This window comes from Methanolobus tindarius DSM 2278, from assembly GCF_000504205.1.
Taxonomy (GTDB): Archaea; Halobacteriota; Methanosarcinia; order Methanosarcinales; family Methanosarcinaceae; genus Methanolobus; species Methanolobus tindarius.
On record NZ_AZAJ01000001.1, the window covers coordinates 2710560 to 2825902 of the forward strand.

General features: G+C 39.1%; 120 protein-coding genes and 1 tRNA gene (1 of these 121 only partly in view). 72 read left to right on the forward strand and 49 right to left on the reverse strand.

Features of this window, described 5'->3' with window-relative positions; translation table 11 throughout:
- The 5 genes from METTI_RS12800 to METTI_RS12820 form a co-directional block, all read left to right on the forward strand.
- On the forward strand, positions 1-7 hold the 3' end of the coding sequence (locus tag METTI_RS12800) for an MBL fold metallo-hydrolase (RefSeq protein WP_023846246.1). It extends 692 nt beyond the left edge of the window; only the last 7 of its 699 coding nucleotides appear in the window; its start codon lies beyond the left edge, outside the window; the stop codon is at positions 5-7.
- Between the two features lie 207 nt (positions 8-214).
- Positions 215-589 (forward strand): hypothetical protein, encoded by a 375-nt coding sequence (locus METTI_RS12805; protein ID WP_023846247.1) that lies wholly within the window; start codon positions 215-217, stop codon positions 587-589.
- A 189-nt stretch (positions 590-778) separates the two neighbouring features.
- Positions 779-1252, forward strand: coding sequence for a MarR family winged helix-turn-helix transcriptional regulator (locus tag METTI_RS12810; RefSeq protein WP_023846248.1), 474 nt, complete (start codon positions 779-781; stop codon positions 1250-1252).
- The gene (locus METTI_RS12815) at positions 1222-2529 is read left to right on the forward strand and encodes an MFS transporter (protein WP_023846249.1); all 1308 of its coding nucleotides are present in this window, start codon (positions 1222-1224) and stop codon (positions 2527-2529) included. The genes METTI_RS12810 and METTI_RS12815 overlap by 31 nt, the downstream gene beginning before the upstream one ends.
- A 143-nt stretch (positions 2530-2672) precedes the next feature.
- A complete protein-coding gene (locus METTI_RS12820; RefSeq protein ID WP_023846250.1) occupies positions 2673-3671 on the forward strand; it encodes an NAD(P)/FAD-dependent oxidoreductase in 999 nt (332 codons plus the stop codon).
- Between the two features lie 108 nt (positions 3672-3779).
- Here METTI_RS12820 and METTI_RS12825 read toward each other — a convergent pair whose 3' ends face one another.
- The 3 genes from METTI_RS12825 to METTI_RS12845 all read right to left on the reverse strand — a co-directional run bounded on the left by METTI_RS12825 (position 3780) and on the right by METTI_RS12845 (position 6942).
- A complete protein-coding gene (locus tag METTI_RS12825) occupies positions 3780-4436 on the reverse strand; it encodes an Imm64 family immunity protein (RefSeq protein WP_023846251.1) in 657 nt (218 codons plus the stop codon).
- Positions 4437-5311: 875 nt separating this feature from the next.
- Entirely contained in the window at positions 5312-6175 is an 864-nt protein-coding gene (locus tag METTI_RS12840; protein ID WP_023846253.1) for an HD domain-containing protein, read from the reverse strand.
- A gap of 131 nt (positions 6176-6306) precedes the next feature.
- Positions 6307-6942, reverse strand: a complete 636-nt coding sequence (locus METTI_RS12845; RefSeq protein ID WP_023846254.1) for a CDGSH iron-sulfur domain-containing protein — start codon at positions 6940-6942, stop codon at positions 6307-6309.
- 235 nt (positions 6943-7177) lie between these two features.
- Here METTI_RS12845 and METTI_RS12855 point away from each other — a divergent pair, with 235 nt between their 5' ends.
- Positions 7178-8218, forward strand: a complete 1041-nt coding sequence (locus METTI_RS12855; RefSeq protein ID WP_023846255.1) for a hypothetical protein — start codon at positions 7178-7180, stop codon at positions 8216-8218.
- Positions 8219-8274: 56 nt separating this feature from the next.
- On the opposite strand, the gene fen is transcribed toward METTI_RS12855, so the two are convergent.
- A complete protein-coding gene (gene fen, locus METTI_RS12860) occupies positions 8275-9300 on the reverse strand; it encodes a flap endonuclease-1 (RefSeq protein WP_023846256.1) in 1026 nt (341 codons plus the stop codon).
- 221 nt (positions 9301-9521) lie between these two features.
- On the opposite strand from fen, the gene METTI_RS12865 reads away from it, so the two are divergent.
- The 6 genes from METTI_RS12865 to METTI_RS12880 all read left to right on the forward strand — a co-directional run bounded on the left by METTI_RS12865 (position 9522) and on the right by METTI_RS12880 (position 13713).
- Complete coding sequence (locus METTI_RS12865) at positions 9522-9701, forward strand: ferredoxin (protein WP_342665132.1); 180 nt, start codon at positions 9522-9524, stop codon at positions 9699-9701.
- A 127-nt stretch (positions 9702-9828) separates the two neighbouring features.
- On the forward strand, positions 9829-12240 hold the full coding sequence (gene ppsA / locus METTI_RS12870) for a phosphoenolpyruvate synthase (protein WP_023846258.1): 2412 nt from the start codon (positions 9829-9831) through the stop codon (positions 12238-12240).
- Between the two features lie 267 nt (positions 12241-12507).
- Positions 12508-12672, forward strand: a complete 165-nt coding sequence (locus METTI_RS15965) for a hypothetical protein (protein WP_023846259.1) — start codon at positions 12508-12510, stop codon at positions 12670-12672.
- A complete protein-coding gene (locus tag METTI_RS16230; RefSeq protein WP_023846260.1) occupies positions 12673-12798 on the forward strand; it encodes a hypothetical protein in 126 nt (41 codons plus the stop codon).
- A 168-nt stretch (positions 12799-12966) separates the two neighbouring features.
- Entirely contained in the window at positions 12967-13260 is a 294-nt protein-coding gene (locus METTI_RS12875) for a hypothetical protein (RefSeq protein ID WP_023846261.1), read from the forward strand.
- A gap of 156 nt (positions 13261-13416) precedes the next feature.
- Positions 13417-13713, forward strand: coding sequence for a hypothetical protein (locus tag METTI_RS12880; protein WP_023846262.1), 297 nt, complete (start codon positions 13417-13419; stop codon positions 13711-13713).
- Here the strand turns inward: METTI_RS12880 and METTI_RS12885 are convergent.
- The 4 genes from METTI_RS12885 to METTI_RS12900 form a co-directional block, all read right to left on the reverse strand.
- Positions 13710-13937, reverse strand: a complete 228-nt coding sequence (locus METTI_RS12885) for a hypothetical protein (protein ID WP_023846263.1) — start codon at positions 13935-13937, stop codon at positions 13710-13712. The two genes, METTI_RS12880 and METTI_RS12885, sit on opposite strands and share 4 nt — an antisense overlap.
- Before the next feature lie 94 nt (positions 13938-14031).
- On the reverse strand, positions 14032-14736 hold the full coding sequence (locus tag METTI_RS12890) for an LrgB family protein (protein ID WP_023846264.1): 705 nt from the start codon (positions 14734-14736) through the stop codon (positions 14032-14034).
- Complete coding sequence (locus METTI_RS12895; protein WP_023846265.1) at positions 14729-15085, reverse strand: CidA/LrgA family protein; 357 nt, start codon at positions 15083-15085, stop codon at positions 14729-14731. The genes METTI_RS12890 and METTI_RS12895 overlap by 8 nt, the downstream gene beginning before the upstream one ends.
- A gap of 185 nt (positions 15086-15270) precedes the next feature.
- Entirely contained in the window at positions 15271-16767 is a 1497-nt protein-coding gene (locus METTI_RS12900; protein ID WP_023846266.1) for a DEAD/DEAH box helicase, read from the reverse strand.
- 550 nt (positions 16768-17317) lie between these two features.
- Between METTI_RS12900 and METTI_RS16235 the strand changes: the two genes are divergently transcribed.
- From METTI_RS16235 to METTI_RS12950, 12 genes are all read left to right on the forward strand, one after another.
- Entirely contained in the window at positions 17318-17452 is a 135-nt protein-coding gene (locus tag METTI_RS16235) for a hypothetical protein (RefSeq protein ID WP_023846267.1), read from the forward strand.
- Positions 17449-17739 carry a hypothetical protein gene (locus METTI_RS12905; RefSeq protein WP_023846268.1) on the forward strand — a complete coding sequence of 97 codons (291 nt, stop codon included), beginning with the start codon at positions 17449-17451 and terminating at the stop codon, positions 17737-17739. The genes METTI_RS16235 and METTI_RS12905 overlap by 4 nt, the downstream gene beginning before the upstream one ends.
- Positions 17739-18038 carry a hypothetical protein gene (locus METTI_RS12910; RefSeq protein WP_023846269.1) on the forward strand — a complete coding sequence of 100 codons (300 nt, stop codon included), beginning with the start codon at positions 17739-17741 and terminating at the stop codon, positions 18036-18038. The genes METTI_RS12905 and METTI_RS12910 overlap by 1 nt, the downstream gene beginning before the upstream one ends.
- Positions 18039-18178: 140 nt before the next feature.
- Complete coding sequence (locus METTI_RS12915) at positions 18179-18472, forward strand: hypothetical protein (RefSeq protein WP_023846270.1); 294 nt, start codon at positions 18179-18181, stop codon at positions 18470-18472.
- Positions 18473-18781, forward strand: coding sequence for a hypothetical protein (locus METTI_RS12920; RefSeq protein WP_023846271.1), 309 nt, complete (start codon positions 18473-18475; stop codon positions 18779-18781).
- Positions 18781-18945: a hypothetical protein gene (locus METTI_RS15880; RefSeq protein ID WP_023846272.1), complete on the forward strand. Its 165-nt coding sequence runs from the start codon at positions 18781-18783 to the stop codon at positions 18943-18945. Before METTI_RS12920 ends, METTI_RS15880 begins: the two co-directional genes overlap by 1 nt.
- The gene (locus METTI_RS12925; RefSeq protein ID WP_023846273.1) at positions 18946-19152 is read left to right on the forward strand and encodes a hypothetical protein; all 207 of its coding nucleotides are present in this window, start codon (positions 18946-18948) and stop codon (positions 19150-19152) included. It abuts the gene before it with no gap.
- On the forward strand, positions 19149-19817 hold the full coding sequence (locus tag METTI_RS12930) for an ASCH domain-containing protein (RefSeq protein ID WP_023846274.1): 669 nt from the start codon (positions 19149-19151) through the stop codon (positions 19815-19817). Before METTI_RS12925 ends, METTI_RS12930 begins: the two co-directional genes overlap by 4 nt.
- A complete protein-coding gene (locus METTI_RS12935; RefSeq protein WP_023846275.1) occupies positions 19814-20074 on the forward strand; it encodes a hypothetical protein in 261 nt (86 codons plus the stop codon). Before METTI_RS12930 ends, METTI_RS12935 begins: the two co-directional genes overlap by 4 nt.
- Complete coding sequence (locus METTI_RS12940; protein ID WP_023846276.1) at positions 20074-20376, forward strand: hypothetical protein; 303 nt, start codon at positions 20074-20076, stop codon at positions 20374-20376. Before METTI_RS12935 ends, METTI_RS12940 begins: the two co-directional genes overlap by 1 nt.
- Before the next feature lie 302 nt (positions 20377-20678).
- Positions 20679-21140, forward strand: coding sequence for a hypothetical protein (locus METTI_RS12945; protein ID WP_048135483.1), 462 nt, complete (start codon positions 20679-20681; stop codon positions 21138-21140).
- A gap of 130 nt (positions 21141-21270) precedes the next feature.
- Positions 21271-21486, forward strand: a complete 216-nt coding sequence (locus tag METTI_RS12950) for a hypothetical protein (protein WP_023846278.1) — start codon at positions 21271-21273, stop codon at positions 21484-21486.
- Positions 21487-21571: 85 nt separating this feature from the next.
- On the opposite strand, the gene METTI_RS12955 is transcribed toward METTI_RS12950, so the two are convergent.
- Genes METTI_RS12955 through METTI_RS12965 form a run of 3 tightly spaced genes read right to left on the reverse strand, consistent with a single transcriptional unit; the run spans position 21572 to position 24479 of the window.
- Complete coding sequence (locus METTI_RS12955; RefSeq protein ID WP_023846279.1) at positions 21572-22036, reverse strand: hypothetical protein; 465 nt, start codon at positions 22034-22036, stop codon at positions 21572-21574.
- 1 nt (position 22037) lies between these two features.
- Entirely contained in the window at positions 22038-23858 is a 1821-nt protein-coding gene (locus tag METTI_RS12960; protein ID WP_023846280.1) for an AAA family ATPase, read from the reverse strand.
- 3 nt (positions 23859-23861) lie between these two features.
- Positions 23862-24479, reverse strand: coding sequence for a hypothetical protein (locus METTI_RS12965; RefSeq protein ID WP_023846281.1), 618 nt, complete (start codon positions 24477-24479; stop codon positions 23862-23864).
- A 312-nt stretch (positions 24480-24791) separates the two neighbouring features.
- Between METTI_RS12965 and METTI_RS12970 the strand changes: the two genes are divergently transcribed.
- Together METTI_RS12970 and METTI_RS12975 are read left to right on the forward strand one after the other, a co-directional pair.
- Complete coding sequence (locus tag METTI_RS12970; protein WP_023846282.1) at positions 24792-25169, forward strand: caspase family protein; 378 nt, start codon at positions 24792-24794, stop codon at positions 25167-25169.
- A gap of 39 nt (positions 25170-25208) precedes the next feature.
- Complete coding sequence (locus METTI_RS12975) at positions 25209-26417, forward strand: ISL3 family transposase (RefSeq protein WP_023844015.1); 1209 nt, start codon at positions 25209-25211, stop codon at positions 26415-26417.
- 189 nt (positions 26418-26606) lie between these two features.
- Here the strand turns inward: METTI_RS12975 and METTI_RS12980 are convergent, their stop codons facing one another.
- From METTI_RS12980 to METTI_RS12990, 3 genes are read right to left on the reverse strand one after another with little or no spacing between them, the layout of a single operon-like run.
- Positions 26607-27815, reverse strand: a complete 1209-nt coding sequence (locus METTI_RS12980) for a carbohydrate-binding domain-containing protein (RefSeq protein WP_211232197.1) — start codon at positions 27813-27815, stop codon at positions 26607-26609.
- A gap of 54 nt (positions 27816-27869) precedes the next feature.
- The gene (locus METTI_RS12985) at positions 27870-28565 is read right to left on the reverse strand and encodes a DUF4956 domain-containing protein (RefSeq protein ID WP_023846284.1); all 696 of its coding nucleotides are present in this window, start codon (positions 28563-28565) and stop codon (positions 27870-27872) included.
- Position 28566: 1 nt separating this feature from the next.
- Complete coding sequence (locus METTI_RS12990) at positions 28567-29313, reverse strand: polyphosphate polymerase domain-containing protein (protein ID WP_023846285.1); 747 nt, start codon at positions 29311-29313, stop codon at positions 28567-28569.
- Between the two features lie 530 nt (positions 29314-29843).
- On the opposite strand from METTI_RS12990, the gene METTI_RS12995 reads away from it, so the two are divergent.
- Positions 29844-30050 carry a hypothetical protein gene (locus METTI_RS12995; RefSeq protein WP_023846286.1) on the forward strand — a complete coding sequence of 69 codons (207 nt, stop codon included), beginning with the start codon at positions 29844-29846 and terminating at the stop codon, positions 30048-30050.
- On the opposite strand, the gene METTI_RS13000 is transcribed toward METTI_RS12995, so the two are convergent.
- Positions 30047-31060, reverse strand: a complete 1014-nt coding sequence (locus METTI_RS13000) for a hypothetical protein (protein WP_156916290.1) — start codon at positions 31058-31060, stop codon at positions 30047-30049. The genes METTI_RS12995 and METTI_RS13000 overlap by 4 nt on opposite strands.
- Before the next feature lie 242 nt (positions 31061-31302).
- On the opposite strand from METTI_RS13000, the gene mbhE reads away from it, so the two are divergent.
- The 22 genes from mbhE (at position 31303) to METTI_RS13110 (ending at position 53257) form a co-directional block, all read left to right on the forward strand.
- Positions 31303-33672, forward strand: coding sequence for a hydrogen gas-evolving membrane-bound hydrogenase subunit E (gene mbhE, locus METTI_RS13005; RefSeq protein ID WP_023846288.1), 2370 nt, complete (start codon positions 31303-31305; stop codon positions 33670-33672).
- A complete protein-coding gene (locus METTI_RS13010) occupies positions 33669-34085 on the forward strand; it encodes a monovalent cation/H+ antiporter subunit B (protein WP_023846289.1) in 417 nt (138 codons plus the stop codon). Before mbhE ends, METTI_RS13010 begins: the two co-directional genes overlap by 4 nt.
- On the forward strand, positions 34082-34510 hold the full coding sequence (locus METTI_RS13015; RefSeq protein WP_023846290.1) for an NADH-quinone oxidoreductase subunit K: 429 nt from the start codon (positions 34082-34084) through the stop codon (positions 34508-34510). Before METTI_RS13010 ends, METTI_RS13015 begins: the two co-directional genes overlap by 4 nt.
- The gene (locus tag METTI_RS13020) at positions 34507-36045 is read left to right on the forward strand and encodes an NADH-quinone oxidoreductase subunit M (RefSeq protein ID WP_023846291.1); all 1539 of its coding nucleotides are present in this window, start codon (positions 34507-34509) and stop codon (positions 36043-36045) included. Before METTI_RS13015 ends, METTI_RS13020 begins: the two co-directional genes overlap by 4 nt.
- Entirely contained in the window at positions 36042-36536 is a 495-nt protein-coding gene (locus METTI_RS13025; RefSeq protein WP_023846292.1) for a Na+/H+ antiporter subunit E, read from the forward strand. Before METTI_RS13020 ends, METTI_RS13025 begins: the two co-directional genes overlap by 4 nt.
- Entirely contained in the window at positions 36533-36793 is a 261-nt protein-coding gene (locus METTI_RS13030) for a cation:proton antiporter (RefSeq protein ID WP_023846293.1), read from the forward strand. The genes METTI_RS13025 and METTI_RS13030 overlap by 4 nt, the downstream gene beginning before the upstream one ends.
- Before the next feature lie 11 nt (positions 36794-36804).
- Positions 36805-37161, forward strand: coding sequence for a monovalent cation/H(+) antiporter subunit G (gene mnhG, locus METTI_RS13035; protein WP_023846294.1), 357 nt, complete (start codon positions 36805-36807; stop codon positions 37159-37161).
- 576 nt (positions 37162-37737) lie between these two features.
- Positions 37738-38793, forward strand: coding sequence for an L-threonylcarbamoyladenylate synthase (locus METTI_RS13040; protein WP_023846295.1), 1056 nt, complete (start codon positions 37738-37740; stop codon positions 38791-38793).
- A 4-nt stretch (positions 38794-38797) separates the two neighbouring features.
- Entirely contained in the window at positions 38798-39031 is a 234-nt protein-coding gene (locus METTI_RS13045; RefSeq protein WP_023846296.1) for a hypothetical protein, read from the forward strand.
- Between the two features lie 822 nt (positions 39032-39853).
- On the forward strand, positions 39854-43306 hold the full coding sequence (locus METTI_RS13050) for a hypothetical protein (protein WP_023846297.1): 3453 nt from the start codon (positions 39854-39856) through the stop codon (positions 43304-43306).
- Between the two features lie 26 nt (positions 43307-43332).
- A complete protein-coding gene (locus tag METTI_RS13055) occupies positions 43333-45159 on the forward strand; it encodes a cohesin domain-containing protein (RefSeq protein WP_023846298.1) in 1827 nt (608 codons plus the stop codon).
- 72 nt (positions 45160-45231) lie between these two features.
- Positions 45232-45885: a hypothetical protein gene (locus METTI_RS13060; RefSeq protein ID WP_023846299.1), complete on the forward strand. Its 654-nt coding sequence runs from the start codon at positions 45232-45234 to the stop codon at positions 45883-45885.
- Between the two features lie 124 nt (positions 45886-46009).
- The gene (locus METTI_RS13065; protein ID WP_023846300.1) at positions 46010-46249 is read left to right on the forward strand and encodes a transcriptional regulator; all 240 of its coding nucleotides are present in this window, start codon (positions 46010-46012) and stop codon (positions 46247-46249) included.
- A 194-nt stretch (positions 46250-46443) separates the two neighbouring features.
- A complete protein-coding gene (locus tag METTI_RS13070) occupies positions 46444-47190 on the forward strand; it encodes an ABC transporter ATP-binding protein (RefSeq protein ID WP_023846301.1) in 747 nt (248 codons plus the stop codon).
- The gene (locus METTI_RS13075) at positions 47169-48392 is read left to right on the forward strand and encodes a SufB/SufD family protein (RefSeq protein ID WP_023846302.1); all 1224 of its coding nucleotides are present in this window, start codon (positions 47169-47171) and stop codon (positions 48390-48392) included. The genes METTI_RS13070 and METTI_RS13075 overlap by 22 nt, the downstream gene beginning before the upstream one ends.
- Positions 48393-48464: 72 nt before the next feature.
- Positions 48465-49322: a hypothetical protein gene (locus METTI_RS13080; protein ID WP_023846303.1), complete on the forward strand. Its 858-nt coding sequence runs from the start codon at positions 48465-48467 to the stop codon at positions 49320-49322.
- Between the two features lie 309 nt (positions 49323-49631).
- Positions 49632-49988: a 50S ribosomal protein L7Ae gene (rpl7ae, locus tag METTI_RS13085; protein ID WP_023846304.1), complete on the forward strand. Its 357-nt coding sequence runs from the start codon at positions 49632-49634 to the stop codon at positions 49986-49988.
- 22 nt (positions 49989-50010) lie between these two features.
- On the forward strand, positions 50011-50226 hold the full coding sequence (locus METTI_RS13090; RefSeq protein ID WP_023846305.1) for a 30S ribosomal protein S28e: 216 nt from the start codon (positions 50011-50013) through the stop codon (positions 50224-50226).
- 10 nt (positions 50227-50236) lie between these two features.
- A complete protein-coding gene (locus METTI_RS13095; protein ID WP_023846306.1) occupies positions 50237-50425 on the forward strand; it encodes a 50S ribosomal protein L24e in 189 nt (62 codons plus the stop codon).
- Between the two features lie 13 nt (positions 50426-50438).
- The gene (gene ndk / locus METTI_RS13100) at positions 50439-50888 is read left to right on the forward strand and encodes a nucleoside-diphosphate kinase (RefSeq protein WP_023846307.1); all 450 of its coding nucleotides are present in this window, start codon (positions 50439-50441) and stop codon (positions 50886-50888) included.
- Positions 50889-50989: 101 nt separating this feature from the next.
- A complete protein-coding gene (gene infB / locus METTI_RS13105) occupies positions 50990-52765 on the forward strand; it encodes a translation initiation factor IF-2 (protein ID WP_023846308.1) in 1776 nt (591 codons plus the stop codon).
- Between the two features lie 72 nt (positions 52766-52837).
- Positions 52838-53257 (forward strand): 30S ribosomal protein S6e, encoded by a 420-nt coding sequence (locus METTI_RS13110; RefSeq protein WP_023846309.1) that lies wholly within the window; start codon positions 52838-52840, stop codon positions 53255-53257.
- A 50-nt stretch (positions 53258-53307) separates the two neighbouring features.
- Here METTI_RS13110 and METTI_RS13115 read toward each other — a convergent pair whose 3' ends face one another.
- Complete coding sequence (locus METTI_RS13115) at positions 53308-54579, reverse strand: hypothetical protein (protein ID WP_023846310.1); 1272 nt, start codon at positions 54577-54579, stop codon at positions 53308-53310.
- 233 nt (positions 54580-54812) lie between these two features.
- Here METTI_RS13115 and METTI_RS13120 point away from each other — a divergent pair, with 233 nt between their 5' ends.
- A complete protein-coding gene (locus METTI_RS13120; RefSeq protein ID WP_048135486.1) occupies positions 54813-55259 on the forward strand; it encodes a HEPN domain-containing protein in 447 nt (148 codons plus the stop codon).
- Between the two features lie 249 nt (positions 55260-55508).
- Complete coding sequence (locus tag METTI_RS13125) at positions 55509-56588, forward strand: DUF4367 domain-containing protein (protein ID WP_023846312.1); 1080 nt, start codon at positions 55509-55511, stop codon at positions 56586-56588.
- 283 nt (positions 56589-56871) lie between these two features.
- Here METTI_RS13125 and METTI_RS13130 read toward each other — a convergent pair whose 3' ends face one another.
- The 10 genes from METTI_RS13130 to METTI_RS15345 all read right to left on the reverse strand — a co-directional run bounded on the left by METTI_RS13130 (position 56872) and on the right by METTI_RS15345 (position 69010).
- Positions 56872-57915, reverse strand: a complete 1044-nt coding sequence (locus METTI_RS13130; protein WP_023846313.1) for an ABC transporter ATP-binding protein — start codon at positions 57913-57915, stop codon at positions 56872-56874.
- A 35-nt stretch (positions 57916-57950) separates the two neighbouring features.
- Complete coding sequence (locus tag METTI_RS13135; RefSeq protein WP_048136281.1) at positions 57951-58739, reverse strand: ABC transporter permease; 789 nt, start codon at positions 58737-58739, stop codon at positions 57951-57953.
- Positions 58740-58810: 71 nt separating this feature from the next.
- Positions 58811-59668: a molybdate ABC transporter substrate-binding protein gene (gene modA, locus METTI_RS13140; protein ID WP_023846315.1), complete on the reverse strand. Its 858-nt coding sequence runs from the start codon at positions 59666-59668 to the stop codon at positions 58811-58813.
- Positions 59669-60054: 386 nt separating this feature from the next.
- Positions 60055-60462 carry a pyridoxamine 5'-phosphate oxidase family protein gene (locus tag METTI_RS13145; protein ID WP_023846316.1) on the reverse strand — a complete coding sequence of 136 codons (408 nt, stop codon included), beginning with the start codon at positions 60460-60462 and terminating at the stop codon, positions 60055-60057.
- A 271-nt stretch (positions 60463-60733) separates the two neighbouring features.
- Positions 60734-61405: a PEF-CTERM sorting domain-containing protein gene (locus METTI_RS16130; protein ID WP_023846317.1), complete on the reverse strand. Its 672-nt coding sequence runs from the start codon at positions 61403-61405 to the stop codon at positions 60734-60736.
- Between the two features lie 156 nt (positions 61406-61561).
- The gene (gene pdxT, locus METTI_RS13155; RefSeq protein WP_023846318.1) at positions 61562-62155 is read right to left on the reverse strand and encodes a pyridoxal 5'-phosphate synthase glutaminase subunit PdxT; all 594 of its coding nucleotides are present in this window, start codon (positions 62153-62155) and stop codon (positions 61562-61564) included.
- A gap of 93 nt (positions 62156-62248) precedes the next feature.
- Positions 62249-63145 carry a pyridoxal 5'-phosphate synthase lyase subunit PdxS gene (gene pdxS / locus METTI_RS13160; protein WP_023846319.1) on the reverse strand — a complete coding sequence of 299 codons (897 nt, stop codon included), beginning with the start codon at positions 63143-63145 and terminating at the stop codon, positions 62249-62251.
- A gap of 104 nt (positions 63146-63249) precedes the next feature.
- Positions 63250-65760 carry a DNA gyrase subunit A gene (gyrA, locus tag METTI_RS13165; RefSeq protein WP_023846320.1) on the reverse strand — a complete coding sequence of 837 codons (2511 nt, stop codon included), beginning with the start codon at positions 65758-65760 and terminating at the stop codon, positions 63250-63252.
- A gap of 11 nt (positions 65761-65771) precedes the next feature.
- Positions 65772-67676: a DNA topoisomerase (ATP-hydrolyzing) subunit B gene (gene gyrB / locus METTI_RS13170; protein ID WP_023846321.1), complete on the reverse strand. Its 1905-nt coding sequence runs from the start codon at positions 67674-67676 to the stop codon at positions 65772-65774.
- Positions 67677-67903: 227 nt separating this feature from the next.
- Positions 67904-69010 carry a polymer-forming cytoskeletal protein gene (locus METTI_RS15345; protein ID WP_023846322.1) on the reverse strand — a complete coding sequence of 369 codons (1107 nt, stop codon included), beginning with the start codon at positions 69008-69010 and terminating at the stop codon, positions 67904-67906.
- Positions 69011-69131: 121 nt separating this feature from the next.
- Between METTI_RS15345 and METTI_RS15970 the strand changes: the two genes are divergently transcribed.
- The 3 genes from METTI_RS15970 to METTI_RS13190 all read left to right on the forward strand — a co-directional run bounded on the left by METTI_RS15970 (position 69132) and on the right by METTI_RS13190 (position 70610).
- Positions 69132-69311, forward strand: a complete 180-nt coding sequence (locus METTI_RS15970; protein ID WP_048135488.1) for a hypothetical protein — start codon at positions 69132-69134, stop codon at positions 69309-69311.
- A gap of 268 nt (positions 69312-69579) precedes the next feature.
- The gene (locus tag METTI_RS16025; protein WP_052324341.1) at positions 69580-70074 is read left to right on the forward strand and encodes a hypothetical protein; all 495 of its coding nucleotides are present in this window, start codon (positions 69580-69582) and stop codon (positions 70072-70074) included.
- Positions 70075-70172: 98 nt separating this feature from the next.
- Entirely contained in the window at positions 70173-70610 is a 438-nt protein-coding gene (locus METTI_RS13190) for an SMI1/KNR4 family protein (protein ID WP_023846325.1), read from the forward strand.
- 77 nt (positions 70611-70687) lie between these two features.
- Here METTI_RS13190 and METTI_RS13195 read toward each other — a convergent pair whose 3' ends face one another.
- A complete protein-coding gene (locus tag METTI_RS13195) occupies positions 70688-71458 on the reverse strand; it encodes a hypothetical protein (protein ID WP_023846326.1) in 771 nt (256 codons plus the stop codon).
- Between the two features lie 118 nt (positions 71459-71576).
- On the opposite strand from METTI_RS13195, the gene METTI_RS15350 reads away from it, so the two are divergent.
- On the forward strand, positions 71577-72071 hold the full coding sequence (locus METTI_RS15350) for a DUF2115 domain-containing protein (RefSeq protein ID WP_052324342.1): 495 nt from the start codon (positions 71577-71579) through the stop codon (positions 72069-72071).
- A 302-nt stretch (positions 72072-72373) separates the two neighbouring features.
- On the opposite strand, the gene METTI_RS13205 is transcribed toward METTI_RS15350, so the two are convergent.
- The 14 genes from METTI_RS13205 to METTI_RS13270 form a co-directional block, all read right to left on the reverse strand.
- The gene (locus METTI_RS13205; protein ID WP_023846329.1) at positions 72374-72988 is read right to left on the reverse strand and encodes a 4Fe-4S binding protein; all 615 of its coding nucleotides are present in this window, start codon (positions 72986-72988) and stop codon (positions 72374-72376) included.
- A gap of 120 nt (positions 72989-73108) precedes the next feature.
- Positions 73109-73471, reverse strand: coding sequence for an HTH domain-containing protein (locus METTI_RS13210; protein ID WP_023846330.1), 363 nt, complete (start codon positions 73469-73471; stop codon positions 73109-73111).
- A 119-nt stretch (positions 73472-73590) separates the two neighbouring features.
- Entirely contained in the window at positions 73591-75063 is a 1473-nt protein-coding gene (gene metX / locus METTI_RS13215; protein WP_023846331.1) for a homoserine O-acetyltransferase MetX, read from the reverse strand.
- On the reverse strand, positions 75060-76364 hold the full coding sequence (locus tag METTI_RS13220; RefSeq protein ID WP_023846332.1) for an O-acetylhomoserine aminocarboxypropyltransferase/cysteine synthase family protein: 1305 nt from the start codon (positions 76362-76364) through the stop codon (positions 75060-75062). The genes metX and METTI_RS13220 overlap by 4 nt, the downstream gene beginning before the upstream one ends.
- A 301-nt stretch (positions 76365-76665) precedes the next feature.
- Positions 76666-77250, reverse strand: coding sequence for a GTP-binding protein (locus METTI_RS13225; RefSeq protein WP_023846333.1), 585 nt, complete (start codon positions 77248-77250; stop codon positions 76666-76668).
- A 44-nt stretch (positions 77251-77294) separates the two neighbouring features.
- Positions 77295-80012, reverse strand: a complete 2718-nt coding sequence (locus METTI_RS13230; protein ID WP_023846334.1) for a hybrid sensor histidine kinase/response regulator — start codon at positions 80010-80012, stop codon at positions 77295-77297.
- A gap of 172 nt (positions 80013-80184) precedes the next feature.
- Complete coding sequence (locus tag METTI_RS13235; protein ID WP_023846335.1) at positions 80185-82704, reverse strand: VWA domain-containing protein; 2520 nt, start codon at positions 82702-82704, stop codon at positions 80185-80187.
- Positions 82704-84578, reverse strand: a complete 1875-nt coding sequence (locus METTI_RS13240; protein WP_023846336.1) for a vWA domain-containing protein — start codon at positions 84576-84578, stop codon at positions 82704-82706. The genes METTI_RS13235 and METTI_RS13240 overlap by 1 nt, the downstream gene beginning before the upstream one ends.
- A complete protein-coding gene (locus METTI_RS13245; protein WP_023846337.1) occupies positions 84578-85462 on the reverse strand; it encodes a DUF58 domain-containing protein in 885 nt (294 codons plus the stop codon). Before METTI_RS13245 ends, METTI_RS13240 begins: the two co-directional genes overlap by 1 nt.
- A 34-nt stretch (positions 85463-85496) precedes the next feature.
- Complete coding sequence (locus METTI_RS13250; RefSeq protein ID WP_023846338.1) at positions 85497-86468, reverse strand: AAA family ATPase; 972 nt, start codon at positions 86466-86468, stop codon at positions 85497-85499.
- A 103-nt stretch (positions 86469-86571) separates the two neighbouring features.
- Positions 86572-87489, reverse strand: coding sequence for a DUF7502 family protein (locus METTI_RS13255; protein WP_023846339.1), 918 nt, complete (start codon positions 87487-87489; stop codon positions 86572-86574).
- 48 nt (positions 87490-87537) lie between these two features.
- Complete coding sequence (gene pheA / locus METTI_RS13260; protein WP_023846340.1) at positions 87538-88413, reverse strand: prephenate dehydratase; 876 nt, start codon at positions 88411-88413, stop codon at positions 87538-87540.
- A gap of 39 nt (positions 88414-88452) precedes the next feature.
- Positions 88453-89631, reverse strand: a complete 1179-nt coding sequence (locus METTI_RS13265) for a mechanosensitive ion channel domain-containing protein (protein ID WP_023846341.1) — start codon at positions 89629-89631, stop codon at positions 88453-88455.
- A 150-nt stretch (positions 89632-89781) separates the two neighbouring features.
- The gene (locus tag METTI_RS13270; protein WP_048135492.1) at positions 89782-90246 is read right to left on the reverse strand and encodes a nucleoside deaminase; all 465 of its coding nucleotides are present in this window, start codon (positions 90244-90246) and stop codon (positions 89782-89784) included.
- A 496-nt stretch (positions 90247-90742) separates the two neighbouring features.
- Here METTI_RS13270 and METTI_RS13275 point away from each other — a divergent pair, with 496 nt between their 5' ends.
- The 3 genes from METTI_RS13275 to METTI_RS13285 all read left to right on the forward strand — a co-directional run bounded on the left by METTI_RS13275 (position 90743) and on the right by METTI_RS13285 (position 93311).
- The gene (locus METTI_RS13275) at positions 90743-91042 is read left to right on the forward strand and encodes a DUF4405 domain-containing protein (RefSeq protein ID WP_023846343.1); all 300 of its coding nucleotides are present in this window, start codon (positions 90743-90745) and stop codon (positions 91040-91042) included.
- A 203-nt stretch (positions 91043-91245) separates the two neighbouring features.
- Positions 91246-92766, forward strand: coding sequence for an AMP phosphorylase (locus tag METTI_RS13280; RefSeq protein ID WP_023846344.1), 1521 nt, complete (start codon positions 91246-91248; stop codon positions 92764-92766).
- An 11-nt stretch (positions 92767-92777) separates the two neighbouring features.
- The gene (locus tag METTI_RS13285; RefSeq protein ID WP_023846345.1) at positions 92778-93311 is read left to right on the forward strand and encodes a tRNA (cytidine(56)-2'-O)-methyltransferase; all 534 of its coding nucleotides are present in this window, start codon (positions 92778-92780) and stop codon (positions 93309-93311) included.
- A gap of 10 nt (positions 93312-93321) precedes the next feature.
- On the opposite strand, the gene METTI_RS15975 is transcribed toward METTI_RS13285, so the two are convergent.
- A complete protein-coding gene (locus METTI_RS15975) occupies positions 93322-93483 on the reverse strand; it encodes a hypothetical protein (RefSeq protein ID WP_023846346.1) in 162 nt (53 codons plus the stop codon).
- Between the two features lie 13 nt (positions 93484-93496).
- Complete coding sequence (locus tag METTI_RS13290; RefSeq protein ID WP_023846347.1) at positions 93497-94237, reverse strand: Nif3-like dinuclear metal center hexameric protein; 741 nt, start codon at positions 94235-94237, stop codon at positions 93497-93499.
- Between the two features lie 184 nt (positions 94238-94421).
- Between METTI_RS13290 and METTI_RS13295 the strand changes: the two genes are divergently transcribed.
- The 6 genes from METTI_RS13295 (at position 94422) to engB (ending at position 100346) form a co-directional block, all read left to right on the forward strand.
- Complete coding sequence (locus METTI_RS13295) at positions 94422-95165, forward strand: RAD55 family ATPase (RefSeq protein WP_023846348.1); 744 nt, start codon at positions 94422-94424, stop codon at positions 95163-95165.
- A 12-nt stretch (positions 95166-95177) separates the two neighbouring features.
- Complete coding sequence (locus tag METTI_RS13300) at positions 95178-95681, forward strand: hypothetical protein (protein ID WP_023846349.1); 504 nt, start codon at positions 95178-95180, stop codon at positions 95679-95681.
- 55 nt (positions 95682-95736) lie between these two features.
- Entirely contained in the window at positions 95737-97311 is a 1575-nt protein-coding gene (locus tag METTI_RS13305) for a BatD family protein (protein ID WP_169729120.1), read from the forward strand.
- Positions 97312-97318: 7 nt separating this feature from the next.
- A complete protein-coding gene (locus METTI_RS13310) occupies positions 97319-98608 on the forward strand; it encodes a DUF11 domain-containing protein (protein ID WP_023846351.1) in 1290 nt (429 codons plus the stop codon).
- A gap of 65 nt (positions 98609-98673) precedes the next feature.
- Positions 98674-99681: a DHHA1 domain-containing protein gene (locus METTI_RS13315; RefSeq protein WP_023846352.1), complete on the forward strand. Its 1008-nt coding sequence runs from the start codon at positions 98674-98676 to the stop codon at positions 99679-99681.
- A gap of 38 nt (positions 99682-99719) precedes the next feature.
- A complete protein-coding gene (gene engB / locus METTI_RS13320) occupies positions 99720-100346 on the forward strand; it encodes a GTP-binding protein EngB (RefSeq protein ID WP_023846353.1) in 627 nt (208 codons plus the stop codon).
- Between the two features lie 101 nt (positions 100347-100447).
- Here engB and METTI_RS13325 read toward each other — a convergent pair whose 3' ends face one another.
- Genes METTI_RS13325 through METTI_RS13335 form a run of 3 tightly spaced genes read right to left on the reverse strand, consistent with a single transcriptional unit; the run spans position 100448 to position 102636 of the window.
- Positions 100448-101071, reverse strand: coding sequence for a TatD family nuclease-associated radical SAM protein (locus tag METTI_RS13325; RefSeq protein ID WP_023846354.1), 624 nt, complete (start codon positions 101069-101071; stop codon positions 100448-100450).
- Positions 101072-101446, reverse strand: coding sequence for a gamma-glutamylcyclotransferase family protein (locus tag METTI_RS13330; protein WP_023846355.1), 375 nt, complete (start codon positions 101444-101446; stop codon positions 101072-101074). It abuts the gene before it with no gap.
- Positions 101446-102636 carry a geranylgeranyl reductase family protein gene (locus METTI_RS13335; protein ID WP_023846356.1) on the reverse strand — a complete coding sequence of 397 codons (1191 nt, stop codon included), beginning with the start codon at positions 102634-102636 and terminating at the stop codon, positions 101446-101448. The genes METTI_RS13330 and METTI_RS13335 overlap by 1 nt, the downstream gene beginning before the upstream one ends.
- A 239-nt stretch (positions 102637-102875) precedes the next feature.
- On the opposite strand from METTI_RS13335, the gene METTI_RS13340 reads away from it, so the two are divergent.
- The 7 genes from METTI_RS13340 to METTI_RS15355 all read left to right on the forward strand — a co-directional run bounded on the left by METTI_RS13340 (position 102876) and on the right by METTI_RS15355 (position 108622).
- Entirely contained in the window at positions 102876-103616 is a 741-nt protein-coding gene (locus tag METTI_RS13340) for a hypothetical protein (RefSeq protein WP_156916291.1), read from the forward strand.
- 162 nt (positions 103617-103778) lie between these two features.
- A complete protein-coding gene (locus METTI_RS13345; RefSeq protein ID WP_023846358.1) occupies positions 103779-104531 on the forward strand; it encodes an FKBP-type peptidyl-prolyl cis-trans isomerase in 753 nt (250 codons plus the stop codon).
- A gap of 132 nt (positions 104532-104663) precedes the next feature.
- A tRNA-Ser gene (locus METTI_RS13350) sits at positions 104664-104749 on the forward strand.
- A gap of 161 nt (positions 104750-104910) precedes the next feature.
- Entirely contained in the window at positions 104911-105510 is a 600-nt protein-coding gene (locus tag METTI_RS13355) for a hypothetical protein (protein ID WP_023846359.1), read from the forward strand.
- A gap of 180 nt (positions 105511-105690) precedes the next feature.
- Positions 105691-105915 (forward strand): hypothetical protein, encoded by a 225-nt coding sequence (locus METTI_RS13360; RefSeq protein ID WP_048135500.1) that lies wholly within the window; start codon positions 105691-105693, stop codon positions 105913-105915.
- Between the two features lie 308 nt (positions 105916-106223).
- Positions 106224-106382, forward strand: coding sequence for a DUF6326 family protein (locus tag METTI_RS16285; protein ID WP_394296227.1), 159 nt, complete (start codon positions 106224-106226; stop codon positions 106380-106382).
- 458 nt (positions 106383-106840) lie between these two features.
- Positions 106841-108622, forward strand: coding sequence for a sensor histidine kinase (locus METTI_RS15355; RefSeq protein ID WP_023846360.1), 1782 nt, complete (start codon positions 106841-106843; stop codon positions 108620-108622).
- Between the two features lie 258 nt (positions 108623-108880).
- On the opposite strand, the gene METTI_RS15890 is transcribed toward METTI_RS15355, so the two are convergent.
- On the reverse strand, positions 108881-109027 hold the full coding sequence (locus METTI_RS15890; RefSeq protein WP_023846361.1) for a hypothetical protein: 147 nt from the start codon (positions 109025-109027) through the stop codon (positions 108881-108883).
- A gap of 711 nt (positions 109028-109738) precedes the next feature.
- Positions 109739-110638: an IS5 family transposase gene (locus METTI_RS13370; RefSeq protein WP_023846362.1), complete on the reverse strand. Its 900-nt coding sequence runs from the start codon at positions 110636-110638 to the stop codon at positions 109739-109741.
- 278 nt (positions 110639-110916) lie between these two features.
- Here METTI_RS13370 and METTI_RS13375 point away from each other — a divergent pair, with 278 nt between their 5' ends.
- On the forward strand, positions 110917-111762 hold the full coding sequence (locus tag METTI_RS13375) for a coiled-coil domain-containing protein (RefSeq protein ID WP_023846363.1): 846 nt from the start codon (positions 110917-110919) through the stop codon (positions 111760-111762).
- Positions 111763-112228: 466 nt separating this feature from the next.
- Here the strand turns inward: METTI_RS13375 and METTI_RS13380 are convergent, their stop codons facing one another.
- Positions 112229-115207 carry a PAS domain S-box protein gene (locus tag METTI_RS13380; protein WP_023846364.1) on the reverse strand — a complete coding sequence of 993 codons (2979 nt, stop codon included), beginning with the start codon at positions 115205-115207 and terminating at the stop codon, positions 112229-112231.
- Positions 115208-115343 lie beyond the last annotated feature (136 nt).

Below are 115343 nucleotides of genomic sequence, written 5' to 3' on the forward strand. Positions count from 1 at the left end.
AAAGTAGGATTATTATATAACTTTCTATATTTCCATATGTGATAACAGTTCAGTTATGTCTCATTCTTAGATGATTTCCAGAAATACGTTGCTTTTGATACTGTATTTTTAATTTTTTGACAAAACAGTAGACTATTTTATTATATCTAAAAATATTCAATTTCTATATTAATATTAAAAACCTTTAAATAGCATTTGTTGCATTATTGTTGTCATGACAACAGTTGTGCAAACAACTGTTGTAAAAAACGGAGGACTCATCGTGCCAACCATAACGGAGAACATAAAACAGGAAGAAAATATCCAGAACACCATCGATGACCAGCTTATCGCATGGGTGCTTGATGTCGACAGACGAATGGTTTTAACAGAATCCATGAAAAAACATACAATCCTGAAGGCATCATTCATTGCTCAGGAAACAAACAGGTCTGTACAGAATATCAGTCATGCGCTTAAAGAATTCAAAGATCAGGGATTTGTCATGTGTATCAATCCGGAAAAATCAACATGGAAAAGATACACAGTTACCGATAATGGAAGAAAATTACTGGAAAAACTTGACAGTATCCGCATTTATCCAAATTAGACCTATCCGGATTTGAATTATCCTAACTAAAAAGAATGCTGAATTACCTTGGCATTCATCTTTTTTTCTAATTTAAAGTCGACAAAACTATTCTGAAAAAGAATTATTTGCAACAACATTCTTAAATATGTTATTAACAATAGGATGTCATAACAACAGTTGCCACGACAACATTTAAGAGGAAAACTAATGGACGAAATACCCCTCGGGGCATACATTTCAATGGCATATCGCAGTCATTTTGTAAGAATAAACAAGCAGATGAAAGAACTTGGCCTCTCATCCGGCCAATTCCATGTTCTTATGGTACTTTCCGATCAGCAGGGAATCACGCAGGATTATATGGCAGGATCACTGCTCATTGACAAAGGAACCGTTGCCAGAGCATTAAATGTTCTTGAGAAAAATGGGATAGTCAGACGTATTCCAGATGAAAATAACCGCAGGGCTGTGCTTGTGTATCTGACAGAAAAAGGTGAACAGCTTATTCCTCAAATCGAACAAATTGACAGAGAATGGGAAGAAGCTGCATATTCCGGATTTTCGGAAGAAGAAAGAAAACAGGCAAAATTGTTTCTTCGCAAAATCGCACAAAACAGCTACGAAAATGCTTACGAAAAAGGTGACAGAAAATGGAAGGAATTCCCCCTGAAAAACCAGTAACAGGTCAAAAATCAAAGCAAAAGTCTCAAAGATACAAGACTTTAAAACTCATAGTCATTCTCAGTGCATCCATGCTCACTATCATGGGTTCAGCTGCCGTTGCACCGGCACTCCCGGAGATGCTGGAATTCTTTTCAGATGTACCGGACGCAAGCCTGCTTGTGTCCATGGTTGTTACTCTCCCTGCACTTGGAATAATCATCAGTTCACCTTTCATCGGAATTCTTGCTGACAAATACAGCAGAAAGAATATGCTCATGATAGCTCTTGGAATATTTGCATTTATAGGAGCTACAGGTGCTGTTCTTAATTCACTCTACATTATACTTGCTTTCAGAGTGCTACTTGGTGTCGGTATCGCAGGAATGACAATATGTGCCACAGCTCTTCTTGCAGACAATTATTCCGGTGCTGAGCTTAAGAAAAAGATAGGACTGCAATCTGCCTGTATGGGTTTTGGGGCTGTGGTACTTGAAGTTGCAGGCGGCGCTCTTGCAGATATAAGCTGGCATGCACCTTTTTACATCTACCTCATAGCACTTTTGATAATTCCCGGAGCCATGATATCGCTCAGCGGATCAAAAAAGAGTAATGGAAATGAGCAAAATAATGAAGAAAAGCATCATGCTGTAAACAACAATGTTGAAAAGCATTTTAAAGAAAAGAAGCTGCCACTCAAAAGTATTGCTCTTATCTATGTCGCTACATTCACCCTAATGGTGCTTTTCTTTTCAGTACCAACGAAACTTCCATTCGTACTGGATGAAAAAGGAATCACATCAGCCCTGATTATCGGTGCTTTGATATCAATTCCAGGACTATTCGGTACTGTTGGAGCACTGGCGCAGGTTAAGGTCTCGGGTTTTGTTACAGAGATGAAGACAAATCTCTTTTTCTTCATAATGATGGGAGCAGGCGTATTCATCCTCTCGGTTGCACCTGATATGCCAACTCTTATAGCCGGGCTGATAATAGCAGGAATCGCTTTTGGAATTATAAACACTACAAACCTTAGCTGGCTTGGAAGAATTGCACCTGAAGAATCACGTGGAAAGATATTCTCAGGATTTACCACCGTGCTTTTCCTGGGACAGCTGGCAAGTCCTCTGGTTATTCAGCCAATCCTCAAGACGGGAACACTCTATGATGCATATGCTTTCCTCGGTATTGCAGGTATTTGTCTTGGACTGGTGTTTGGAGTTGTCAATGGTATGGGAATCATTGAGCAGACACCTGTAGTTTCCGGACATCCTGTGGGAATTGAGGCAGAAGAGTAGTATAAGGAAAATATAAGGGATAATAAAGAAAAAAGAAAAGATAAAGGATTGCTGAATGTCAAAATCCTTTTAACTTCTTATTGCATAACAGGCAGAAAAGTCTCAGCGGGATTCCCATCAATCCTGCTTTTAAGGGTGCTAAAATGGATAGGGAAATAAACATTCTCGGTGGAGGAATAAGCGGTCTTGCTTGTGCCATAATACTTTGCAAGAACGGATATGATGTTAATATCTATGAGAAAAGGGAAGTCACAGGTAAAAGGTTTAACAGCGACTGGCAGGGAATAGAAAACTGGTCCGAAGAAACTGATGTATTAGATGAGCTGAAATCGTTCGGAATAGACCTGTCCTTTGATTATGTTCCGGTTTGCGAACTTGACCTTCACTATTCTGACAAGATACGCACCCTTACAGGCGACAATGCCTGTTATCTTGTAAAACGTGGTACAGCCGATGATTGTCTTGACACATGCCTTTTGAATCAGGCTAAAAATATGGGAGTTAAGATTCTCTATGGTACAATGCCTGATGAGAATACACCTGTTCATGTGATTGCAACCGGTCCTGAAAAAGGGAACATTTTTGCAAAAGGAATAAAATTCCGGACTAACAGTCCTGATAATTACCACATGGCATTTGGTGATGATATTGCAAAAGGTTTCTACTCATATCTCCTCATCAAGAATGGTGAAGCTACTATTGCAACGGTTTTTGACAATAAGAACCTGCATGATTCTGAGAATTTCCTGAATAACACTATTGATTACTTTTCCAACTACTACAACCCTGAAGAAGTCAAATCAGGCAGGAAGTTCGGAGGTTTCGGATACTTTGATATCAGAAAAACTCTCCACGATGACAACGGCGCAATGCTCATAGGCGAAGCCGGCGGCCTTCAGGATTACCTCTGGGGATTTGGCATGAGATACGCATTCCAGAGTGCAAATTTCGCTGCAAGAAGTATCATGACTGGAGAATCCTATGATATTCTGATAAGGGAAAATCTCCACCAGAAACTTAAACACTCACAGAGAAACAGGAAACTCTTTGAGATACTTGGACCTCTGGCATGCCCACTGGCATATCATCTGTTTAACAGAAGCAAGGATCCGCTGAAGCTTTTGAATGTGGTGTATAGGTAAGAGTTTTTGGTTTGACTTGTATCTGTGGGGAATTAATTTTAGGATATAGGTAAGTGTGAAAAACGGAACTCTAGTGACAAATAATAACAGTTAATCAAATCTCAAAATTTAGTATGAGTACAAAATGTATTTATCAGTTTTTTTTCTAGCATTGTGACCATCAATATGCCAATCACTCTTTATTACAGTAAGGTTACTATCGGAATTTGGAATTATAGTTACCGAATAAATATATCCATCTGAATGTTTAAAAATCTCAAGAGGATAATAAAATTGTGCTTCCAAATCACAAAAGGCATAGTCATATTTTGAATGAGAATAAATTCTACACATTGTAGTAATCAACTTTTCTGTAATACTGTCTATTTCCTCATCGGGATAACTGGTTGATTTAAAAATATCTGCTTCCTCAATATCCAAAAGAAAACCAAAAAAATTAGTTTCTTTTACAGTTCTTATTGTATAATCTAGTTTTTTACCCTTTATTATTTCAGAATTGAGTAAAATTTCACCGTAATATCCACTTGAAAAGTCCTTCAGATTTTCCAGTGAAAAAAAAAGCGAGTCTAAATTAATTTCCTTCCAATTCTCTCCATCCGCATTTTCACTATATTTTGCAACTTTGATAGTTCCATTGGAATCCAAAAAATACCCTATTATATTTTTTAATTCTTGTTGTAATTTTTCAACGGTAGCATCATCGTAAACAAGAGTTTTCAAATTTCCAATTCCATATGTAAGACCAATTGATATTCGTGCTCCCATTAAATCATCCTCCCCACATTTCCAACCTTTGACAGATTATTTAAGAAAAGAAATTATTGAACCATAGGAAGAAAATAAGAATTACAATATATATTAACACTATCAAAATAATTGATTTGATTGATTTATCTTCACTATAAGCTTTTTTAGCATATATAATATACACAAATGTCAACAATGTTACAGGAATCAATAATCCTTTTTCAATTAGTAGTTGAATCATCATTAACCCCATTATTTTACATGTATTTTATATTGGAACATATTACTTTTTTTGATAATCCTTCCTTCTTTTATTAAATAATCAATGGTGATTTTCATGACTCTTGAGGATACAAAAATGCTAGAGTAGAACTAATTACAAGTTGCATAGCTATTACAAATTTAGAATAATTGCTAACAGATGCATTAAATCCTAATTTATAAGGAGTATAAATGATTACCAGAAATGTTAGAATAGCTGAAACAATGTAAATTAATACAATTGAAATTACAATTAATCCATATTTATTATCCTTGTACAATAATGAAATATTAAAGCCTTTGTAGGCTATTATTAAGAGTATAATAAGATATGTGATAAATAGTATGTCCGCAATTAATTCAATCATATTCAATTTGCTTTAGTAGTTTATCGCATTTAAATTTTGTTTTATAGTTATAACTTAGTAACCTCTTCACCGCCGGAGTATTCAGATTCAAGTCTCCATTATACTATGTTTGATTCCCTGAAACCTGCTCCTTGAAACTCCGAAAGCTTTCGCTTCAGATTGTGACATATGGAGAATGTTATTCATTTTCCAGAGAATATATCCCTTAGAGTGTTGCAATATCACTCTCTGATCTATAACTCCGGATGATGAACACACTGCAACTTAGAACAGCTTTTCCACACATTCTTTAAGTTCACGGTAAGCGCGGGTTTCTGCTATGTTCTGTGGACCTGTAGCGAAAGCTTCCAGCATTGAACGGTAGTACCATTCCTGTTCTTCTTTTGGGGCGTTGAACTTGTCCCAGAAGCATTCTCCATCTATACTTAGTTCGCTGATGAGATCCCTGATGTTTGCAAGCTTGTCCGCACATGAGAGAAGCTTGATCTCCCGGTCAGCACTTTTTATCACACTTATGGTATGTTCCTTGCGCTGCTTCCATGTATGTGCCTTATTGCCACTGGCAGGCTGCCTGAGCTCTTCCGGTTCGGTAACAGCGTTCACGTAATCAGCAACTTGTTGACCGTATTTACTTGATATTGTTTCAATGTCAACATCGGTATCTTCAACAACATCATGGAGCAATCCTGCCATTACAAGTTCAAGAGGTGCATTCTCTTTAAGAAGGATGGACGCTACATTCATCGGATGCGAGATATATAGAGTACCGGATTTCCTCGTAGCGTTATTGTGTGCACCAACGGCAAATGCAAACGCATCAGCAAGTCCTGTCAGGTCTGCTTCCTTGTGCACCTCATATTTTTCCTGAAGGCCATCCAGCTGTATCCTGTAGTTTGCCATCCTCACGTGTTCGTAAACAGTTAATTTGCCATCTATCTCAGTTGCTATCATCCTGTATTGATCACTGGCCCATATCTTTCTAAAGGGTTCCTCTGACAGGTAACCCAGATAACTGAACAATTCAGGTGCCTCAATGGGCTCAGGAACATCGAGTGTGTATATAGTGATACCGTTCCCTTTTTTCTCAGTACTGCTGCAATACTGGCTGATTAGCTCGCGTATTTTCATGATGATAACTCCAAGATCGATGTAGATGATCTTAATACTGAATTTGCAAGTCCCTATCCATATGCTTTAAAGTTAATGGTAGCCCATTCCTGTCAATAGAATAAAGTGACAAGTAAAATCATCAGGCAGATTCAATTCTTCTCGTCCCTGAATTCAACATCGTAGTGACTGCCGTCACAAAATGGTTTATTTTTTGATGCACCGCATCTGCAAAGTGAATAATGGTCCTGTGTTTCGGGTACTGAACCATCTGGATCATTAAGTTCTATCCCTGTGACATTGTAAGGTCCGTCTTTCATAATCGAGATTTCCGGCTCTTCCGAGTAATCCTTATGCAATTCCCCGTTGATAGTATAACTCAATGCACCGGAAGGACATGACCTGATAAGAGCTGCTATCTCTTCCTGATCTGCAGCATCAGGTTCTGCCCACGGATCTCTACCTCTTTCAAAAACGTCAGGCAGGTTGTGAACACAGTAACCTACATGACAGCATACACCTCTGTTACGATGGATGCTGATATTTTTCCCGACATAAGTCTCAACTTTATCAGGAACACGGTCTTCTTCTTTTTCCCCGGAAAAACCAATCTTTGCATGTGTCCCATCACAGAATGGCATATTCGCTGACCCTCCACACCTGCAAAGTGTCATAACGGGTTTTGTCTCAATTAAATCACCCTTTGAATTCCTGAGTGTTTCAACGTCTTTTGCAATATATGGACCATTTTTTGATACTTTTATTGAAGGTCTGAGCTCTTTATCCACTGACACACCTCTGTAAAGATAAATCTGTGTGCATCAGATTTCAAATTTTTGCAGGTTTAAATTTTGTATATAGTTAAAAGTTTTCAGAAAAAACTCTCTTTCAAATTTATAGTTTTTCACATTGCAACTGATAGTAATTTAGATTCTCAAATTCTTTTGAAAATCATTGATACAAAAATATATATAAAAACATCTTATTTTAGATATAAATTTATAATAATTTTAGGTCATCAATATGAAATCTGACAAAACTGGTAGAGCTGCATTAAGAGGTTACATGCTTGAAGTCGTTGTAAGAAGATTGTTGGAAGAAAACGACTTCGAAGTTATTAAAAAAGAAACTAAAGGTAAAGTTGAATTTCGTGGTGACAATATTGAAATAAAAGGAAGAGGGACATGGCATCAAATTGATAGTCCTTGTATTTATAACAAATCTATTCCATTTACGTATGACTTGAGATTATTAGCTGAAGTAAAATTTTACAAAGATGAAGTGCAAAAAAATAGAATAAGGGAATATATTGGAGTAATAAAAGATATCTCTGAAAATTATTTCCTTGATGATAACAATACAATTGATAATCAAAAGAGATATACTGACATTGGAGTCTTTTTTTCAGCTAGTGGATTTCAAATTGAAGCTGAAAAATTAGCTTTTGCTCATGGAATTAAAACGGTTTCATACAAAAACAATCAAACGATGAGTATCATCAGAGATCTTATTTTAAATTTAGAAGAAAATTATTTATATTCAAAAAAATGTGTTGGAAAAGGAAATCTAAAATCGTTCATGAAAGACTTTTATCAATTACTAGAAAATACGAGTGATGAAACTTGGATGAAGTTTGAACGTTATTATAATCCACTTGAAGGTGCCAGAGATAAAGTTTACGAACTTAGCCAAAATATTAGACGAATTAACTCTTCTTTTTTTGGAGTAACAGAAACTAATTATTTTATACATTTTTTGAGTAATGATTCTTTCCCAGCATATCTTTTTCACAATTCAGATGAAGCAGAATGTCAGATTTTTTTTGATCAATTAGGCCAGTTTTATTTAACGATAAATAACTCTGAAGGTGAAAGATTTTATTTTACTGCTCCACCAGATTTACTGAGTGATTTTGCATTTGCTAATTTTAGAAACATAGCACAGGAAAAAGGTCGTCACTTTAAAAATATCAAAATCAGCATTACACTTGAAAATATTCAAAGAAATCTTATATTGAAAATTGATGAAGAATGGTTAAGAGAAGTGCTAGATAATACAAGATGATTCAATCATTTTCATTCAATAACTAGATTGTAAATTTATCTAACATAATATATACCTCACCAATCACCCAAACACGACTGGCACTCTGAAGCAGCCCTCTCTTCCAACACCTGAATATTCTTCAACACCTGCTTTTCAGAGAAATCTCTGTCGTTTACAAGATAATCGAACAATGAATCAGAATCAGGTTTTTTCCACTTGAAACTGTAATCCTCTGTGACAGGAGGATTCAGGAAGAATTCCTTTATCTCTTCAAGCGGAGCACATGCACGAATATCCTTATCCTCTTCTCTGATAAGTGTCTCGATGTCACCGTGTTTTTTGATGAGTTTCAGGGCTGTTTTTGCACCCACACGGTGCATTCCTTCGTTAAAATCAGTACCTATGCAGATTGCAAGGTCTATCAACTGCTCACGGCTTAGTTCCAGTTCTTCAAGACTGGCAGAAAGTGAGATGTGTTCGGGAGTTTTTGTAACGTACTTCTTCTGTCCAGGTAACTTTCGCTTTCCTGTGCTTCCAAGATTGCGAATGACATTCTCGGCTCCAAACAGGAAAACATCATAATCCTGTGAGCCTACATAATCCACATCTCCACGGGAAACCATATAAGATGCCTGAGCCTCTGCTTCGGATTCTGCCTGAATCCAGGGGATTCCCATGAGTTCAAGCAGCCTTTTTGAATCAGCAAGGATCTGCGGAGTTATACAGGATGTAGCCTGGGCGTATTTTTTCATATCCTCAAGGTTGCCTTCATCCTTTGCAATCTCATAATTAAGGGCTGCATTTTCCTTGCATTCCTTTCGTTTTTCAAGAGTATCTTTTTTCATCTCAGGTGGCTTACCGTCAAAAATGAAAACCGGTTTGATATTTGCTTCCCTGAGCCTGCTTGTTCTTGAAAAAAGTCCTGTAAGATGCGATACGGGATTACCTGAGGAATCGGTGAGCATTGAGCCGTCACGCTGCCGAATTGCACTGAGGAACTGGTAAATTGTGTTGTATGCATCTATTGCTATTACTTTTCCTGAGAGTTCCTCGTAAGTTATCGTGTTTTTGGTGAGTAGTGTGCCTATTTGCGTTCCCATATTTTCCATCCTTTTTTAGTGATGCCTGATGATTTTTTGTGCGTTTTATGCTATCTTTGTTTATAGTAGTATCCTGAAATGTATATCTTTGGTGATCTGAACCCAGTGCTTATCAATCATGCAGTATAAATTAAACCAATATTTAAAATTCACAAAAGGGGGAGGGTAATATAGCAAATATAGATGAGAAGGTACCTGAGAATGTTGAGGGACCTTACTATGTGGATAAAAGTTGCATATCCTGCCAATTGTGTGTCGACAGGGCACCGGGGCATTTCAGGATGGCAGAAGCAAATGCAAACTCATATGTTTTCAAGCAACCGGAAACGGACATGGAAAAGAAGAATTGCGATGATGCTCTGGAAACTTGTCCAGTGGATGCCATTGGAAATGATGGATGAAAAGACCACTTCAAAATAGTATCGTCCTGGCAAATATCCTGATATCCCGGTCTTCCACAAATCATAATACTATTCAAAGACAATAATACCTACACCTAAAGAAAATTAGGGTTCGAGTGGGTATAAAATGACAGGCATCAAATACGTTAGCTGGTTTGAGGAAATTAGTATAGATGACGTGCCTTTAGTTGGAGGCAAAAATGCATCCCTTGGCGAAATGTACAGGGAGCTTACAAACAAGGATATCAAAATTCCAAACGGCTTTGCCATAACTGCGGATGCATACTGGCATGTTTTAGAGTCTGCAGGAATAGTTGATGAGCTAAAAAAGACACTTCATGGACTTGATATCGATGATGTCACTGACCTTGCTAAAAGAGGAAAGAAAGCAAGAAACCTGATACTTGATGCGGGAATCCCGGATGATCTCTGGGATGAGGTCAAAGATGCTTACGATAAACTCTGTGAGCAGTATGGAGAGGATACTGACGTGGCAGTTCGTAGTTCTGCAACAGCAGAAGACCTTCCCAATGCATCATTTGCAGGACAGCAGGAAACCTATCTAAACATTCACGGCTACCATTCACTGAAAGATTCCTGTAACAGGTGTTTTGCATCACTTTTCACTGACAGAGCTATTTCCTACAGGGTGAATAACGGTTTTGACCATTTCAAAGTCGGGCTTTCCATTGGTGTTATGAAAATGGTTCGCTCAGACCTTGCGTCCAGTGGAGTTATATTCACAATTGATACGGAAACCGGTTTTGAGAATGTTGTATTTATCACCGGAGCCTATGGTCTTGGTGAAAACGTTGTACAGGGACTTGTAAATCCTGACGAGTTCTATGTTTTCAAACCTACTCTAAAGGAGAACTTCAAGCCTATAATCAAGAAGGAAAAAGGAAGCAAAGAGATCAAGATGATCTATGGACGTGGGGATTCCCGTGTTCTTACCCGTAATGTTGACGTTCCTGAGGCTGAAAGAAAGCAGTATTGTATTAATGATGAGGAAGTACTGCAACTTGCTAACTTTGCAGTGACTATTGAAGACCACTACTCACAGAAAAGAGGAAAACACGTCCCAATGGATATTGAGTGGGCAAAGGACGGTGAGACAGGTGAGCTGTTTATAGTTCAGGCAAGACCGGAAACGGTTCAATCCCTGAAGCGAAAGGATGTTTTAGAGACTTATTATCTGGATGATTCCTCAGATGTCATTGTCACCGGAAGAAGTGTTGGAGCTAAGATAGCAGCCGGAAAGGTGCATGTAATTCCTGATGTTTCACAGTTAAGCGAATTTAACACCGGAGAAATTCTTGTGGCAGACACCACAACACCTGACTGGGAACCTGTCATGAAACGTGCTGCTGCAATTATTACAAACAAAGGTGGCAGGACATGCCATGCTGCTATAGTGAGTCGTGAACTTGGTATTCCGGCAGTTGTTGGTGCTGAGAATGCCACGGAAATCCTGAAAAATAATATGGATGTAACGGTGAGCTGTGCAGAAGGCGATGCAGGCAGAGTGTATGAAGGAATCCTGCCGTTCCATACTGAGACTGTTGAACTGGAAGGTCTGGAGAAAACTAAAACTGAGATCATGATGAACCTCGGAAACCCGGAGGAAGCTTTTGCGCTGTCCATGATACCTAATGACGGTATCGGACTTGCAAGACTCGAGTTCATCATCACGAGCTACATCAAGGTGCATCCCATGGCGCTTATCCACCCTGAAAAGGTTGAGGATGAGGAAGTGCTGGAGGAAATTGACAAACTCACTGGCAGGTACGAGAATAAGGCTGATTTCTTCGTGGAGAAACTCGCCCAGGGTGTTGCAACCATTACTGCAGCATTCCACCCGAAACCTGTGGTTGTGCGTATGAGTGACTTCAAGTCCAATGAATATGAGAGCCTTATCGGCGGGGAATATTTCGAATTCGGGGAAAACAACCCCATGTTGGGCTTCAGGGGAGCTTCACGTTATTACGATGAACGCTACCGGGAGGGCTTTGCTCTTGAGTGCAAAGCCATGAAAAAAGTGAGAGATGATATGGGACTAACCAACCTGATTCTTATGATCCCATTCTGCCGCCGTATAGAAGAAGCCGAAAAGGTGCTTGAGGAAATGAAAATGAACGGGCTTGTCAGGGGAGAGAATGGCCTTCAGGTCTACATGATGACCGAAATCCCAAGCAATGTCCTGCTAATAGATGAGTTTAGCCAGTACTTCGATGGATTTTCCATCGGCTCAAACGACCTCACACAACTGACACTTGGAGTTGACCGAGATTCTGAGATCCTTGCTTCCTCTTTCGATGAACGAGATGAAGCTGTAAAGAAAATAGTATCAATGGCTGTACAGGGTGCAAAGCGAAATAATAAGCACAGCGGTCTCTGCGGCCAGGCTCCAAGCGATTTCCCGGAGTTTGCGGAGTTTTTGGTTCGGGAGGGAATAGATTCAATTTCACTAAACCCTGATTCTGTGATGAAAATAGGGTTGAAGGTGCTTGAGGTTGAGAAGGGGATAGAGAAGAAGTGATATGGAGGGTATTTTCTTTTTTGGTTTAGTGCTTTATTTAGAAGTAAAATAAATTCATAACTGTCAAATATACTATCAATAATATTTAAAATACCTTAAATATGATTAGTGCAAATATGTAAGAAAGTGGGAATTGAGCTATCTGGCTTGAATTTAAAATCAGGTAAGAAAAAGGGAATTTCTGACCTGTGAGTGAAGTAACTGTTGAATAGCGATGTTTCTCTGTTATGAAACATACGAGAACAGAACGATAAAGGGGAATTAAAAATGGGATCTTTAAAAAAGTGTCCTGAGTGTCATGGAGACTTTCACAGACTTCCAAATGGGATACAGGTCTGTAAAACATGTGGCTACTGGACAAGAGAAAACACTGCAAGAATGGAATCTTTGATGTTGTATGAAGAAGCTATGCTTAGTGAAGGAGGACTCTGAATGGAAAACCAGCCGGAAAAATCCTGCAAAAACTGCAAGAATATGCTTAAAAGACAAAAGCTTGGAATGAACATCGTTTATTACTGTTCTAACTGCGGATGCATGACCAGTGCTGATCTTCTATGAAGATTAGTTCAACTGGTTAATTCTTTAAAGGATAGTTAGAATTGGAATATATATACTTTGCATTTTTCATTTAATGCTAAATATCCCTATAATTTCAACGAAAATCATAATGAATATCCTTATATCCTGAGATAATATTTTATACAGTACTGTTAAGGGGGTTTGTTTATGGCAATACATCATGTTAACAAAATAGGGGTTATATCCCTTGGAAAAATATTTGGTGCAGTTTATGGAATAATGGGACTTATATTAGGGGCTATAATGACCCTGATGTCACTAATGATGGGGTCCCTTATGGGTAACGAAGGAGCATTTGCAGGACTTATGTTCGGGGTCGGCTCAATAATAACACTGCCTATATTCTATGGGGTTCTGGGACTTATCTCAGGAATAATAACAGCATTGATATACAATGTCGTAACAGGATTTATCGGCGGACTGGAAATTGAAGTAGACTGAAATATTTCATCTGCAGGTAATTTTACTTACCTGAACTCTTTTCATTTTTTAATTAGTACTTTTAATTATGATTTTTGCATTACATTAACCAATTACTGTCAACATCTTCTTATGTGATATCAGTACATTACATTTATTTAGGAGATGAATGTAAAAATGATAGAAGTAAATATTACGAAAATTAATCCATTTTCTCTGGGAAAAGTCATTGCACTCATCACAGGAGTAATAGGCCTCTTTTTTGGACTAGTTGGAATATTATTTGCAGGAACCCAGACCATGGGCAGTATTGGTACCACAGAAATAATAGCAATACTAAGTATGATTTTGCTGGCACCTTTAATCTATGGAATTCTTGGTTTTATTACAGGTCTTATTGCTGCAACCATATTCAATGCTTCAAGCGGATATATTGGCGGTTTGGAAATAGAAATTGAAGAAAAATATGATTAAGGTTCAATCCATACCTCAAGCACCCTGTCCTTGATCTCATAATCCTTTACAGTTGTGAGCTTCATGTCCTTTGGATTCTCTATCCAGCCAAGGTCATAATCCTTCTTTTCCCTGCCACCGCAGCAGACTTTTCTTGTTATTCCAAGATTCAGTTTAACGCGGTCAACATCTACCTCACTTATTTGTTCAACTTCATCCTGATATCTTCTTTGAATAAGGATCATAAGAATTACCCGGTAAAAATATACCGTCCTGAGAAGATAATCGTTTCTATCTACTGCGAATATTATGGTAATTATAACAGTAATTACTACACGACTACATCAGTAGCTTTGCCAGCAGAGGAGCCAGGAATACAGTTACAAGACCTGCAATTCCTATTGCAAGTCCACTCATTGCGCCCTCTGTTTCACCAATCTCAACAGCCTTGGTAGTTCCAAGAGCGTGGGAAGAAGTTCCGATAGCCACACCAATAGCAACCTCATTTTCAATTTTGAACAGCTTGCAGACCATTGGTCCAAGCAACACACCTGCAACACCCGTAAAGACAATTGCAGCCACAGTAACCGAAGGCAGACCGCCAAGCTGGTTGGATATCTCAATTCCAATAGGAGTTGTAACTGATTTTGGAATCATGGAAACACTGAGTATTTCATCAAGTCCAAACATCTTGCACATAATGATGATGCTGGCAATTCCAGCTGCAGAACCGATGCTGATTCCGGCAATAATAGGAACAACATTTTCCTTCAGCAGACTAATTTTGCGGTACAGGGGAACTGCAAGGATGACAGTGGCGGGCCCCAGGAAGAATGATATGAACTGGCCACCGTTATTGTAATCATCAAAACTTATGTGAAAGCTCAGAAGCAGGGCTATTATCATAAGCATGCTGAGAACCAGCGGGTTCATCAGAGGAGAGCCTGTTTTTTTAGAAATCTGAACACCTGCGGAAAATGTCAGCAGGGAAATTCCAATTCCAAATACAGGAGACTGGACAAACTGAGTTATAATCTCACTCAAGGGACTGCCTCCTTTTGATAAGTAGCTGTACCGTCGCACCGGTAACAACTGCAATGATAAAAGTGGAAACCACAGAAATTGTCACAAGTGCAGTCCATTTTCCTTCAAGTACCGTGAAGCAGGTAATAAGTCCGACTGCTGCCGGGATAAAGAAAAATGCCAGGTGCTTAAGCAGGAAATTGCTTACATCCTCAATCATAGAAAGCTTGACAACTCCTGTTAAAAGCAGTATCAGGAGCAAGACCATTCCCAGAACATTTCCGGGAATTGGGATGTGAAAATAACTGTGGATCAGGTCACCAAGATAGCAGATTGCAAGAATAATGGCGAACTGGAGAATATATTTCATTTAAGGTCACTTACGTTTTTTATGATCATTGGAGGACTGCATTTTTACAGTCTGATGAGACGGTATAAGGTTAATCGAAGATATTAGTGTTTTCGGTTCGCATGCAGTGATAACAATTATCAATTGCTTCAAAAGAAAATTAAAATTGAGTAACAGGTTTATAACCTGTTTTCATATCATTTTTATTACGTCTTATTACCAAATCTGGAAGCCGGTGATCCACCTTTATTCTTACCCTGGCTGGAACTTTGCTGCCGGGTAGAAGCATTTTTGCTCCTGGAATTATGGGATTGGATAGACTTTGCCTTCATATTCCTTTTTGGCTTTTTATTTCCATCACCGTTTGGCGAGGATTTCGGAGAAGATTTTTTGGGGCTGGCATTGTTGCCTGCGTTTTTATCCTTGTTCCGATTATTACCACCGCTTTTCCTGCCGCCTTTATTGTCTCCATTTTTGCCTCTGCCCTGTCCTCTTTTAGAACCGCTTCCCCTTGGCCTTCCATATTGTCTTGGTGCAGGTTTGGCATTATCACCGGTGGCATTCTTGGCTTTTTCAGAATGGTACTCATGCTCTGCAATTTCTACCTCCATCCTGATGAGTTTTTCAATCTCACGGAGGAAATCACGTTCATCTGCAGCACAGAATGAGAATGCTGTTCCATCGGCTCCGGCCCTTGCTGTACGACCGATACGGTGTACATAGCTTTCAGGGATGTTTGGCAGGTCATAATTGATTACGTGTGAAATGTCCTCAACATCAATTCCACGGGCTGCGATATCTGTTGCAACCAGCACACGAAGTTTTCCTGATCTAAAATCCTGAAGGGCTTTTGTACGGTGTGTCTGGGACTTGTTTCCATGAATCGCATCAGCAGGAATCCTGTTCTTGTTAAGCATCTGGGCTACTTTGTTGGCCCTGTGCTTTGTACGGGTAAAGATAAGTACACATTCCAGATGTTTGCTCCTGAGAAGCTGTAGTATCAACTCGTTCTTGTTCTCTGAATCAACAAAGAATACGAACTGGTCTATGCGCTCTACAGTTGTTGCCTGAGGAGTCACTTCCACGGTTACAGGGTTTGTCAGCATTTTCCTTGCAAGTTTTGAAACGTCAGGAGACATGGTTGCTGAGAAGAAAAGCGACTGTCTCTTTTGAGGCAGCATTTCCACGACTTTATAGACGTCATTGACAAATCCCATGTCAAGCATCCTGTCTGCTTCATCAAGCACGAAGTACTCAACCTCTGAGAGATTTACATGTCCCTGGTCTACCAGATCCAGCAGCCTTCCCGGAGTCGCTACAAGTGAGTCTACGCCCTTTGAAATGGCTTTAACCTGTGGACCCTGTCCTACTCCACCAAAGATAACTGTGTGCTTATATCGTGTATAGCGTCCATATGAACTGAAACTGTCACCTATCTGGGCTGCAAGCTCTCTTGTTGGTGCAAGCACAAGCACGCGTGGATATTTCTTACGTGTGTTCCTGTGAGCTGCTGACATGTTGTGTAAAATTGGTAATATGAATGAAGCAGTCTTTCCCGTACCTGTCTGGGCAATACCAATCATGTCCCTGCCGCCAAGAAGATGCGGTATGGATTGTTTTTGTATAGGAGTAGGTGTTGTGTACCCTTCCTCTTTTAATGCACGCTGTAATGGGTAAATTAGATTAAGATCATCAAATGACATGTGAACCTCGGTTGTATTAGTAGAATCAGAGTTGTGCGACACATTAGCGTCTGCAATGTGAAATTCGTAATATTGGTAAATTTATCGATTATGTTTTTATTTCTACACAAACGATATCAACAAAGTTAAACAGTCAAAATCTTAACAGAAAATGTGAATGCTAACTTCAATAATTTATTTGTAAAAATTGTATGGTGCTCCGGCCGGGATACAACCTCATATTATGATGATGATACCCCGGACGGCTCTCCCTTACCCGATTAATGCAACGTTTGTGAGATTCGCAGGTTACCAAGAAAACGAATCTCGGCTTTCGACCTGTTGACGCAGGTAGCCACATGTCAGGCAACATACAATATTTACGTTTGTCTATATATCTTTTTTTCCTGTAGATTTTGAATGATTTTGAACTTTATTTAGTATGCCAGCGAACTATATACTAATAAGATAATAATGTGTCGTTATCCAAAACGTATATATACAAATTAAATTTAATTCAGTGTGTTAAAGTTTGACGACTTTGACAACACCTTAACAGAAGGTTACCAAAATGAAGAGCATTAACACAGATAGCGAAAGCTCTAGCCCTGTAGCTGGAGTGAGTATTGATAGTGGAAACCAGAAGCAATTAGAAGCACTGGGTTTTGATTACATTTTGCCTGTACTGCAGGAGACACAGGCATGACCGAAATCATCACAGAGCCTGCAGTTCCAACCATTGAGGAAATGCCTACACAGGATGAAACTGAGAAGCTCACAGAGCTTCAAAAATGGGAAAGAGCAAAGATAGGATTTGTATGTATAGCACTTGGATTTGGTGGCTCTGCAAGCCTTTTGATCGCAGATGCCATCATGTACGATGAGATACGCAATGGATCTATCCTGATTATTGGAGGATTCTCTTTCTTAATGTTCATGTTTGCCATAATAGCAGATAAAAAAGCTAAGAAATCCAGCAGGGAGGCTCTCTGATGGCAGACAAACTCGCATATAGATATTCCAGAGAAGAAATAGTTCAGATGGTACGTGAAGAACTGAAACTATCAAAAGAGAACTATGAAACTGCAATTGCACTTTCCACTCCCAATGGAAAGCAAAATGAAATGGGAATCTACTTTTCCGGAAAGAAGGCCACCTATAACAACGTCCTGGAAATGCTCACCGAAGTCATTAATGGGGATAAAGAAACAGGAGAAAACTCTGGCAGCAACTCTTATAGCTCCTTTGCTCCTGATATTGAACTCCAGACACTTGTCCATGAGGTGATGTAATGTGCTGTTGGACAAATGTAATAAACGCTTACAATGAACCTGCAGGAGAGAATGGCCACATCGTACACCATCCGCCAGTCTCCACTCATTCTCCTGCTTTTACTCTACAAACAGAGCCAGAAACTCAGGAGGTGATCTAATTGAGAAAACCTTTTCTGAGAACTGAGATTAAAAGAGCCATTATAGAGCCTGAAACTGATATGGATGAGGTTTGCATAGTTCCTGAGATGCCTATGCAGTACATCAATAATGCTGTCATTACAGTCTCCGAGGATGGCTATGCATTTGTTACATGGCTGCAGCCAGTTAAAGACTGGAAATACCACGTTGCTGATTTTATCGGTGGTTGTCTAGTAGTTGCATTATTCTTTGCAGCATGTACAATATTCTGGTCTAGTAGGATCAGTCTCCTGCAGAATCTAGGAGTGATCTAAATGAAGCTTCCAGAAAATACTCATGTAGATGCTACAGAATTCCAGAATAAGGAGGACGATGATGTAGGATATATCACATGGCTGCAAACGTTGAAAACGGCGTTTGCAGGTTTTTTTGTTGGTACTGCTTTATTCCCCCTGACAGCAGTCATAGACACAATAGTTCCTGATTCGGACTGGATTGTAACGTACATGGCAAAAATCCTGCTATTTCTGCCAATTCCTGTATTTGTGGTTACTGTCCTGCTCAGTTATGCCATCAGGCATGAAATTAAGCAATTTGCCATAAAGTACAGGAGAGATGAATAATGCCAGATCTTTACGTTGTCCAGAACCATGTCAGGCCTGACAGGCAAACTCACAGGTATGCAGGAAGGCGAAGGCTGACAGGCACACGTTATCCTTTGTCCCGGACTGTTGCCTCTGTCCGGCCAGTTACCAGGAAAGTAAAGATCTTCTCCGGAGAGATCTGAATGTCTCGTGCTTCAATAATCACGCTGGACGAATCCGGAACACCGGTCTCCAGGGAAGTTGACAATGCAACTTATGACGATGAAACCGGTTTTCTTTACGTACATGGAAAAGAAGCCTATCAGGTTGACGAAGTAATCAACATGAGAAGCCCTACATTCTGCGCTGTTCGTTTCCTGAGAGAAGAAGCCAGGAGAGCTATAGCATGAACCTGAAAGGCCTTTCACCATCAACCGGGTATTGCAGGGATTCAAAATGTGACCATCTGCAGCCATACAGAACGGATGTTGTAGGTAAAAAGAAGCGTGTGAGTTACTGGTGTGAGCTGGCAAAGAAGATCCCTGTCAACATGTCAAAGTGTCCTCTGGATGTTCCGGAGGATATCAGTGAAATGAAGGTGCTTTCCTTCAGACAACCTTATGCTTCTATGGCAGCTGAAGGCATCATGTTCCTTAACATCAGGTCAACAGACTGTCATTATAGAGGTCCTGTGGTAATCTATGCTACACAGGGTCATGTCAGGAGGAGGGACAGAAAGTACTTTGAGAAGGTCCTTGGACGAGAGATCTTCAAGAAGGAAAATGGAAGATACAATTCCCTCCTTCCTCATGGGAAAATGCTGGCTGTTGCAGATATAACAGGCACAATACGCTTTGACAATCCGGAGAAGTTTGCTGCATATTCTGAGTGCCACTACCTGTCTCCATTCTATTTTGAGAAAGGTATGGTCTGTTATGGATGGATACTGCAGAATGTCAGGCCACTTACTGCAGAGATTGGCTGGAAGATGCCAAAGGGCTGCAGGAACTGGTCTAAGATTAGAACCTCAGTGATTAATCCTTATCTGCCTACAGCTGAGGAGGTGATGGTTTGAGTTTGTGGATCTGCATTGAATGTCATGATGGAACACACTGTCTAGTATCAGGTTCCTTGCCTCCAAAGGAATGTGTTATCAGTCCTAATATTGGAGATTCAAAGTTTAGCGAGCTGAACCTGGAAGACAATGATCTCAAGTTGGAAGCCAGAGAGCGAGGTTTCCATGTCATTAATGAAAAGGATCTGCTGGAGCTTGTTCACAAGCTTGCTGAGGCATCAGAAGCACTTGACAATGTTGTGGAAGAGGGGATATAATGAAGTTCACAATATCCTCTGGACCCTTTAACGTGCCTTTAGTGAAGCATGTCATTGTTGCAATGGGTGATTCCTACATAGAAGCAACATGGAACTGGGAAGTTCTCAAATCTGAACTATACACTCATTTTCCACATTTGAGGAGTACAAAAGCCTACTGTATGGCCAGTGAATATGATAATGATTCCAGGATGTACTGTGAGAATGTACTGTTCTTCATTGAGTGTGATTCTGAGATTCTCAAGGATATCTGTGTTAGGATGAAAGGAGAGTATCTCACACATGCAGAGGTGAGAGTATGACCTTCCAGAACAACTTTTCTAATGATTCCCAGAAAGGTCTCCCTGATTTCTTATGGATCTCTCTGACTGATATAGGAGTGTGATTTTCGAAAATTCAGATAAAAATACGTACCCATACGTACGCCAAAAATCCCCTATCCCCTACATCGTATCGTTATGCTGCGGCGTAGCCTAAAAGGTAACTGAGCCGAGGCTCTGTTGCCTTGGCATACGTACGTACCCATACGTACGTATGCGGCTCTCGGTTTTTGATGGGTATTATACAATTTGAAATTCGATCAGAAATACAGGTGATGATTAACATGCAAATCAAGGTTACAACTTCTATAGATCCATATCTTAAAGCCTCGTTCGAGGCTACAAAGTCTATTCATAATAAATCATTTTCAGAGATTTTAGAGGAGGGAATCAGGCAGATTCTGGATGAAGTCTCTCCTCTGGAATCTGTCAGGCTTACAATTTTGCAACGGGAGCAGGAATTATCTGAGTTCAGATCAAAGCTTGCTGAGCTGGAAGTTCTGGAGAAGCAGAGAAAGGCTAGCAAGAGAGATGAAACAGAAACAAATCCAGATATTGAGAGATACTTGGAAGACTTCCGAAACAAGAAGTTTTCAGAACATATTGAATCAGCTTTAAAAATGTTGAAAAATGGAAGTCAACCTAACTGGAAGCATATGGCTCCAATGTATCAGTTCTCAAATGAGAAGGAGTTTAGGCAATGGTTCATTGAAAAAATGAATAGAGAAGGAGTGATTATTTCATAGACTTTTAAAATAAATTCCATGGCTTTTAGATATATGTTTTTTTGTAAGTTAATTGACCCATTCCCATTTTGTATATTTAGCATGAATTTTTTAGAATTAAATAAAAAACATAGAAAAGGAAAGTGTACAGATGAAAATAGTAAAAGAGCTTGATACAGGGCTTATGTATATACTGATTAGTACAAGAGAAATAATGCAAAGCCTGCCTGAAGAGATTATGGAAGAATTAGGAAAAAACTGGACAGATTATGATATCGACTCTTTCAAATCTAAAGGTCGTTATATTCTGGCAGATCAAGAATATGTTGAGATTTCATCTAGGGATAAATTAAAGAATATAATATAACTTGAAACTTTATTGTATACAAAGAACAATCCTGTGGCTTAGTATATAGTAATATTTAAATGAACAAATAGTAGCTATGTATCTATTACAGTTTCTTACCAAAAAGTTCTTTTTTTGTTTTTTGTATATTTTCTTTTTCAACGAGCTGATAACCTTTTAAATCTTTATCATTTTCTAGTGACTCGTCAATTGTCATCTTAACTATATCAAATTCAGGTTCTATTTTACGGAAATAGTTGATTAAACTTTCAATCCATAATTTCCCTTTATCTTTAATAATGTAGGTTTTTGATTTATTCTCTAATTCGTTTTCTATTTCCAGTATATCCATCATTTCAAATTTTAGATTTGCTTTTGAGATGCCAGGATCTCGAGGACCAAAACTATCCCGTTTAAAATCAAAGTTAGATCCACATTCATGGCCACTAGTTATAAGCGATTCTTTTAAATTAAAACACACTTTTTCAAATTTCAAATTTCCATCAATAGAATTCAACTTATAGAGGCAATATACTTGTAAGAAATTCTTATTGATTTTGTCGGTAGTCATACTAACTGTACCCGGTTATATCCATATTAAATGTAATTTGTGCTTTTGGTAGCTCCAACACCTGCTCATATATTTTGTCAGCTGTAAGTATTATAAATTGTGTTTCATCCTCTTCACATTTAATCTTGATTAAATTAAGAAGATTAGATAATACTTGAATTTCATCTGGAAGATCTGAATCATTTTTTAATCCTTCTGCAGGCTCATCGAGGATTACAAAATCAATACGGGATGCATTGTTTTCTTTGTCTAAATCGTTGAGGGTGAGTAAAAGAGCGATATCTAAACATTTCTTTTCAGATTCACCTATTGTTTTAGATGACGAAATATCCTCAAATTCTTCCTTTTTATCAGCTAATTTCATTTTTAAGTAAAATTTGTTGTTTTTATATATGATTGGCTGTTTTTTGTAGCCCATTAATTGTGAATAATAACTATTTAGTTTAAGCAAAAAATTATCAATGCAAGTATCAAAATATTTCTTCTCAATGTTTTTCTTTTCATCTTCTAATTGTTTTATTTCTGATATCAATGTATCAGTTTCACTTTTTTTAGCATTGATTTCCGTGTTAAATCTATGTATTTCATCGTCAATTTGCTTTAAATCATCAATCCATTTAAGGTATAATTGTTTTTTATCCTGGATATGTGCTTTAAAATCAGCATCATCATAAGATTTATATTTTTCAACTCCTCTTATTATCTCAGGGTTAAATAGCATATCTAATTCACTAGAATTCTTTTTTAGGTGCTCTATCTTTAGGTTATTATCTTTTAACTCCTTCTTAATGTCCATTAATTTAAAATCAATTAGCGGTATGTTTTGTTTTGAAATAGCAATTTTTTCCCTTATTTTATTATCCAGTTCGAAATCGTATTCATCATCACCACAATAAGGGCATTTTTTATTATAATATTTATTTTCAATTTTTGCTAAGTTAGTTCTTTTACCACATACGGGACAAATGAGGACACTTATAATTTCTTTTAACACATCTATGATTTTCTCTTCATAATATTTTTGTAATTCATTTTTTTCAATTATAAGTTTCTTTTTTTCTTGATTTAGATATGTATTTCGTTCTTGAGTTTTTACAATTGTATCCCATATTTCTCGCTGCTTTTCTTTTATTTCAAAAACATCTTTTAGACTTTCATTCTCATAAGATTCAATCATCTTTTTCAAATATGCCATTTCGTCAACTGAAGATTTAACTATAGTTTCTTGTTTCTTTTTCTCCTCTTCAAGCTCCTTTATTCGAATTTCAATATACTGTTTATTTTCTTCTTTTGATTGTATTTGCCTGTCAAGAAGATCGATATCATTCTGTTTGTTTAGTAGCCCACTATAATAACTGATTATTCTCATTATACTTTTGTCATCATTTCTTTTTAATGAAGACTCTTGATCTTGATACAACAGCTTTGTTTTAAACTCTAAAAAATCAGGACTTGGCAATTTGAATATATCACAGATTTTTTGATCAATTTTTTCAAGATCAGTCAGTGTTTCTGTTATTTTAGAAGTGCTTGTATCAATCACTTCTAATCTATGATTTGTCCCTGCTTTCCTATTTATTTTGATTTCCTGAGTACCATTAGTAATTATTATACATGTTTCTGCAATCTTGTTAATTGGCCTCCGAGATGCTTTTATCCCAAAAAGAGCGTATGCTAAAGCATCTAAGGTTGTTGATTTGCCACTTTTATGCTCCCCATAAATTAGTAAATGATTGCTCATTACTTTTGTGTGCTTAACTCCTAAATACTTATAAGAATTAAACTCTTTAATACTGAAATTCTTTATTCTGTATTTGTCCATTTCTCATTCCTCAAATACACTGGCATATTCAATAGAAATCATATTTCCAATTTCAATAAATGATTTTATTATCAATAAAATAAAAAAAATGGAAGCGATGCTACTAAACATTACATAACACAAGTTATTTTGAAGTAAACTTAATACCATAAAAAAAAAGATATTCATAAAGCCTAAAGTTAAATCATAAAAATGTGGAAGCTTATCCTTATAGAATAATTCATCTAACTTATCAATTGTTTCTTTGATACTAGATGGTAATTTATCATGATTTTTTAATGTTTCTTTGATACTAGGCGGTAAGTTATCATTACTTTTTAATGTTATTCCATTTACTTCCTTATTCTTATTTTGATAGTTTTTCTTTTTATACGTATATTCTAACATTTGTCGTCTAAATAAAAAACGAGTAATTTTTTCATAAAATTCATCTAATATTGTTTTTATAAAAAAGTCTAGCAGAAGTAAAAATCCTACTATGTATATGATATCAAAAGTTCTCAAATCTGAGATATCTAATATTTGATTTGATTTTAGTAAATTATATGCTACAATTGACTCGATGATGGCTAGTGAAAATATTGTAAATTTACCTAAAGACAAATTAAAGCTGCTTGACATTTTAACCCTGTATTATAATTAATTTTTACTCTCCCCTTATATGATTTAGAACAGTTAGAGTTTATATACTTTATTATTTTATCTGATTAAATTGCCAGTTATTTTGAGTTTTTTATGGTAGAAGGATTTAGATTATGACTGTCATTTTGTATTCTTACGTAACCTTTTGAATCTTAAAGATTCCATTGATTAGAATCAAAAAAGCTATGTTGAAGATAAAACTCATTTTATTTACGATGTCTAGAAAAAGTTATAGTCAAGTAAAACTATTTAATGAGATACAAACTGTCGAGATTGATGGAGGATTGTTTCATGTCTAAGTATGTCTCAGGTGTTTTTGCCGTTCCAAAATACGATTCACGATACATAAAAAACTTGCCATTTTGTTCTACTGATTGTCAGAAACTAAAAGCGGTATTAAAGGACAATATTGGTATTGAAGAGAACAACATGAAAGTATTTGGTGAAGAAGCAAAAGACGAAGTAAAAAAATATGATATTATAAGAGCCACTCAATTAGTTTGCGATAAAGCTCAACAAGACGACACTGTTATTTTATATTTTTCAGGACATGGGTATGCGAAAAATAATGAAGCTTATTTAATTACATTTGATACAAAAGATGATTTAATTGAGGATACTGCAGTTCCAATTTCAAGAATAAAAAAAGAAGGATCTCCTCAAGATTGAGTGGGTAATTTAATATTCTGTTCATCCAATCCATATTGGATGGACGATAAACTCTTGATTCAAATGGCTCTGGGAATAACCCCTCCATGGTATGTGAAAGACATTGATCTTAATGTTTCTAAGAAAAGAATGGATATTTATCTAGATTTTACCAAGGGAACGAAGTTCCCTTGCCCAGTTTGCAACAAACTGTGTGATCTCCATGATACCAAAGAAAAAGTATGGAGACACCTTGATTTCTTCCATCATGAAACATACATTCATGCACGAGTTCCCCGAACAAAGTGTGATGGAGATGATGTAAAACTTGTTGAAGTTCCATGGACAAGACAAAATACTGGATTTACATTATTTTTCGAAGCACTAATCGTTGCAATGTCCAAAGAAATGAGTGTTTCTTCAATTGCTGAATTGATCAATATTCATGAAAATTCTGTATGGATAATTCTAGCTCATTATGTTGAAGAAGCCAGAGCAAAGATGGATCTCTCTGAGTTAGATACTATTGGAGTAGATGAAATATCTGTCAAAAAAGGTCACAGCTATGTGACCTTGTTCTATGATCTACATCAATCAAGAGTAATTCATATTGAAAATGGAAAGAAAAGAAGTGTTTTCAAGAACTTCAGGGAAGTTCTTTCCAGAAAAATAGACCCTGATAATATCAAGTATATTTCAATGGACATGTATCCTGCTTTTAGGGGTGGAGCAAGGGAATATTTCCCAAATGCTAAGATCGTTTACGATAAGTTCCATATTGTCAAAATGATGAATGATGCAATTGATAAGGTTCGAAGAAAGGAGTATCAAACAAATAAAGATCTGGGTAAAACGAGATTCATGTGGTTGAAAAATCCTGAAAATCTATCGGATAGGGAAATAGCTAAGATTCGATCAATCAAAGATTTGGATACTAAAACAGCAAAAGCTTACAGATTTAAGCTTGGACTTCAACGTCTGTGGGATATAAAAAATATAGAGGTAGCGAGGGAATATCTTGACAAATGGCATTATTGGGGAACACATAGCAACATCAAGGAAATTATCACATTGGCCAAGATGATTAAAAGAAATTCTCATGGGATATTGGAATCAATCAAACAAGGTATCAGCAACGGTGTTGTTGAAGGATTGAACAACAAAATTAAAACTGCTTTTAAGAGATCATATGGATTGAAGACTGAGAAGTGTAGGAATACAATGATATTCTTGATGGCGGGTAAACTTCGTTTACCCACACGATGTTAAAGAGAACCAAAAATGTTATTATAGGTAAGATCAACTGATCTACCTATTATTCATTTCATTTTCAATATTTCATCTTTTTTTGGAATATGGGTTACAGCTAGCTTCATAAATTGTGAATGGCTGATATCTCTGAGGATGAGACAGAACAAGTTAAAAACAGTATAAAGTCAAACTTTATACTGCAAATCATTATCTTCGCATTCCTCCTCCAGGTCCTCCGGCCATATTTCCGCCGCCCATCATTTCTGCTCGTATCTCATATATTTGGACACCATTTACAATCACAGTTCCTCCATTTATGTAAGATTCTTTATCTACATCAATTCCGGAATTACATGTGATTGTTATATAACCATCATTAATGGTTACCGAGCCATTTGCATCAATTCCATCAGTATCTCCGCTGGCCATCTCTATATTAATAGTTCCGCCATTAATGATGATTTCAACATTATAAGCAGTGCTTTTACTGGCAGCGTTAATTCCGTCATCGGTAGCGTAAATATCAATATTACCGTCATTAATTACTATATAGGTCGCTTCAATTCCTTCAGAAGCTTTTGTAATTGTGATATTTCCGCCATCTATCTGTATAAATCCGGCAGCAGTTATTCCGTCATCAGCTGCATAGATCTCAAACGTTCCATCGTAGATGTAGATATTTCCTAAACTATCGTCATCATCATTTTCACAATGGAATGCATCTTTTGAAGAAGTAACATCAAATGTTCCATCGTAGATTAAGATTCTATCATTTGCCTCGAATGAATCCAGTTCTGAAGTAACATAATAAGTTCCTCCCGTTACCTTAAGATCATCTTTACTACTAATTCCGTTTTCAGACGAAACTATTTCTAAAGAGCCGACACCATTGAAAACCAAATCATCCTTTGAAAATATGACTGCATCGAGATTTGTCTCGCCGTCACTAACAAAAGACCCTGATGTTTCCATATAATTTACGGTATCCGTAGTAGTAATGAACACTTTGTCTGCTGACTTGACGTAAATGACTGGCATATCTTCATTAACGATATTTACACCATCTAAGACAATCTGGACTTTGCTTTCATCTTCTACATCTACATATATAGTAACTTCAGTAGCATCTCCGCTTATTACATAAACACCTTCTTCAGATATTGTAATATCAGTGTCTGACTTCGCTTCTATATATGTTGCATCTTCTAAATCTGCTTCTTGTTCTAAATCCCTGTCAGTAAATTCTGAACTTGCTACATATATGGAACTATCATCATTACTTTCTTCGGTAATTGTAGAGACAGTACTTCCTTCACCACTTAAATTGTTATTACTTTCTCCTGTAATTGTGGAGACAATACTTCCTTCTGCACTTAAAAAAATAAGTAATAAGGCTAGTAAGGCTCCTACAATCAAAATGTACTTTTTCATTTTCTTTACCTCATACTATTTTACAGGTCTCTCACAATTTCATAGGTCTGTGGTGTTGTAACCGGTTACCAGGAATACTTTCTGGTTTCCGTTCAGATTTTTTATGGATTGGATAAACTCATGCCTGTTGATTTTTTTCTTGGGTATTACGCTATAGACGAGTTCAGTCACTGTTCCTGAACGGACTGAATCTATCCCTATCAGGTCTGCTGATTGTGTGTATTTGACGAATACCTTGTCAAACAGTTCTTCGAAATCAACATCTCTGTCAAGCTGTATTTTCAATATCTGGCTCATTGCAGGTCTTGCAAACCAGTCAAATTCATACATTATGAAGATAAGACTTCCGATTACTCCGGTTGCGATGATTGCCAGCATGTAGAATCTTGTACCCATTGCCATACCTATCGCCATAGCGAAGAATATGAAACCAATGTCACGGATTTCTTTCACTGCATTTCTGAAACGTATGATGGACAGTGCACCGACAAGTGAGAACGCACGTGCGATGTTTGAGCCCACAATGAGCATGATTACGTCTACTATCAGTCCCATCATGATGAGAGTGTGGACGTAACTCTGGGTGTAAGATGTTCCTTTATGCGTTCGTTTGTACAGCCATCCGATGCCTGCCAGTAATATGAAACCTAAGACCAGGCCCACAAAAACGTCGGTGGCCGTGAAGGTTCCACTCAGGTCTTCAAAATCGAATAGACTTTCAATATCTATTGTCATTTTAGTAAACCTCTATTCTTTGGGGGAATTCGCTTGCTACATCCAGTCCTGTGCAGTACTTGCTGATTCTGATGAGTCTGTAATTGTTCTGGGCGATCAGTTCTGTAAGCCAGTAAGGAACTCTCTCATTGACTTTTATCTCAAGTATCACCCGGTCCGGGGATACTATATATCTTCCAAGTTGCTTGGAGGCCAGGTCCAGGTCATTGACTCTGTATCTAATGTTCGAGTCAAAAGTCACCCTCAGACCGTTGTCAAATTCAGTTCCCGTGTACGCATGTCTGAAATAACTTGTGATTAGTGTTGGCTGGAGATTTCTTTCCTCGATCATTCCGAGGACCTCTTCCATGACAGGTCTGTCCCTTTCATCATACTCATCAGGAAGACGATGTTCGTCACAGAGTGCCATAGCATCCCTGTAAGGTATCGCAATCCTGCGTTTCTGTATTGTTTTGTCGTAACGCTGTTTGATCTCGACGAATACTATGGAATCTTCTGTTATGCTCTCTTCAGTTTCGTATATGCGAACCCTGAGTTTTTTTCTAAATTTCAGTCCGTCAATCTTTTCCCAATAACATTGAAGATCCGGGCTGTCATAGTACAGACTTGAGATTACGTAGTCTCCTGAATTCCAGGCATACTGGTCAGGAAACATATACGCCTCGAGCTGCTGTTTGAATTCGCGTGTCTGCTCCATTGTTAGCAGATACTTCAATTCAAACCGATTGAACTTTCGTATTGGTTCCATTGCAATCCTCCTTGTGATTTTGACCGTCTTCAATAATCTCCTGATTTTTTCAAGATGATTTTTTGTGGTAGACGATATGAATTTGTGATTGTAAGAAAGATCACATGTTATCTGGTGTACGATATGTATGGTGGTACATTGTTGTTTGGTGATGATGGTGGTTGGTGTTACGCTAACATGCGATCTTACAATTCGAGAATTCTCAAATGCAAATATAAAGATACTTATAATAAAAAAGATGGAATAAAGCTTTAATTTATGATTAAAAGAGAATAAAGGTTTGAAATATGAATAAAGCTATAATGGCTGATATTTAGTTGATTAAATGTGTTATAAAGTTTTATTTTACATTATAATCCCATAAATTAAATTTTGTAGTCTGTTTAAAAACCATAATTAATTATGATACATTATAGATAATTCCGTATGGACTGCAATATTCAGATTAAATTGAAAGTAGTTTTGACAGAGTCAAATATATCATATTTTGATATCGACAATGATTTATTCCAGCATTCAGAATCTTAATTATGGGCTCAGAAGACAGCTATTTTCGGGAATGTATAAACTGTGGGTATCAGCGTGGTTTCCATGTATATTTTAAGGAAATAAAAGATGGGAAAGCAAGACTTGGACTGATATGCCCAAGTTGCGGGCAGAGTTATGACATCGGGTGGCTTACAGCCGATATTGGTGAGTTTGAGCCGAAAAAAGAAAAAGTATATGAAGACCATTAGGTCTTTTTCATATTCTCCATTTCTCTCTTTATCTTAGATGCATTCTCACTGTGTTTTTTATTAAGTTTTTCAAACTCTTCCTGACTGAGTTTATTATTTTTCCTGTCCTTCTTTATTTGTGAAAGTACAGTCATTTCTGCATCATAGAGGTCTTGCAGTTCATTAATGTCCTTTGAATTTTGTGGGGCATATTTTCTTGTATAATAAAATGCGGCTGGTGCTACAATTATAATCACGATCAGAATTGGTATTGTCAGATTAGTATCTGAGGCTGCAGTGTTTTGTACAGGTTCCTTTTCTTCCCGAAAAATTGTAAATTCATTGAATTCCGGTGTGCTCCAGGTGTATGTACTATAATTCGCTTCCATTACAGTATCATCTGCTATGAGCAAAACTCCATTCTCAGAACTAAGACTGATACCTGTGTTTTCATCATGGTATACTGTAAGAATGAGCCTGGATATTGGCTGCTCAAGTTCTCCATTTTTGTAAATGACCTTCCGGAGAACTTCATCTCCGGTATCAGGTAATACATATCTTATGCCGTAAAGGAGTGGCATTTCGCTGGAAGCTTCATTATCATCTGAATAAAAATACAGGTAATTATCATCCCTTGTAAAATTAACAGGTACAGCAGAACTAGTACTACTCATATCCACAACCTGGAATTGCATAATTTCAGCATTTTCAGGTAGCCAGAGTTTTATTTCAGTTTGATTAAAATCCTCATCTTCAATTGAATCTATAAGATACACCATTGATTCACTAACGACAATGTATCCGGTGTTCAGAAGACTTACTTCTATCAGGTGACTGTATTCGGAAACATTTCCCTGTTCAGTCATCATAGATTCAGTAGCTAATGTCTCATTACCAGAAGTAAGTGCAATGGCAGATGTGGTCATTGACATTATGAAAAGTACCAGTGCAAGACAAACTAAGAATGATGGTTTGACTTTACCTGGAAATGACCTGATATAAAAGAAATAGGAAGATGAGTTTTGTTTCATAGTATCTCCTGAGTAATTGAATAAGGAATAATAAAAATCATTATATTTCTCTATTCCTGTCATTATCATCTGATTCTTTGCAACAATATTGCCGGCAGTTGTCACTTGCATATAAATGTTATGTTGTAATAATTACTTCATTTATTTTATAATTTCAATGCTACGGCTATTACCAATAATTCTTCATAAATAATAATTCACATTAAAAAACATTATATATAGGAACTTAAATGTAAGGTGTCATGGATTCGTTTACAGCAATTACTATAGCGGTTTTTTTGCCATTTATTTTGGCCGGTATATTGCCTGCCGTTGAAAAACTTCTAAAGGAAAAAGTAGGATGGTACGCTTCCGCCACTGCATTGCTGAGTTTACTGTTGATTGCTCAGGTTGCACCGGAAATTATACACGGGGAGACTATTCAGGGAACTATCGAATGGCTTCCTTCAATGGGAGTTAATCTCTCTTTCTATGCCGATGGTCTGAGTGTCATGTTCGGTTTCATCGTATCTGGCATTGGTGTTATTATCATGTCATACTCCAATGGGTACATGTCAAAGAAAGAAGATCTTCCAAGATATTATCAGCAGCTCCTTTTCTTCATGGGATCAATGCTCGGTATGGTGTTCTCTGCTAATACTATTCAACTTTTCATATTCTGGGAACTTACCAGCATAACTTCATTCATGCTTATCGGTTACTGGCGTAACAGGCCAATGTCTGTGTACGGAGCAACCAAATCAATGCTTATCACCGCTTCAGGCGGTTTATTCATGCTTGCAGGATTCTTGGTGTTACACGCTATCACCGGAACATTTGACATTCCCACAATATTACATAATGAATCCATAAGGGAAGCCCTGCAAAGTCATAATCTTTTCATTTATGCACTTATTCTCATATTCATCGGTGCTGCTTCAAAGTCAGCACAGGGTCCGTTTTACATATGGCTCCCAAATGCAATGGAAGCACCAACTCCGGTCAGTGCATTCCTGCACTCAGCCACAATGGTAAAGGCCGGTATTTATCTCGTAGCAAGGATACACCCGATGTTCTCAGGTACGGAAGCCTGGTTCATCCTGGTAAGTGGTGTAGGAATATTCACAATGCTTCTTGCAGGTTTCCTTGCATTCAGGCAGACTGACATCAAAGGAATTCTGGCATATTCAACAATCAGTCAGCTTGCTTATCTTATGACAATGTACGGCTACACAACACACGAGGAACCAGGAATTGGTGTGGCTGCTGCAACATTCCATCTTCTCAACCACGCAACATTCAAGGCATGTCTTTTCCTTGTGGCAGGTATAGTAGCACATGAAACGGCGACAAGGGATATTACGAAAATGGGTGGTTTGCGTAAGGAAATGCCAATAACATTCATAGTGGCGACAATCGGAGCATTATCCATGGCGGGTATTCCACCTCTTAACGGTTTCCTGAGTAAGGAAATGTTCTACGAGGCATCCGTTGAAATGGGTCATCTCCTTGGCGGACCATACACAGTACTCATCCCGGCACTTGCGGTACTTGGTGGTGTATTTACATTCGCTTATTCCATCAAACTCATAGACGGTATCTTCCTTGGTAAAAGACCAGCAAAGGGGCTGCCTGAACACATACATGATCCTTCAATGATAATGCTTGCACCGGCAATTTTCCTTGCAGGCCTTATAATACTGTTCGGACTTGTACCTTCAATTCCGGTACACAATTTCATTGAACCTACAGTTTCAGGAATTACTCTTGAGGAAGCTCACCTTCATGTAAAGCTCTGGCATGGCTTCACTACATCATTGATGATGACCATAGCAACATTCATTCTGGGTATCCTTATCTACACTCAGTATGACAGGATCGCAGAATGGCAGAACAGGTTCAATGCAAGGTTCCCATGGGTAAGTGTCAATTATTACTATGATGGTGCAGTGAACAATGCAAAAAGTGTTACATCCAAATTCTCAAACAGGATGCAGCCTGGTCCGATAAAGACCTATGTTCTGGCACTTCTGCTTTTGACACTTGCAATGTTTGCAATTCCTGCAATTATGCTTGCAACAAGTCTTGTACCGCAGAACCTTAATTTCGATGTCCCGCTTTACGAAGCTCTGATATTCCTGTTCATGATAGTTGCAGCTCTTGGAGCAGCATTACTTCCAAGATACATACCTGCCATAATATCGCTTTCAGGTCTTGGCTATCTGGTTGCTTTATTGTTCATATACCTGCAGGCACCTGACCTGGCTCTAACACAGGTTCTTGTAGAAACCCTTTCAACTATTATCTTCCTGCTGGCAATTGTAAAGATTCCGCAGAAATTCAAGGAACATATCCCTTCGACAACACTTGCACGGGATCTTGTAATATCTGTGGCTGTATCAGCAATGATCTTCATTATGCTGATTAATGCAACACAGGGAATAGTTGCACCATTTGAGTCTCTCTCCTATTATTTCATAGAGAAGAGTCTTACACTTGCAGGCGGTCACAACATTGTGAACGTTATTATCGTGGACTTCAGAGGATACGATACTCTTGGTGAAATCTCTGTGCTCTGTCTTGCAGCACTTGGTGTTTATAATCTTATACACAGCAGGGGTGAGGACGAATGACAACCCTGATTACAAAAACAATAACAAAGATATGCTTACCTTTGGTTATCCTCTTCTCGATATCCCTCTTACTTGCGGGACACAACAATCCAGGGGGAGGATTCATTGGCGGTGTCATGTTCGCTTCAGTTATTGCACTGACTTACGTGGCATTCGGTCTTAAATACATAAAATCATTCTTTAACCCGGACTGGGGTAACTGGTTTGGATTTGGCTTATTGCTGGCTGCACTTACAGCTTTCTCAGCAATTGCCTTTTCACACAACTTCTTCAGGAGTGCTGTGGAATTTGTCCACCTGCCATTCTTCGGAGAAATCGAACTGGTATCAGCCGGCCTTTTTGATATAGGAGTTTATTTCGTGGTAATCGGTGGATTGCTTTCCATCTTCAAAAACGTAGGTGATGACGAATGAACAATACATTGCTCTCTCTTACAATAGCAATTCTGTTCGGTATCGGTACTTTCCTTATACTGCGCCGTGATATTGTAAGGGTTATTATCGGACTTGGTGTTCTATCACATGCAGTTAACCTTCTGATAGTTTCAGCAGGAGTTTTCTCCGGAACAAAAGTGCCAATAATTACAGATGATGGTGGACATGGTGCAACAGAAGCAACAGGAACTATCTTTACAGATTCTCTTTCACAGGGAATACTTGCACCTATTATAGAAGCAGGTCATCACGTAGATTATGTTGACCCTCTGGTACAGGCTCTTGTACTCACAGCCATTGTTATCAGTCTGGCTACAACAGCATTCATCCTGATCCTTGCATACCGCATTTACGAGGAATATGGAACAACTGACATTAAGGAACTCAGGAGGCTCTGGGGATGAACCTGTCAACTCATATTCCTATCATACTGATAGCTACTCCTATTCTTGTAGCTGCTCTTATGATACTTCTCAGAAAGCAGCCTGGCATACAGAAAGCAATAAGTGTTGCTGTTTCATTTGCAATGCTGATTCTTAGTGTAATTCTGCTCTCTCAGGTATGGTCTGGTGGAATTCAGGCTTATGAGGTAGGAGAATGGGGAAAATACGGAATCATACTGGTAGCTGACCTTCTAAGTTCAGGAATGGTCGTGCTCACATCATTCGTATCATTCCTTGCGCTGATATACTCACTTGATTACATTGAGAAAAAGTCACTGAGTGCATCATATTATCCGCTTTTCAGTTTGCTTGTGGCAGGACTGAACGGTTCATTTCTTACAGGTGATATCTTTAACCTTTTCGTATTCTTTGAGATACTACTACTCTCATCATGCGGACTTGTAATAGCAAATGAGCAGGGTGGCGTGACAAAGAGTTCCGATAAAATGGAAGCTACTTTCAAGTACCTCGTGCTCAATATGGTAAGTTCGATTGTGATGCTCATTGCAGTATCTTCACTTTACGCAACAACGGGAACACTGAACATGGCTGATATTTCAGTCAAACTCAGTGCAATGAGTGCGGCAGGAACGCTTCCATGGCATGTTTTTGCCATTGCTCTGATGTTTGTTGTGGTTTTTGGTAATAAAGCTGCAATATTCCCGCTTCACTACTGGCTTCCGGATGTTCACCCTACAGCACCATCACCAATAAGCGCAATGCTTAGTGGTGTGCTTATCAAGGTGGGAGCATACGGAATGCTCAGGGTATTCTTCCTTATATTCATTGATACTCTTGATATTTTCAAGCCTGTCATCATGTATCTTGCGCTGGCAACCATTGTTGTCGGAGCAATTTCAGCAGTGGCACAGACAGATGTAAAACGCCTGCTTGCATACTCAAGTGTAAGCCAGATAGGATATGTTTTCCTTGGTATCAGTTTTGGAAGCATTTACGGAATAACGGCAGCACTTGTCTATCTTGTAAACCATGCAATAGCAAAGTCAATGTTGTTCCTTACCTCAGGTGGAATTATTCATCACGCAGGGACCAGAGATATGAGAAAAATGGGCGGCATGGTCGATAGTGCACCGCTAATGTCACTTATGTTCCTGGTAGGGGCAATGTCAATTGCAGGAATGCCACCACTTGGAGGTTTCATTGCCAAGCTCAGTCTTTTTGATGCAGGTATTGGTGAACAGTACTATTTTGCAATAGGTATTGCACTTTTCTTTGCAATATTCACTCTCTTCTATATGTTCAGGGCAATGTTACTAATGTTCTGGGGAGAGAAAAGAGATGTTGAAAAGTATGGGGAATATTCTCATCATGGAACATCATTTCTGATGGCACTTCCAATAGTTGTGTTAGCACTGACTGTCGTAGCATTCGGAGTATATGCAGAACCATTGATAGCACTTGCAAACGCAACAGCCCATCAGATACTTGATCCGCAACCGTATATTGATGCTGTAATGACGAGGGTGGTAAGATGAAAAGATATATTGCTTACTCAGCTATACTTGCTCTTGTATGGTGTTTTGTCCACGGTACTGTAAGTGTTAACAACTTCATACTGGGACTTATTATTGCGCCATTCATTATCAGGCCGTTCAAGGTCTTGTTCCCATTTGATCAGGAATTCTCTTTCGGTAACGCAATAAAAAAGATACCTGCCCAGATAAAGTTCCTTTATGTGCTTATGGTGGAGATCATAAAGGCGAATATCATGGTTGCAAAGATAGTACTTCAGCCAAAGATTAATATTAAACCGGGTATCATCGCAGTACCAATTGATTCAAAGACAGACATTGGTATCACTGCCATTGCAAATACCATTACTCTTACACCTGGTACACTGACAATTGATGTCTCAGAGGATAAATCCATTCTTTATGTACATGCTATAGATGCAACTGATCCGGAAGGGGTAGCTAAGTCCATAAGTGAGGACCTTGAAAAATATACAATGGAGGCATTCGAATGAACCTGCTTGAATATTCACTAATCTTCATGGTAATATCCTTCATACCCTGCCTTTACAGGGTCATCAAAGGACCAACCATTCCCGACAGGGTTGTAGCCCTGGATGCAATGACAACAGTTATTGTTGTCATGCTCGGTATATACTCATATGTAAAGGAGTCTGTTTTCTTCATGGATGTGGCACTTGTACTTGCTGTAATATCCTTTGTAGGAACGGTCACCATTGCAAAATATCTCGATGAAGGGGTGGTATTTTGAGTACATTATCAATGGCTCTGAATATGCTGAGCAATGCAGTTCTTATAATAGGACTTTTCTTCGTATTCCTTGCAATGCTCGGGCTTGCAAGACTTCCTGATGTATATAACAGGTTGCATGCTACCACAAAGATTGGTACGCTGGGTGCTTTTGGCGTAATGTTAAGTATATTGCTTAAAGTAGGCTTTTCACCAATGGGTGTTAAGGCGATAACAGTAGCACTTTTCATTCTGGTAACCTCTCCGGTTGCAGCCCACATGATAAGTCGTGCAGCTCACAGGCACGGTGTTGGTCTGTGCAAGGAATCAGTTATTGATGAGTATGGAAAGGCTTGCGAGGCAGCCTGCCCGCCTCCAGAAGAAGACTAGTTATATTAATGAACAGGTAACGAAACATTAAATGAAAGAGCTGGTGCATCTTTTTTGCACTAGTACATCTTTTTTATTCTTAAAGCCATTTAATAGGATTATCTATATGATAATCTATTAGCTATCAACTTTTACCAGATACTTTCAGGTTGAATTTTAAAATCATTACAACAAGGATTATATTGAGTTCAAAGCCATAACGCTAAAGCCTAATCTGTATATACGGAATACTTCATACCAACTAATATTTGACAGTGTAAATCTAACTCCCTGTTTTATCTGTGAGCGGGTTGGGGAGTGGGGGTTAGTGTGGGAGTGGGGTTAAAAACAGACCCGCTCACAGCGCGAGTAAACGAAATAATACTATATAAGTATTCCCTCTAATGTTGGATACAGAATTAATTAATGCCTAAAAGGGATAATCAACATATAACAGTGGCATAAATGTCTTTCTTATTTTATCGATATTTTCGTGCAAATGAACAATAAAGCTTATGAGTATTCTGGTTCATTAGAGTTCATTTTGTTCTTAATGATTATCCCTAACTTATTAAAAACCATGGCGATTGCTATAATATGATGAAAGATACAAAGGTCTTCTACGTAAGTGAAAAGCTTGAACCCAAAGCTCTTGATGAAGCAGCGAAAATACTTTCACATGGTGGAACTGTTGCTTTTCCAACAGAGACTGTATATGGGCTTGGAGCTAATGCTCTGGACGAAAAAGCTGTGATGCAGATATTTGAAGCTAAAGGCAGACCTGCTGATAACCCGCTTATAGTTCACATTGCTTCCAGGGAAGACTGTAAATCTCTTGTTCTTGAAATCCCGGAAAAAGCATCATTGCTGATGGATAGCTTCTGGCCTGGTCCTCTTACTATTATAATGCAAAGGAAAAAGATAGTTCCCGATGTGACTACTGGTGGACTTGATACAGTTGCAATAAGGGTTCCTGAAAACAAAATTGCAATTGAGCTTATCAAAAGATCAGGCAAACCACTGGCTGCTCCAAGTGCAAATCTGTCCGGAAAACCAAGCCCTACGTCGGCAGAGCATGTTATTGCAGACCTTTCAGGCAGAATAGATGCTGTTGTTGATGGAGGCGATGTGATAATAGGTCTTGAATCAACTGTTGTTGACGTAACTTCTGAGGTACCTGCAATTCTCAGGCCGGGGAAGATAAGTAAAGAAGAGATTGAAAACTGTATAGGGAATGTGAATATTGCATATGATGACAAGGTCCATCCTGAAAGTGAAACCGTTCGTTCCCCGGGGATGAAATATACTCATTATTCTCCTAAAGCCGGGGTAATTTTGGTAGAAGGCGAAAATGATGCAGTTGTCAGAAAGATAAAAGAACTTGTTGAAGATCTAAGCATGAGGGATGCAAAAACCGGACTGATGCTAACAGAAGAATCCGGGAAGCATTTTTCTGAAACAGAATCATTCTCAATTGGTGGAAAGGATAAACCAGAACAGGCTGCAAAAAATCTATTTTACGGCTTACGTTTTCTTGATCTTAAAAATGTCGATATTATTATAGTAGATGGTTCATTTGATTCCACAGGAATTGGTGCAGCCGTGTTTAATAGAGTTCGTAAGGCAGCAGATATGATAATCAAGGTCAAGTGATAGCATGAATCAGGAAAAGAAGAGTTATATGAAAAACAGGCAGAGAAATATTGCAATTCTTAAAAGAAACCGGAGCTTGCTAAAAGTAACCATAGTTATACTTGCCGCAGGTCTCTCTTTAAGTTATCTTGACAGGACGAACATAGGAGAACCTCTTATCTGGCTTGGTGTTATTATATTTGTGTACGCATTTTTTACAGGAATGATAGCCAGACTACAGTTAAAATCAGAAAAATAAATCTTTATTATGTGTATTTTTTACTAATATCTGGTACTAAACATTCTTCCTCATTTTAGTTTCTTTAAACTTTATTAGATTTGAAAACTATGAAAGAAATGGTGGTCGAAAATTTGTCTCCGTCATCCCCAACTTTTTAGGGGACATAATCCTTAGTACCACTATACTATCAGGTACCACCAACAAGCAAGCAAAGAGAAGAAGAGATAAAGGAGAGGTTTATGAATTTGACCTGCTCCTTTCATCTCGGATATATTTCAGTAGATATATTTCTTTAAAACTTTATAATTTTATAATTTCATTCTTTTCTCTAATCCTATTATTATGTTTCACAAGTAATGTGTTAGCAATGTGTTATATTTATGCACATTTATCATGTTTGTTTGTTCAGTGATGTATGATATTTATCTTCTTTAAGTTGTGAAAAATCTAGTATTTAGTATGGTATTTACTTATGTAGTATTTGTCATAAATGGACTAATATCATACAATTCACAAATTTGTCAATGTTAATAATGAGGCAAATAGAATTTTTTTGCTATTTTTTCTTCCATTTGCAGGACTCTTTTTCTGTATTTTTGGTAACTTTGTTCTTTAACATTAATACTTAACAAAACTACCAATAATACTTCTGAATTTTTTCTTCTTATGAGTATATATCATTAAATCTCATAGTATTTCATGGGGTTGTCAATGGGTTATTGTCCAGGGCAACTTAATCTGGTGCCTTAAACAAACCTCGTTTAGACGCAGTCTCGTTTAAATGTGGGAATTGTTAGTGGTACCCTCTTAATATCTATATAAGAAGGAGGATAGGAAAATATGGAGTTTAAAAGCCAGCAGAGGCTCTTAGCTATTGCTCTAGTCATCCTGACTAGTATGGCAATGGTTCAGACTGCTTTTGCTGCAGATGTAAATACAATCAGGCTCTATGGTGAAGACGGAATGGCAACTCCAAACTTCCCATACGAAACGCCTGAAGGACCATTCGATCCACTAAGTCCTGAAGCACCTTACAAGGACTTCATGACATTCAACCCGGCACTTTTCGAGGATGGAATTGTGGTTAACCATGCAAATGCCTACGAAAAAGTGTTCGCAAGACAATATTTCGTTCCAAACTATGAGGAACCAACAGGTTTCGTCTGGCTTGACGAAGGTGACTATGTCAGAACTTCAAATGACATTGTAACCGAATATACCTATATGATGGTCAGTAAAGTTGACTACCAGCCAATAGAAGGAACCGCAATGGATCCACAGACCGATTCATACTGGACCAAGTTCTGGTTCCCAATTGCTGACAATGATGATGCTCAGATAGGTCTTGACGGTATGGATGCTGACGGAGACGGTACAGATGACATGGTACATCTTGAAGTAGCAGGAGACCTCAATCAGGATGGATATAAGGATGCAATGATCGCCACAGATTCAATGCAGCTTAAGGTCGGTGATGAACTACAGTTCCTTGATCACAAAGTCTTAGTTAAGGACGTAGCTATCAGCGGTCTCAATTCAAATCCACTTATAACCCTTACTCTTGATGTATACTACACTGGTAATGATGAACCTCAGCTCATTGAGAAGAACTATCAGGCAAGCATTGTTCCTGGTGACTATCTGGTCGCAAGCAGACACACAGTTGCTGACGCAACACCTAACAGTGACTACTCATGGTTCCTCAGAGCAGATGCAGTAAGCATGAACTACGCATATGTAACAGTAGGACGTGTACTCTATCAGGGAGAGAGCTTCTTTGTAGACGGTGCAGAATATGATGTTGCAGCTATTTTCGGCAGCGAATGCTATGGTGACTATGAATATGACAATACTGTAAAATACATCACTATCAGAAACCCTGTTCCTGAAGACTATGATGTAGACCTTGGTGACCTCTCTGTAATTAAGGAAAGCGTAAGTGCAAATGAAATGATTCCACTTCTGCCACCTTTCAACAGGGAACACATAATGATCGATGATATCGATCTTCCAGCACCACAGTACACAGGCATCATTGATCACACATACACATGCTATTATGATGATGGCACAAATGCTGGTGACCGAAAGCTGACAGCTGATGCTCTTGAGATCTACTTCGTTGATGAAGATACTGAAGCAAGGTTTGATACAAACCTCTTTGAGATTCTTGATGAAGGCCAGACTGAAGAGTGGCAGTGGCTTGACATTATGACAATGCCAGATCAGTACAAGGAATTTGTCTATCCGGCACTTCCTGATGTAAGCGGCAGCTATGCAGACTTCATCTTTACAAGCTCATTTGAGGCACCATACACAAGATTCTGCTATGAGAATTACGGATGTCTTTCAATGGAAGAACTTGACAAGAGAATGATGTTCGAATATGATCAGGAAACTGGAATCGAAGACATCTATGTCAATGAGATAGATGCAGACACCAACGGTGTCAGACTCTATGGCGGTTCTGCAGATGTAGCTGATATGATGGATGCAACATTCCCATACTCAGAAGACAATCCTGAAGGACCATTTGATCCACTCAACGATGAGGCTCCGGACATGGACTTTGTCACAATGAACCCTGCAGTATACACTCACTCTGCATCAGTTGAAGGAGTTCTGGTAAAGAATGTAGATTCTACTGAAAAGGTATTCATCAGACAGTGGTTCGATCCAGATTATCATGAACCTGCTGGTGATGTATGGCTTGATGAATCATATGATTACCAGAGAGTAACTGATGATGTAGTTGTTGAGTACACTTACATGCTTACAGACCTGGCTTACGAGCCAACTGAAGGTACAGCTCTTGATCCACTCGATGCAGAATGTCCACTTGATCATGTTGCAAGCGGTTCACACTGGACTAAATTCTGGTTCCCAATTGCTGACAATGACGATTCACAGATCGGTCTTGACGGCATGGATATCGATGGTGATGGAGACGATGAAATGGTTGATCTGAGAGCAGTCACCGATTTCAACGATGATGGACGTACTGACATTGCAATCGCTTCAGCAGATTCAATCCAGCTCCAGACAGGCGTACAGAATGCAGCAGGTGTCAACTCCGAAATACAGTTCCTTGACCACAAGGTTGTCGTAAAGGATGTTGCCCTTTCAGGTCTAAATTCCAACCCATTGATCACATTGACAATGGACATTTACTACACTGGTAATGATGAGCCACAGCTCATTGAGCAGAACTACCAGGCAAGCATTGTCCCAGGCGGAGCAATTTGTGCTGGCAGGCACGTTGCTATTGTCAACCATCCGGGAATCTTTGAATACCCATGGTTCCTGACTGCAGATTCAGTAAGTGAGGACTATGTGTATGTGACAGTTGGACGTGTACTTTACACTGGTGAATCATTCTTTGTTGACGGTGCAGAATATGATGTTGCTATGATTTATGGTAGCACCTTTGAAGAGGGAGACGACGAATGTTGTACTAACTCCACACTTGTGAACACTTTCAAGTATATCACAATAAGGAACCCACTTCCAGAAGAGTATGAGGTTGACCTTGGTGACCTTTCAATTATTAAGGAACCTGTCCAGCCAATGGAAACTCTCCCACTGTTGCCACCATTCAATGGTGACTTCAAGATGATCGATGACATTGATCTTGAACCATTCAACGTGAATGATTACACATGCTACTATGATGACGATACCAATATAGGATCCCGTGTATCTCCAGTCCAGCCAGCACTTGACATCTATTACACAAGTGCACCAGAGACTGAAGAGAGATTCCACAGCAACCTCTTTGAGATACTCTGTGAATGCAGTGTCGATTACACAGTACCAGCAGAGAGCGCCGTCAGTCTTGTAAATGGCTGCGATGAATCATGGAAGTGGCTGCACATCCGCACAATGCCAGATGAATACAAGGAATTCGTCTATCCGGATGTATGGAACTACAATGGAATTGGAGACTATCTGGTAACCAGTTCATTCACTGCTCCAAACTCTGATCTCTGTGAGGAAGAATTCGATGAAGAATACCGCAGTGCAGATGTCCAGAGGCTCATGTTCTACCACGACCCATCAAACGGTGTTGGTCTTTACATGAACCAGGCAGAAGGTGCAGTATTCTCTGGTGAAGGCACAAAGGGTGACTTCAATGACGATGGAGTCATTGATCTAAAGGACCTCTCAGCTTTCGCATTGGCATATAATTCTGCATCCGGCGATGCAAATTATGATGCAACTGCAGATTTCAATGATGATGGAATGGTTGACCTGAAGGATCTTTCAGCCTTTGCACTTGTATACAACAAGTAAATATGAGGCACTTAGAAGGTGAAAACATGAATGTCAATAAAATGAAGGGATTTGCGGAAAGTGCCGCATTCCTTTTAATCTTTAGTGCATGCATCCTCATAGGAATAGGGTCTGCAGCTGCAACAGCTACTGTTACAGTTGATGACTCTGCTGCACAGGCTCTGTCACCCGGAGATACATTTGATGTTGTTGTCACATTAGATTCTGATGGGTCTATAGTATCAACATTGGGTGTTGAACTAATGTATGATTCGACAGTCCTAGATGTTGTTAGCATTACTCAGAATGGCCTATTTGGTGCCACTGCAAATGTGGATTACATACCAGATCCAGCTAATGGTGATGATGATGCTGGCACTATCTACTATGCACTCTCCGGAACAACTGCAGAAGCAAAGAATGGTGACTTCATTACAGTGGAGTTTACAGTTCTTCCAGCAGTAGCTGACGGAGCATATCCATTGGAACTTTCAATGGTAGATCTACTATATGGTGCAACTGAAGTTCCATACAGTGCGGTTGATGGTACTGCTACAGTTGGAGATGAAGTTGTAGAAGATGAGTATCCTGAAGTATACGTATCTCCATCAACTACCAATGTAGATGCTGGTGACACATTTGAAGTCAAAATCAAGCTCGATTCCATGGGTGAAGATGTTTCCACAATGGAAATATCACTCGCTTATGATTCAGATGCATTGACAGTACTTGGAATTACCCAGAATGGTCTTTTCGGTGCTGTAGAAAATGTTGACTACATAGTTGTCCCAGGAAGCGGTGATGATGGAAGCGGTTTAATCATGTACGGCTTGGCAGGTACAATTTCAGAACCTAAGGTAGGAGACTTCATTACAATTGAGTTTGAAGCTGCATCGACTGCAGATGGAAGCTATTCACTTGATTTAATGGATGTTGAATTACTGGATGGTTCAAATGAAGTGCCTGATGTAATAGTCACAGGCGGATCTGTAGATGTTACAACTGTACCTGCAATTCCACCAATAGCTGACATCACATCACACACATCCGGTGAAACACTTTCACAGATAGAGATTATCTCAGTTGAGGATGACTCTGGTGACGATGATGTTGTAAGTGCTACATTTGAGATCTTTGCAGATCTTGATGGTGACTGCAACGCTGATGATGTCGGTGAAGACTGGAGTGTGCTTGGAGTAGATACTAATGGAACAGATGGATGGAGTGTTGTATTCGATTCAACTACTGTTCCTGATGGAAACTACCTCATAAAGGCTACAATAGACGATGGTCAGGACACATCATTTGAGATCATATGTGTCACTGTCTACAACCCGGCAGGAATTCTCTTGAAGCCAGGATGGAATTTCATTTCAGTACCTGAAGCACTTGAGAACCCAGCTGTTGCTGACGTACTAACTGACTTTGACAGCACTGTGATTGATGCAGTATTCTACGATGACCTTTCAAGTGGAGTAAACACAATGGTAATTCCAACTGAGTTTGAACCACTTAAGGGATACTGGATCCACAATGCTATGGATGAAGATGTCATAATTCTTGAGACATATATCCAGAAGTCAACAACAGTTCCAGCAACACCGGCAACACTTCAGCTCTATCCAGGATGGAATGCTATTGGACACACCGCTCTTGAAGCACAGTCTGCAGATATTGCTCTCATGGCAATTGGCGATGACTGTCTCAAGGTAATGGGTCCATGGGTACCTTCTGCAAACAACTATGCATACATAGGTTTGAACATTGAGGACGGTTCATCATTGACCGGAAACTTTGTGACGATCTATGATTTCCAGATGGATGCATACGAAGGATTCTATGTCCTGGTACAGGAGGAGTGTCTGCTCGGTTAACGAGACAAACAAAGGAGACAATTCAATGTGAGATACAATTTGTATCTCACTTTTTATTTCTTAGGTGGTAACATGAATAAAATTCGGATCTTTGCTTTAACAACTAAAATCATTCTAATTTGCATATTATTAGCAGGTGTGGCCTCGGCCAATCCGCCTATTGTCCTTGAGGGAACTGTTACTATTGATGGTAATCCTGCTCCTGCAGGAACAGTTATCAAGGCAATGTGTGGTGAAGAAGTGGTAGGTACTACCACAGTTGATAATGCAGGCTATTACAGTGATACAAGGGATAATAAGTTGGGAATTTCCTCTGTATTAGAAGAATGTAGTAGTGTGACATTGTATGTGAACAATATAAAAACAGAAGATGTGGATATTTCCAGTATGAATGCTGGTGACATAGTCACTGTCAATCTTCAGGCAACAACAAGTACAAGCAGCAGTTCTTCAGAATCCACAAAGACTACCTCTGGTGGTGGTGGAGGTTTTTCATCAGCTTCTGTAGAGGAAGAAACTCCTGTTGAGGAGGTCGCTGAAGAAATTCCTGAGGAAGAAGCTATGAGTAGTGTTGAGGATACCCTTGCCGAAGAAGAAGTTGCTGAAGAGGAAGAATCTGTTCCGGTGGAAGAAACAGAAGCACAAAGCGCTGATTTCCCTACAGTTGTTGGTATAGGTTCAATGCTTGTAGTTGCAGGGATATTGATTCGCAAAAAAAATGAATAACTTAACTGAAAAATAGTCTGGAAAGCCGGTAACAAATATCGGCTAATCCATTATTTAATACCTTAAAAAAGTTCACCTCAAAAACAAGGGCAAATACTAATGATAATATAATGATATTTTTGTAGTGGATGTGGTTATTATAAGAAGGAGCAGAACGGCCATAAGTGTTGAGATCTTACGGGCTGCGCTAGAGGGGGCAAAAAAAACACATATAGTATACCGTGCAAATCTGAATTTCGAAGTTGTGAACAGGTATCTTTCCCTTTTACAGGAGAATGGTCTCATAGAGCAGAAAGGCAACATGTATGTCACAACGGATAAAGGTAAGGAATTTCAGGAAATTGCTAAGGAACTGGGCTTGTAAACTTATTTCATTACAGGTCTTTGTAGGTAACTATCAAAAGTATATCTCTGGCTGGGTATCGAATTATTTCATAATTTCAGGGTGTTATTATCCCAAATTTCAATAGGTTTTTAACCGATAACCCGTATAATAAAGCAGGATTCCCGTGAAAGCTGCTTTCATGGGTATATTGTCATAAAAAAGGAGGCCATATTATGCTGGAGATCAATAATCTAACAGTTGAAATCGGCGGCCGAAGGATATTAAAAGGCGTTGACCTTAATGTTGAAGCCGGTTACACTAACGTTCTTTTCGGGCCAAACGGAGCAGGCAAATCCGCTCTACTCATGACACTGATGGGATTCAGTGGCTATAATGTTGTAGAAGGAGAAATAATCTTCAAAGGAGAGGATATCACCCATATGTCGGTCTATGAAAGAGCGCAGATGGGTATGGGTATCATGACCCAGAGACCTCCTAATATGAGTGGAGTTAAACTTTATGATCTTTTGAATGTCATTTCCAAGGATATGAAAGATACCGAAGAGCTCGCCGAAACCATTGATATGGTTCGTTTCTATGAAAGAGATGTTAATGTAGGTTTCTCAGGTGGAGAGATTAAAAGATCTGAGCTTCTTCAGCTTTCTGCACAAAATCCTGATTTCGTATTACTTGATGAACCGGAGTCAGGTGTAGATCTCGTAAGTATCGAACAGCTTGGAAAAACCATCAATAATCTTCTTCAGAAAGATTGCAAATGTGCTGGTGACAGGTGCAAACATGGAAAATCCGCACTTGTGATTACACACACCGGTCAGGTACTTGATTATATTGAACCTGACAGAGGTTACATACTGTGCAATGGAACAGTTATGTGCTCAGGAAACCCACGTGAAATGCTCACTGAAATAAAAGAACAGGGATATGAGGAGTGTATAAAATGCAAGCTGATGAAGATATGAGAAAGAAGGCAGAAGCAGCCCTCAAGAAAAATGCAGCATACGGTGAGGATTTTGACCTTAATGACTATGGGCTTGCATCAGATAAGGAAGAAAGTGCTGATGACCTCGAAGAACTGAGTGAAGAGGATCAGAGAACTCTTCTTAATGTAGGATTCACACCTTCAGAGGATAACAGATCAGGTAGTTTCCTGATGCTTAACAATGCTGTAACGCATTCATCTCTCCGTGACGATGATGTTGTCGAGCTTATGTCATTGCGTGATGCAATGAAGGTTCATGATTGGGTAAAAGACTACTCATGGAAGCTTGTAGAACCTGATAAGGACAAGTATACCGCAATGAGTTATCTTCAGGATGCAAACGGATACTTCATTAGGGCACCTGCAGGCAAGAAATCAAAAATGCCTGTGCAGACATGTCTTCTCATCGGTTCCAAACAGGTATCTCAGACAGTTCACAATATTGTTATTGTTGAAGAGGGAGCAGAACTTGATGTTATTACAGGATGTTCCACAAAGCATGGAATTGAGAAAGGTCTTCATCTTGGAATCTCTGAAATGTATGTGAAAAAGGGAGCTACCCTTAATTTCACAATGATACATAACTGGGGTGAAGAGATAGGTGTCAGGCCAAGGACTGTTGTTCACGTTGAAGAAGGCGGGTCATATATCAGTAATTATGTAACCTTGAAGCCTGTAAAATCAGTACAGTCATATCCTACGGTAATTCTTGAAGGCAAGGGTGCTTTTGCAAGGCTGAATACTATTGCTGTTGCACATCCGGGTTCGGAACTTGACCTTGGAAGCAAAGTAATATTCAATGCGGAGGACACAAAAGCTGAGCTTATTTCAAGGACAATTACCACAGGTGGTGCTGCTATTGCCCGTGGTGAGATGATAGGTAATGCAAATAATGCAAAAGGTCATCTTGAATGTCACGGACTTGTTCTTGGTGGAGGAATGCAGAGGGCTATTCCTATACTTGAGGCAAATGTTGAGGATATTGAACTGTCACACGAGGCTGCTGTGGGAAGAATTGCGCGGGAGCAGATAGAATATCTGATGGCAAGAGGTCTTACCGAAGAAGATGCAGTGGGTATGATCGTCAGAGGTTTCCTTGATGTTGGTATCCAAGGTATTCCGGATGAGCTTAAGGCTGATATTGATGCCACTATTGCAAAGATCGGAGAAAATGCAATCTGATCTTTCCTATTTTTATTTATACTTTGAATAAGGTTTATTTAATCCAGTTAATCAATTATTTGAGGAGAATGAATGAATCAAAAATACGGAGCAATTTTTTTAGCTGCTATAATGGTTATGTCTATTTTTTCATACTTCGTTGCAAGCTTTATAGGAGATTCCAACGATGTTGAAGATACAGTTACAGATGTGCAGGATGCACCAGGCTTTGAAGTTATCGATGGAACACATTTTAGTGCAGATTTGAATTCAATTTCAGACGGACTGGCAATAACTCCGGAGGGAGTAACGAATATAGCTTATGTGGATTATGCGAGAGTGTATAACACCCCTCTTCAGGTCTTTGCTCCTAATATCACTGATCTGTATTCAGTTTATAATACTTTGATAGTCAAGCGATATTCAGCTTCTAACAGTGATGATTTTGCTTTTGAGGCACATGTGTTGAATCCAGAAACGGTTGGTTTCGAGTACATGGTAGCTGATTCATATAACGGATATGAGATACTTTCCAGAGGTGGAGATCTTTATAATGTTATTGGAACTCCAACTCTTCTGGGCTCAGCAAGCAGTCTTACAAAAGTGATAGATGTTTCATCAGGTACAGCCAATGTTTCCACTGAATACTCAGAAATCATGTCTTATGTGGATTCGGGTGCGGAATACCAGATGCTGAGTTCTGAAGATTTGATAGCTGATCAGCACTATGTTGAGTTCAGGAATATGGGAGATGGAAATTATTCCAAGACTGAGGTTTTCCTGAATCCTCTTGATACTACGCTTGATAAAATAATATCGCTTGAAGATAATAGTACTGAAAGAAACCTTATGTATGATGTGGAAATTGTCGATGAAGGAAGGATAGCAAAGGTAGTTGTTACAGCCAATACTTCTAACTTCTATAGTCTTGCAATGGAACAGTATTATTGATAATATTATAGTAAAATTGGTCAGTAAAGATATATCATTATCTTTTCTGATCTGACTTTCTTTTTTGTTTTCCTGCCACAAGGTTTATACCTGAACAGGTTATTTTATGACTCCAATTGCGCATTCTATAAAAACAATAGTTTAAGAATGCAGTAATTCACAGCCATTACTTTGGCATATAACTTTGTGTCAGTTTACTTATTGATTAACATTGTTACAATCGTAATTGGCCAATTAGTCGCATTGGCGGCACACAATGAATAATGAAAAACCATGAGTATACAGCATGGTTTCGAAGGAGAAAATAATATGGCAGCAAAATTTGACGTTCCAGAAGAACTCGCTAACAAGGCGCTCGAGAGTGTAGAACTTGCAAGAGATACAGGCAAATTAAAGAAAGGAATAAATGAAGTGACAAAAGCTATTGAGAGAGGCATTACAAAGCTCGCAGTAATTGCTGAGGATGTCGATCCTGCTGAAGTCATTGCACATATTGCACCTCTCTGTGAAGAGAAGAACACTGCATACATTTATGTAAAAGAGCAGAAAGAGCTCGGTGCAGCCTGTGGAATCGGTGTCGCTTGCTCTGCAGTCGCTATTGTAGATGCTGGCAAGGGTAGCGAAACAGTTGAAGATGTCGCACAGAAAGTAAGTGCACTTAAATAAACCTGATACGTGAGGTATCGTTATGGCAGACGAAGATACAGGCTATGCGGCTGAAGTCATCGATGTAATCGGAAACACCGGTATGCATGGTGAAGCCAGCCAGATCCAGTGTCGCGTACTCGAAGGACGTGACAAGGGCCGTATAATCACCCGTAATTGCGTTGGTCCTGTAAGAATCGGTGACATTCTGATGTTGATCGAAACTTCCAGAGAAGCCAAGAAACTGACTACCAGATGAGGTGACTGATATGGAACAGAGAAAATGTTCATTTTGCGGTGAACTTCTTGAACCAGGTACAGGTAAGCTCTTTGTGAAAAAGGATGGCTCATCATATTATTTCTGCACATCCAAATGCGAAAGCAATTTTGAACTTGGAAGATTACCAAGACGTACCGTCTGGACCGAACAGGGCAGAATATACTTGAAGAAAGCATAATCGGGTGTTCTAAATGGAACAGACATATATTATGATCAAACCGGACGCAGTACAGCGCGGACTTATGGGCGAGATCATTTCAAGAATTGAGAAACGTGGTCTTAAGATCGCAGCTATGAGACTTGGTGTCATGAGTGAGGAAAGTGCAAAGGAGCACTACGAGGAACATGTTGAAAGACCTTTCTTTGCTTCACTTATAGAATACGTAACATCAGGACCATCCGTCTCATTGGTTGTTGAAGGTAAGAATGCTATTGCAATCATGCGTGCAGTAAATGGTGCAACAAACCCTGTTGACGCACTCCCTGGCACAATCAGAGGAGACTTCGCAGTTGAGACCGGCAGAAATGTCGTTCATGCATCGGATTCAACAGAATCCGCACAGCGTGAGATAGCTATTCATTTCAAGGATTCAGAGATAGTTAATTATACCAAGATCGATGAGGTCTGTCTCTACGAGTAAAAAGGTTAGAGCCAGGGTGTTTGCTTGTTGCAAATATCCTGAAAAATCTTTCCTTTAAATTCATTTCCAACTATCCGGATAATCTTTGAAGGGGTTTGCACATGGCTGTAAATGAAAATCTACGTACACCAATCGTTTCTGTAATGGGACATGTCGACCACGGCAAAACCAGCTTACTTGACAGGATTAGAGGTAGCGCTGTTGCTGATGGTGAAGCAGGTGCTATTACTCAGCATATAGGTGCAACTGAGGTTCCCATAGATAATATTGTAAACAAGTGTGGGGATCCTTCACTAAAAGACAAGTTCATAGTACCGGGTCTTCTTTTTATTGATACTCCCGGGCATCATGCATTCACATCTCTTCGAAGCAGAGGTGGTGCTCTTGCAGATCTTGCTATTGTCATTGTTGATGTCAATGAAGGTTTCATGCCACAGACAATAGAGAGTCTCCATATCCTCAAGAGATTCAAGACTCCTTTTGTGGTTGTTGCTAATAAAATAGACAGGATCCATGGCTGGGAAGCTAACAAGAATCTTCCTTTCCTTGCTACATATAACAAACAGAGTGAACGTGTAAAGTCTGATCTTGATAACAAGCTTTATGAGCTTATAGGAGAACTTTACAATATTGGTTTTAACTCTGAAAGGTATGACAGGGTGAATGATTTCCAGCGTAATATCGGTGTCATTCCAATAAGTGCAGCAACAGGCGAAGGCATTGCTGATGTACTTATGATTCTTCTCGGACTTGCACAGAGATTCCTTGAGGGCAACCTGCACTATGATGCAACAGCTCCGGGAACAGGTACAGTCCTTGAAGTAAAGGAAGAAAAAGGTCTTGGAACTACACTTGACATAATTCTTTATGATGGAACCATCAAAAAAGGTGACACTATTGTTGTGGGAAGTCTTGGAGACCCTATCCAGACAAAGATAAGGGCATTGCTTAAACCACGCCCTCTTTCAGAGATCAAGGCTGAGGAAAAATTCCAGCAGGTTTCTGAAGTCACGGCAGCAGTTGGTGTCAAGATATCCGCTCCTAACCTTGAAGGTGCTCTTGCAGGCTCTCCTGTGAGGGTTGTAAGTACGGATACCATTGATGCAATCACAGAAGAGATTAAGAGCGAGATCGCAGATGTCCAGATAGATACAGATACAATAGGAATCACTATCAAGGCGGATACCATTGGGTCACTTGAAGCACTTGTTAACGAGCTGAAGAAAGAAGACATTCCAATAAGAAAAGCAAACGTAGGCGATGTCAGTAACAGGGATATTGTCGAAGTAACTGCAATTGAGGATCCGTTCTTCTCAGTAATCGTAGGTTTCAATGTGAAAATCCTTCCTGATGCAAAGGAAAAGCTTCAGTCAACAGATGTAAAACTTTTCTTAAACGATGTAATATATCGTTTGATAGATGACTACAAAGACTGGGTTAAGAAGCAGAAGGAACTGGCTGAGAAAGAGATATCCGATACTATCACAAAACCCGGAAGATTCCAGATTATGCCTGACTGTACATTCCGCCAGAGCAAGCCTGCAGTTGTAGGTGTTAAGATTATTGCCGGTGTAGTAAAAACTGGTGTGGACATTACCAATGCAGACGGAGAAGTTGTTGGTAAGGTAAAAGGCCTTCAGATGCGCGGAGAAAATATTTCCGAAGCTAAAATTGGTATGGAAGTTGCAATGGGTATTGAAGGACCTACAGTTGGAAGGCAGATTAAGGAAGAGGATACACTCTTTGTAAATGTCCCTGAAAGACATGCAAAGAAAATGGAACATGAAATTTACGACTCAATGACGGCAGATGAATTAGAAGCACTTGATGCATTCCTTGCAATAAAAAGAAGGGGTAATCCTTTCTGGGCAAAGTAAAATGGGATGCACAATTCATTTAGAAAGATCATAACAAACACAGGAAAAATAAAACCATAAGGAGGAAAAAATATGGCAGATTTTAAAGTAGTGGTTGCAGACCCTAAGACAAAGTCATACCAGTTTGATGTCACAGGCGCTGAAGCCAATAAATTCGTTGGAAAATCAATCGGAGAAACAGTTGAGGGATCACTTGTCGGTCTTCCGGGATATACATTGAAAATAACAGGTGGAAGCGACAAAAGTGGAATGGTTATGAGACCAGACCTTCCTGGACCAAAAAGACAGAAGGTTCTTGTTGCAAACGGAACAGGATACTCTCCTGTATCAAAGGGTGTACGCCGCAGAAAGATGATGCGCGGAAAAGAAGTTGCACCGGACATTGTCCAGATCAACACAGTCGTTGCAGAATATGGCAGTGACACAATAGAAAAGATTCTCGGCGGCGATGAAGAGCCAGCAGAGGAAGTTGAAGCAGCAACAGAAGAGTGAGCTTTTCACTCTTTATTTATCTTTTTTATAACAGACTTTACATTTCTTTCTTATACTACTTTGTGTACCCCAAGATCAAAGGGTTCCTGACGGCAGATTATTTCATTAACTTCAAATGAGAAATTAAGATTTCCAAAATCAATTTTTCCAGGATTTATCGGTTTTACTACAAGAGATGTAAAACCAGATGAATGAGCTTGTATTTCCCCTATGCAGGCATTTGGATCATGACACTCTATAAATGATGAGAAACAGCTATTGAAACATACATTATGCAGAATATCATCTGATTTATTGTCGACATATATACCAATGGAATTGCCAACTTCGCTATACAATGATTCCGGTATTTTGATCCTGACATTAACCTCGGGGGTCTGGATATAGTATTTTCCAAATGACACTGGTTCCACTTTGCAGTTGTTTCCCCCGATCTTAAAAAAAACTTCATATTTTCCAAAGTCAACTTCTCCACCTTTTGCAGGAGTTATGCGGTATTCAGTATTGAAAACCGATCCTGGTGAGAGGTTTTTTGTTTCGGAAAAAGCACTATCATAGTTAATGTGTTCAGGGAATGAACACTTGACATGCAATTCCCCAAGTTCGATATTTGATTTGTTAATAAGCTTGAATATAATTTTGCTATCGTGCCCAAATCTGAATTTGTTTCCAATATCAACATTTAGTGGAAGATAACTGTGGTTAATTTTTATGTTCTCGTAAAAGTATGGTGGTTTCTGGTGTTTGTGTCCATCGACCTCAAAGTATAGGTCATAATATCCCATGGAAAGATTACCTGCTACCAGAGGGACAAATGAAATATTTGCACAGATTGATGATCCGGGTTCAAGTGAGCCAAGGCAGAGGACTGGTTTACTGCAAAGAACTGTTGCCGGAAAAACAGTTCTCATCCAGATATTCTCGATTTTCTTGTCAGTAGGATTATTTACCCTGAGGTAAAGTGGGTTTTTAAATCCCAGTTCAACAGAATCTGCAAACTTATAGTCAACAGTAACAGAATCCACTACCTGCATTTCCCTGATTCTTCGTCTTTCAATGCCTATTTTTTTTTCATAAATCCAGAAGGCATAGATAGGCAGGTATAGAATGATAATATACATTGGTGCACTGGCAAGATATATCGGATCAGGTCTGCTGGTAACTGAAAGTATGCGGGTCACTGTTAAGAATGTAGTAAACATGACCCAGAGGAATACGTAAAACTGAAAAAATGTTCCAGTTCTTCCACCTGCTTCATTTTGAAGTGTATAGGTGAGGGATCTTGTAATATCATTAAGAGGTCCCAGCTTCAGTTGAACCACCTTTCTACCTTGATGCCAATTATCTTGTAAAGTATTACTTATAAATATATTAGTGAGTCAATAGCTCTTATACGTTTTGCATTCACTTCTTAAAGTAAGATTAATGATGAGTTCATCATTTACCGTCAGATATATATTTGATAATACGGAAATAGCATTCCTAATCAACCTGGATTCGTAGCTGCTGATAGTTATATACTGAATTAATTCACAATGTCCTGATGAGGAGGCTAATGATGAGACTGGAACTTATGGAGAAGAGATCAAGATTTGATGATTTTGAAAAGGAGTATCGTGACTCCAAAGCATACCTTCGCAGGGCTAAACTATTTCTGGAACAGGGGCAGGATCACACTGTAGTTTTCAATGTAGCTTCACTGGCTCTTGAACGTTATCTTGTGGCACTTTGTTACCTTTATGATATGGAACCCTACAACCACAATTATACATGTCTGATGGATACTGTTGAGATGTTCATGAAAGTACCGAAAGAACTCAATGAAGAGATAAGGTCAATGGATAAGATATTCGATATCTGTTCTCTTGATGATTACTTCCACGGAGATCCGGAAGTTTCAGATATGGAGCGTATCCTGGTAATGTGTGAAGAAGTGGAAGGACTTTTTGACCAGAAAAAAATAGAATCATTCAGAGAATCTTTGTTGACTGATTCTGAATAATCTTGTTTAAAAGATTATTATTATTATTATTATTATTATTATTATTATTATCTATTTTTGAAAATTATTTAACTTTATTTTATTTTTTAGTATTACATTTTTTAGTATTACTATAGTTGGAACTATAGGCCATAATTCTTAAATATAAATCTTCCCTCTAAAACATGTAAAATTTTAATTTTATATAAAAATTATAATTATGTTGCTGGCATATCTGAAATGCCAGTAATTTTAATTATGGGTGGATGAATGAAAATGAGATTTAAAATACTATTTGTATTACTTTTAGTAAGCACAGTACTTTTTAATTCAGGTTGTATAGGTGAGGATTTCACTGCTGATCAGATAGCTGAGAAAATGCAGAAAAAGCAGGCAGGTATTGAGGATATGTCTGCTACAGTTCATATGACAATGACAAATGAAGCTGGAACTCAGGAGATGGAGTATGAGACACTCCAGAAGATGCCTGATAAGACTAAAAGTGTTGTAGTCTATCCAGAAGAGATGGCAGGTCAGGTAACAGTCTCCGATGGAGAGAAAATGTGGATATATTACCCAGACGCTAACAAGGTTACAATTATGACAATGCCGGAAATTTCAGATGACTTCGAGGTAGATTATACATCAATAATTGGGGATCTGCTAAATGAAACAGATGCCTCACTTGTAGGTACTGAAAATGTTGATGGCAGAGACACTTTTATATTAATGCTGGTTCCAAAAGATGAAGAAGACAGCCTGCATGCATCAGATATGAAAGTCTGGGTAGATGATGAAACATGGACTCCATTAAAAATAGAAATGGGTACAGAAGATACCTATCAGATTACTGTAGAATACAGAAATTTTGAAATAAATACTGGCATATCTGATGATGAATTCGAATTCGAGATACCTGAAGGTGCAGAGGTCACAGAGATTGATAATTTTGATGACATGCTTCCTGTTTCAATGACAATTGAAGAGGCACGGAATTTATCGGACTATGAAATTACCACTCCTTCTTATTTACCTGAAGGTTACGAATTAAATAACGTAATGTTTAGTAATACTTCTATTTCAGCAGACATTGATGAATCAGTTACGCTGATGTATTCTTATGATGACAATGGTATCATAATAACTGAAATATTCTATAATGGAGAAATAGATCAGAATTCAATAATGCTGGAAAGTGAAACAGTCTCTGTCAATGGGGAGGAAGCTGATCTCTATTCCATGTATGATAATTCTTTAATGCTTCAATGGAAACACGATAACGCTATGCTTACTCTCAGTGCTTCTCTTGACCGGAATGAAATTATTCAGATAGCTGAATCGATGGAATAATAAAAACTGTAATTTTAACGGATGTATGTAGTTCTTCCGGACTACATATTTTCTCGTTTTTACTCAACTGGTTTTTGTCCTCTTTAGAACGACAGTGTACTTAATAGTACTTCGTAGTCATCTACAAAACCCTGCATTTTCTTTTCAGTATTTCTGTACAATTCTTTGTATAAAAGCAATAACCTTTGTAATTGTATTCTGTACAGCAGCATCGGAATATGCCGCCTTTGGCGGATGGTTGCATTGTTCTTTGTTTTCCAATTATTTGTCAGGCTTAACATATTCAGATAATATGAGTGGCTGAAGCCTTGAAAGTAAGATAAACCCATGATCCCGGGTAAAGACCCATATCATCATAGGCTCTTTTTGTAAGCACAACTCTTAAAGGAATTCCTGTGTCAATCACAAGATTGACAGTTGACTTCATTCTGGTAATTTCAGTCAGAACACCACTGAATGAATTCTGGGCACTTGAATCAATAGGGTCTTTTGACAGCAGGATATCCTCCGGTCTGATAGAAACACTCACATCACCTGATTTGAGTGTGCTTGAAATAATGGTTAGTCCATTAACCCCTATCTCTGCCAGTTCATCCCTGATAACTGATGTTCCGTGGAAAATGTTCTCAACACCTACAAAATCAGCAACAAAAGCCGAATTCGGCTTTCTGAAAACTTCATCTGGCGTACCTATCTGATGAATTTTACCGTCATGCATGATGGCTATTCTGTCGGCAAGGGCGAAGGCCTCTTCAAAACTATGAGTCACATGGATGGTAGTTGTTTTCTTTAACTGGTGTATCCGCAGGAGTTCCTGCCTCAGACGAGCCTTTGTTCCTGAATCAAGAGCAGACAGAGGTTCATCTAACAGAAGAAGATCAGGTTCCGTTATAATTGCCCGTGCTATTGCCGTTCTTTGCTTTTCCCCGCCGCTCAATGTTGAAGGATGACGGTCAAGCAGATATGCTATTCCAAGAAGCTCTGCTATTCTTTCAACCTTTTCCTCAATTTCAGATTTATCAAAACCCTTGTACTGAAGTCCGAATCCTATATTTCCCCTGATATTCATATTGGGAAACAGCATGAAATCCTGATAGACCATACTTATATTCCTGTCTTTTGGAAGAAGACAGGTTACATCATAATTGTTGATCAATATAGAACCCAGATCCGGATAATATATACCTGCAATCGATTCCAGAAGTATTGTCTTACCGGATCCTGTGGGACCAAGTATGCAGAAATATTCCCCTTCTTTTACACAAAGGTTTATGCTTTCAAGTTCAAACTCGCCAAGTTTAATTGAAAGATCACTTACTTCTATCATATTAACCGTTCAGCAAACCTAATTGACTATAATGCCTAGTAGAGCTTTGCCAATCCTCCCTTGCGTTCGAATAGATAGAGAGTTACCCCTGAAATTAGTATCAATATGGTTGCAGCAGCAATTGCAAGGTCAAGTTCACCTGAAGACATGTTCAGGTAAAGAGCTATCGGAAGCGTCTCAGTCTTCATTCTGGTAGCTCCTGCAAGCATTAGCACCGCACCGAATTCCCCCATTCCTCTTGACCATGTTATGACCGAACCTGCGATCATTCCATTCTTTGAAAGAGGAAGTGTTGTCCTGATAAAAGCCTGGAAAGGCGTGCAACCAAGTGTCTGTGCCACATGTTCGTATCTTGGATTAATACCTTCAAAAGTTGAACGCATTATCCTGAGCATCAGGGAAATATTCACTGCAAACTGCGCCATTATTATCCCGGGAACTGTGAATACGAACTTAAGTCCCACATCCGCCAGAAAGCTTCCAACACTGGTTGTACCGAATATAAGCAGCAAGCCAAGTCCTGCAACAATTGGAGGTAGTGCCATTGGCAGATCGAGAACCGTATTGATAATAGCCTTTCCACGGAAATGATATCTTGCAAGTGAATATGAAACCGGAACTGCTATCAGTATGCACATTAAAGTTGAAATTGCAGATGTCAGCAAGCTGAGACGAATTGCAAATTGAATTTCCAGGGAAATTATATTTGTTATAAGACTTACCGGATCTGTGTGAGTGATTATCTGAAATATCAGAGTTGAAACGAAAAGAGTAAGCAGGAGCATGAGAATAAGATTTGCATGCTTAAATCCGGTTCTTTGCATTAATGCACCTGCTTCGTTTTTATTGTTTTTAATTTTATTTTTTAGATTTATCTCATATTTGTTCATCAGATTCAGTTAGCATCCAAATAGGCATACTTTTCATCTGGATAAAGTGTGAATCCATATTCTTCAAAAATACTGTGACCTTCATCTGAAACCACAAAGTCTACAAATTCAGCAGCAATTTCCGGATTCTCAGATGTTGTCAGGGTTGCTATTGGAACTATCTTTATGATGTTATCGTCCTCTGCAATTTCTATTACATTTACAGCATCATTATTCCTGACAAGGTCTTCCCATACTATTGAAGCATCCGCCTGGCCAAGTGTGATGTATGTTACAAGTTCATTGACTGTTGCCCCTCTTGAAACAACGTTATCTTCAGTCTGGTTATAGATACCTTTTTTTGTCAACATCTTATCACATAATACACCGATGGCTGCTGCTTGTGGATCTCCAAGCACAACACTGACATCATCATTTGCGAGATCATCAAGACTATCGATGTTTGCAGGGTTATCCAGCGGAGTGATAATCACAGGGACATGATATGCAACATTGCTGGAGTTGTCAACAAATCCTTTTTCGGCTGCTACTTCAAAGTAATAGGTTGCACCTGGCATGTAAACATCACCTTCACCTGTAAGTTCAATCTGAGTCAGAAGTGTGTTGGACCCGGCATAATTGTACTGTACAGGAACACCATATTCTTCTTCGAATAAAACTCCAATTTCGTCCATTGGCTTACGCATTCCGGCACCACAGTAAACCAGAAGTGTTTCTTCACTTACCTGTTCACCTAAATTACCTGAGTCTGGAACTGATTCATCCTGATCGCCTACGGAATCACTTGTTGAATCAACACAACCCAGAAACAGGATACAGGAAATCAATAATAAGAAAACTATAATGTGTTTTTTATTTACCATCCAATCCTCTCCTTAAAATCAATCTCGAATGTATGTTATGCCCTTTCGAGCACAACATCATTCCAAGTAGCAATGTTCGGAGTGTTATGTTTGACATAACATAACGACACTTCCTTGGCATGTTTACTATAAATAACTTCCTACTAAGGGACCCTGTAGAAATCCTATTTATATGAGTGATACAGAAATTCTCTTTTTCATTTCCACAAAAACAACCGGCAATCTAAAAGCAAAGTACCCATCTGCCAAAGGCGGCACATTCCTTTGTTACTATCCTGAATACGATTGAAATATCTCAGTTATTAAAAATTGTTGAGTCCAAAACGAGTAGCAGTATTTCCTACGGGGCAGTAGAAATAGAGTTAAAAAGGAGTAATGGAAGTTACTTAGAGTAACTTCTTTCCGGCATCAGGGCCGCTCTTACATTCAAAGACGTCTGTGATCTTCATCTTGACAAGGAATTTTGCTGGGAAACGGTCGCTCTTTGCTTTTACCATCTTGCGCATTTCGTCATATTCCTCTCCACGGTCAATGATCTTTACGTCTCCTTTGACCTGGAAGCAACCATTGATCTCCGGTCCCCATACATATATTGCACATTTTGGATTTGCCCTGAGGTTCTCCATTGTCTTGAGGAAGAAGTTGTCCACGATCCAGATTGTCTCTAAATCTTCCTGAAGGAAGCACATTCCAATAGGAATTACGTTTGGAACACCGTCTTTTGATGCGGTTGCCAGTGGGAAGATCTTCATCTTTTCAAACTCTGTTTTCATCTCATCTGTTAATTTAACCATCGATATTACCTCTACGTTTCAAAATAAAAAGTACAGTAATTGTACTCTTTAATCAAGCTTAAGCTTTTTCATTAGTGGATTCAAATGGATGTTGGATGTAAGAATCAAATGGATATAGTATTAAGCAGAGAAACACCTTCAAAAGGATGAAATACAGGATTTAAATTTGTGAAATTCTATATCTGGAAGAAGGAGTTAAGGAAAGTAGTAAGTATGTTTTAGCACTTTCATTTCAAAAAAATAGACGGAGGATTAACCCTCCACTTAATTATTAATCCTTCCTACGCTGGAAAATAAATGCCAACCCAATCACAGCAGCTACTGGAAGCGCTACTGATGGGAATTCCGGAATATTTTGAGAATTTATAGGAGGACATGCAATGGCAAACTCGCCGACTGCGTAATAATCTTCACATTGCAATGTAATCGAATCTACATGAGTGCCATCAGTGGTGTAGAAGCCGAAGTACTGTGCACCAGAATCACCATTGACTGCAATGGTTGTAGTCGTCCCATCATCTGCTGTAGCAGTTATGTCAAAAATATCGTATGAACATGGTTCAACATAGAAGTAGAATGCACCGGTATCATCAGGCATTGTCATTGTAAGGGATGTTTCTCCCTTTGTGGAATATACATCACCAGCATATTCATGACTCCATGTTGCCCAACCATGACCAATTATACAGTGTGATACCGGGATAGAGAAGTCGAGAGTGCCACCACAAGGTGTTGATAAGAACGAGATATCAGTGTATAAAGGATTTGTGTCGGCAGGGAATGGTGTCATTGTGTATGGTCCAAGATTTGTAGGAGGAGCATCTGTTCCGGGGCTTGTGTCGTAAGAGATACTCGCACTAGCTACACCAGCAGCTCCAACAAGCAACATTGTCAGCAAAGCACTTTTGATTACTATTTTGATGAAATCTGTTTTTATTTTCATTATTATACCACCATCAAGCTAAAAAGCAATTTTTGGTGGCTGATGTATATTAGTATAATATAAGTTTATTTCCTAATTAGTTATCCAAATGAGTATGAATGATGAAACTAATACTACTATCAACATAATATGTTAAATCCAAATATGTAATATTTTTCAAAACAGCTTATCCAAAAAATACTGGTGAACCCTCAGATCCTCAGTAAGCTCAGGATGAAATGCCAGTGCAAGAACATTTCCTTGTTCAGCAGCTACTATCATATCATCGATTTTAGCAAGGACTTTTACATCATCTCCTGCTTCAACGATTCCCGGTGCTCTGATGAACACTGCGTTGTACGGTGTGTCGAGGAATGGGAGTTCAAGTCCGATCTCAAAGGAATCACGCTGTCTTCCGAAGGCATTTCGGTTGACTGTGGTGTCCATGAGTCCTAAAAGGTGCTGGTGGGTTTTGGCTACCTGCTCGTCTCCGGCAGTTGCCAGAAGAATAAGACCGGCACAGGTTCCCATGATTGGTTTGCCTGCTGCGTTCATCTCTCTAATTTCATCGGCGATGCCTTCACGCATGAGCAGCTTTCCAAGGGTTGTGCTTTCTCCGCCTGGAAGTACAAGTGCATCACATTCAGGGACGATTCCCTTGTGTTTGATAGTAACAACTTCTCCATTCTCTCCACGCTGCCTGAGGGCATTTTCAAGAGCCTCAACGTGTTCGGAAACATCTCCCTGAATAGCAATAACACCTAATTTCATATGATCACGTTTTAGTTAGTATGTAAGGTTAGTATTGTAAATAAAATAAATCAAAACAATAATAATCAGAATAAATAAGAATTGGGGATGGGGTTACCATCCACGGGTCTGAAGGATATCTCCTTCAGGAATAGAATCAACACTGATTCCTTTCATTCCTGCGCCAATGCCCTTGGATACTTCTGCAAGTACTGCTGGCTTGTCGTAGTTGTTTACGGCTTCAACGATTGCTTTTGCCATCTTCTCAGGATTCTCAGACTTAAAGATTCCTGAACCGACAAAAACACCGTCAGCACCCATGCGCATCATAAGAGCTGCATCTGCAGGTGTTGCAACACCGCCGGCTGCAAAGTTTACAACAGGAATACGCTGCATCTCTGCAGTTTCAAGAACAAGCTCAATAGGTGCTTCGATATGACGGGCAACTGCTATGAGTTCTTCCTTTGTCTTACCTTTAAGTGAGCGTACTTCGCCCATGATCTGTTTCATGTGTTTGACAGCCTCGCTGACATCTCCGGTTCCTGCTTCGCCCTTTGTACGGATCATTGCAGCACCTTCGTTAATTCTGCGGAGTGCTTCGCCAAGGTTTCTTGCACCACATACGAAAGGAACTGTGAATTCTGTCTTGTCAATGTGGTATTTGTTATCTGCAGGTGTGAGTACTTCAGACTCATCAACCATGTCAACACCAAGCTCCTGAAGGATCTCAGCTTCAACAAAGTGACCGATACGTGCTTTTCCCATAACAGGGATTGTAACAGCATCAATTATGTCTGCTACTATCTGTGGATCTGCCATCCTTGCAACTCCACCCTCTTTCCTGATGTCTGCAGGAACAGCCTGAAGTGCCATAACTGCAACAGCACCGGCCTCTTCTGCGATCTTTGCCTGATCAGCGTTTACAACATCCATAATGACGCCGCCTTTCTGCATCTTTGCAAAGCCGCGCTTAATAAGCTCGGTACCGTGTCTTAATTTCTCAAGTTCCATAATATCATCCTGAATTAGTTATAATATAGTTATAGTTCAGTTCTTGATTTAATGCCTACCTATTCAGCCTACTAGATATAGTTAATGCTTAAAAGCATTTACATCTACTCTTCATCAGGTCTGATTCTTGCTACTCCTACGACTTTGTCGCTGGCACGCACGTTCATGATCTTAACACCCTGGGTGTTCCTGCCCTGGATACGTACATCCTTCACAGGTATTCTAATGATTATGCCTTCTGAGCTTGTAAGTATGACATCGTCATCTTCATGAACTGCCTTTACATTGATGACAGGTCCGTTACGCAGACTTGTAACAATGGTTATCACACCTCGTCCACCCCTGTGCATGGCCCTGTATTCATCGAATTCTGTTCTCTTTCCAAAACCATTCTCGGTTATTGTGAGAAGTGCGGTATCATCGTCCACAACGTCAAGACTTACTACCATATCGCCTTCTTCAAGGTTCATTCCACGAACACCCTTGGCGGATCTGCCCATGACACGTACCTCTTCTTCAGGGAACCTGATAGCTTTTCCATGTTGTGATACCATCATCATTTCTCTGGAACCATCTGTAAGTGCAACGTTGACAAGTTCATCACCTTCAACAAGACTTATGGCAATAATTCCCTTCTTACGTGGGTTGCTGAAATCAGAAAGCTGGCTCTTTTTCACAGTACCTGTACGGGTTGCCATGAACAGGAATTCATCTTCCTTGAACTCGTTTACCGGTATCATCGCTGTTACAAGTTCACCTTCTCCAAGTTCAAGCAAATTCACAATGGCTTTTCCACGGGACTGCCTGCTGCCTTCAGGAATCTCGTAGACTTTACGCCAGTGTACACGACCCTGGTTTGTGAAGAACATGATATAATCGTGGGTAGATGCAACAAAGATATCCACAACGAAATCCTCATCCTTGGTATCCATTCCAATGACACCTTTTCCGCCTCTGTGCTGCTTGGAATATGTGTCAACAGGAAGCCTCTTAATGTAGCCGCTGTTTGTGATAGTTACAACCATCTCAGCTTCAGGAATAAGGTCCTCGGTTTCAAGTTCCTCTACAGAGGATTTAATTGCAGTTCTGCGCTCGTCACCGAAACGCTCTCTCAGGTCAGTAAGTTCGTCCCTGATAATTACATATTTTCTTTCATCACTTTCAATAATTGCCTTATACTCAGCAATCTGCTTGAGAAGTTCGTCATATTCATCATCGATCTTTTGTCTTTCAAGACCGGTGAGCTTCTGCAAACGCATATCAAGGATAGCCTTTGCCTGTATTTCATCAAGACCGAACTTTGAAATGAGTCCTTCCTTTGCTTCATCAACATTGGCGGAAGATCGGATAAGAGAAATAACTTCATCCAGATGGTCAAGGGCAATCTTGAGACCTTTGAGTATATGAGCCCTGTCCTCTGCTTTTTTCAGCATGAACTGGGTACGCTTAAGGATAACGTCAATACGGTGATCAAGATAAATGCGAAGTATCTGTTTCAGGTTAAGTTCTCTTGGAATATCATCCACAAGTGCGAGGTTAATAATACCAAAAGTTGTCTGCATCTGGGTGTGCTTGTACAACTGGTTAAGCACTACATTTGCATTTGTTCCACGTGTCAGTTCCACTACAACCCTGATACCTTCACGGTCTGATTCATCACGAAGGTCGGAAACACCAGTAACTTTCTTGTCCCTGACAAGGCTTGCAATGTCCTCAATGAGTTTTGCTTTGTTAACCTGATATGGAAGTTCGGAGACAACTATTCGGTACTTGTCTTTTTTCATTTCCTCGATCTCAGCAACAGCCCTGACCTGAACTCTTCCACGTCCGGTCTCATAAGCTGATTTGATACCTTGTTTACCCTGTATGACACCGCCAGTCGGGAAGTCCGGTCCCTTGATTGCTGTCATAAGTTCAGGTATTGTTACCTCAGGGTTCTCGATCATCATCATGGTTGCATTGATAACCTCTGTAAGATTATGTGGTGCCATGTTAGTTGCCATTCCAACTGCAATACCGGTTGACCCGTTAATAAGCAGGTTTGGAAGTTTTGCAGGAAGCACAACCGGCTCTTCAAGTGAACCGTCATAATTGGGACGTGTTGCAATAGTCTCCTTATCGATATCCAGGAGCATCTCATCACATATCTTGTCCATGCGGACCTCAGTGTAACGCATGGCTGCAGCAGAGTCACCGTCAATTGAACCAAAGTTACCCTGTCCGTCTATGAACGGATATCTCAGTGAGAAATCCTGAACCATCCTGACAAGGGAATCATAAACAGCGGAATCACCATGTGGGTGGTACTTACCAAGAACGTCTCCCACTACACGGGCAGACTTCTTGTAAGCCTTGTCATAGGTAATTCCTGCCTCTTTCATGGCATAGAGAATTCTTCGGTGAACTGGTTTGAGACCGTCCTTTGCATCCGGCAGAGCACGGCTTACAATTACACTCATGGCATAATCCATGAATGAGTTCTTCATCTCGTCTTCAATAAGAACGGGAACTATCTTCTCGCCTGTATCAGTTGGCTGGATATCGAAAGGAAGTTCCTGCTGAGGATTCTCCTGTTCTTCGTCCTGAATATTATTATCATCAATATTATCTGCCATTTTTCTTCACCTCATACATCCAGGTTCGCAACGTCCTTTGCATGCGTTGTAATGAAGTGTTTACGTGGCGCTACGTCATCACCCATAAGGATGGTGAACATTTCATCAGCAGCAACAGCATCTTCCATGGTGACCTGAAGCAGTGTTCTTGTCTCAGGGTTCATTGTTGTTTCCCAGAGCTGTTCAGGATTCATTTCACCAAGACCCTTGTAACGCTGTATACCAACGCCCTTGTCACCAATCTCTTCCAGTTTTGCTGCAAGTTCACGGTCAGAATAAACATAATACTCTGCCTTGCCCTTCTTTATCTTGTAAAGAGGAGGCTGTGCAATGTACACATAACCGGCATCTATCATGGGTTTCATGTACCTGTAGAATAATGTAAGTATGAGAGTCCTGATGTGAGCTCCGTCAACATCAGCATCAGTCATGATGATTACTTTGTGGTAACGTGCTTTTTCGATGTCGTAGTCATCACCAATTCCGGTACCCATTGCAGTTATGAATGCAAGAATCTCGTTATTCTTGAGGATTTTTGCTAAACGTGCTTTTTCAACGTTGAGAATCTTACCCCTGAGTGGCAGGATGGCCTGATTCTTACGGTCTCTTCCCTGCTTTGCAGAACCGCCAGCTGAGTCTCCCTCCACAAGATAGAGTTCACTTACGGATGGATCCTTCTCGGAACAATCTGCCAGTTTTCCCGGAAGTGTGCTGACATCAAGGGCACTCTTTCTGCGTGTGAGTTCCCTGGCCTTCTTTGCTGCTTCCCTTGCACGTTGTGCATCCAGAGCTTTCTGGAGGATGGCAGTGGCAACTTTAGGGTTCTCTTCCATGTATTCGGAAAGTCCTTCTGAAACCATGGATTCCACAATTCCCTTAACTTCGCTGTTACCAAGTTTAGTCTTGGTCTGCCCTTCGAATTGTGGTTCTGTAATCTTGACACTGATAATCGCTGTCAGACCTTCACGAATATCGTCGCCTGAAAGTTTTGCATCTCCTTTTGTAAGGTTGTTCTTTTTTATGTAATCATTAGCAACCCTTGTGAGTGCTGCTTTAAATCCAACAAGGTGCGTGCCACCTTCGTGGGTGTTGATGTTGTTGACAAATGAGAAAACAGATTCGGCATAACTATCTGTGTACTGCATTGAAATTTCAACAACAGTATCGTCCTTTGTTCTTTCAAAGTATATCGGTGGTTCGTGAAGTGAGTTCTTATTATGGTTCAGGTGTTCCACGAAAGAAATGATTCCGCCTTCGTACTCGAATTTTTCTTCGACCCTTTCTTCCTCACGGTCATCAGATATGCTTATTTTTATTCCCCTGTTGAGGAATGCAAGTTCACGAAGCCTTGTTGCAAGAGTTTCATACACGAATTTTGTAGTTTCAAATATCCTTGAATCCGGCATGAAGGTTATTTTTGTACCTGTTGTGGAAGTTTCTCCAATCTCCAGAAGTTCATCCGTAGGAGTTCCACGCTCATAGCGCTGGTAGTAAATTTTCCCGTCACGTTGAACCTCAGCTTCCATCCACTCGGAAAGTGCGTTCACGACTGAAACACCGACTCCGTGCAGACCACCTGAAACTTTGTAGGTGTCCTTGTTAAATTTACCACCTGCGTGGAGGATGGTCATTACAACTTCAAGTGCGGATTTATTGTATTTCGGATGCATTCCAACCGGAATACCTCGTCCGTTATCCAGGACTGTGATGGTCCCGTCATGGTTTATTGATACGTCTATCTGTGTACAATATCCGGCCAGTGCTTCATCGATACTATTGTCCACCACTTCGTAGACCAGATGGTGAAGTCCCCTGCCATCGATACTTCCGATGTACATGCTCGGACGTTTGCGAACAGCTTCCAGTCCTTCAAGTACCTGAATATTGCTTGCATCATAAGCTTGTTTTTCACTCATTTAAATAACAGCTCCGTGAAAAAAATTCATAATCCTGATTAACAATGTTAATTGGTTCGTGTCTATAACGTACACTAGTTCGTCCCTCAGAATACAGTCAAAGAAATATTAATTTTTAATCTCTCGTTTCTTATTTTAACTTAAAATGTCCGGCTTCTAATATGCATTCATGCTTATTAAATGTTTATATAAAATTGATTAAAAAAGTAAAGATAGAAACTGAAAAATCAGTTTCTTGCTGTCATGTAGATGTTACCGAAAGGAATCAGTGTTGCAGCCAGATATACAAGACCACCGATTATGGGGATAGCACTGACAAGTAGCAGCACCAGAAGTCCAAATGCCATTTCATTCATTGTCCTTGAACTTTTGCCCATTTTATCCAGCAGGTAACGCCCTATCCATATTGAAGCTATTATCCTTGAAACGTATAGCATTACTACAAGAGTGATCAGCATTATAAGTCCCAGTGGAATTCCGATAATAGTAACAAAGAGCAGGAATGCAATTATGAATGCCAGTATCAATACCAGCAATCCGGTTAAAAATGCCTTTCCCGGAGATTTGGAAGTTTTAGCAGCGATATTTTTCATGTACTCAGGCCATATTGCAAGTCCTATAAGACCTATCAGAACCAGTCCTAGATACGAAATTAGTCCGCTTAACAGGGATGAGACAATTCCTCCATTGTCACGGTATTCCATCTTCGTATACTGAACATTATTCCCGACTGTTCCTTCTTCTATCTTAGTTTCGGATTTGCTTCTGTATTCAAGATTACCATCTATGGATGCTTCAGATGATATTGATATTTTCTCAGCATTCAGGTCTGCATCTCCTCCAATATTACCTTGAAGATCGATCTCTTCTGCAGAAGCTTCGATATTACCATCGATGTCTCCGAGAATAGTAACTTTTCCTGAAGCGGCTGAAAGGTCTCCCCCAATGTATCCTCCATCGGCAAGAGTTGTCTTTCCGGTAGCTGAGAGTACATCATCCTGAACATCTCCGTAGATTGTGAGTGTTCCTGATGCAACTCTGACATCATCGCCTACAGTACCGCTGATGGTCACATCTCCTGCAGCAACAATGAGGTCTTGTTCAATAGTTCCTTTCACTTCAACCGTGCCACCGGCAGCAACAACATCACCGTTGACGGTACCTTCGATTATGATTGTTCTACCGGCAACGATTATGTCGTCATCAATTACATCATCAATAACAATAGTGTCTCCACCTTCAATTGTGGTATATGCTGCAGCAGTGTGGCAGAAAAGCATAAAAGTAACAGCCAGCAGCATAATTTTACATAAAGCTTGTAAGCTCATTTTCATTATGTAGACTCCCCCTCATATTTCAATTTAATAAGTATGCTGAATATTGTTTTTCATTGATTAAATGCTTATGCGGTGAAGCAAGGAAGCAAATAATATTGATGAGCAGTCTTTTGATGTGATGAAAGCTCAAGAGTTCGTCAACAAGCAAAAGATAATGACCACTATCCTCCAAATGTCACAATCTGAAGCGGAAGCTCTCGGAGTTTCTAGGAGCAGGTTTCAAGGTATTAAGGAAAGGATAAGAGAAAATGGAGACCTCAATCTCAATACTCCGCCGGTGAGAAGATTAACCATCTAATAGAATAAACTTTAAATTCTCTACAGAAGTTTTAGAAAATAGATAAAAATCAATCAAATAGCTAAGAGGTGATTCTATTTCAAAGGATGAGAACTCATACATCTGTCCAGTTTGTGGTTATGATGGCTTAGGTGAACCACCTTACAATAGAGATTTAAGCTATCCTTCTTATGAAATCTGTTCATGCTGTGGTTTTGAGTATGGCTTTGATGATCAAGACCAAGATTATTCTTTTAAGGAATATCGAGACAAATGGATTAAAGATGGTATGAAGTGGTTTAATCCTAGCAAAAAACCAGATACTTTGGACTATAAAAAGCAATTTTCGAATATTGAAAAAGCTATTTTCATGGCTAATGCAAATATTATTCAAATGATTAAACAGTATAGAGATTTAACCATTTCACTTGAAGAGTTATCTAAGGTTATTGATGTGAATTCTTTTGCTCCGCCTGATTATTCCTATTCAGTAATTATTTGTAAAGAACATGTAATAAACGTTTTAGAAAAAAATAAGCGAGAAGAAGTTTCAGAATTAGACTTAGCAAGATGGGCTAAGTTCATTATGTTTTCAGAATGGTATGATTACTGTGAAGAAAATTCAGAGTTAATCCCAAGTGTATTAGCAGAATTAGAAGCTCCTTTGTTATGGAGTAACTATGCTGATGGAGATTGCGGAGAACTTAAAGAGTTCATGGGAAAATTATCTCCTGAGAAGGCAGACAGTTACATAAATGCTCTAAGGAATAATACTGAAAGTTGAAACATAGGAAGGATATAGTAATTGTTGGAGATGTGGGAAGGATGTTGAAATGTTTCTGGAAATACCTATGATTTAAGAAAAGGAATGGAGTGATTTAATTGAATTGTGATGAAATAGAATGGCTCTTTATCCTTGATCCTATTGGTGACAAGGAAATATCTGAAGTTGAAAATATATTCGGAATAAAATTTCCAAATGATTACAAAGAATGCATCAAAAAGTATCATGGAGGAAGTCCAAAACTCAGTTGTTTTGACTTTAAAGAACGCAAAGGAGCTGTGTTCAATAATCTATTAAGTTTTGAACCTAATGACAAATATGATTATATTGTTAAAATTAGGAATATTGTTGAAGGGATGGTAGAATGTATTTATCCTTTTGCGGCAGATCCATTTGGCAATTTTATTTGTTTTGATTATCGAGATGGAAAGAACAAATCTCCAAAGGTTGTATTCTGGGATCATGAAATTGCTTACGTTTGTCATATTTGTGATAGTTTTACAGAACTTATTTCAAAATTATATAAACATGAATGATTTTAATTTCCTAATCATTTATTATAAAATTTACTAAGTTTTAAGAGTTCCGTTTTTTTTTGTGTATTACTTATACCCTACTCTTTTTTCAAACCCACACGATTCGGACTAATATCCAGAACCTCCCCCTCCAATTCCTGCATCACCCTGTCCAGCAAATCATCGATCTCCTCTGCTTCTTCCTCACTGATCATGGATGAATAGATGTCCCTTACAGTAATAAGACTGGCAGCCGCCAGAGCCAGGGAAATGGAAAGCACATCAACCGTTACTTCCTTCCGGTAATCGAAATCACCCATTGCTCTTTTTATGCCGGGGTGGGCTGCATTGGAGATGAGTATATAGAAGTCATCGACCTGTTCTTTCTTTTCTCCTGTGTATAATAACTCACGTATTCTTGATGGTCTGAGCCAGTGATGTTTGTTCTTCAACTCTTTTTCTTCGTCTTCGGTGAGGGTGCCCAATTGCTGCCTGTAGAAAATGTATGCTTCCCTGTCAGTAAAGTGAAGCAGGTACATCTGGGTAATTCCTTCAAAAACAGTTCTCAGATTAAGATAAGCAGGATTGTTCAGACCGATGCATGCTAATTTGTAGGCTGCAAGCAAATTATGGTTATTCCGCTCAAACAGTACGGGTATAATAGTTCTTGGACCTTCGAGTCTTTTGCCTGTTCTTTTGAACTCAGCAAGGAATCCGGCATTAAGGACTTTTGTCAGGTAAAACAACAGTTCAATTGAGTCCTGGAAGATATCCAGTTTGGAAGCATGTTCTTTGAAGATGATATCTTTCCTGTAGTTCAGGATAGATTCAATGTCGTTATAATCACGCCTTTTTTTACCGGGGTGCATATTGATTCTCTTTTCTTTGGTTGGATTTGCCACATATATAATAAGAATTAGCTAAGAGTTCTTTTATGTCTTGTTAGTAAAAAAGGTTAACACATGGGCAGTACTGTTTAGTGTAGCAATGAATACAACCGAACTCCTTCTTTCTCTACAAAAAGACAGCCTAAGCATCAACAATGCAGACATAAGTCTTGCACGAGCCTATGCAATGGAAGCTGTAGAACACGTTCCAGAGCCTTACAAAACTATCTATTCAGCCGATTATTTTGTATTTCTCTATGAGAGCTTCCTGGAAATCCGAAAATGCAGGCCAGATGAAATTATAATTCAGGAAATCGACCCAGAAGAATACGAAAAAGCTCTTAGCAGCATAAAAGAGAAGAATGATATTGCTGACAGGAAAAGAGATGCTATGAATCGGTTTATTAGCATCGTTCATATCTTCCTTACTTTCATAGTCAAAAAACCACTGCATCCGGTGGGGATGATTTTTCCCGGTGGTCTGAAAATAACAGAGGATGGAACTTTTTATTATTGTCCGGTCAAGGACAAACAAACTGAAACCGGGATCTCATTTTGTGAGTTCTGTATCTGTAAGGACAGTGAAGAACAGTAAAGAATAGAAATAACAAATAGAATAAGTTGAATGAACCCGAAGGGTCCGGCGAAGCCGGCGTTTTACCATAAAAATATACAAAATAATGTGCAAATATCTTGCACCTTCTTCCTGAACTTCTGCATATTTATCTATTAGTAATTGTCTTTGGAATAATTTTCTGTGCATAAGCATCGGAATGTGCCGCCTTCGGCGGATTGTTACTTTGTTTTTTGATTAAGAATCGCTTTTGTCACTAAAACGAAAAATCAAAATGAAAAATAGGAGGTAGAGCCTGAAGAATCAGGAAAGATATTCAGGCTTTAAGCTTTAAATGACAGTGCTTTGGTTGGACATGCTGTTATGCATCTTCCGCACTTGATACAGTCAGGTTTTGGACCATTTGTATGGACATCAAGCTGCATTGGGCAGACCTTTTCGCACTTGTTACAGTTGATGCACTTTGATTCATCTGTCTGGAGCTGGTACTTTTTACCACCAATGAGGTTCTGTACAGTTCCCATTGGGCAGAATGTACACCAGGTACGAGGGCTGAATGTTGTTCCTGCGACCAGTGCGATTGAAGTTGTAACCAGGCACATGATGACAAAAACCATGCCTATCTGGTTAATAAGTCCGTGGGTGTTAAGGAGTCTGTAAGCCATAAATCCCATCATAAGCATGAAGATGGGTATTCTGACCCAGTAACTTCTGAGTATTTTAGGTATTTTCTTTCCCTGTGTTATTTTCCCGACCCAGAAGTCATTAAAACTTCCTCTTGGGCAGAGGTTTCCGCAGAACCATCTTCCGCGGGAAATACTTGTTATAAGCAGTGTTGCAAATACTAGCAGCAGGAAATATCCCAGAAGCGGGAACCATAGTCCTGCAATTGACACGATAATAACCAGAATTCCAAGATATGGAGTAATTTTCAGCACGTTTTCATCCTCTCTTTTCTCTTATAATTTTAATAATTATGATAATTGTAATTTTTCTAAGTATTTTGACGTTTTTTATTAGCACAATTTTCAGGGGGTGGTATTACTAATTCTACTGGTCTACTGATTCTCATCAGCCCATGACTGCAATTCACTGTCCACTCTCTTAACCCAGCTGTTGACGATTTCCATGATAAGTTCATGAATGTCCTTCTTGCTGCGTATCTTGTATACAAAGAAGTATCCTCCACCGTCCATGTTGTTCTGGGAACGGATGAGAATTTTTCTTTCGTAGAGTTTCTTCACACTTCTCTGGACAGTTGAAAGATTAAGTTCAAGCTCTTCAGCAATTTTTTCTGTAGTAAGCCAGTCCTGCCCGTATTGCAGGAAATACTTCAATATCTGTAGTTCGGCTTTTGTCAGGTTCAATCCACATTTTATTACAGCTTCAATCTCAAACTCTTTACAGGCAAAGTCAACCATTTGATACCTCCATTTATCAACAGTACTGCATTAAAGTTGCAGTTATATATAAAGAGTTTCAAGAACTGAAAAAAAAGGCTAAAAAACAGAAGTACTACAAAAATAGTTGAAATGGATGCTCACTGACACCCGCCTATCATCCGGTTGATTTCATCGCTTCCAATGATGCCGATAATCCGGTTATTATCATCAACAACAGGGAGTGCAGAGATGAAATTCTGTTCCATTTTCTTTGCAGCACTTTCAATATCCTCGTTTCCTTTTGCCGTGATCACATCCCTTACCATGATTTTGTCAAGGGAATTACATTTCAGGGCAACAGCTTTTGAAATATCCCATGAAGTTATTATTCCGGTAAGTTTGTTTTCATCATCAACAACCGGCAGATGTGTAATCCCACTTTCAAACATTACCTGTGCCGTTTCCTCAATACTAAGTCCATTCCTGATGGTTTTTATCTCTCTTTTCATTATGTCGGAAACAAGTGTATGGGAAAGAAAGTTGCCGATAATGTAACCTAATTGCCCGGATTCCAGCAGGAAAGCATCGTGTCCGTAATTGGACTCAATTTCCCTGTAAGTCACATCAATGTCATTTGCACTCAATGCGGACACAACTTCTTTTGACTGGTAAGGCGGGTAAAGCCAGTCAGAGCTTACCGCTACAACCAGAAACTTTGCCCTTGCCTTCTTCATCCCCTCTATCAGGGAGCCATTGACTGCAAGGTCAAAGTAGTCCAAGGCTTTTGTAATGTAAAGATAGGAATTTGCATCAAATCTTTTTGTGAAAGACTGCCCCTGATAATGAAGGTAGCTCTCCACCTGGAAATCAAAACCAAGATTGTAATCCAGATCCTTTTTATCCTGAAGACGCCTTCCAAATTTATGGTGCATGGAATCATCACTAAGATAGGTTATATGTCCAATCATTCTGGCCAGTGCAAGCCCGTGAATAGGTGCATTACCGGAGTAATAATCTCCATTGTTCCAGTCCGGGTCAGAGAGTATTGCCATTCTTCCAACCTCGCTGAATGCTATTTGCTGAGGTGATGATCTGGCTGTACTCGCAATGACAATAGCCTTACTTAAACTGTCAGGATATGTCACAGACCATTGCAGCACCTGAGTTCCTCCCATTGAACCGCCGATAACCGCAAAGAGTTTCTTAATTCCAAGGTGGTCAATAAGCTCCTTCTGAACTTTTACCATGTCCTTTATGGTTATAAAAGGGAAAGAAGTCCCGTATTCTTTCCCTGTTTCAGGGTTTATGCAGGAAGGTCCGGTTGACCCTTTGCATCCGCCAAGTACATTGGAACAGATTACAAAATACCTGTTAGTATCAATGGTCTTTCCGGGACCAATAAGCACATCCCACCATCCGGTTTTGCTTTCACCACTATGGAGTCCTGCTGCATGCGCATCGCCTGTGAGTGCATGGCAGATAAGAATTGCATTGCTTTTTTGCGGGTTTAGTTTTCCATAAGTTTCATAAGCTACATTGACATTCTTCAGCTTCTTACCACTATCAAGCACCAGTTCACCCGGCAGGTTGAAGATCTCAGTCTCCACTATCCCGACAGATTCTTTCTTCATAGTTCCTGTGACCTCTTCAGTGCCTGGTCGATATCAGTTATCATATCTTCCACATCCTCAAGTCCGACTGACATGCGGATAAAATCCTCAGTAACTCCTGTGGACTTTCTTTCTTCAGTGGTCAACTGCTGATGTGTTGTAGATGCAGGATGAATAACAAGTGTCTTCGCATCACCAATGTTTGCAAGATGTGAGAGCAGTTCAACGCTGTCAATGAATTTCTTTCCTGCTTCAAGCCCGCCTTTGATTCCAAACCCAAGAATTGCGCCATATTTTCCTTTCAGGTACTTTGTTGCAAGTTCATGACTTGGATGGTCTTCAAGTCCCGGATAGTTCACCCAATCAACAGCAGGGTGCTTATTCAGGAACTCTGCAATTTTGAGTGCATTACTGCTATGTCTTTCAACTCTCAGTGGAAGTGTTTCCAGTCCCTGAAGTAACAGGAATGAATTAAAAGGACTAAGTGCCGGTCCGAGATCACGCAGCAGGTGAACTCTCATCTTGGTTATGAATGCAACGTTTCCAAGTTCTGGAACATCACCGAATGCTTCCCAGTAGTTAAGTCCGTGATAACCGGGGTCCGGTTCTGTAAGTCCGGGGAACTTTCCATTATCCCAGTTGAAATTTCCGGAATCAACAATCACTCCCCCGATGGTTGTTCCATGTCCTCCGAGGAATTTGGTTGCAGAAAGTACCACAATATCAGCACCAAGGTCAATTGGTTTTACAATTCCGATTCCCACTGTATTGTCAACTATGAGTGGTATTCCTGCTTCATGTGCTATCTTTGAAATTTCCTCGAGGTTTGGTACATCAAGTTTAGGATTTCCAATTATCTCTGTGTATATTGCCTTCGTTTTTTCAGTAATTGCATTTCTGAATTCTTCAGGTTTTGTTGAATCTACAAAGGCAACTTTTCTTGCAAGATTCTTGAAGGTGTTATTGAATAACTGATAAGTTCCACCGTAGAGGTTATTGGCTGCAACAATCTCATCTCCGGGACCGGTTACACCAAGTGTTGCAAGAGTGATGGCGGACATCCCAGAGGAAACTGCAAGTGCACCAGTGCCGCCTTCAATGGCAGCAACTCTCTTCTCAAGCACATCGGTGGTTGGGTTCATGAGCCTGGTATAAATGTTGCCGGATTCTTTCAGTCCGAAAAGATTGGCTGCATGTTCTGCGTCCCTGAATGTGTATGATGCTGTCTGGTAAATTGGTACAGCACGCGACCCGGTTGCAGGGTCAGGTTCCTGGCCAGCATGTAAAGCCAGTGTATTTGGTCCATAGTTTCTTTTGTTCATTTTATTTCCTCTGGATTTTATATGCTTTATTTTGCACTATTTTATGATAGATGCATTGTTATATATAATTTTGCATAATTCACTTTGTGAATATAACTCATAGTTATTATTTAGTGTTATGTTACACGATTGAACATTTATATTTATGTGCTCTTAAATTTATATTTTATTGGCAGCAGATTAAATTCAGAAGTTTTCAGGATGGGAATCAACTGAAAATCATCAAAAAAAGAAGATGAAGAGTATATAAGCTCTGAATTACCTGTCAGGCCAGATATGCAAAAGAAAACTAAAAAATAATTTATCCCAGCAATTGTGCCAGGAAATTTTCATCATCGCTTTCAGGATACTTAAGCACCTTTGCATCAAGGTTAAGATTTCTGATAAGCTTACTGACAGCATCGGAATGTTCATCAGTATCCAACCACACTTTACCAATGCAAACAATTTCTGCACCTGCTGTTTGTTTTCTGACATATTCCGTAAGCTGGTCGTCTGCTGTTTCAAATTCAGGTGAATCAACAAGTACAACAGAGGGTAGAAGTTGCACGTCGACAAGTTCCATTCTTTCAAGATCTGCTTTCAGTTTGTGAGGAAGCACAGTTTCCTCTGCTTCAATGAAAACGGAATCAGGATTAAACTCTTCCTGTATTGTCAGGAGATTACTTCGAATATCTGTGTCAAGGGAGCATGGAATGCACACACTGTTTACTTCCCTTGTCTTAATTCCAAGTTCTGTGAGTGTCTTCTCATCATAATCCACTTCACCTGTTTCCTGAACTATGACTCCGATTTTCTCCCCCTTCAAGTTAAGATATTTTGCAAGCTTCAGAATGAGGGTGGTTTTACCACTGCCTGTAGCTCCGCCTATAATACTGACTTTCATAAGATAAACTCCACAAATATATTGAAAAGAAACATCCTTGAAGCTTACGGTTTAGGTGATTGGGACTGTTGCTGGTACTTTGGCCTGCAAATCCCTCTTTTCATAGGGGTTTTATATTCAGATTTCTCTTTCCTGACAGGATATACGGGAATCTTAAAAATGAACTTGCTACCCTTGCCGGCTTCACTTTCAACACGGATGCATCCGTTATGCATTTTCAGGTACTCTCTTACAAGTACAAGCCCAAGTCCGGCTCCTCCATATCTTCTTGTGGTGGAACCATCCACCTGCACAAATGCATCAAATATTCTTTCTCTGTCTTCTTCTGCAATCCCAATTCCAGTGTCCTGAACTGAAACTTCTATCTCTTCATCTTTCCTGTTCATAACAACAACAATATTCCCGCTTTGGGGTGTGAATTTGAGTGCATTTTCTATTAGGTTGTAGAGTATTTCCCTGAACTTGTCAACATCGGCAGTTATAGTGCCAATATTTCTATCGGTACTCATGCTTGCTCTTATGTTCTTTTTCTTAGCAAGCATCTCTGTGGATTCCATAACATTTTCAGCAACCAAAACCGGATCGAAGTTTGAAAAATTAAGAGTTATACCATCAGATTCTATTTTTGAAAGGTCCAGTACGTGGTTGATAAGGCTCAAAAGCCTGTGACCTTCGTTGTTCATAAGACGAAGGTATTTTTCCTGTTCAGCGCTGACCTGTCCAAGGCTTCCAGTCAGAAGTACATCTGAAAATCCAATGATTGAGTTAAGCGGTGTCCTGAGTTCATGGTTCATGTTTGCCAGCAGTTCATTTTTGCAGCGGTTAGCTTCCTCGGCTGCTATTCTTGCAAGCAACATTTGCTCTTCAGTCTTCTTCCTTTCTGTAATATCAACAAGGGTTCCGATTGCCCAATGCTTTTTACTTTTCAGATTAAAGGTATTTCCCTTTACCAGCACCCAGATCCAATCACTGGATTTACCTGTCATTCGTATCTCAAAACTAAAGGGCTTTCTTTTATTTACACAATTAATGATTTCGGGAATTACCTGCTTCCTGTCATCAGGATGCATCATGTTACTCCATACGTCTATTGACATGGGAAACTCATTGTCTTCATAACCTAGCATAGTGTATGCTTTTGGATTGAAATAGAAATCATTCTGGTCAAGATCCCAAACCCAGAATCCATGTTCAGAAACCCTTAGTGCAAGTTCCAGTCTTTCTTCACTTTCTTTCAGGGCGTTTTCGGCTTCCACTCTCTTAGTAACGTCTCTTGTGGTTCCCTGTAAACAAACAGGTGCTCCGTTTTCATCGAAAATTAGTTTACCGATTATTTCTACGGGTACTGAATGACCTTCTTTATTAAGCACGTCAACCTGAAAACGAATGCCCTCAGAAATTGGGGCTTTTTGCATACCGATACCGATATATTCTTTCATTTTATTGAAATTCTCTTCATCACAATGATCTTTTAAATTTGATCCGATCCACTCTTCCGGAAGATATCCGAGTATATTGTAAACGGCATGGTTTCCATATGTAAAATTCAGGTTCATATCCATGGACCAGATACAATCAAGTGTGTTCTCGGCAAGCAGCCGGTACATCTGTTCACTGGTTTCAAGTGCATCTTCAGCTTTCTTTTTCTCAGTATAATCTACAAGTGAACCCATGTAAGAAACTATCTTTCCATCGCTGTCCCTGATCCTCGATGCAGATAACCATACAGGAAACTCAGAGCCGTCTTTTCTAACTGCCTTGAACTCGGATTTAAAAGCATGTTCTTTTAGTTCATTCAGTATTCGTTCACCATCTTCATCTGACGCCAGAAAATCTGTTATCTTCTTACCGATAACTTCTTCTTTGTCTGCATAGCCCCACATACTGCACGCTGCACTATTTGCATATGTAAGGTTTCCATTCAGGTCAACTAGCACAATTCCATCAATGTCGGATTCAATTGCCTGGTCTTTTATCCTGAGCTCATTTTCAGCTTCCACTTCTTTGGTGATGTCATATGTGTAACCCACCATTCCAATAGGATTCCCTGCGCCGTCTTTTACCACCCATAGTGAGAGAGACCCAATGAAAAGTTCTCCTCCTTTTCGCAATAACCTGACTTGTACCTGGTTGTATCCTTTTGCAAGCAAAGGTTCTATAACATAATTTTGCAGTACATCAAAGTCATTTTTATGATAGAGAATAGATACATTCCTGCCCAGAGCTTCTTCGGATGTATAACCAAATATTCTTTCGGCTCCTTTGTTCCAGCTTGTTATTATCCCTTCCAGATTCGTAGAAATAACAGAAAACGGGGATTGCTGCACTATTTCTGACATGGATTTAAGGGCATTCAGGGCTATTTTCTTTTCAACCAGTGCTTTTTTAACATCAATAGCTTCCCTGATGGCAAATGGTAACCTGCTGATGCGTTCCTTGAGAATATAATCCGTAGCACCGGCTTTCATGGCTTCAACAGCTATTTCCTCGTTCATGGAACCTGTAAGGATGATAAAAGGTATGTTGATGTTGTATGTAAGTGCCAGTTCAAGTGCCCGCATACCATCAAATTCAGGCAGCATGTAGTCTGATATGATTATGTCAGGTTTGAATTCATACAGGCCTTTTAAAAATTCATCTTCCTTTTCCGCCAGAAAAGATTCAAACTCAAGGCCACTGCTTTTTATTTTCCTTTTGGCAAGTTCCAGGTCTTCGGGTACGTCTTCTACAAACAGAATTTTTAGATCCTGACTATCAGTCATCTGATCCCCTTGTCAATAAGTACATCATGACAATCATGTTCATTTTTCATTCGTGTACGCATCATGGCAATTGTTACACATGTATATGCGAAGTACATATTAATAAAGTTACAGGTTTGATAATAAAAAATAATAACCAATCTAAAAAGAAAAAAAGAATGTTAACAGGAATTCAGTCTTCATGCCTGATTTCTTTTTCCTGTTGTTTCATTTCCTTTATTTCTTTCATCCTTCTAATGATTACTTCACCAAGGAATAATATGAGGGCTGCAATCAGGAAATAGTATTTCTGGCTTACACTTTCCTTTACCAGTTTTTCAGAATTTTCCTGCGCTTTCTCAAATATACCTGATCTTGCCTCGGTTACCGAACCATATATGGTCCCACCATTTGCTATTATAAGACTTGGCATATCTTCATTTACTCCCATATTCCTGTATTCAAGGGCGTAGTTCACTGCCACCGGATAGCCTGAAAGATAGTGCATTCCTATTGAATCCGGTTCGATAACAGCTTCATAGACATTAGTTCCGGTAAGTGACAGGTCAAGTGTTTCATCATCAAGCTTCAATGTTGGAATGCCTTCATCATACATTGTAAGTTCAATTGTGGTAGGAGTACCATACCATGTGTCATCTGCTTCAACAACAGCTCCACTTTCCTCAATTGGATTTCCAATTACCCAGTTAACAGTTGACGAAATAAGTTTGGAGTTGTTGCCAGAGTAAAGCTCAGTTGCCCACATATTGTCACCGCCAAGTCCATCATCAGTGGTTATTGAGGCTACTCTCCCAAGTCCGTATCTCCATGTGGTAAGTATTGGTTTACCTGTACTTGTTATGATAAGCCTGTCAGCTCCGGCTTTTGGTGTAACGTCATTGTAACCAGTGACACTGCCTTCAATCTCAATGTTCTTTGTGATGAAATGCTTGGAGTTAAGTTCTATCAGGGGGAAATCACCCGAATCAGTTTCTTCCTCAAAGTCCGGTTCATCCTCATCAGCAGTTCCAAAATCAATGTCTACAGTATAGGTATCTTCAACAAAATAATATCCATCAGTTTGGCCAATTGAATAGATAAATGATTCTGCATAATAATCACCGTTACTATCTTTCTGGTTGTTTGTATCTATTGAATAATCATGTATAAATATGAAATCTATACCATTATCATGCATTCTGGATGCTATTTCGACGCTGTCACTATAAACTTCAGAATTGACTCCAATTCCTCCGTCCGAGATAATAATAACCAGGGATTGTCCACCTTTTTGGTTTAGTTCCTCTTCTGCATATGACAATGCTTTTTCTATATGTGAATCTTCTGTATATGGTGGTTCTAAATGTGAAACTATGTCCATTAGGTCTTCTCTGTCATTTTCATTAGATAGTACAATAAATCCATCTGATACTTCTTGTGCACTATCAGTAAATGTAATAACGGATAGGTCTGAATCACGAAGATCTTCATTATCAATAATACTGTTTGCCATGGACAATATTTCATCAATCTCACTGGTTTCTAAGTATGATTTTGATTTGTTAAACGCCACATCTTGTGCTGCAAGACTACTTGATAGATCGAGAACAAGCACAATACTTCTTCCGCCAGTCCAGTCAGTTGGCTCAGAGCGAATAGGAAGTATTTCTTCAAAGGATGAATTGAGATAGTCGCCGAAGTTATAGGAACTGTCACCGCCAACAACAACAATTCCTTTTCCATCGTTGAGGAAACTTTTCAGTTCTTCTACTTCGCTCTCACTGAAAGTGTTTGCATGAGTATTATCGACAACTATTGCCTTGCGACTGTCAATGTTTGCAAGTTCTCCGGTTCTTGAAACATCGTAGAGATTAAGCAATATATCTGCAAGCGGGGAATTAACATCAAGTCCAATTGTCCTTATCTTTGGTTTTGGGATCGCATAGATCGCTTTGTAGAATTCATTATTTATTGGGTCATAATCAAAGCTTGAGGGTATAATTTCAGTTCTCAGGGTGTGTGCTCCCAGAGTTCTGAATGTGACCTGTGTAATTGGTATTGTTTTTGTACGTTCTGTCTGGGTAATGGTACGACTGCTTATTAGTGTGTCATCGCTGTATAGTTCATAAGTGTACCTGATTTCCTGTTCCAGTGCCTGTGTGACAATGATGTTGAACTGGTTCTCGTTGTTACGTACAACGGTCTTGTCACCTTCAATTTCAACACTGATGTCGTTGTACTCCACTTCCGGCTGTACATAGTATACAGTGGTTCCCATTTCCTGTGCAAATTGCAGTGCTGTTTCCACATCTTCTCCCGTATTGCTGTTACCGTCAGAAACCAGCACAATCTGGTTATCTCCTGTGGAATATTGCACAATGGCATCACCAAGTGCAGTGCTGTCTCCGGTAAGACGTACAAGTGATGTCGGTGTTTTTGCAGTAAGAGCTTCATAAAGTTCAGTTGCTGATTCGTTTGAGAATATCTCCATACTATCTGTTTCATCGGAGATTATCACAATATTCGGATTGTCGTCTGAAGTGACACTTGCGACTAATATGAAAGGTGATGCCAGGGCAGTAATAAGCAAAATGGCAACAATGATACGTGATATAATAAGTCCTTTTTTAGTTCCCTTTTTCAGAAGATAAAGTCCTGCAATAAGAACTGGCAATATAAGCCAGAATATTCCCGGATTTTCAAAACTTACCATCAGAGCTCACCTCTCTTTCTTATTACAAGAAGCTCCAGTATAACTAATGCAAAAACAATGATTATCATATAAGTATCAAGGTAATTCTTTGCTGTATACGAGCTTTCACGTACAATTCCAGGTTCATCGTCAGCCTGTGAGCGTTCAATAACATCATCGCCTTCAAGCGTTGTGTCAGATTCCTTATCAGTGTATAAGTTTACAGCAATCTCTTTTCCGGCTACCTGGTAAACACCCACTTCGTCATAAAGTACACGGCTTACAGTATCCGTAGTGCTTGGAGTTTGAATTTCCTGTTCCTTTGCCAGCGCTGAAACAGTTCCTGTCTTGAGATTATAGTCCTGTACACTTCCGGTTCCTCCAAGCCATCCGGCAAGCTTTGACCAGAATACAGGATATTCAGGCAGGTTGTGGAAGTTATTCCATGCATCTTCACCTGCAATGTCATTTATTCCAAGATAAACTGAAGTCCCGTCACCAACAGGTCCGTATACCAGCATGGGTACGTCATCTTCAGTGGCAACAAGGGTTGTTGATTCAATCCTTTCCGTAACATTAAGGTATTTGTACATTGCCACTTCGTCATACTTTATGTTCTCACTGAGTCTTGTATCCTGGACAACTTCAAGTGTCACTCCGCCATCTGTATCTTCTACGGATTCAGGCATTACAGGAAGAAGCTCCACAAGTTCTGTTTTTGCATTTTCAGATGACAATGCTTCACTTGCAATGAATACGACTTTTCCTCCTGCGTTGAGATAAGTGCTTAGAAGTGATATCTCATTGCTTGCAAGTGCTCTTTCTTTATTCGCAATCACAATGATGCTGTAATCTGAAAGGTCACCAGGCACGCCTTCAAGTTCTTTAACAGTAATTGTTGGTATAAGTGAAAGTGCTATTTTTGAGGGCAGGTCATCTACATCTGTCACAAAGAGCAGTTGCCTGTCTGAAATTTTAGGAATTGAAATATAAGCAGTATTGTCTGCCGCCAGGCTGTCATCATCAAGAATTCTTACTTCCGTTATGCCGGTTCCAAGGTTTGTAAGGCGAAGCTGCTTTGTTGACCTTGCAGGTATTGCAAGAGAGGTTGAACTTGTCTTTCCACTGTCAAGATTCTCAATCTCAACATCAATAGTCTGCCTGCTGTTCTGGTAGTTCTTGATAACTCCGTTATAATTGTACTTACCATCTTCAACTTCAATTGTTCCCTGGATAATTCCAATGTTGTCGGCTTCCCTGCCGACAAGGAGGAACTGCACATTAAGTCCGTAGGACTCAGCAAGTTTCATGGAATTTACCGGGTCATCACCGTTCCAGCTTGCAAAATCAGAAACAACAACAATGTTTCCTCCCTGGTCTGAAAGTATTCTCATGGCTGCTGAAATGGCACTTGACATGTAAGCAACAGTTGCCTGTGCCTGCATTGATTCAAGTGCATCATAGGTTGCCTGGGCATTAGCTTCTTCAATAATTGTTACCGGTGTGCTTTCTGCAAGAATGACTGTGTTTGTTTTACTGACATAATCCTCTGCTTTTGATATCGCATCACTGAACCTGTTGTCTGTCTGCATACTTGCAGAACCGTCAATGATAAGCACCGTATGATCTCCGCTAAGTGCTTCCTGACTTTCAAAGTAAGGCGAAGCAGCTGCAAGTGCAAGGAGTATTAGCACAAATAGCTGGATAAAGAATAGCGGGTCCTTTACAAGTTTGGAAATGGACGTGTAGAATCGTTTTTTCTCTTCCTTTATATCCATGAGGAACATCAGGGAAGGAATCTGTACCTGAAGTGGTTTCGGCCTTAGAAGGTACAATATTATAAGTGGAATAACACTCGCAAGAGCAGCCAGTGCCACTGGATTATCGAAAGGCATTACCATTTCCTCCGGCTGATTGTGTGGAAGAAAGCATCGAAAATGGGAATGTCAGTGGTGAATGTGTAGAATTCCGCACCAACCCTGCTGCATGTATCACCGATGTGGTTGATGTGGTCTGTGAGCTTTTTCTGGTATTCGCTCTTTAAATCCTCGCTGATATATGTGTCAAGCTTAACACCGGATTCAAGGTCAATAAGCCTGCTGTGCCCGTGAATTTCAAGAGAACTTTCTGTCCTGTCAAGCACCTGTACAAGTATAAGGTCATGATCGGAAAAGCGGTAGATTGCGGATTCTATATCTTTAGGATCCTGCATGAAATCGGAGATAAGGATAACAAGTGATCGGGAGTGTATGGCTTTTCCGTACTGTATAGTACATTCATTGATGTCTGTTTTACCACCAATTGGAACCGTTTCAAGTCTCTCGATGGTTTTGAGCAAATATTTTCTTCCTCTTCTGGGTTTTGAGAACTCGACATTCTCTGCAAAGGTGGATATGGCAAACTTATCATTGTCCTTGGTTACAAGATAGGCAAAGCCAGCGGCAAGCATGGTGGCATATTCGAACTTACTGATTTCCTCTCCGCCGGTATAGTCCATACTTTTACTGGAATCCAGCAGAATGTGGGTGGTCAGGGATTTATCTTCCTCGAACTGCCTGATATAGAGTTTCTCAGACCTCGCATATGCTTTCCAGTCAATGGACTTTATTTCATCTCCCCGGTTATACTCACGGTAGCCGATGGTGTCCAGTCCTCTTCCACTATGGATGGAACGTCTGCTACCAGCATATGCAGTTGATATTCTTTTCCTTACCATGAAGGTAAAGCGGTCAAGCTGCCTGAAGAACTCAACATCAATATTATGTCTCTTGTCGCTCATTGCAAGTGCCCTTGTAAGTTAACGGCAAACAGCCTTACTTTATCTTCTCAAGTATGCTCTTGATAACCTGGTCAGTGGTCACGCCTCTTCTTTCAGCTTCGAAAGTGAGCACGACCCTGTGTCTGAGTACAGGATACGCCATGGCATCGATATCCTCGGCACTGACGTAATTACGTCCTTTGATAAGTGCCCTTGCCTTCGCTGCCAGGATAATACCAATGGATGCCCTTGGGGATGCACCGTATTCTATAAACTCACTGCTGATACGTGTTGACATGACAATTTTGATAGCCCTGTTCCTGATATCATCTGCAACCGGAACGTCCCTTGTGAGTTTCTGAAGGTCAAGCAGTGTGTTCTTGTTAACAACCTTGTTGACACTTGGAGAAATTGATTTTGTATAGCGGTTTACTATCTCTATCTCATCTTCGTAGCTTGGATAATCTACAAGGATCTTGAGCAGGAACCTGTCAAGCTGGGCTTCTGGAAGCGGGAAAGTTCCTTCCATTTCTATGGGGTTCTGGGTTGCCAGTATGAAAAAAGGCTGCTCAAGGATGTACGTGTCATTTCCAACAGTTATCTGCTTTTCCTGCATGGCTTCAAGTAAAGATGACTGTGTCTTGGGTGAAGCACGGTTTATTTCATCAGCAAGCACGATGTTTGCAAAAATAGGTCCGTATTCGAACTTAAATTCCTTGTGTCCGTCATTTTCTTCAATTATCTGGGTTCCTGTGATATCCGCAGGCATAAGGTCAGGTGTACACTGTATCCTGCTGAAGTTCAGGTCCATTGATTTTGATATGGTGGAAATTGTAAGTGTTTTTCCAAGACCCGGATTACTTTCCACAAGTGCATGCCCGTTACAAAGTATTGCGATTACTATCTGTTCTACCGTTTCTGCCTGGCCTACAACTACCTTTCCAATTTCATTGAAAAGGGTCACGAACATATCACCAGCCATTTTATATGTTTGTGACAGGTCCCTTGAGTTCATCTCACTAGCCATTGTTATCTCCTTTATCTTTGTCCTGTGAATTAAGATGTATTAATAGAATTTTGTAAATTGTAAAATTATGATTGTTTTAAATTTTAATATGAATATTAAATGTTTAATCAGCCTCAGCCAGCGCTTCAAAGTATTCCCTGATGATAGTCTCGTAGCCATCAGGCAGTTCCTCATCATATGTCTGGGATGAAATTATACTTCTCTCGTAAGGTGATGACTGGTCAAAATCAGTATCAGATTCTTCAGATTCATTTCCTTCTGAAAAACCCACGCCTGATCCGGCAGGTAGTGTGAGGTCAACTTCTTTCCCATCTTCAATGATTATTGCAGTGTCTCCTGTGAGATTCTCTGTAAGTGAATTACTGTCTTCATCACTTCCTTCGTCATCGAAAACAAAAATATCGTCTCCGGATGAGGTATCGTCACCGTTACCTATTCCAGGAATGCTGTCTACTACATCCCCAAGCTCACTCTGATCAAAAAGATTGGTGCGTACATCATGGTCTACTACATATACCGTTGTTGTACTGGAAACCAGGATAAGCACAACTCCAATTACCAGTTTACCTTTTATGAGAAGGGCTGATGAAGCAATAACTGCAATCTTTGATGATACCGAACTTAGAAGGTCTGCAACAATGAGGTTTCCCTCATTGGCATTATCATATGCTGTTCTCAGTTTTTCATGCAGTTCCGGGTTCTTTTTCTCAATAAGTGGAATTGCTTTTGTCTTATCATCTCTAAGATGACGAATCACTGTTATAATTAGTGAAAAGAAAGCTGCTACAAAAGATAATGCAAGAGTCTCAAATGCAATACTGATTCCCAGGATATCATAAAAAGTTCCTGCACGGACTTCAAAACTACTGAGATACGGGAAAACCTGATCCATGCGGAAATAGAATAACAATAAATACAGAATTATTGCAGTTCCGAAAAAATCCAGAATTTTGTATAGCCGGCGATATTTTTTGAGTGCAGCTTCCTGTTTTTTAACAAAACTCCTGACGTCCGTATCCATAATTGCACCGCTTTTTTCTGTAAGGTAAATTTTAGTTTTCTGTATATATCAGTTGGATTTACAACCGGAATCTAATTCCGGGTAAGAACCAAGCATTTTTAGCATCCCTACGCTCGACTCTATGTTATATATTGCATCTTTTATAATATCATCGCTTATTTTTCCCTCGAAGTCAATGTAGAAAACATAGTCTCCCAGTACTTTCTTTGATGGTCTTGACTCTATCCTTGTGAGATTGATATTACGTCCTGCAAATTCTCCCAGTATGGAATAAAGCGCACCCGGACGGTCGCGGTCAAGATAAACTATTATTGATGTTTTGTAAGGAATATCCGAATCCACAAGTCTCAGGGATTTGACTAAATCTTCTGCGGTCTCAGATCTTGCAATAACAACAAAACGTGTATGATTGTGTTTCCTGTCCTGAATATCAGGCATCAGAATATCCAGTTTATATACATCTGCTGTTTCCGGGGAGGCTATTGCAGCCATTTCCTCAAATTCCATAGCAAGTTTTGCAGCATGGGACGTGCTTCCTGTGGTTCTCAGCTCTGCAAGCGGGAATGTCTTTTTCACAAAGTTGCGGCACTGTCCAAGAGCCTGCGGATGTGAAAGTATAACTTTGATATCTTCTTTTCTGCCATTTGAAAGAAGACAGTGTTCTATCGTAACAATGGCCTCACCGATGATGGTTACATCCTTTTCAAGAAGCAGGTCAAGGGTAACACCAACTGATCCTTCAATTGAATTTTCAAGTGGCACTACACCAATGTCACATTCTTCATTTTCCAGCAGGGAAAAAACATCCTGAATATCCGAGCAATGCTCAAGATTATTATCTTCTCCCGGTACGTTTTCTGCAATCCACTGCTTTGCAGCTTTTTCTGAATATGAGCCTTTAAGCCCGAGTACTCCAATTCTCATTCTGTTCCTCAATGACCCTAATCTAAGAAAATCTTTTCATCATTCTTGTTCAAGGGCTTTAAATATTTTCTTCTCAAGGTCTTCATGCCTGTTGTCCAGAAGAGTTATGTCCTTCTCAGCAGTAACAAGCTTTTCTATATATTCATCATCTTTGTCATCTGGCATGGATGTTATATCCGGAAGGTCTTTAAGATCCTGTATTTCAGGGTTGATGTCTTCTTCAATTTTAGCAAGCATGCCGATCTGTTCTTTTAACTCTGCCCTTTTATCCTCATCAGGGATTTCTTTTATCTTATCTTCCATATCCTTTCTGCGGGCAGGCAGCTTATCTGCTATAGTATAAATCCTGTCAAGCATCTGGGCCATTATAGCTTTGTCAAAGATGATATCTTCAGTATGGATCTCAGGTTCTTTCTCTTTCGTGATTTTTCCTGTATCTTCTTTTGGTGGCATGCACACGTAGTCTTCACTGAACACTCTCTGGTTCATATATGTAGGCGAAACTATCTCTATGTCAGAGTTATGCAGCTTATCAATTACATTCTTCTTAAAATCCGATCTTGCAGTGATTATCCTGTCAATATCCTTCAGAAGACCCCCGACTTTGTAGCTTATTGAGAAGTCGCCCAGTTTCTCTACATGCACAAAAGGATTTTCAAGTCCTGTAGTTTCAGCAGCCTGAAGAAGACTTTTTTCAATATCCTTTCTTGGTATATTGTATCCCAGTGAAACACCTGTAGTAATAATAGTACCTGATGACCTTATGGTTTTCAGGGGTTTTGATACAAGTGTCAGGTTAGGGATTGTAATCAGATCACGGTCAATAGACTGGACCTGAGTATGCAGGAAGTAAATCTCTGTAACCCTGCCAAAGGTTCCGTCGGTTTTGATGAAATCTCCTACCCTGAACGGATTAATCAGGCGGAGCATAATACCTGCCATTGCATTTGCCACAAAAGTCGTGGAAGAGAAAGTGATTATGGCACCGATGACAATACTCACAAAAGTCAGGACAAGGTTCTTGTCTTCAACGTTAATTGGCAATGTAAATATGGTGAGTAAAAGTCCGATTGCCAGTATTGATATGTAGATAATTTGCTGAATTATCCTTTCCCTGGAAAAGAGGTTCTTTTTGTGGAACAGATAATTAAAGATGAGTATTAGTGAGAGGGTTACCAGTAATGATATTATTCCCGGGATTAATTGATTTATGTCCACGTTTCCCCTCTTTTATTCTCTTTGATCTTAGTTAAGCAAACTCTCTTTGTTTTGCCCAGTGTTGATAATTTTGATAATCGCCTTAATTATCATCAATTCATCCTATATATAATGTAGATTGTATAATGTAAATTTCCCCGGTGTCGCCAGTTAATACATTTCTTTATCGGTTTTTTCATCCCATTCTTTGAGAAGTTCGAGACATTCTTTCCTGTCAATGTTGATGATTTCCAGCGTACTCTTGTCGGCATCTCCTCTGATAAATTTGTAGAAAAGGCTGTCATCAAACCCTATTGCTGCAACATCTTCTTTGTTAGTTCCAAAATACACTTTTGTTATTCGTGCCCAGTAGATTGCTGCAAGACACATGGGACATGGCTGTGAACTTGTATAAATCTCACAGTCAGAAAGGTCAAATTTGTCCAGGACCTCGGATGCCTGACGAATTGCCAGGACTTCAGCATGAGCTGTGGGGTCATTGGTAACTAATACCCTGTTGTGTGCTCTGGATATTATTTTTCCGTCCTTGACTATAATTGCCCCGAAAGGTCCTCCATGATTGTGTTCCATTCCCTCCCTTGCTTCATCTATTGCAATCTGCATGAATTTTTCCATGAAACAGTATGACTATTTATTGGTTTTAAATGAAGTGGTAGATTCAACCGGTAAATTCGATGTTTTGAGATTTTTTTGTGAATTATATTTAAAATAAAACTTTATAAGGCATTTATTATGTCAGAAAATAAGTATTATAGCTTCATCATCATTTCAAAACTTTATCTTCTTTTAATCTGAAATTAAAGCTTTATTTCGTCTTTTCTATGGTAAGTATGTTTATATTTGCATTTGAGAATCTGGGAATTGTAAGATCGCATGTTAATGTACCAACAACCAACCACCATCATCACCAACCACCAACAATGTACCACCATACATGTCGTACACCATCAATAACATGTGATCTTTCTACCAATCACAAAATCACAATTTCATATCGTATACCACCAAACAACACTGAATAACAAATCTGAAAAACAATATCTGAAAAATCAGAAAAAGAGAATAAGAACAAAAACAGAGGAATATCAGAATTATAAGGAGGATTGGATAAATGAAAAGACATACTCTTAATTATATAGTGGATATGCCACTATTATTACAGTCAGTCGTAGTAAGCGTAACAGGAGTTGTCCTGATGTATGGAAGCCATGGAACCAGTTTCCTTGGATTTGACAGCAGGGAACTTCTTCATATACATGAACAGATAGGGATACTGATGGTTGCATTTTCAGTAATACATCTGGTATTACACTGGAAATGGATGGCTTGCACAACAAAGAACTTGCTGACCGGTAAGAGCAGCCTTTCTGCAAAGTGTGAAACCGCACAAGCAGTTCCGGTTGAAGACTAATTTATTAATTACAGGTATCTGGGATTTTCCCACTTATCTATAAGTTATTTCTATACTTATTTCTATTTTTCTGCTCTCCATAGTTCCCATAATTCCTATAATTCCTGTATATTTCAGATATTCCTGACCTTTTTTTCCGGCTTATCGTAAAGCTATTTATTCCTTCGCGTATTTCCCTGTTATATTATACTAAAGGTGAAATGATGCAGCTAAAAGTTCAACCTATTGATATTAAGGTCGGCAAATACAAGGTAGTACTCAATACCATTGATGCCAAGGAAATGGGAGTAAATGAAGGTGACAGGGTAAGAATCAGGGATCACAGAGTCCTGACAGCTATTGTTGATTTCACAGAGGATATGATAGCTCCCGGAATGATAGGGCTGTATCATGAAGTTCATGAACAACTTCAGAAAGAGTGGACAGAAACAGTTGAAGTTGAACCAGCAGAAAAACCAAAATCCGCACGCATAATCAGAAAGGTTATGGATGGCCAGAGGCTGGAAAGAGATGAGATTTATGAGCTAGTCAAGGATATTGTTGAAGAGAACCTGAATGATATTGAACTGGCTGCTTTCCTTACTGCTACCTACATTAAAGATATGAGTGAGGATGAGACCGAATGGCTTACCAGGGCAATGATTGATACGGGTGAACGCATAGAGTTTGCCACAACTCCTATCATGGACAAACACTCCATTGGTGGAGTTCCCGGAAACAAAATCTCTCTTTTGATTGTTCCTATTGTTGCAGCTAACGGCTTGCTTATCCCTAAAACAAGTTCCCGTGCAATTACAGGTGCAGGCGGAACAGCGGATCTCATGGAAATTCTTGCTCCCGTAGAGTTCACAGCCCAGCAGATCAAGGAAATGACCGAGAAAGTCGGTGGTGTAATCGTATGGGGCGGTGCAACTAATATCGCACCTGCTGATGACAAACTTATCAGGATAGAGTATCCGCTTTCAATTGACCCGCACTGCCAGCTTCTGGCTTCAATAATGGCTAAAAAAGGTGCAGTCGGAGCACAGAAAGTTGTTATGGATATTCCTACCGGAGCAGGTACTAAGATTCCTGATGTGAAAACCGGAAGGAAACTTGCAAGGGACCTTATCAACCTTGGAGACCGCCTTGGTATGGATGTTGATTGTGCGCTGACATACGGAGCTTCTCCTGTTGGAAGAACAGTTGGTCCTGCTCTTGAGGTTATTGAAGCATTGCAGGTTCTTGAAACAATGGAAGGTCCGAACAGTCTTATTGAAAAGAGTGCAGTTCTTGCAGGTATGCTCCTTGAGATGGGAGGGGTTGCTGCAAAAGGACAGGGTCATGACCTTGCAATAGAAACCCTGAAAAACGGCAAAGCATTTGCAAAGCTGAAAGAGATCATTGAGATACAGGGCGGAGACCCCAGTGTAACTTACAGGGATATCAAAGTAGGTCAGTATACCGCAGAACTGAAGGCTCCTACAAATGGATATGTACTTGAGTTCCATAACAAGCGCATTGTTCAGATTGCAAGGCTTGCAGGCGCCCCAAATGATAAGGGTGCAGGTGTAAGGATTCACAAGAAGCGTGGTGAGGCAGTTGAAGCTGGTCAGCCAGTACTTACAATCTATGCTGAAAAAGAAGACAAGCTGGCAGATGCAATTAAAAATGCAAGGGAAGACCTTCCGATTGTTGTAGAAGGTATGCTTCTTGAGAAAGTTGCTGATGTAACAGAACTCTGAAAACGATCAACATGCCTGAAAAAATAGTAATATTAAGACTTGGCCACCGTCCGCAGCGTGACAAGAGGATAACCACTCATGTTGGCCTGACAGCACGTGCCTTCGGTGCCGAAGGTATGCTCCTTGCATCGGATGATAAAAAGCTTTCAGAAAACATTGCTGATGTTTCCAACCGTTTTGGCGGTGATTTCTATGTTAATAATGATGTGAGCTGGAAAGCTGAGATCAAAAAATGGAAAGAAGACGGCGGCAAGGTTTGTCACCTGTCAATGTATGGGATTAACCTCCCGGATGCGGTTCCTGAGATAAAGGACTGTGAAAAGCTTATGATAGTTGTTGGTGCTGAAAAAGTCCCGTTTGAGATCTATGAGATGGCCGACTGGAATGTTGCAGTTGGAAACCAGCCTCATTCAGAAGTTGCCGCAGTAGCCGTTACCCTTGATCGCATAGCGGGAACCGATCCACTGAGGGCAGAATTTGAAGGCGGGGAATTGACAATAGTTCCTGAGAAATGTGGTAAAAAAGTAATTGACAGGAGAGAATAACGATTTCTCTTCAATCTCTTTTTACAGAAGGACCTTTGTAAATCCTTCTTCTTTCATAATTACCGTATCCCCGGTGTTTCGGATCTTCTCTTCTCTTTACATGCTGCTCGAAGAGTTCATCCAGTTCATCTTCATCAATTTCATCAGTATTTCTGTCTTTTTCTTCAGACATATTATCACAGAGATTAAATCGTCTTTATCAGCGGGTCATGCTCTATAAATTCCACATCAATTCCAAGTCTTTCTGCAAGCAACGGGCAGAGATCCTGCATTCCTGGGTTTTCGGTGGCGTAGTGTGTTGCGTCCACAAGCAGCATGTCACTATAAGAACGCATTATGTCATGCTTTAATTCAGATGACACATAGGCATCGGCACCAAAACTTCTTGCAGTTTCAATGTACTCAGAACGGAAGCCACCTCCTCCAAATACCATTACTTTTTTTATCTCATCAATGTTTCCTGCAAACATTACATGGGTTCCAAGGCTTTTGGAAACATGGTTGACAAAAGTATCCACAGAACATGGAGCAATGCTGCCTATGCGGCCGATGGGGATTTCCTGTATATCAGAAAGTCCAAGCCTCTTTGCCAGTGCATCGTTGATTCCGCCTTTAGCCTTATCGTAATTTGTATGCATTGAGTACATTGAAATCCCGTTATCAAGTGCAATTTTCAGGCTGTCTGCCAGTTTTTTATTGATGCAGTTCACTGCATGGAATATCAATGTGTGGTGTGTGACAAGTAAATCAGCCCCTATCATAGCTGCCCTGTTAAGTATATATTCTGTAGGATCAAGTGCGACAGCTATCTTTTTAATGTCGTTCTGCATGTCAAGGTTCAGACCTATCCTGCCGACATCAAAGTCTTCCGCCAGTTCAGGAGGGGCGATATCCTCCAGTACACTGATAACATCTTTTAGTTGCATAGAAAAAGAATAAATTCAAACTGATTTTAAGCTGTCGGAAAAAGCTTTGCAAATTTTGCACAATACTATAAGTTCACTATTATTTTTTGTATGTAAATACAATCGAAGCATTCAAATAGATGCACAGTATAATTATAAATAAATCTTATATATAGACTAACTAGTGGTTATTCGAGGATAGTTCATGAGGATAAAGACAGGCATAGAAGGTTTTGATGATCTGGTGCAGGGCGGTCTGCTCTCTGATCGTGTGTATCTGGTGAGTGGTCCACCAGGCAGTGGAAAAACAACTTTTTGCGTGCAATATCTGGCGCACGGTGCGGCTCTTGGCGAAACCGGACTTTATGTAACCTTACTTGAAAGTCCGCAGAACATTATCGATGATATGTCCAACTACTCCATGAATGTGCTCACCCTTATCAAGATGAAAAAGCTGCTCTTTGCAGATCTTGGTCCGAGGATGGAATATGGTTTTATGGATGAGATGAGTGAGTACATAACTCCTGACTATGAAGTTTCAACATCAGCAGGCGAGCATGAGGCTCCTTCACCTGCAATGGTATTCAGGGAAATCGCAGCCTATGTATCAGAGTATGATGTAAAGAGACTGGTCATAGATTCCGTTTCTGCAATCAGGTTCACCACAAGGGATCTCTCCTTGCAGGAAAAGGAAATGAGCCGTTTTATAAGGAATCTTAAGAAACTCGGCTGCACGACCATACTCATATCCGAGATGACCGATCCAAGTGCTTACTCTACTGAGCAGTTCGCTGCACATGGTGTAATATTCATGCACAATTTCCTTTATGATAAAACAATGACCCGTGCAATGCAAATTATCAAAATGCGTGGTACAAAGCATGATTGTAACATGCGTGCGGTTAATTTCGGTGATAAGGGTCTTGCTATAAGTGGCCTTCTTGAATGATGGTGTATCCAAATGGTAAGATTTTTCTCCAAAAAGGAAGAAAAAACCCAGCTTACTGATGCTGAGGTTGCTGAACTTACAAAAAGTGCCTATGATCTGGGCTATGAAGTAGGTTACCACAAGCATTCAGAACTGGGATGGGTTAGTGAACGCTATTCCATGCTGGAAGATCTTGCCAAAACAGCCGGATTTGCCACACTGGTAAAGGAACGTTACACCACGGGCAAATCAGAAGGCATCAAAGCCAAAGAAAGAGACATGCATGCAGGTCTCTCTAAAAAAGAGGCTGAAAAAGAGCGTCAAGATTCGAAAGTAGTATATGATATAAGTATATCTAGTAATACTAATGGTCGTATTAATTCCGGGTATGGAAGTTCCGTGGTAACTGATAAATCTATTGCAGGAATGATACTACGACCTTCGCTTATGAATATGCCTGAGTCTACTTCAAGAACCAAGGTCATTGACAGGCCTTCTCAGCTCAGGGGTTTTAAGCCCTTATATCCAAAAATATAGTACTAAAAACGATAGGTCCGGGATTTCTATGATTCGTAAAATGTTTTTTTGTCTGATGTTTATTGCTCTATTAAGCTTACCTGCAATGGCATATACGCTTGATGACATTGAATGGAGCGATAGCGCTGCAAAGAGTGGCACTCTGAAATGGGGTGGAACTCTTACTCTGGACGATTACACAATAAAAGTTGAAGACTTTAATGAGGACAAATACGTAAGTATAGGCATATACCGTGACGGTGTTCTTGAAAAGAAATCCCCTGCACGTGCCGGAGAAAGCTTTGAATACAGGGACGGCGAAAATGGTGATGACCTTCGTATTCTAGTTAAAACAGTCACTCTTAATCTCGACGAATGGACAGGAAATATGGATGATCCAACTGCTGCAATCGAAGTTTATGATCGAGGTATTCCTGAGATGGGTATAGTTATTGACACCGAATCTGATGAATATGATCCACGTACTGTAACATACCGTTCAATTATTGCAACTATTGATATAGACAATGAAGGCGACGCTGAAGCTGAGGATCTTACAGTAGAGATTGATACCGATGGTATGGAACTTATTGATGGTAAGACATCATATCACTTTACTTCAATAGCAGAAGATGAAGTGCTTGACCAGATAGAAATTGAACTTGAGATTCCTGAATATTGGGATGAAACTGATGTTGACATTACAGTAACTACAAAGTCAGAAGACATAAATGGTGAGATCCATGAAGATTCAGAAACCGAGACAATTACTATTCTGCCTGTTGTAGAACTTGTCGTCACAAAAACTGTAACTGAAGAAATATATATCGATGAAACTGCTCATGTTTCCGTGAGTATATGGAACAATGGAATATACTCCCTGAGCTCTGTGACACTAAACAATCCGCAGACAGGCGATCTCGAGGTTCAGGATAATGTTGAGACAGAAGTAAAACTGTCTTTAACTTCTAAAGAAACTGCAGGGAAAATACTGGAGTACACCTTAAAACCAACCAAGACAGGTACTTTTACTATCCCTGCTGCAACGGCTACTTTTACTGATCCGAATGGAAAAACTCACACTTTTAAATCAGATACTTCCAAATTAAAAATTGACGGACCTGATATAGTAATTACTAAAACAGTAAGTCCTGAATCAGTAAGTTCCGGTGATGAGGTTACAGTTAAGGTAACAGTGAAAAACCAGGGTACAAAGGATGCCAGTGTAACCACAACAGAAACAATGCCTGAGAACGCAACTTATGTAAGTGGCGATCTTAGTTTCCATGATGTTGCGACTCATGGAAAAAGCTACACTTATTCTTATATAGTAAGAGTTGAAGGAACAGAGGATATTAAAGTTCCTGAGACAACTGCAACATTCATTGATTTTGAAGAGTACAAAGGTGAAAGGGTTTCAAATATGCCTATTATAACAGTTGTTGACCCTTCAGAAGAAGTAACAACTGAAAGTTCGTCCTCGTCTTCATCATCAAGCTCATCAAGTGCTTCACAAAGTATTTCAGATGACAATACTGATGATTACATTTACGATGAAGAGGATGACAGGGTTGAACCGGGATTTGAAGCAAGCTTTATGATACTTGCAATGTTTGCAGTTTATTTCGTATCAAAACGCAAAGACAGGTAATGACTTTATGAGACAGCAAATCTTCCTTTTCATAGGACTGACTGTGCTGTTATCACACCTCTGTATTGTTGCAAGTGCACAGTCGGATGATGTTGAATGGCTGGATGCGGAGGAGTACACTCTTTATTGGGGCGATGAGGTCAACCACAGCGGCTACCTTATAAAAGCTGAGGATTTCTCGCCTGCAAAACCTATTGATGTCGAAACTGATTATGTGATGCTTACCATCAACAGTGTCTATGGAGATTCATGGGGAGCAATTTTAAGTAATAATACAGTTGGTCTTACAAATAATAGTGTTTTTGACGACAGATTAAATATCACTGCAATTGAAATAATTACAGGCAATGATATACCGGCACCGTACACTGTTTTAAGTGTTGCTGTCTCTAATTCAACCGGATCAATTCCAAAAATAGTTAAAAAAATTGATGCAACATTTGAATTTGATGAGAAGTTCAGTGATGAAATATACATGGGAGAAAGAGCTTATTATATCCTTGATATCACGCATATGGAGCCGGAACCGGTTGATTCAGTCACTATAAAAGCAGTGTTGCCCGATGGTCTTGTATTCGATCCCGATTCAGACGGTGTTTGGAATTACTCTTTTAACTCATATGGTACAAAGACGCTTCAATATTCTGTAAAAGCATTAAAACCGGGTACTTATGAGATTAACGGGACTTTAATAAATGCAGAGTTAAACGAAAGAGTATATTCCAAAGAAATGAATTCTTCCACTCTTGTGGTCCACGGTCCTGACATAAAAGTTAGTAAGACGCTTGATGCATATAGTGTCAATTTGAATGAAAATGTAAATATGACTGTTGATGTGGTTAACGAAGGTGACAGGGCAGCTTATATAAGTCTTACAGACCAGCTTCCGGTCGGGGGAAAAATAATTTCTGGCGTAATGGGTGGAAGTCTTGTATTACATCCGGACAGTACATTTTCAGTAGAATATACGGTGCAAATGGATAAAGGGGGAGAAATTATCATTCCTTCAGCTGTTGTCAAATTTGTAGATTCAAATGAATATTCAGGGACATCATATTCTAAAAAAATCCTCCTTGAGGTTATTGATCCTGATGTCGTTGTGGCAACAAGTGCCGGTAGTGGGGATATTGAGGATGATGTAGATTACACTGAGGAAACGGTTGTAACTGATGAAAGTTCCAATCAGACTCAGGAATCTCTCGAGCCAGAGGAGGATCATGGTAAACTGCAATTCCTGTATGATATTCTGGACAAAATTACGGAATTTTTGAGCAATACCAAAGACAAAATACTATGATGTCATTTTCTGGCATGAGAATATTTCTATAAGTTACTCTATATTTGCTTAAGAGGGTAGTTTACATGACAAAATCCAGACAGCATGGGAACAAATCCACCCTTATCCTGACACATGGGGATTCGGATGGAGTATGTTCCGGTGCTATTGCAAAAAGTGCTTATCCTGAAGGTGATGTTTATTTCACATCTCCTGTCGGTGTCTTAGATGACCTGAACCTTGCAGACGGTTATGAGAACGTTGTAATTTGCGATATTGCTGTTGATGAAAGGCATTGCACTGAGTTGTTTAAAAAGCTTCATGAGGTTGCATCAGTTTCTAATCTTACGTACATAGATCATCATCCTTTACCGGAAAAATGCATAAGTGCAGACTGGCTTCATCATGATCTTACTGTTTGTGCCTCGGAACTTACATATAAGGTCCTTCAGAAAAGGCTTAGCAGGGATATGCGCAGGGTGGCAATTTACGGTGCTATCGGGGACTATTATGATAACAGTCCTTCTGTGAAAGAGTGGCTGCGTGATTGGGACAAAAGAAGCCTGTTTTTCCAGGCCGGCACACTTATTCAGGCACTCATCTATTCAGGAAGGAACTATGATTTTAAGAGGAAGCTGGTTCTGCCGTTGTCCCATGATAAGATACCTACAGCTATACCGGGTGTATTAAAGTATGCAAAAGAAGGTGCTGACCTTGAGGAACAGCTCCGCATTCATGTGAAGCATGAAGTTAAAACTCTCCAGAACCTGGCTTATGTGGTTGACCCCAATGGTTATATGTCAAAATCTGCTATATATGCTGCTTCCTACGGACAGCGGGATGTGGGAATATCTGCCGAATTCCGCCATAAGAGGAATGTTTATGATATGAGTCTGCGTTCAAGGAATTCTGAGTCCGTGGACTTGAACCGTTTGCTTCGCAGAATAGCACCCTCATTCGGAGGAAGTGGCGGTGGACACGCATCTGCTGCAGGTGCACGAATTCCTAAGGAATCATTTGATGCTTTCCTTCGCGAGTTCGATAAGGCTATAGGTGTGCAGAAGAGCAGAGCTGCAAATTATGATGAAATTTAAAAACGGTTGTGTAAACGGCAGTATTAACGGCGGTATAAATGGCAAAGAAGACTGATGAAATAGAGGGCATAAATTTCGAGATTATTTTTTCAGGAAGATCCAATGTCGGTAAGTCTTCTATTATGAGGGAGCTTACAGGAAAGAATGTAAAAGTAGGCAAGCGTCCAGGTGTGACACTGAAACCCACTCATGTTAGATATTCTGATTTGCTTCTGACTGACCTGCCTGGGTTTGGTTTTATGAGCGGTGTTAAGGACCGCAAACAGGATATTGTGAAAGACCAGATAGTGCGTTATATCGAGAAAAATGCTGAAAGGATTAATGTTGCTGTACTTGTCATTGATGGCGCTTCATTTTTAGAAATAGTAAAACGCTGGGAAGAGCGTAACGAGCTTCCAATTGACATCGAGATGTTTGAACTTTTCCGGGAACTGGGTTTTGATATAATCCTGGCTGTAAATAAGGTTGACAAGATTAAAAGCAACGAGTTAGATGCGACACTGGACCAGATATGCGATAAACTCAACATGCTGCCTCCATGGAAACAATGGCTTGACACCGTTGCTCCGATAAGTGCAAAAAAAGGTGACATTAAAACTTTGAAATCACTTCTCAGGCAGAGGTTGCATTCTGAAAAGAGGGATGACCTGTTCAAGTATTTCTGAACATAAAACAAAATAAGTATCTTCCGAAGGCTTCGATAATCATAAAGCTATCATATCTGAGATAAATCATTTTCAAAAAGTATTCAGGAACTATTCTTTATTCATCTGACCCTGAAAGTGGCACCGATATCATTAGCTATCTTTTCACATTTATCGATGTCAATTCCTTCCTGACTAACAACGGTCATGCGGGTTTTGATTCCTGCTTTTACCGCTTCTTTTGCAAAATCAAGAACTGCCCTGTATGACCCTTCATATTCCGGCTTGCAAATTTTGTTGTATATGTCTTCGGACTCTGCGTTTAGGCTAACTGAAACAGCACCAAGGCCAGCTTCTTTTAACTCCGCTATAATATTCCTGCCGGGATTCATGAGTGCCGCATGGCCATTTGTGTCAAGCCTGACATGCATTCCTTTTTTGTTTAGCCATTCTGTTATATGGAGAACAGTATCAAAACGACAGGTTGGTTCGCCAAAACCTGTGAAGACAATTTCTTTGTAATTGCTAAGGTCATGTTTTTCAAGGTCTGATATTATTTCCTGTTCAGTTGGTTCCCTGGACAGGCGGAGATTGTAACCATAAACTCCGTCACACCCTTCTCTGATGCAGAATGTGCATTTTGCACTGCACTGGTTGGTTATGTTAAGATAGAGGTTTCCAAATGCTTCATAGCTGATGGTGCCTTCAAACAGAGGAATTGCGTTCTCTTTGTTTTCATCTTTCAACTAGTAACCTCCACTATTTTTTCCAGACCAGTTTCCATCTGTGATTATTTTGTAGTTGACAGGCGGGATTTTCTTCAGGAAATACATGAGAGCCGAGAGCCCGTTTTCAAGCATGACACTTTCTCTGAAGTACCAGTCACCTTCATAGAGATCCAGCTCTTCCAGTTTCTGTTCACTTATCTCGTAAATTTCTCCTTTAATAGGTGATACTGGCATTTGTGATATATCTTCGGGTTTGAGAACTCCCGGGAATGCTCCAAAGTCAAGCATCACGTAACTTTCAGTTGTCTGTGTTGTACACAAAAAACGTGAGCTATCAAGAAGAGCATGATTAGGGTCACCTTTTTTGAGAGTACCGTAAACAAAGATATTCATTAACTGAGTCCCACATTCAGTTTCATTAATGTCTTCTGGACAGGGTCAGGCAATTGACCGCACTGTATGGCTTTCATCTGTTCAGGTGTTATCATTTTAATGGCTGTGGTCATAAGCCTGTCAGAGAGCATGAGTTTGTCCATAAGTTTGCGTACATAGACTGCGGTTTTTATTTCAAGTCCCATCTGCTGTCTCCATCTTGTGTCATATTCCTGAAGCCTGCATTTGCCATTGAGGAATTCTGCGGCAGTCTCACCTGCAAGTTTTCCACCGACCATTGCAGTGGATATTCCTCCTCCGTTGGTTGCGATAATATGACCTGCGGCATCGCCAGCTATCAGTGTGTTGTGTGATGCAGTTACTTTCGGTGCTCCGCCTACGGGAACCAGTCCTGCAACAACTGAAGTTATGGATGCACCTTCAAGTTTTTTGCTTGCTATTGGGTGCTTGTACATGAAGCGTTCAAGATAATCCCTTGCACAGAGGTGTTCTTCAAAAAGAGCTTCCCTGATTCCTACACCTATGTTTGCGGTATCTCCTCCCTGTGAGATTATCCATGCATATCCGCCAGGAACGAAATCCTTGCCGAAATACATCTCAACGGCTTCTTTGTCAATGTCAACTCCACTGAGCTCATACTCAAAAGCAGTTCCTGTTCCCATGGGGTCAGGGTTACGGATCATGTTGGAAGCTTTTCCAACTATGGAATTTGGTCCGTCTGCACCGATTATGACTTTGCCTTCTACTTCAAATTCACCGAAAGCACCGTCCATGAAGAGTCTGGTTTCGTCCACTTCGGTTACATTTGTCCCAACAAGTAGTTCGGCTCCTGCTTTTGCAGCCTCTTTTGCAAGGTGTTTGTCAAAACGTCTCCTGTCAATTGCATCAGCGTCAACATCAAAACCTTTTGACAGGCCGTTTGGTGCTATGAAACGCTGGTATGAAGCAGTTGCATGTATGCAGTTTGATGGTATTTCTTCTAAGGTTACCGGGAGTTCTGCATTTGGAACCAGTTCCTGCAGAATGGGATAATGCGGAAGAAAACCTCCGCACTGCAGAGGAACTCCTATATCTTTTTTCTTTTCAATAAGGAGAACTGACATGTCGTTTTCTGCAGCGTACATTGCTGCGGTGGAACCGGCCGGACCAGCTCCGACCACGATTATATCATATGAATCTTCAGGTGTCATGGTTGTTTAAAGGATTTGTGGATTGTTTTTTGCAGTTTACACAGGTCTGTGGACCAAAAAGTGTATTTTATCCGTAACTTCTTTTATCCTTGACTCAATATGCTTATCAAAAACCACATTCTATTAGATATATCTAACTATTACTGGTAATTAGATAATTATTTATCAATATGTAAGAAAGCATAGAGTCATCTTTTATTTAGTATAAGTTAAATCAGGTTTCTTGAATGGTGAAAGATATGGTACGCGAACACAGGAACAATGTATGGGTAGTACGCACAGGTTATTGCGGTGTGCAGGAAAAGTCCTGCATAGAGAGGGATTTTATTTCTTTTGACCTGAACCTGCATATCATGGATCTGTTCGGTGATGAATTAATGGATATCAAGCACCGGTCACCAAAATACAAGAAATATATGCATTTTGGAGACAAATACCGGGAATTTGACCAGAAATTCAGGAAAGAGTTTGAGGATGCTATTAAGAATGTTGACTACTCAACAGAAAGACCTGAAATGATCAAAAAAATGAAGCGTCTAAATACTAAGCTCCAGAAGTTTGATGATGAGGTCAAGCAGTTCGATGCTACAATGCATGAGTTCGATGAATTTGAGCGTGTGGAGCAGATGAAGAAAGCTTTGCTTGCAAGGCTGAGCACTCCTCCAGTTGATTTGCTCGAGGTGTGGGCTAAGGATGTGCTGCATTTTGTTAATGATATAAGAATTTATGACCTGATTGCTATCCCTCTGATGTGCGAGAAGCAGGTAGCTATTGGCAGGGTACGTGATAATTACAAGTATCGTGAGGGTAAGGGTGTACTGAGCCACAGCAGAAAGGTTGACTGGCACGATACCAGAGTTCCTTTTGAGAATATGTTCCACGGTTTTGAAGAATTATTGGAGCTTCCTTCTTCAATTACTCTTCTTGATGATCCTGAAAGGGAGTTTGTTCTTGGTATTGTGGTGGATGATACTTTTTGATTATACCTTGTATTTCCTTTTTATATACTTTTTAGCTGCTCCTTTGTTTTGCTGGCAAAAGATTCTTAAAGGCCTATGAGTATAGCGTGCAGGTAATTCAATTCATGGATTTTATCTATAAATCTGACTATTAATCAAATAATTTATATTGAGTTGATCAATTTGGCAATTGAGAAAGGCGATTTCATAAAGATAAACTACACTGGTAAGTTCAATGAAGGACAGATCTTTGACACTACCGATGAACAGCTTGCAAAAGACAATGGTATCTACAACCCACGCGGTGTTTACGGCGGCGATGTTGTAATCGTTGGCTCCGGCCACACAATCAAAGGTCTTGATGAGGACTTTATTGGTAAGGAAGTAGGATACTCCGGTTCAATCACTATTGCTCCAGAGATGGCATTCGGTCCACACAACCCTGCTCTTGTTGAGACTGTTTCAGTTACAAAGATTAAGGAACAGCTTGGTGACCAGAGACCATACCCAGGAATGCCTATCGAGCTCAACGGCAAACGTGGTGTGATCTCACAGGTTATCGGCCGCAGAGTACGTGTAGACATGAACCATGCTCTTGCAGGTAAGGAAGTTGAGTACGAGTACACAATCGAAGAGAAGATCGAGGACAAGGTTGCTAAGGCACAGGGTCTGCTTTCACTCTACACCGGCATGCCGGAGATTGAGGTTGAGGTTACAGATGACCTTATCAGAATCTACACTCCAATCGAGCTTGGTTTCAACCAGAGATGGATTGTATCCAAGATGACCATCGCAAGTGAGCTCATTGACAAGCTTGGCATTGAAAGCCTTGAATTTGTCGAGAGACACCCATACGTCCCTGAGGCAGTTGAGGAAGCTCCTGAGGCAACCGAAGCTCCTGCAGAGGACGAAGAAGCTGAAATCGAAGAGGAATAATCTTCCTCTTAACTTCTTACTTTATATAACAATTAAAAAATCTCTTAAATATATCATTGACAATTACTGTCAATATCGATTTTGTATCAAAACGCTTATATGTCTGGTCGCTATTAAGATACCATCCGACATGCTGAGGTAGCCAAGTGGACTACGGCGCCGGTCTTGAAAACCGGTAGTGCTAACGCGCTGCGAGAGTTCGAATCTCTCCCTCAGCGTCGACATACTTTTTTTATTCGTTGTAAAACAATCAGCTTTATGAAATAGTTGAATCTTTGGATCAATTGTGATATTTTCTATTTCCAGACTTTAGTACAAATATTTATATTACTATTATGTATTTGTTATAAGTCATAACATACTTTTGTGGAATTGATATATGAGCATAATCGGTTTGTTGACAGGGCCCAGTATTTTTGACCATTCTTTTGATTCCTCAGTGCTGAGCTTTGAGGTTATAACTAAAATTCAGGGTGAAGACCTTGTAAATCGTATATGGGATTATTATCGGTGTGCAGGTCATAAAAAGATACGTTTTGAAGTACTAACTTCAAAGAAAGAAAGTCGATATATTTTCCACAAACCTGATTTTGAAGTAGATGATATTTATATAGTTCAAAAAGTCACTGTCTTTTCAAATAAGATTACAAAAAAACAAAAGTTTGATGCGTTAGAATTTGTATTTGAAGGTTTGGACTCGGAAAAATTACAAATAAAAGCTAATTTTATGGTTCTAACACCGTTATGGTTCTATTTGTGGATTGCAATATCTTTTCTCGTAATGATGTATTCCATTGATTTGTTCTATGGTTATTCACGTCTTATATTATTTTTGGGATCTATTTTTGTTTATCTATTGTTAGTATATCCTGCCCATTTGATAACCAGTCTGATAGTTTCTAATAAAAAAAAGATAATATTGACTCATCCAGAAACAATAAGATATAAAAATGACTTTCAAAAACTGATTCAACAATAAAATTAAGATGTGTTACTTTCCTATGAATTCTGATATTGTGATTACTGAATCACAATGAATTATTTATTTTATAGTATTTCTTGTTCTGTTTTTCCTCACTCTTCAAAACAATAATATCATCATAATGATACTCACTATATATTAAAATATAGATATATTAATATAGTAGAAAATAATACTATGAACTGTGGCAAGAACTGCCAGACGGCAAATGTCACAAAAAGACCATGCGGTGGTACGTTATGGGAATCATCCATATTTGGTGGTACGATATGGAAATTATCTGGAATCTCTCCGGTAGAAAAACGTAAGGAATTGGATTGCATGGAAATGCTGAAAGATGTCTTCCCTCTCCGTCTTGACATCAGCATTTCCTTCCTCCTCCGGAAAGAGTATGAGTGTTAAGGGAGTGGGGGTAAAGCTCTCTTTAACATTCATTCAGGAGTAGGGTGATGGGGGTTATTGTCATTTTTCTTTTCTATTTTAACCAATATTGAAAACTGTAGAAACTATAGAATGACAGCATTTACTAAGGAAGGTATGGAACGTCAACGTCCCGAATTGACGTCCCATATCGTACACTAAATTCCAAGTCTTTTAACCCCAAACTTCAGCTCATCTTCGATAACATCTTACTTATTTGTAAGCTAATGGAACTATATAGTTAAAATTAGTCCTTGTAATCCAGGTAGAAACATCTACTCAGTTAAGTTCTGACAGGAACAGTTGGTTGTATGGATATCACACAGCAATTCCTGTTGAATGTGTCCGTATTGATAGAGATTCCAATTACACTGGTACTTCTCTCAAGTATGTTGACTACAGGGCAAACAGGATTGCAAATTCAAAAATACAATTTCAGATTATGGTAAAAATAATGACATGTAGGATAGTCATTTTTTGGGGTTATTATGTACAAGATCCTACAGGCCGCAAAGACAACCGGAATTTTAATCCCGTAGTGGTACATGATAGCGTTTTTCTACTAATAGTTTCACACTATATTTACTATAGCATTATGTAATGTACAGTTCCATCGTTATTCTATATAGTCATCTCAAAAATCATCTCTTCCTGTGCTATTGTTCTACTAACTATCTTTTGTCTTACCATTCATTATACTGCCATTGCTGAACAGCTAATAATAAATGTTATATATTGTACAATCAATAATAATTGCAAGTGAATCTGAAGCATTATGTATCAGAATTCATTTGGGTGTTGGTAGGCATAATAAGATCCTGTTTTTTCAAGGCAATTAACTGTATAGCAATTTTAGGTTTAATGTTATCTTTGTTGATCAAAAAATGAGACAATTATCGGTGCAAACATGTATTTTAACATTTATTCAATTCCATTGTATGTATCATGTTTAATTGTCTGTGTGCTTCTTTACTACATAATCAAAGATTACAAGTCAACTCCGGGTTCAAAGTACATTGGAATGCTCCTGAGCTCAATTGCCTTTTACTCATTCTTTTATGCATTTGAAATATCTTCGGACACTCTGCCAACTCTGCTATTCTTCTATAAACTGGAATACTTAGGGGTAGCTTTCATACCACTGTTTTTCCTATTATTCATTATAGATTATAGTGGCAGAAAAAACTGGTTTCCAAAAAAATTGTTAGTATTTTTCGTATCAATATCAACTACAACTCTCCTGCTCGTCCTGACAACAGAATACCATACCCTGTATCACAAAGTCGATTATATACAATATGGCGGTCTGTTCCCTGTTCTTGGATATCAACCCGGAATATGGTACTGGGTACATTTTACCTATGCCAATTTTTGTATCATTCTGGGTTTAAGTATGCTTTTCAGTGTTCTTCAGGGCACTCTTCCTGTTTTTCGTAAGCAGATAATGATAGTTATAGTCGGTTCATTAATGCCGTTTGCAACTTTACTTATTCATCTGAGTGGTATGTCGCCATGGGGTATAGATCCAGCTCCATTCTCCCTGACATTAAGCGCCATTATAATTTTCATAGGATTTACACGTTATAAATTATTTAACCTGACACCTCTTGCACGAGGTCTTCTTTTTGAACATCTGCCTGATAGTGTTGTGGTTTTTGATAAAGAGCAGAGGATCGTAGACTATAACAATTCTGCAATGCAAAAAAGTAATATTGGACTAAAAGATGTAGGGATGCGTGTTTCAGAGTTATCTGAGCCCTGGTGCGGGATTCTGAATAGAAAACCGGATTCAAGTACCACAAGTATTATTGAAATCAATGAGACTATAAACGAGAAACTTTTCTGGTTAAATATCACTTTTCTTCCCATCCATGACAAAAGAGGAAATACAATGGGTCAGATGGTTATTATAAGTGACATAACACAACGTAAAATTGCAGAAGAGGAACTTCGGGCAGCAACTGAAAAAGCCAATTATCTGGCTGAAAAGGCAGAATCGGCAAGTACCGCAAAAAGTGCATTTCTGGCAAACATGAGTCATGAATTGCGTACACCTCTAAATTCAATAATTGGTTTTTCAGATATTCTTCTTGAGAACACATTTGGTCCTTTAAACCCTAAACAGACAAGGTATGTTGGTAATGTTTCCCGTAGTGGAAAACATCTGCTCTCTGTTATAAATGATATTCTTGATATTTCTAAGATAGAAGCCGGAAAAATGGAATTAACTATTGAAGCTATCTCAATAATGGATGCGATTGATGAAGTGGTAGGTTCCTGTTATTCTCTTGCTTCAAAAAAGAACATTGATCTCGTAAAGAATGTGGAGTCAAAATTGCAGAACATCAAAGTCGATAAGGTTAAACTGGAACAGATACTGTTCAACCTTGTCAGCAATGCTATAAAATTCTCAGATGAAGGTGGTGTCGTGAATCTTAATGTAAAGTCTGGAACATCAAAAGTTACTTTTGAGGTAACTGACAAAGGTCCGGGTATTTCCAATGAAGATCAGAATAAACTCTTCACAGTCTTTGGCCAACTGGATAATGCTCACAACAGGAAATACGAAGGAACAGGCCTTGGCCTTGCTATTGTGAAGAGGCTTGTGGAAATGCACAATGGAACCGTCTGGGTTGAAAGTGAACCTGGAAAAGGTTCTACTTTTGGTTTTGACCTCCCTGTTGAATAGAATGTAACCAGATTCCGAACTGGAAATCTGTCAAGTATAATATCAATGATAATAGTAATAATAGTGATAATACTAATAATAATAATTATAATCTGGTTAATAATGATAAAATTCAGTAATTGAATATATTATTTAAATACAGTATGAATCATATACCTGCTATTAACTTAAAAATGAAGACCTAAGGCCTTAACTTTGTTGACGCTTGATACCTAAAGATTCTTGATGCCTAAAAGATGAATGAATCGCTATTTCAGCTCAGGCGAAAATAGCAATAGATTCAAACCTTACGGTTCCTTTTTGTGTCCAGTAACCACAGTTTTCACAATACTGGATATTTTCATTTTCATTCAGTTTTGAATTACATTCAGGGCATGTTTCTAGCTTGTTCGGTTTTCCCATCATTTTTTATTCCCCTTTTTTAGCGAGTAGGCTTTACTAAGCCTTCATTCTATTTATAGGCAGTATCTAGGATATTATGTATTATACAATTAGATTATAAAGACTATATAGATTACATATCCTTTCTTTAAATACTCAATAATTGTTAAATCTCACAGGTGCACAGAAAAAAAGTGATGAAGAAGCTTTTTTCTTAGAAATCAAAATGGAAATGTATATATAGATCCATTTTGTAAAATTACTCATAAGCACTAATATACAATAATAGGGATTCATAATGATGAATAATGTAAGATTCATCTTTTGAATATTGTTTGTTGGTGCCTGGTATAGCAAAGGAACAGCTTTGAGTTCAGGTATGGTGCGGTTCCTGGAAAAAACAATGGTACTAAAGAAAGAATAAGCGGAGGGGCACTCATGCGTTTGCTGATAGCACTATTCATTTATACACTACTTAATATTAAATCCCTTTTTGGTAACAAAAAGACACACGCATAAACGTATATACAGCAGGGTGCATTTGTTGATATCATTGATGTTATTCCTGATTTAATATTTTAAAGGCATTACTGCTTGTATATTTATATTTTATAATTATAGTTGAACTATTTCTGTGCATTTAGGTAAATTTCATTATACTTTATTTTTATACTTCTTTTTGTAGTTGTTAAAACGAAAGTTTATAACATTCTTGTTTTTTTATTAATTTTGCTATTATTTGGGCTCTGTAGAAATCCTTATTTTGACAATAAGTATAACCATGACATATCTGTCAAGGTTATGCACTAATAGTTTGAATTTTACTTCTTTCAGTTGATTCCAATACTTTTTTGCCCTAATTTCCTCACCATATTTCCTTTTCAGGACAGAGAACATTGTTTCAACCAGATTTCTGTTATGATACAAATCTTTATCAAATTCCCATACCATTTTTCTGCGGTACACTCCTTTTATTCTCTTCCTCTTTCTTTGTCTCAAAGGAATCATGGCTATGGATTCAAGTTGTTCTCTTGTTAATGAATGTATTTCTTCAGAATCGTACCCTTTGTCCATGACATAGTACTTGGATTTACGATTCTTATGGCATTGCTTCAGCAATGCCATTGCATGCTTTGCATCATGAACAGGCTTGCCTGATATCTTGAAACCAGTAATAATGAACTTTCCAGTATCAACTGAGATACTTGTTTTCAGGAAAGATCTTCGTTTCTTTCCTGTTCTCCAGGAATAATAGTAGCTACAATGGCCACTTGTAAATCCACTTGAATCAACAGCAGTAATCTCTATTTGTTCACCATGTGAATAAAACAGTTTCAATGTTTGATGCAATAATCCATTGAAATAAATAGATTTTAATCTCTGAATGAATTTGTGGAGTGTAGTGAAATGTGGAACTTGTTTAAGTCCAATTCTTTCTTTGACTTTATCCATTAATTCTACAATTTCAACGATATCTCGATAATCCTCATCAAGATACTCTTTCAACAAAACTAGTGTCAATAGCTGGTGTTGAGTATACTTTCTTTTAGAATATTTACAACTATAAATTTGCAGGTGTGAGTTTCCTGATACAGCTAACGCTGTATCAACAAACTTTAAGTACTTATTAGACAAAACACAATCATCCCCTTTGTGTTTTCTGTGGTAAGTAATACTCAGGGGATTTATTATTTTTAAATTAGTATGCTAAAATAAAATCCGAAGTAGGTTTTCTACAGAGCCATTATTTGTATAATTTTTTTATTTATGCACTGAATGTTCGCAATGTTCATATTAGGGAATAGAATTTGAAATTATGGACATGTTTCTTTTATATATCGACATAATTACACTGTATATACAGCACAAGTACCATTTCTTAGATTAATACATTCATAAAAAAGGACTATAACATGAGCGAGGAACTTTTCTATCAGAATCAACTCCAGAATCTTGAAGACATTAAGGCTTCCTACTTCAGCCAACTCGATGATATTGAGAAAAAGCGTGCTGAAATAGCTTTGAAAAAAGAACAAATAAAGTCTGATGAAGCTCATATTATTGAAGAATATCACAGGATACGTGATGCAAAAAAGCTAATCACAACAGAGTTTGAAAACCTTGCTAATAAAAGTGAAATTCTCAAACAGGCAAAGAAGGAATATGAAAAGAAACATGTTTCTTTTCTAAAGCTGGAAGCAGAACTTTCCACCCGTATGGATAAATACGATATTAATAAGGAATCACTCCAGCAAAGAAATTGTGAACAATACAGGGTCTTGCGTGGCCAGTATGAGGAAGAGCTGGCTCTTAAGAAGCAACAGAAAAGGCTTGAAAGGACCAGAATGAGGCTTGATTCCAGGGCAAAAGAAATTGCTGCAATAAAAAAAGAGATTGCTTCCGGAGAAATGGATATTGAAGTTGAAACAGAAAAAGTAGAACGCAGGAGGGAATATGTCCGGCACCTTCGTGAGCTTTTGTCTGTGCAGGAAGAGGAGTTTTCATCCCGTGAAGAGGAACTTGTCCATCTGAAGCAAAAGACAGAAGAAGAAATTAACAAGCATGTGACTATTCACAGGCAGCAGCTTGATATCATTAAAAAGGATGCCAGAATAGAGCAGCAAATGGCATATATCAAGATCCTTGAAGATGATCTCTATGAAGTTAAAGCCAGACTTGAAAAAGCGAATGAAAAATTAAATAGCATGAAAATATTTTCAAGTATATTTGAGCAGAATCAAGAGCTTCTTGCTAACTGATTTGTGATTCGTTTTTAATACTAATCTTTTTGCTAATGTATTTCTGTATCTCACTTTTAACAAATCAGAACAATTCATAAAAACTTAAATAATATTTGATTAATTCCAATCATAAGGCACGGTGGCATGTTTATGTCATGTCTTTAGCGGGAACTCGCATACCAACCAATACTTACTGAGGGGTGCACGTGCCTTTTTGCCGTTCTATGCCTGTGGGTTATCTTAAAGTAAAAATTAATTACTTAAAATTATATAACAAAGTATATATAGAATTTATATTATTTATGTTTGAGGCGCAATGATTTGCTTACTCGATTTTTAACTTACTAACCCACTCCCACACTAGCATCAGCAGATTAAACACGCGCCTCAATTTTTATATCCTGCTTTAAACCTGAAAATCTGTTGTGAAACAAATTAATTATTATGAAGTTTATTGATTTACAGTTACTAAAATGGTTTTATTTTAATTAAGGTCTTCAATTGTAAATACAAATATACTGCCTTCACCTTCATTACTCTCAAGCCAGATACTACCATTATGCATCTCTACAAACTGTTTAACAAGTGCAAGTCCAAGACCGGTTCCGCCATATTCCCTTTTGTTTGAAGAATCTACCTGTGTGAAAGGACTGAAAATGCTTTCATGCATATCTTCCGGAATTCCAATTCCAGTGTCAGAAACTGATATTTTTATCTCACTGTCTTCCTTTATTGCTGTTACTGAAACTTTACCATTATCAGGGGTGAATTTAATGGCATTGCTAAGCAGGTTTAGCAGTATCTGTTTAAGTTTCATTTTGTCAGCAGATATTTCCTGACTTTCAATATGATTGGTTATTTCAAGATCTATATTCTTCTTTAACGCCATTGGGGATATAGATTCCCTGATATCCCCTAAAAGATCTGAAATGCTGAATACTTCACGGTTCAGCTCCATTTTTCCTGCTTCCACCTTTGACAGGTCAAGAACATCATTAATAAGATCTAAAAGGTGTCTTCCACCGTTATTTATATGCTTAACATGTCTTTTTTGCTTATAATTAAGTTCTCCGAATATCTCATCATTCAATACATCTGAAAAACCAATAATTGCTGTAAGTGGTGTTCTTAGTTCATGGCTCATATTGGCAAGGAATTCGGATTTCATCCTGTTGTTCTCTTCAGCAAGCATTTTTGCTTCAATGAGTGAGAACTCGGCATCTTTTCTTTCAGTAATATCATTGGCAAACATAATAAAACGGCCGTTAGATAGTCTGACTGAATCAATCCTCATCCAGACACCATTACCATTTTTTTGCAGAATCTTTAACTCTACACTGGAGAATCCTTTCGATTTCAACTCATGATAACCCTGAATACCTTTATACTGTGATTCAGGCGCTACACGTGAATACACATTCATTTTCAGCAGTTCTTTTTCTGAAAATCCCGTTAAGATACAGGCAGTTTCATTCACTTCCTCAAAGGTATCGTTTTTCTCATTAACGATGAATATTCCATATGGTGCATTCTCTATATATGTGCGGAATTTCCTCTCACTTTCCAGAACCGCATTCTCGGCATTCTTTCTCTCAGTGATATCCCTTGCAAACAGGATAGATCTGGTATCTGACAGTTTTACCGCATCAACCCTCATCCAGAAATTAGTTCCTGTCCTGCGGTTGATGAGTAATTCTTCACTGACAAAACCTGTTGTAATTAGTTTGTGGTATCCCTTCACAGCTTCATCTCTGGACTGAGGAGCTACTCTGCTAAACATGTCCATCCCGATGAGTTCATCCACACGGTAGCCAGTCATAATGCATATGGTTTCGTTCACTTCTACAAACTTCTGATTCTCATCCACGATCAAAATTCCGTAAGGAGCATTCTCTATGTATGTACGGAACTTCTTTTCACTTTCCAGGAGTGCATCTTCAGCCTCTTTCTTTTCAGTGATGTCATGGTAGTTGAATAATATTCCCTGAATAATAGGATCATCCAGAAGGTTTCTTCCGGTAAATTCTATCCAATTATATGTACCATCTTTACATTGGTATCTTATCTTTGAGGAAAAAGTATCTCTTTTATTGTCTAAGATATTCAGGAAAAAGTCTTTTGTATTTTCCTGTTCATCAGGGTGAATTTTGTCAAATAGGTCAGTATCAATAAGCTCCTCAGGTTTCCAGCCAAACCATTTTTCAACGTTGGCACTTTTGTATCTGATTATTCCGTTCCGGTCTGCAATTGCAATAACATCTGAAATGTTTTCTATCATAGCAGCCTGTTTCTGCTCACTCTCACGAAGTAGTTCTTCTGATAGTTTCTGTTCAGTTATATCTTTAATTTCTGCAACTCTGAAGTATTGTCCTTTGTAAGGAATTATTTTACCCTGTATCCTTGCAGGATAAGTAGTACCATCTTTTCTTAACATGGTAATTTCGTAAGGCTCTTCATATCCTGAATTTATGTTCTTCCTTACAGTTTCTCTGCAATCTTCCGCAATTAAGGTATAATTGCTCATTCCAATGAGTTCATCATGCGAATAACCGGTTATATCTGAAAATCCCTGATTAACATCTACAATGAATCCTTTATCATGTATTACAATACCACCAAAAGAGGCATTGTGCAATGCTTTGAATCTTTCTTCACTATCTATTAGTTCTCTTTCAGAGTCTCTACGTAAAATAGCTTCACCAATACCATCGGCAACAACCCTAAGCAGATTCACATCGTCTTTATGCCACCTGCGCTCTTCAACGCAGTCATCAAAGCCTATAAATCCCCAGAGTTTTTCTCCTGAGAAAATCGGTATTATCAATATAGCAAGGATTCCCTGATCTTTAAGAATAGATTTTTCAGGTTCTTCGAGTTCTTCAACAATATACGAATAATTTTGACCTGATACTATTATTTCCAGAAGTGTCGGAGCGCCTTCTGAATATGGAAGATGTTGCAGCTCAGGGTTATCTATCTGGGCTTCAATACCCTCTGAAACTTCTTCATATACCTGGGACATGCACAGACCCAGTTCTGTGTCTTCTTCATTTCTGAATATGTAGGTTCTGCTATTGCTTACAGTATGATGGATTTTTTTCAGTATACGTGGCATAATTTCATCAATATCTCCAGGTTCCTGAAGCAGTCGCATACATTCGATTGTTGTCAGTTCATAATCCAGTCTTTTTTTGAGCAGAGATTCTGTTTCAAGTAAATTAATTCTTGACTTATTGAAATCTTTTATTTTAGGATTCAGGTACAAAAAAATCAAGAAACCTGTTGCAATGACAAAGAACATTCCTTTATAGGTCTGGAATTGCATATACATGTCAGGATCTGTTACTATCCAGCTAAGTACAGTATCCGAGCCCAGTATCCATAAAGTGGCCATAAATATGTAGAAAAGTGCAACTTTTAGTGCCAGGTATTTGTTCGATTTAAAATTTGCCATCATACTCATTTATTCGTATTCCTGATATCAGCATTTTTAATTTTCTTATTATGGGATTTTTTCAAATCATAGTTCTTACTTAATATATATGTATTAAATATATATTATTCACTGCTAACATTATGTATATTTTGTACAGGTACGG

Bases quoted from the DNA above. Each gene is read 5' to 3' on its own strand.
- METTI_RS12805 (WP_023846247.1), top strand. From the start codon at position 215: ATGACAACAGTTGTGCAAACAACTGTTGTAAAAAACGGAGGACTCATC.
- METTI_RS12810 (WP_023846248.1), top strand. From the start codon at position 779: ATGGACGAAATACCCCTCGGGGCATACATTTCAATGGCATATCGCAGT.
- METTI_RS12815 (WP_023846249.1), top strand. From the start codon at position 1,222: ATGGAAGGAATTCCCCCTGAAAAACCAGTAACAGGTCAAAAATCAAAG.
- METTI_RS12820 (WP_023846250.1), top strand. From the start codon at position 2,673: ATGGATAGGGAAATAAACATTCTCGGTGGAGGAATAAGCGGTCTTGCT.
- METTI_RS12825 (WP_023846251.1), bottom strand. From the start codon at position 4,436: ATGGGAGCACGAATATCAATTGGTCTTACATATGGAATTGGAAATTTG.
- METTI_RS12840 (WP_023846253.1), bottom strand. From the start codon at position 6,175: ATGAAAATACGCGAGCTAATCAGCCAGTATTGCAGCAGTACTGAGAAA.
- METTI_RS12855 (WP_023846255.1), top strand. From the start codon at position 7,178: ATGAAATCTGACAAAACTGGTAGAGCTGCATTAAGAGGTTACATGCTT.
- fen (WP_023846256.1), bottom strand. From the start codon at position 9,300: ATGGGAACGCAAATAGGCACACTACTCACCAAAAACACGATAACTTAC.
- ppsA (WP_023846258.1), top strand. From the start codon at position 9,829: ATGACAGGCATCAAATACGTTAGCTGGTTTGAGGAAATTAGTATAGAT.
- METTI_RS15965 (WP_023846259.1), top strand. From the start codon at position 12,508: ATGGGATCTTTAAAAAAGTGTCCTGAGTGTCATGGAGACTTTCACAGA.
- METTI_RS16230 (WP_023846260.1), top strand. From the start codon at position 12,673: ATGGAAAACCAGCCGGAAAAATCCTGCAAAAACTGCAAGAATATGCTT.
- METTI_RS12875 (WP_023846261.1), top strand. From the start codon at position 12,967: ATGGCAATACATCATGTTAACAAAATAGGGGTTATATCCCTTGGAAAA.
- METTI_RS12880 (WP_023846262.1), top strand. From the start codon at position 13,417: ATGATAGAAGTAAATATTACGAAAATTAATCCATTTTCTCTGGGAAAA.
- METTI_RS12885 (WP_023846263.1), bottom strand. From the start codon at position 13,937: ATGATCCTTATTCAAAGAAGATATCAGGATGAAGTTGAACAAATAAGT.
- METTI_RS12895 (WP_023846265.1), bottom strand. From the start codon at position 15,085: ATGAAATATATTCTCCAGTTCGCCATTATTCTTGCAATCTGCTATCTT.
- METTI_RS12900 (WP_023846266.1), bottom strand. From the start codon at position 16,767: ATGTCATTTGATGATCTTAATCTAATTTACCCATTACAGCGTGCATTA.
- METTI_RS16235 (WP_023846267.1), top strand. From the start codon at position 17,318: ATGAAGAGCATTAACACAGATAGCGAAAGCTCTAGCCCTGTAGCTGGA.
- METTI_RS12905 (WP_023846268.1), top strand. From the start codon at position 17,449: ATGACCGAAATCATCACAGAGCCTGCAGTTCCAACCATTGAGGAAATG.
- METTI_RS12910 (WP_023846269.1), top strand. From the start codon at position 17,739: ATGGCAGACAAACTCGCATATAGATATTCCAGAGAAGAAATAGTTCAG.
- METTI_RS12920 (WP_023846271.1), top strand. From the start codon at position 18,473: ATGAAGCTTCCAGAAAATACTCATGTAGATGCTACAGAATTCCAGAAT.
- METTI_RS15880 (WP_023846272.1), top strand. From the start codon at position 18,781: ATGCCAGATCTTTACGTTGTCCAGAACCATGTCAGGCCTGACAGGCAA.
- METTI_RS12925 (WP_023846273.1), top strand. From the start codon at position 18,946: ATGTCTCGTGCTTCAATAATCACGCTGGACGAATCCGGAACACCGGTC.
- METTI_RS12930 (WP_023846274.1), top strand. From the start codon at position 19,149: ATGAACCTGAAAGGCCTTTCACCATCAACCGGGTATTGCAGGGATTCA.
- METTI_RS12940 (WP_023846276.1), top strand. From the start codon at position 20,074: ATGAAGTTCACAATATCCTCTGGACCCTTTAACGTGCCTTTAGTGAAG.
- METTI_RS12945 (WP_048135483.1), top strand. From the start codon at position 20,679: ATGCAAATCAAGGTTACAACTTCTATAGATCCATATCTTAAAGCCTCG.
- METTI_RS12950 (WP_023846278.1), top strand. From the start codon at position 21,271: ATGAAAATAGTAAAAGAGCTTGATACAGGGCTTATGTATATACTGATT.
- METTI_RS12955 (WP_023846279.1), bottom strand. From the start codon at position 22,036: ATGACTACCGACAAAATCAATAAGAATTTCTTACAAGTATATTGCCTC.
- METTI_RS12960 (WP_023846280.1), bottom strand. From the start codon at position 23,858: ATGGACAAATACAGAATAAAGAATTTCAGTATTAAAGAGTTTAATTCT.
- METTI_RS12965 (WP_023846281.1), bottom strand. From the start codon at position 24,479: ATGTCAAGCAGCTTTAATTTGTCTTTAGGTAAATTTACAATATTTTCA.
- METTI_RS12970 (WP_023846282.1), top strand. From the start codon at position 24,792: ATGTCTAAGTATGTCTCAGGTGTTTTTGCCGTTCCAAAATACGATTCA.
- METTI_RS12975 (WP_023844015.1), top strand. From the start codon at position 25,209: ATGGACGATAAACTCTTGATTCAAATGGCTCTGGGAATAACCCCTCCA.
- METTI_RS12985 (WP_023846284.1), bottom strand. From the start codon at position 28,565: ATGACAATAGATATTGAAAGTCTATTCGATTTTGAAGACCTGAGTGGA.
- METTI_RS12990 (WP_023846285.1), bottom strand. From the start codon at position 29,313: ATGGAACCAATACGAAAGTTCAATCGGTTTGAATTGAAGTATCTGCTA.
- METTI_RS12995 (WP_023846286.1), top strand. From the start codon at position 29,844: ATGGGCTCAGAAGACAGCTATTTTCGGGAATGTATAAACTGTGGGTAT.
- METTI_RS13000 (WP_156916290.1), bottom strand. From the start codon at position 31,060: ATGAAACAAAACTCATCTTCCTATTTCTTTTATATCAGGTCATTTCCA.
- mbhE (WP_023846288.1), top strand. From the start codon at position 31,303: ATGGATTCGTTTACAGCAATTACTATAGCGGTTTTTTTGCCATTTATT.
- METTI_RS13010 (WP_023846289.1), top strand. From the start codon at position 33,669: ATGACAACCCTGATTACAAAAACAATAACAAAGATATGCTTACCTTTG.
- METTI_RS13015 (WP_023846290.1), top strand. From the start codon at position 34,082: ATGAACAATACATTGCTCTCTCTTACAATAGCAATTCTGTTCGGTATC.
- METTI_RS13020 (WP_023846291.1), top strand. From the start codon at position 34,507: ATGAACCTGTCAACTCATATTCCTATCATACTGATAGCTACTCCTATT.
- METTI_RS13025 (WP_023846292.1), top strand. From the start codon at position 36,042: ATGAAAAGATATATTGCTTACTCAGCTATACTTGCTCTTGTATGGTGT.
- METTI_RS13030 (WP_023846293.1), top strand. From the start codon at position 36,533: ATGAACCTGCTTGAATATTCACTAATCTTCATGGTAATATCCTTCATA.
- mnhG (WP_023846294.1), top strand. From the start codon at position 36,805: ATGGCTCTGAATATGCTGAGCAATGCAGTTCTTATAATAGGACTTTTC.
- METTI_RS13040 (WP_023846295.1), top strand. From the start codon at position 37,738: ATGATGAAAGATACAAAGGTCTTCTACGTAAGTGAAAAGCTTGAACCC.
- METTI_RS13045 (WP_023846296.1), top strand. From the start codon at position 38,798: ATGAATCAGGAAAAGAAGAGTTATATGAAAAACAGGCAGAGAAATATT.
- METTI_RS13050 (WP_023846297.1), top strand. From the start codon at position 39,854: ATGGAGTTTAAAAGCCAGCAGAGGCTCTTAGCTATTGCTCTAGTCATC.
- METTI_RS13055 (WP_023846298.1), top strand. From the start codon at position 43,333: ATGAATGTCAATAAAATGAAGGGATTTGCGGAAAGTGCCGCATTCCTT.
- METTI_RS13060 (WP_023846299.1), top strand. From the start codon at position 45,232: ATGAATAAAATTCGGATCTTTGCTTTAACAACTAAAATCATTCTAATT.
- METTI_RS13070 (WP_023846301.1), top strand. From the start codon at position 46,444: ATGCTGGAGATCAATAATCTAACAGTTGAAATCGGCGGCCGAAGGATA.
- METTI_RS13075 (WP_023846302.1), top strand. From the start codon at position 47,169: ATGCAAGCTGATGAAGATATGAGAAAGAAGGCAGAAGCAGCCCTCAAG.
- METTI_RS13080 (WP_023846303.1), top strand. From the start codon at position 48,465: ATGAATCAAAAATACGGAGCAATTTTTTTAGCTGCTATAATGGTTATG.
- rpl7ae (WP_023846304.1), top strand. From the start codon at position 49,632: ATGGCAGCAAAATTTGACGTTCCAGAAGAACTCGCTAACAAGGCGCTC.
- METTI_RS13090 (WP_023846305.1), top strand. From the start codon at position 50,011: ATGGCAGACGAAGATACAGGCTATGCGGCTGAAGTCATCGATGTAATC.
- METTI_RS13095 (WP_023846306.1), top strand. From the start codon at position 50,237: ATGGAACAGAGAAAATGTTCATTTTGCGGTGAACTTCTTGAACCAGGT.
- ndk (WP_023846307.1), top strand. From the start codon at position 50,439: ATGGAACAGACATATATTATGATCAAACCGGACGCAGTACAGCGCGGA.
- infB (WP_023846308.1), top strand. From the start codon at position 50,990: ATGGCTGTAAATGAAAATCTACGTACACCAATCGTTTCTGTAATGGGA.
- METTI_RS13110 (WP_023846309.1), top strand. From the start codon at position 52,838: ATGGCAGATTTTAAAGTAGTGGTTGCAGACCCTAAGACAAAGTCATAC.
- METTI_RS13120 (WP_048135486.1), top strand. From the start codon at position 54,813: ATGATGAGACTGGAACTTATGGAGAAGAGATCAAGATTTGATGATTTT.
- METTI_RS13125 (WP_023846312.1), top strand. From the start codon at position 55,509: ATGAAAATGAGATTTAAAATACTATTTGTATTACTTTTAGTAAGCACA.
- METTI_RS13130 (WP_023846313.1), bottom strand. From the start codon at position 57,915: ATGATAGAAGTAAGTGATCTTTCAATTAAACTTGGCGAGTTTGAACTT.
- METTI_RS13135 (WP_048136281.1), bottom strand. From the start codon at position 58,739: ATGCAAAGAACCGGATTTAAGCATGCAAATCTTATTCTCATGCTCCTG.
- modA (WP_023846315.1), bottom strand. From the start codon at position 59,668: ATGGTAAATAAAAAACACATTATAGTTTTCTTATTATTGATTTCCTGT.
- METTI_RS13145 (WP_023846316.1), bottom strand. From the start codon at position 60,462: ATGGTTAAATTAACAGATGAGATGAAAACAGAGTTTGAAAAGATGAAG.
- METTI_RS16130 (WP_023846317.1), bottom strand. From the start codon at position 61,405: ATGAAAATAAAAACAGATTTCATCAAAATAGTAATCAAAAGTGCTTTG.
- pdxT (WP_023846318.1), bottom strand. From the start codon at position 62,155: ATGAAATTAGGTGTTATTGCTATTCAGGGAGATGTTTCCGAACACGTT.
- pdxS (WP_023846319.1), bottom strand. From the start codon at position 63,145: ATGGAACTTGAGAAATTAAGACACGGTACCGAGCTTATTAAGCGCGGC.
- gyrA (WP_023846320.1), bottom strand. From the start codon at position 65,760: ATGGCAGATAATATTGATGATAATAATATTCAGGACGAAGAACAGGAG.
- gyrB (WP_023846321.1), bottom strand. From the start codon at position 67,676: ATGAGTGAAAAACAAGCTTATGATGCAAGCAATATTCAGGTACTTGAA.
- METTI_RS15345 (WP_023846322.1), bottom strand. From the start codon at position 69,010: ATGAAAATGAGCTTACAAGCTTTATGTAAAATTATGCTGCTGGCTGTT.
- METTI_RS15970 (WP_048135488.1), top strand. From the start codon at position 69,132: ATGAAAGCTCAAGAGTTCGTCAACAAGCAAAAGATAATGACCACTATC.
- METTI_RS16025 (WP_052324341.1), top strand. From the start codon at position 69,580: ATGAAGTGGTTTAATCCTAGCAAAAAACCAGATACTTTGGACTATAAA.
- METTI_RS13195 (WP_023846326.1), bottom strand. From the start codon at position 71,458: ATGCACCCCGGTAAAAAAAGGCGTGATTATAACGACATTGAATCTATC.
- METTI_RS15350 (WP_052324342.1), top strand. From the start codon at position 71,577: ATGAATACAACCGAACTCCTTCTTTCTCTACAAAAAGACAGCCTAAGC.
- METTI_RS13210 (WP_023846330.1), bottom strand. From the start codon at position 73,471: ATGGTTGACTTTGCCTGTAAAGAGTTTGAGATTGAAGCTGTAATAAAA.
- metX (WP_023846331.1), bottom strand. From the start codon at position 75,063: ATGAAGAAAGAATCTGTCGGGATAGTGGAGACTGAGATCTTCAACCTG.
- METTI_RS13220 (WP_023846332.1), bottom strand. From the start codon at position 76,364: ATGAACAAAAGAAACTATGGACCAAATACACTGGCTTTACATGCTGGC.
- METTI_RS13225 (WP_023846333.1), bottom strand. From the start codon at position 77,250: ATGAAAGTCAGTATTATAGGCGGAGCTACAGGCAGTGGTAAAACCACC.
- METTI_RS13230 (WP_023846334.1), bottom strand. From the start codon at position 80,012: ATGACTGATAGTCAGGATCTAAAAATTCTGTTTGTAGAAGACGTACCC.
- METTI_RS13235 (WP_023846335.1), bottom strand. From the start codon at position 82,704: ATGGTAAGTTTTGAAAATCCGGGAATATTCTGGCTTATATTGCCAGTT.
- METTI_RS13240 (WP_023846336.1), bottom strand. From the start codon at position 84,578: ATGCCTTTCGATAATCCAGTGGCACTGGCTGCTCTTGCGAGTGTTATT.
- METTI_RS13245 (WP_023846337.1), bottom strand. From the start codon at position 85,462: ATGAGCGACAAGAGACATAATATTGATGTTGAGTTCTTCAGGCAGCTT.
- METTI_RS13250 (WP_023846338.1), bottom strand. From the start codon at position 86,468: ATGGCTAGTGAGATGAACTCAAGGGACCTGTCACAAACATATAAAATG.
- METTI_RS13255 (WP_023846339.1), bottom strand. From the start codon at position 87,489: ATGGATACGGACGTCAGGAGTTTTGTTAAAAAACAGGAAGCTGCACTC.
- pheA (WP_023846340.1), bottom strand. From the start codon at position 88,413: ATGAGAATTGGAGTACTCGGGCTTAAAGGCTCATATTCAGAAAAAGCT.
- METTI_RS13270 (WP_048135492.1), bottom strand. From the start codon at position 90,246: ATGGAAAAATTCATGCAGATTGCAATAGATGAAGCAAGGGAGGGAATG.
- METTI_RS13275 (WP_023846343.1), top strand. From the start codon at position 90,743: ATGAAAAGACATACTCTTAATTATATAGTGGATATGCCACTATTATTA.
- METTI_RS13280 (WP_023846344.1), top strand. From the start codon at position 91,246: ATGCAGCTAAAAGTTCAACCTATTGATATTAAGGTCGGCAAATACAAG.
- METTI_RS13285 (WP_023846345.1), top strand. From the start codon at position 92,778: ATGCCTGAAAAAATAGTAATATTAAGACTTGGCCACCGTCCGCAGCGT.
- METTI_RS15975 (WP_023846346.1), bottom strand. From the start codon at position 93,483: ATGTCTGAAGAAAAAGACAGAAATACTGATGAAATTGATGAAGATGAA.
- METTI_RS13290 (WP_023846347.1), bottom strand. From the start codon at position 94,237: ATGCAACTAAAAGATGTTATCAGTGTACTGGAGGATATCGCCCCTCCT.
- METTI_RS13295 (WP_023846348.1), top strand. From the start codon at position 94,422: ATGAGGATAAAGACAGGCATAGAAGGTTTTGATGATCTGGTGCAGGGC.
- METTI_RS13300 (WP_023846349.1), top strand. From the start codon at position 95,178: ATGGTAAGATTTTTCTCCAAAAAGGAAGAAAAAACCCAGCTTACTGAT.
- METTI_RS13305 (WP_169729120.1), top strand. From the start codon at position 95,737: ATGTTTATTGCTCTATTAAGCTTACCTGCAATGGCATATACGCTTGAT.
- METTI_RS13310 (WP_023846351.1), top strand. From the start codon at position 97,319: ATGAGACAGCAAATCTTCCTTTTCATAGGACTGACTGTGCTGTTATCA.
- METTI_RS13315 (WP_023846352.1), top strand. From the start codon at position 98,674: ATGACAAAATCCAGACAGCATGGGAACAAATCCACCCTTATCCTGACA.
- engB (WP_023846353.1), top strand. From the start codon at position 99,720: ATGGCAAAGAAGACTGATGAAATAGAGGGCATAAATTTCGAGATTATT.
- METTI_RS13330 (WP_023846355.1), bottom strand. From the start codon at position 101,446: ATGAATATCTTTGTTTACGGTACTCTCAAAAAAGGTGACCCTAATCAT.
- METTI_RS13335 (WP_023846356.1), bottom strand. From the start codon at position 102,636: ATGACACCTGAAGATTCATATGATATAATCGTGGTCGGAGCTGGTCCG.
- METTI_RS13340 (WP_156916291.1), top strand. From the start codon at position 102,876: ATGGTACGCGAACACAGGAACAATGTATGGGTAGTACGCACAGGTTAT.
- METTI_RS13355 (WP_023846359.1), top strand. From the start codon at position 104,911: ATGAGCATAATCGGTTTGTTGACAGGGCCCAGTATTTTTGACCATTCT.
- METTI_RS13360 (WP_048135500.1), top strand. From the start codon at position 105,691: ATGAACTGTGGCAAGAACTGCCAGACGGCAAATGTCACAAAAAGACCA.
- METTI_RS15355 (WP_023846360.1), top strand. From the start codon at position 106,841: ATGTATTTTAACATTTATTCAATTCCATTGTATGTATCATGTTTAATT.
- METTI_RS15890 (WP_023846361.1), bottom strand. From the start codon at position 109,027: ATGATGGGAAAACCGAACAAGCTAGAAACATGCCCTGAATGTAATTCA.
- METTI_RS13375 (WP_023846363.1), top strand. From the start codon at position 110,917: ATGAGCGAGGAACTTTTCTATCAGAATCAACTCCAGAATCTTGAAGAC.
- METTI_RS13380 (WP_023846364.1), bottom strand. From the start codon at position 115,207: ATGAGTATGATGGCAAATTTTAAATCGAACAAATACCTGGCACTAAAA.